This is a genomic window from Streptomyces sp. NPDC111802 (assembly GCF_055634335.1).
The window spans coordinates 176,559-288,108 of sequence record NZ_JBVKCZ010000005.1 but is presented as its reverse complement, the minus strand read 5'-3'; the positions used below and the strand labels follow the sequence as shown (position 1 = coordinate 288,108).

108 protein-coding genes, 1 tRNA gene and 4 pseudogenes (1 of these 113 running past the window's edge) are annotated in these 111,550 nt (G+C 70.2%); 48 read left to right on the top strand and 65 right to left on the bottom strand.

Going from position 1 to position 111,550, the window contains the following annotated elements:
* The 15 genes from pepN to ACZ7NC_RS07535 form a co-directional block, all read left to right on the top strand.
* Positions 1-2,408: the 3' portion of an aminopeptidase N gene (gene pepN, locus ACZ7NC_RS07605; RefSeq protein ID WP_471485781.1), read on the top strand. Its footprint begins 85 nt before the window's first position; 2,408 of the gene's 2,493 nt are visible here — the last part of the coding sequence; the start codon falls outside the window, past its left edge; it ends in the stop codon at positions 2,406-2,408.
* A gap of 7 nt (positions 2,409-2,415) precedes the next feature.
* A complete protein-coding gene (locus ACZ7NC_RS07600; protein ID WP_471485780.1) occupies positions 2,416-3,441 on the top strand; it encodes an NAD(P)/FAD-dependent oxidoreductase in 1,026 nt (341 codons plus the stop codon).
* A 351-nt stretch (positions 3,442-3,792) separates the two neighbouring features.
* The gene (locus ACZ7NC_RS07595) at positions 3,793-4,710 is read left to right on the top strand and encodes a 3-oxoacyl-[acyl-carrier-protein] synthase III C-terminal domain-containing protein (RefSeq protein ID WP_471485779.1); all 918 of its coding nucleotides are present in this window, start codon (positions 3,793-3,795) and stop codon (positions 4,708-4,710) included.
* A gap of 28 nt (positions 4,711-4,738) precedes the next feature.
* Complete coding sequence (locus ACZ7NC_RS07590) at positions 4,739-6,625, top strand: HAD-IIIC family phosphatase (RefSeq protein WP_471485777.1); 1,887 nt, start codon at positions 4,739-4,741, stop codon at positions 6,623-6,625.
* Positions 6,618-6,878 (top strand): acyl carrier protein, encoded by a 261-nt coding sequence (locus ACZ7NC_RS07585; protein ID WP_471485775.1) that lies wholly within the window; start codon positions 6,618-6,620, stop codon positions 6,876-6,878. Before ACZ7NC_RS07590 ends, ACZ7NC_RS07585 begins: the two co-directional genes overlap by 8 nt.
* Positions 6,879-6,918: 40 nt before the next feature.
* The gene (locus ACZ7NC_RS07580) at positions 6,919-8,217 is read left to right on the top strand and encodes a lysine N(6)-hydroxylase/L-ornithine N(5)-oxygenase family protein (protein WP_471485773.1); all 1,299 of its coding nucleotides are present in this window, start codon (positions 6,919-6,921) and stop codon (positions 8,215-8,217) included.
* Between the two features lie 50 nt (positions 8,218-8,267).
* A complete protein-coding gene (locus ACZ7NC_RS07575; protein WP_471485771.1) occupies positions 8,268-8,636 on the top strand; it encodes a cupin domain-containing protein in 369 nt (122 codons plus the stop codon).
* A complete protein-coding gene (locus tag ACZ7NC_RS07570; RefSeq protein WP_471485770.1) occupies positions 8,633-10,249 on the top strand; it encodes a class I tRNA ligase family protein in 1,617 nt (538 codons plus the stop codon). The genes ACZ7NC_RS07575 and ACZ7NC_RS07570 overlap by 4 nt, the downstream gene beginning before the upstream one ends.
* Positions 10,246-11,526 (top strand): ATP-grasp domain-containing protein, encoded by a 1,281-nt coding sequence (locus ACZ7NC_RS07565; RefSeq protein WP_471485768.1) that lies wholly within the window; start codon positions 10,246-10,248, stop codon positions 11,524-11,526. Before ACZ7NC_RS07570 ends, ACZ7NC_RS07565 begins: the two co-directional genes overlap by 4 nt.
* 53 nt (positions 11,527-11,579) lie before the next feature.
* Positions 11,580-12,461, top strand: coding sequence for a dimethylargininase (ddaH, locus tag ACZ7NC_RS07560; RefSeq protein ID WP_471485767.1), 882 nt, complete (start codon positions 11,580-11,582; stop codon positions 12,459-12,461).
* Positions 12,458-12,784, top strand: coding sequence for an avidin-fold protein (locus tag ACZ7NC_RS07555; RefSeq protein WP_471485766.1), 327 nt, complete (start codon positions 12,458-12,460; stop codon positions 12,782-12,784). Before ddaH ends, ACZ7NC_RS07555 begins: the two co-directional genes overlap by 4 nt.
* The gene (locus tag ACZ7NC_RS07550; RefSeq protein ID WP_471485764.1) at positions 12,784-14,583 is read left to right on the top strand and encodes an ABC transporter substrate-binding protein; all 1,800 of its coding nucleotides are present in this window, start codon (positions 12,784-12,786) and stop codon (positions 14,581-14,583) included. The genes ACZ7NC_RS07555 and ACZ7NC_RS07550 overlap by 1 nt, the downstream gene beginning before the upstream one ends.
* Position 14,584: 1 nt before the next feature.
* Positions 14,585-15,916, top strand: a complete 1,332-nt coding sequence (locus ACZ7NC_RS07545; protein ID WP_471485762.1) for a cation:proton antiporter — start codon at positions 14,585-14,587, stop codon at positions 15,914-15,916.
* 121 nt (positions 15,917-16,037) lie between these two features.
* Positions 16,038-17,327, top strand: coding sequence for an ATP-grasp domain-containing protein (locus ACZ7NC_RS07540; RefSeq protein ID WP_471485761.1), 1,290 nt, complete (start codon positions 16,038-16,040; stop codon positions 17,325-17,327).
* A gap of 6 nt (positions 17,328-17,333) precedes the next feature.
* Positions 17,334-18,605, top strand: coding sequence for an MFS transporter (locus ACZ7NC_RS07535; RefSeq protein WP_471485759.1), 1,272 nt, complete (start codon positions 17,334-17,336; stop codon positions 18,603-18,605).
* A 74-nt stretch (positions 18,606-18,679) separates the two neighbouring features.
* On the opposite strand, the gene ACZ7NC_RS07530 is transcribed toward ACZ7NC_RS07535, so the two are convergent.
* The 3 genes from ACZ7NC_RS07530 to ACZ7NC_RS07520 all read right to left on the bottom strand — a co-directional run bounded on the left by ACZ7NC_RS07530 (position 18,680) and on the right by ACZ7NC_RS07520 (position 21,383).
* Positions 18,680-19,048, bottom strand: a complete 369-nt coding sequence (locus tag ACZ7NC_RS07530) for a hypothetical protein (RefSeq protein ID WP_471485757.1) — start codon at positions 19,046-19,048, stop codon at positions 18,680-18,682.
* Between the two features lie 17 nt (positions 19,049-19,065).
* Complete coding sequence (locus ACZ7NC_RS07525) at positions 19,066-20,295, bottom strand: metal-dependent hydrolase family protein (RefSeq protein WP_471485755.1); 1,230 nt, start codon at positions 20,293-20,295, stop codon at positions 19,066-19,068.
* 80 nt (positions 20,296-20,375) lie between these two features.
* A complete protein-coding gene (locus ACZ7NC_RS07520) occupies positions 20,376-21,383 on the bottom strand; it encodes a GlxA family transcriptional regulator (protein WP_471485754.1) in 1,008 nt (335 codons plus the stop codon).
* A 72-nt stretch (positions 21,384-21,455) separates the two neighbouring features.
* On the opposite strand from ACZ7NC_RS07520, the gene ACZ7NC_RS07515 reads away from it, so the two are divergent.
* From ACZ7NC_RS07515 to ACZ7NC_RS07500, 4 genes are read left to right on the top strand one after another with little or no spacing between them, the layout of a single operon-like run.
* Positions 21,456-22,805: an APC family permease gene (locus tag ACZ7NC_RS07515; RefSeq protein WP_471485752.1), complete on the top strand. Its 1,350-nt coding sequence runs from the start codon at positions 21,456-21,458 to the stop codon at positions 22,803-22,805.
* 29 nt (positions 22,806-22,834) lie between these two features.
* Positions 22,835-23,494, top strand: a complete 660-nt coding sequence (locus ACZ7NC_RS07510) for a hypothetical protein (protein WP_471485751.1) — start codon at positions 22,835-22,837, stop codon at positions 23,492-23,494.
* Positions 23,491-23,925, top strand: a complete 435-nt coding sequence (locus ACZ7NC_RS07505; protein WP_471485749.1) for a VOC family protein — start codon at positions 23,491-23,493, stop codon at positions 23,923-23,925. Before ACZ7NC_RS07510 ends, ACZ7NC_RS07505 begins: the two co-directional genes overlap by 4 nt.
* Entirely contained in the window at positions 23,922-24,278 is a 357-nt protein-coding gene (locus ACZ7NC_RS07500) for an MmcQ/YjbR family DNA-binding protein (RefSeq protein ID WP_471485747.1), read from the top strand. The genes ACZ7NC_RS07505 and ACZ7NC_RS07500 overlap by 4 nt, the downstream gene beginning before the upstream one ends.
* A gap of 66 nt (positions 24,279-24,344) precedes the next feature.
* On the opposite strand, the gene ACZ7NC_RS07495 is transcribed toward ACZ7NC_RS07500, so the two are convergent.
* A complete protein-coding gene (locus tag ACZ7NC_RS07495) occupies positions 24,345-24,989 on the bottom strand; it encodes a DNA alkylation repair protein (protein ID WP_471485839.1) in 645 nt (214 codons plus the stop codon).
* 236 nt (positions 24,990-25,225) lie between these two features.
* Between ACZ7NC_RS07495 and ACZ7NC_RS07490 the strand changes: the two genes are divergently transcribed.
* Positions 25,226-26,056 (top strand): alpha/beta fold hydrolase, encoded by an 831-nt coding sequence (locus ACZ7NC_RS07490; protein ID WP_471485745.1) that lies wholly within the window; start codon positions 25,226-25,228, stop codon positions 26,054-26,056.
* 15 nt (positions 26,057-26,071) lie between these two features.
* Here the strand turns inward: ACZ7NC_RS07490 and ACZ7NC_RS07485 are convergent, their stop codons facing one another.
* The 8 genes from ACZ7NC_RS07485 to ACZ7NC_RS07450 form a co-directional block, all read right to left on the bottom strand.
* Positions 26,072-26,380, bottom strand: a complete 309-nt coding sequence (locus ACZ7NC_RS07485; RefSeq protein ID WP_471485743.1) for an SHOCT domain-containing protein — start codon at positions 26,378-26,380, stop codon at positions 26,072-26,074.
* Positions 26,381-26,436: 56 nt separating this feature from the next.
* The gene (locus tag ACZ7NC_RS07480; protein ID WP_471485742.1) at positions 26,437-26,880 is read right to left on the bottom strand and encodes a DUF6325 family protein; all 444 of its coding nucleotides are present in this window, start codon (positions 26,878-26,880) and stop codon (positions 26,437-26,439) included.
* A 97-nt stretch (positions 26,881-26,977) separates the two neighbouring features.
* Positions 26,978-27,310 (bottom strand): hypothetical protein, encoded by a 333-nt coding sequence (locus tag ACZ7NC_RS07475; protein ID WP_471485740.1) that lies wholly within the window; start codon positions 27,308-27,310, stop codon positions 26,978-26,980.
* Positions 27,311-27,414: 104 nt separating this feature from the next.
* Complete coding sequence (locus tag ACZ7NC_RS07470; RefSeq protein ID WP_471485739.1) at positions 27,415-27,795, bottom strand: hypothetical protein; 381 nt, start codon at positions 27,793-27,795, stop codon at positions 27,415-27,417.
* Between the two features lie 60 nt (positions 27,796-27,855).
* Positions 27,856-28,143: an SCO5918 family protein gene (locus ACZ7NC_RS07465; RefSeq protein WP_471485737.1), complete on the bottom strand. Its 288-nt coding sequence runs from the start codon at positions 28,141-28,143 to the stop codon at positions 27,856-27,858.
* Positions 28,144-28,319: 176 nt separating this feature from the next.
* Entirely contained in the window at positions 28,320-29,876 is a 1,557-nt protein-coding gene (locus ACZ7NC_RS07460; protein ID WP_471485736.1) for a DEAD/DEAH box helicase, read from the bottom strand.
* Between the two features lie 272 nt (positions 29,877-30,148).
* Positions 30,149-30,352 carry a cold-shock protein gene (locus ACZ7NC_RS07455; RefSeq protein ID WP_007383480.1) on the bottom strand — a complete coding sequence of 68 codons (204 nt, stop codon included), beginning with the start codon at positions 30,350-30,352 and terminating at the stop codon, positions 30,149-30,151.
* Between the two features lie 232 nt (positions 30,353-30,584).
* Positions 30,585-30,935: a MerR family transcriptional regulator gene (locus tag ACZ7NC_RS07450; RefSeq protein WP_471485734.1), complete on the bottom strand. Its 351-nt coding sequence runs from the start codon at positions 30,933-30,935 to the stop codon at positions 30,585-30,587.
* Between the two features lie 305 nt (positions 30,936-31,240).
* Between ACZ7NC_RS07450 and ACZ7NC_RS07445 the strand changes: the two genes are divergently transcribed.
* Together ACZ7NC_RS07445 and ACZ7NC_RS07440 are read left to right on the top strand one after the other, a co-directional pair.
* Entirely contained in the window at positions 31,241-31,459 is a 219-nt protein-coding gene (locus ACZ7NC_RS07445; RefSeq protein ID WP_471485733.1) for a hypothetical protein, read from the top strand.
* Between the two features lie 33 nt (positions 31,460-31,492).
* A complete protein-coding gene (locus ACZ7NC_RS07440) occupies positions 31,493-31,909 on the top strand; it encodes a DUF6233 domain-containing protein (protein ID WP_471485731.1) in 417 nt (138 codons plus the stop codon).
* Between the two features lie 9 nt (positions 31,910-31,918).
* On the opposite strand, the gene ACZ7NC_RS07435 is transcribed toward ACZ7NC_RS07440, so the two are convergent.
* Positions 31,919-32,692, bottom strand: a complete 774-nt coding sequence (locus ACZ7NC_RS07435; protein WP_471485837.1) for a polysaccharide deacetylase family protein — start codon at positions 32,690-32,692, stop codon at positions 31,919-31,921.
* 218 nt (positions 32,693-32,910) lie between these two features.
* Here ACZ7NC_RS07435 and ACZ7NC_RS07430 point away from each other — a divergent pair, with 218 nt between their 5' ends.
* Positions 32,911-33,240, top strand: coding sequence for a hypothetical protein (locus ACZ7NC_RS07430; RefSeq protein ID WP_471485730.1), 330 nt, complete (start codon positions 32,911-32,913; stop codon positions 33,238-33,240).
* On the opposite strand, the gene ACZ7NC_RS07425 is transcribed toward ACZ7NC_RS07430, so the two are convergent.
* Both ACZ7NC_RS07425 and ACZ7NC_RS07420 read right to left on the bottom strand, forming a co-directional pair.
* Positions 33,233-33,910 (bottom strand): DUF4232 domain-containing protein, encoded by a 678-nt coding sequence (locus ACZ7NC_RS07425; RefSeq protein ID WP_471485728.1) that lies wholly within the window; start codon positions 33,908-33,910, stop codon positions 33,233-33,235. The genes ACZ7NC_RS07430 and ACZ7NC_RS07425 overlap by 8 nt on opposite strands.
* Before the next feature lie 161 nt (positions 33,911-34,071).
* The gene (locus tag ACZ7NC_RS07420; protein ID WP_471485835.1) at positions 34,072-35,229 is read right to left on the bottom strand and encodes a L,D-transpeptidase; all 1,158 of its coding nucleotides are present in this window, start codon (positions 35,227-35,229) and stop codon (positions 34,072-34,074) included.
* Positions 35,230-35,506: 277 nt separating this feature from the next.
* On the opposite strand from ACZ7NC_RS07420, the gene ACZ7NC_RS07415 reads away from it, so the two are divergent.
* From ACZ7NC_RS07415 to ACZ7NC_RS07395, 5 genes are read left to right on the top strand one after another with little or no spacing between them, the layout of a single operon-like run.
* A complete protein-coding gene (locus ACZ7NC_RS07415; RefSeq protein WP_471485726.1) occupies positions 35,507-36,733 on the top strand; it encodes a lipid II:glycine glycyltransferase FemX in 1,227 nt (408 codons plus the stop codon).
* Positions 36,730-38,358: a murein biosynthesis integral membrane protein MurJ gene (gene murJ, locus ACZ7NC_RS07410; protein ID WP_471485724.1), complete on the top strand. Its 1,629-nt coding sequence runs from the start codon at positions 36,730-36,732 to the stop codon at positions 38,356-38,358. The genes ACZ7NC_RS07415 and murJ overlap by 4 nt, the downstream gene beginning before the upstream one ends.
* Before the next feature lie 23 nt (positions 38,359-38,381).
* Entirely contained in the window at positions 38,382-39,065 is a 684-nt protein-coding gene (locus ACZ7NC_RS07405; RefSeq protein WP_471485722.1) for a response regulator, read from the top strand.
* Complete coding sequence (locus ACZ7NC_RS07400) at positions 38,966-40,543, top strand: ATP-binding protein (RefSeq protein ID WP_471485720.1); 1,578 nt, start codon at positions 38,966-38,968, stop codon at positions 40,541-40,543. Before ACZ7NC_RS07405 ends, ACZ7NC_RS07400 begins: the two co-directional genes overlap by 100 nt.
* On the top strand, positions 40,540-41,193 hold the full coding sequence (locus ACZ7NC_RS07395) for a hypothetical protein (protein ID WP_471485718.1): 654 nt from the start codon (positions 40,540-40,542) through the stop codon (positions 41,191-41,193). The genes ACZ7NC_RS07400 and ACZ7NC_RS07395 overlap by 4 nt, the downstream gene beginning before the upstream one ends.
* Before the next feature lie 94 nt (positions 41,194-41,287).
* Here the strand turns inward: ACZ7NC_RS07395 and ACZ7NC_RS07390 are convergent, their stop codons facing one another.
* Genes ACZ7NC_RS07390 through ACZ7NC_RS07380 form a run of 3 tightly spaced genes read right to left on the bottom strand, consistent with a single transcriptional unit; the run spans position 41,288 to position 43,996 of the window.
* Complete coding sequence (locus ACZ7NC_RS07390) at positions 41,288-42,697, bottom strand: DHA2 family efflux MFS transporter permease subunit (protein WP_471485716.1); 1,410 nt, start codon at positions 42,695-42,697, stop codon at positions 41,288-41,290.
* 13 nt (positions 42,698-42,710) lie between these two features.
* A complete protein-coding gene (locus ACZ7NC_RS07385; protein ID WP_471485714.1) occupies positions 42,711-43,511 on the bottom strand; it encodes an alpha/beta fold hydrolase in 801 nt (266 codons plus the stop codon).
* A 26-nt stretch (positions 43,512-43,537) separates the two neighbouring features.
* A complete protein-coding gene (locus tag ACZ7NC_RS07380; protein ID WP_471485712.1) occupies positions 43,538-43,996 on the bottom strand; it encodes a cupin domain-containing protein in 459 nt (152 codons plus the stop codon).
* A gap of 144 nt (positions 43,997-44,140) precedes the next feature.
* Here ACZ7NC_RS07380 and ACZ7NC_RS07375 point away from each other — a divergent pair, with 144 nt between their 5' ends.
* The 3 genes from ACZ7NC_RS07375 to ACZ7NC_RS07365 all read left to right on the top strand — a co-directional run bounded on the left by ACZ7NC_RS07375 (position 44,141) and on the right by ACZ7NC_RS07365 (position 46,295).
* On the top strand, positions 44,141-44,767 hold the full coding sequence (locus ACZ7NC_RS07375) for a TetR/AcrR family transcriptional regulator (RefSeq protein WP_471485711.1): 627 nt from the start codon (positions 44,141-44,143) through the stop codon (positions 44,765-44,767).
* A gap of 128 nt (positions 44,768-44,895) precedes the next feature.
* Positions 44,896-45,807, top strand: a complete 912-nt coding sequence (locus tag ACZ7NC_RS07370; protein WP_471485709.1) for a CPBP family intramembrane glutamic endopeptidase — start codon at positions 44,896-44,898, stop codon at positions 45,805-45,807.
* 65 nt (positions 45,808-45,872) lie between these two features.
* The gene (locus tag ACZ7NC_RS07365; RefSeq protein WP_471485707.1) at positions 45,873-46,295 is read left to right on the top strand and encodes a hypothetical protein; all 423 of its coding nucleotides are present in this window, start codon (positions 45,873-45,875) and stop codon (positions 46,293-46,295) included.
* A gap of 46 nt (positions 46,296-46,341) precedes the next feature.
* Here the strand turns inward: ACZ7NC_RS07365 and ACZ7NC_RS07360 are convergent, their stop codons facing one another.
* From ACZ7NC_RS07360 to ACZ7NC_RS07315, 10 genes are all read right to left on the bottom strand, one after another.
* On the bottom strand, positions 46,342-46,686 hold the full coding sequence (locus tag ACZ7NC_RS07360; protein WP_471485705.1) for a MerR family transcriptional regulator: 345 nt from the start codon (positions 46,684-46,686) through the stop codon (positions 46,342-46,344).
* A gap of 548 nt (positions 46,687-47,234) precedes the next feature.
* Positions 47,235-47,546 (bottom strand): SCO5918 family protein, encoded by a 312-nt coding sequence (locus ACZ7NC_RS07355; protein ID WP_471485703.1) that lies wholly within the window; start codon positions 47,544-47,546, stop codon positions 47,235-47,237.
* A gap of 7 nt (positions 47,547-47,553) precedes the next feature.
* Positions 47,554-47,805, bottom strand: coding sequence for a CBS domain-containing protein (locus tag ACZ7NC_RS07350; protein ID WP_471485701.1), 252 nt, complete (start codon positions 47,803-47,805; stop codon positions 47,554-47,556).
* A 104-nt stretch (positions 47,806-47,909) separates the two neighbouring features.
* Entirely contained in the window at positions 47,910-49,406 is a 1,497-nt protein-coding gene (locus ACZ7NC_RS07345) for a DEAD/DEAH box helicase (protein ID WP_471485699.1), read from the bottom strand.
* A 241-nt stretch (positions 49,407-49,647) separates the two neighbouring features.
* Positions 49,648-49,851, bottom strand: a complete 204-nt coding sequence (locus ACZ7NC_RS07340) for a cold-shock protein (protein ID WP_030224351.1) — start codon at positions 49,849-49,851, stop codon at positions 49,648-49,650.
* Positions 49,852-50,223: 372 nt separating this feature from the next.
* Positions 50,224-50,691, bottom strand: a complete 468-nt coding sequence (locus ACZ7NC_RS07335) for a DUF5990 family protein (RefSeq protein ID WP_471485697.1) — start codon at positions 50,689-50,691, stop codon at positions 50,224-50,226.
* 25 nt (positions 50,692-50,716) lie between these two features.
* On the bottom strand, positions 50,717-51,412 hold the full coding sequence (locus ACZ7NC_RS07330; protein ID WP_471485695.1) for a cation efflux transmembrane domain-containing protein: 696 nt from the start codon (positions 51,410-51,412) through the stop codon (positions 50,717-50,719).
* On the bottom strand, positions 51,412-51,747 hold the full coding sequence (locus ACZ7NC_RS07325) for an ArsR/SmtB family transcription factor (RefSeq protein ID WP_471485693.1): 336 nt from the start codon (positions 51,745-51,747) through the stop codon (positions 51,412-51,414). The genes ACZ7NC_RS07330 and ACZ7NC_RS07325 overlap by 1 nt, the downstream gene beginning before the upstream one ends.
* Before the next feature lie 62 nt (positions 51,748-51,809).
* Complete coding sequence (locus ACZ7NC_RS07320) at positions 51,810-52,955, bottom strand: LCP family protein (RefSeq protein WP_471485691.1); 1,146 nt, start codon at positions 52,953-52,955, stop codon at positions 51,810-51,812.
* A gap of 65 nt (positions 52,956-53,020) precedes the next feature.
* A complete protein-coding gene (locus ACZ7NC_RS07315; RefSeq protein WP_471485689.1) occupies positions 53,021-55,123 on the bottom strand; it encodes a bifunctional polysaccharide deacetylase/glycosyltransferase family 2 protein in 2,103 nt (700 codons plus the stop codon).
* 654 nt (positions 55,124-55,777) lie between these two features.
* Between ACZ7NC_RS07315 and ACZ7NC_RS07310 the strand changes: the two are divergent.
* The 7 genes and pseudogenes from ACZ7NC_RS07310 to ACZ7NC_RS07280 all read left to right on the top strand — a co-directional run.
* A pseudogene (locus tag ACZ7NC_RS07310) lies at positions 55,778-55,927 on the top strand (ferric reductase); the annotation flags it as partial.
* Between the two features lie 145 nt (positions 55,928-56,072).
* The gene (locus ACZ7NC_RS07305; protein WP_471485687.1) at positions 56,073-56,657 is read left to right on the top strand and encodes an FMN-binding protein; all 585 of its coding nucleotides are present in this window, start codon (positions 56,073-56,075) and stop codon (positions 56,655-56,657) included.
* A 175-nt stretch (positions 56,658-56,832) separates the two neighbouring features.
* A complete protein-coding gene (locus tag ACZ7NC_RS07300; RefSeq protein ID WP_471485685.1) occupies positions 56,833-57,714 on the top strand; it encodes a LysR family transcriptional regulator in 882 nt (293 codons plus the stop codon).
* Between the two features lie 219 nt (positions 57,715-57,933).
* Complete coding sequence (locus tag ACZ7NC_RS07295; RefSeq protein WP_471485683.1) at positions 57,934-60,294, top strand: arylsulfatase; 2,361 nt, start codon at positions 57,934-57,936, stop codon at positions 60,292-60,294.
* 83 nt (positions 60,295-60,377) lie between these two features.
* Positions 60,378-61,193 carry a formylglycine-generating enzyme family protein gene (locus ACZ7NC_RS07290; RefSeq protein WP_471485682.1) on the top strand — a complete coding sequence of 272 codons (816 nt, stop codon included), beginning with the start codon at positions 60,378-60,380 and terminating at the stop codon, positions 61,191-61,193.
* A gap of 61 nt (positions 61,194-61,254) precedes the next feature.
* Positions 61,255-62,226, top strand: coding sequence for an ABC transporter substrate-binding protein (locus ACZ7NC_RS07285; protein ID WP_471485680.1), 972 nt, complete (start codon positions 61,255-61,257; stop codon positions 62,224-62,226).
* 232 nt (positions 62,227-62,458) lie between these two features.
* On the top strand, positions 62,459-65,491 hold the full coding sequence (locus ACZ7NC_RS07280) for an RICIN domain-containing protein (protein WP_471485678.1): 3,033 nt from the start codon (positions 62,459-62,461) through the stop codon (positions 65,489-65,491).
* 31 nt (positions 65,492-65,522) lie between these two features.
* Here ACZ7NC_RS07280 and ACZ7NC_RS07275 read toward each other — a convergent pair whose 3' ends face one another.
* The 5 genes from ACZ7NC_RS07275 to ACZ7NC_RS07255 form a co-directional block, all read right to left on the bottom strand.
* Complete coding sequence (locus ACZ7NC_RS07275) at positions 65,523-65,936, bottom strand: (R)-mandelonitrile lyase (protein WP_471485676.1); 414 nt, start codon at positions 65,934-65,936, stop codon at positions 65,523-65,525.
* A 34-nt stretch (positions 65,937-65,970) separates the two neighbouring features.
* Positions 65,971-67,224 carry an MFS transporter gene (locus ACZ7NC_RS07270; protein WP_471485674.1) on the bottom strand — a complete coding sequence of 418 codons (1,254 nt, stop codon included), beginning with the start codon at positions 67,222-67,224 and terminating at the stop codon, positions 65,971-65,973.
* 61 nt (positions 67,225-67,285) lie between these two features.
* Positions 67,286-67,636 carry a cyclophilin-like fold protein gene (locus tag ACZ7NC_RS07265; RefSeq protein WP_471485672.1) on the bottom strand — a complete coding sequence of 117 codons (351 nt, stop codon included), beginning with the start codon at positions 67,634-67,636 and terminating at the stop codon, positions 67,286-67,288.
* A 187-nt stretch (positions 67,637-67,823) separates the two neighbouring features.
* Positions 67,824-68,489 carry an SDR family NAD(P)-dependent oxidoreductase gene (locus ACZ7NC_RS07260; RefSeq protein WP_471485670.1) on the bottom strand — a complete coding sequence of 222 codons (666 nt, stop codon included), beginning with the start codon at positions 68,487-68,489 and terminating at the stop codon, positions 67,824-67,826.
* A 73-nt stretch (positions 68,490-68,562) separates the two neighbouring features.
* Positions 68,563-69,579 (bottom strand): zinc-dependent alcohol dehydrogenase family protein, encoded by a 1,017-nt coding sequence (locus ACZ7NC_RS07255; protein WP_471485668.1) that lies wholly within the window; start codon positions 69,577-69,579, stop codon positions 68,563-68,565.
* Between the two features lie 183 nt (positions 69,580-69,762).
* Between ACZ7NC_RS07255 and ACZ7NC_RS07250 the strand changes: the two genes are divergently transcribed.
* A complete protein-coding gene (locus ACZ7NC_RS07250; protein WP_471485666.1) occupies positions 69,763-70,635 on the top strand; it encodes a helix-turn-helix domain-containing protein in 873 nt (290 codons plus the stop codon).
* Positions 70,632-71,504, top strand: a complete 873-nt coding sequence (locus ACZ7NC_RS07245) for a helix-turn-helix domain-containing protein (RefSeq protein ID WP_471485664.1) — start codon at positions 70,632-70,634, stop codon at positions 71,502-71,504. Before ACZ7NC_RS07250 ends, ACZ7NC_RS07245 begins: the two co-directional genes overlap by 4 nt.
* Before the next feature lie 78 nt (positions 71,505-71,582).
* Here ACZ7NC_RS07245 and ACZ7NC_RS07240 read toward each other — a convergent pair whose 3' ends face one another.
* The 6 genes from ACZ7NC_RS07240 to ACZ7NC_RS07215 form a co-directional block, all read right to left on the bottom strand.
* Positions 71,583-72,716 (bottom strand): XdhC family protein, encoded by a 1,134-nt coding sequence (locus ACZ7NC_RS07240; protein WP_471485662.1) that lies wholly within the window; start codon positions 72,714-72,716, stop codon positions 71,583-71,585.
* A gap of 164 nt (positions 72,717-72,880) precedes the next feature.
* Positions 72,881-75,076, bottom strand: coding sequence for a xanthine dehydrogenase family protein molybdopterin-binding subunit (locus tag ACZ7NC_RS07235; RefSeq protein WP_471485660.1), 2,196 nt, complete (start codon positions 75,074-75,076; stop codon positions 72,881-72,883).
* A complete protein-coding gene (locus ACZ7NC_RS07230; protein ID WP_471485658.1) occupies positions 75,073-76,053 on the bottom strand; it encodes an FAD binding domain-containing protein in 981 nt (326 codons plus the stop codon). Before ACZ7NC_RS07230 ends, ACZ7NC_RS07235 begins: the two co-directional genes overlap by 4 nt.
* Positions 76,054-76,065: 12 nt before the next feature.
* Entirely contained in the window at positions 76,066-76,716 is a 651-nt protein-coding gene (locus ACZ7NC_RS07225; protein WP_471485656.1) for a (2Fe-2S)-binding protein, read from the bottom strand.
* A 340-nt stretch (positions 76,717-77,056) separates the two neighbouring features.
* The gene (locus ACZ7NC_RS07220; RefSeq protein ID WP_471485655.1) at positions 77,057-77,266 is read right to left on the bottom strand and encodes a hypothetical protein; all 210 of its coding nucleotides are present in this window, start codon (positions 77,264-77,266) and stop codon (positions 77,057-77,059) included.
* A gap of 418 nt (positions 77,267-77,684) precedes the next feature.
* Positions 77,685-78,416 (bottom strand): helix-turn-helix domain-containing protein, encoded by a 732-nt coding sequence (locus tag ACZ7NC_RS07215; protein ID WP_471485653.1) that lies wholly within the window; start codon positions 78,414-78,416, stop codon positions 77,685-77,687.
* Positions 78,417-78,495: 79 nt separating this feature from the next.
* On the opposite strand from ACZ7NC_RS07215, the gene ACZ7NC_RS07210 reads away from it, so the two are divergent.
* Positions 78,496-79,407, top strand: coding sequence for a LysR substrate-binding domain-containing protein (locus ACZ7NC_RS07210; protein ID WP_471485651.1), 912 nt, complete (start codon positions 78,496-78,498; stop codon positions 79,405-79,407).
* A 49-nt stretch (positions 79,408-79,456) separates the two neighbouring features.
* Here the strand turns inward: ACZ7NC_RS07210 and ACZ7NC_RS07205 are convergent, their stop codons facing one another.
* The 6 genes and pseudogenes from ACZ7NC_RS07205 to ACZ7NC_RS07180 all read right to left on the bottom strand — a co-directional run bounded on the left by ACZ7NC_RS07205 (position 79,457) and on the right by ACZ7NC_RS07180 (position 84,557).
* The gene (locus ACZ7NC_RS07205) at positions 79,457-82,117 is read right to left on the bottom strand and encodes an RICIN domain-containing protein (protein WP_471485649.1); all 2,661 of its coding nucleotides are present in this window, start codon (positions 82,115-82,117) and stop codon (positions 79,457-79,459) included.
* 172 nt (positions 82,118-82,289) lie between these two features.
* Positions 82,290-82,589, bottom strand: coding sequence for a hypothetical protein (locus ACZ7NC_RS07200; RefSeq protein ID WP_471485647.1), 300 nt, complete (start codon positions 82,587-82,589; stop codon positions 82,290-82,292).
* 83 nt (positions 82,590-82,672) lie between these two features.
* Positions 82,673-82,918: pseudogene (locus ACZ7NC_RS07195) on the bottom strand (transposase); the annotation flags it as partial.
* A 76-nt stretch (positions 82,919-82,994) separates the two neighbouring features.
* The gene (locus ACZ7NC_RS07190; RefSeq protein WP_471485646.1) at positions 82,995-83,393 is read right to left on the bottom strand and encodes a hypothetical protein; all 399 of its coding nucleotides are present in this window, start codon (positions 83,391-83,393) and stop codon (positions 82,995-82,997) included.
* A gap of 22 nt (positions 83,394-83,415) precedes the next feature.
* Positions 83,416-83,877, bottom strand: coding sequence for an SgcJ/EcaC family oxidoreductase (locus tag ACZ7NC_RS07185; RefSeq protein ID WP_471485645.1), 462 nt, complete (start codon positions 83,875-83,877; stop codon positions 83,416-83,418).
* Positions 83,877-84,557 (bottom strand): SgcJ/EcaC family oxidoreductase, encoded by a 681-nt coding sequence (locus tag ACZ7NC_RS07180; protein WP_471485644.1) that lies wholly within the window; start codon positions 84,555-84,557, stop codon positions 83,877-83,879. The genes ACZ7NC_RS07185 and ACZ7NC_RS07180 overlap by 1 nt, the downstream gene beginning before the upstream one ends.
* Positions 84,558-84,662: 105 nt before the next feature.
* Between ACZ7NC_RS07180 and ACZ7NC_RS07175 the strand changes: the two genes are divergently transcribed.
* Both ACZ7NC_RS07175 and ACZ7NC_RS07170 read left to right on the top strand, forming a co-directional pair.
* Positions 84,663-85,103, top strand: a complete 441-nt coding sequence (locus ACZ7NC_RS07175) for a MarR family winged helix-turn-helix transcriptional regulator (protein WP_471485643.1) — start codon at positions 84,663-84,665, stop codon at positions 85,101-85,103.
* A gap of 196 nt (positions 85,104-85,299) precedes the next feature.
* Positions 85,300-85,866 (top strand): hypothetical protein, encoded by a 567-nt coding sequence (locus ACZ7NC_RS07170; protein WP_471485642.1) that lies wholly within the window; start codon positions 85,300-85,302, stop codon positions 85,864-85,866.
* Between the two features lie 119 nt (positions 85,867-85,985).
* Here ACZ7NC_RS07170 and ACZ7NC_RS07165 read toward each other — a convergent pair whose 3' ends face one another.
* Positions 85,986-87,146 (bottom strand): lactonase family protein, encoded by a 1,161-nt coding sequence (locus ACZ7NC_RS07165; protein WP_471485640.1) that lies wholly within the window; start codon positions 87,144-87,146, stop codon positions 85,986-85,988.
* A 298-nt stretch (positions 87,147-87,444) separates the two neighbouring features.
* Here ACZ7NC_RS07165 and ACZ7NC_RS07160 point away from each other — a divergent pair, with 298 nt between their 5' ends.
* Positions 87,445-88,095: a hypothetical protein gene (locus tag ACZ7NC_RS07160; RefSeq protein WP_471485638.1), complete on the top strand. Its 651-nt coding sequence runs from the start codon at positions 87,445-87,447 to the stop codon at positions 88,093-88,095.
* Between the two features lie 172 nt (positions 88,096-88,267).
* On the opposite strand, the gene ACZ7NC_RS07155 is transcribed toward ACZ7NC_RS07160, so the two are convergent.
* Positions 88,268-91,366: an FG-GAP-like repeat-containing protein gene (locus ACZ7NC_RS07155; RefSeq protein WP_471485636.1), complete on the bottom strand. Its 3,099-nt coding sequence runs from the start codon at positions 91,364-91,366 to the stop codon at positions 88,268-88,270.
* Between the two features lie 457 nt (positions 91,367-91,823).
* On the opposite strand from ACZ7NC_RS07155, the gene ACZ7NC_RS07150 reads away from it, so the two are divergent.
* On the top strand, positions 91,824-92,195 hold the full coding sequence (locus tag ACZ7NC_RS07150) for a hypothetical protein (RefSeq protein ID WP_471485635.1): 372 nt from the start codon (positions 91,824-91,826) through the stop codon (positions 92,193-92,195).
* A gap of 759 nt (positions 92,196-92,954) precedes the next feature.
* On the opposite strand, the gene ACZ7NC_RS07145 is transcribed toward ACZ7NC_RS07150, so the two are convergent.
* The 10 genes and pseudogenes from ACZ7NC_RS07145 to ACZ7NC_RS07100 form a co-directional block, all read right to left on the bottom strand.
* Entirely contained in the window at positions 92,955-93,224 is a 270-nt protein-coding gene (locus tag ACZ7NC_RS07145; RefSeq protein ID WP_471485633.1) for a hypothetical protein, read from the bottom strand.
* A 13-nt stretch (positions 93,225-93,237) separates the two neighbouring features.
* Positions 93,238-93,981 (bottom strand): hypothetical protein, encoded by a 744-nt coding sequence (locus tag ACZ7NC_RS07140; protein ID WP_471485632.1) that lies wholly within the window; start codon positions 93,979-93,981, stop codon positions 93,238-93,240.
* A 430-nt stretch (positions 93,982-94,411) separates the two neighbouring features.
* Positions 94,412-94,846 carry a hypothetical protein gene (locus ACZ7NC_RS07135; protein ID WP_471485630.1) on the bottom strand — a complete coding sequence of 145 codons (435 nt, stop codon included), beginning with the start codon at positions 94,844-94,846 and terminating at the stop codon, positions 94,412-94,414.
* A 16-nt stretch (positions 94,847-94,862) separates the two neighbouring features.
* Positions 94,863-95,813: a sporulation-delaying protein SdpB family protein gene (locus ACZ7NC_RS07130; RefSeq protein ID WP_471485628.1), complete on the bottom strand. Its 951-nt coding sequence runs from the start codon at positions 95,811-95,813 to the stop codon at positions 94,863-94,865.
* Positions 95,813-96,412: an SdpA family antimicrobial peptide system protein gene (locus ACZ7NC_RS07125; RefSeq protein WP_471485626.1), complete on the bottom strand. Its 600-nt coding sequence runs from the start codon at positions 96,410-96,412 to the stop codon at positions 95,813-95,815. Before ACZ7NC_RS07125 ends, ACZ7NC_RS07130 begins: the two co-directional genes overlap by 1 nt.
* Positions 96,413-96,508: 96 nt before the next feature.
* On the bottom strand, positions 96,509-97,237 hold the full coding sequence (locus ACZ7NC_RS07120) for a sporulation delaying protein family toxin (RefSeq protein WP_471485624.1): 729 nt from the start codon (positions 97,235-97,237) through the stop codon (positions 96,509-96,511).
* Between the two features lie 229 nt (positions 97,238-97,466).
* Positions 97,467-98,450, bottom strand: coding sequence for a DUF1648 domain-containing protein (locus ACZ7NC_RS07115; protein WP_471485623.1), 984 nt, complete (start codon positions 98,448-98,450; stop codon positions 97,467-97,469).
* Positions 98,447-98,794, bottom strand: coding sequence for a GntR family transcriptional regulator (locus tag ACZ7NC_RS07110; protein WP_471485622.1), 348 nt, complete (start codon positions 98,792-98,794; stop codon positions 98,447-98,449). The genes ACZ7NC_RS07115 and ACZ7NC_RS07110 overlap by 4 nt, the downstream gene beginning before the upstream one ends.
* A 171-nt stretch (positions 98,795-98,965) precedes the next feature.
* Complete coding sequence (locus ACZ7NC_RS07105; protein ID WP_471485843.1) at positions 98,966-99,175, bottom strand: hypothetical protein; 210 nt, start codon at positions 99,173-99,175, stop codon at positions 98,966-98,968.
* Positions 99,176-99,205: 30 nt separating this feature from the next.
* A pseudogene (locus ACZ7NC_RS07100) lies at positions 99,206-99,681 on the bottom strand (SDR family NAD(P)-dependent oxidoreductase); the annotation flags it as partial.
* 6 nt (positions 99,682-99,687) lie between these two features.
* Between ACZ7NC_RS07100 and ACZ7NC_RS07095 the strand changes: the two are divergent.
* Positions 99,688-99,961, top strand: a pseudogene (locus ACZ7NC_RS07095) (histidine kinase); the annotation flags it as partial.
* A 184-nt stretch (positions 99,962-100,145) separates the two neighbouring features.
* Here ACZ7NC_RS07095 and ACZ7NC_RS07090 read toward each other — a convergent pair.
* Positions 100,146-100,219 (bottom strand) — tRNA-Gly (locus tag ACZ7NC_RS07090).
* Between the two features lie 549 nt (positions 100,220-100,768).
* On the opposite strand from ACZ7NC_RS07090, the gene dcd reads away from it, so the two are divergent.
* Together dcd and ACZ7NC_RS07080 are read left to right on the top strand one after the other, a co-directional pair.
* A complete protein-coding gene (gene dcd / locus ACZ7NC_RS07085; RefSeq protein ID WP_471485621.1) occupies positions 100,769-101,344 on the top strand; it encodes a dCTP deaminase in 576 nt (191 codons plus the stop codon).
* Positions 101,341-101,844 (top strand): phosphoribosyltransferase, encoded by a 504-nt coding sequence (locus ACZ7NC_RS07080; protein WP_471485620.1) that lies wholly within the window; start codon positions 101,341-101,343, stop codon positions 101,842-101,844. The genes dcd and ACZ7NC_RS07080 overlap by 4 nt, the downstream gene beginning before the upstream one ends.
* Before the next feature lie 114 nt (positions 101,845-101,958).
* Here the strand turns inward: ACZ7NC_RS07080 and ACZ7NC_RS07075 are convergent, their stop codons facing one another.
* From ACZ7NC_RS07075 to ACZ7NC_RS07045, 7 genes are all read right to left on the bottom strand, one after another.
* Positions 101,959-102,990, bottom strand: a complete 1,032-nt coding sequence (locus ACZ7NC_RS07075) for a Yip1 family protein (protein ID WP_471485618.1) — start codon at positions 102,988-102,990, stop codon at positions 101,959-101,961.
* 80 nt (positions 102,991-103,070) lie between these two features.
* Positions 103,071-104,528, bottom strand: coding sequence for an FG-GAP and VCBS repeat-containing protein (locus ACZ7NC_RS07070; protein ID WP_471485616.1), 1,458 nt, complete (start codon positions 104,526-104,528; stop codon positions 103,071-103,073).
* Positions 104,529-104,618: 90 nt separating this feature from the next.
* On the bottom strand, positions 104,619-106,049 hold the full coding sequence (locus ACZ7NC_RS07065) for an FG-GAP repeat protein (protein WP_471485615.1): 1,431 nt from the start codon (positions 106,047-106,049) through the stop codon (positions 104,619-104,621).
* 27 nt (positions 106,050-106,076) lie between these two features.
* On the bottom strand, positions 106,077-107,519 hold the full coding sequence (locus ACZ7NC_RS07060) for a hypothetical protein (protein WP_471485613.1): 1,443 nt from the start codon (positions 107,517-107,519) through the stop codon (positions 106,077-106,079).
* Positions 107,516-108,922 (bottom strand): FG-GAP repeat protein, encoded by a 1,407-nt coding sequence (locus ACZ7NC_RS07055; protein ID WP_471485611.1) that lies wholly within the window; start codon positions 108,920-108,922, stop codon positions 107,516-107,518. Before ACZ7NC_RS07055 ends, ACZ7NC_RS07060 begins: the two co-directional genes overlap by 4 nt.
* A gap of 141 nt (positions 108,923-109,063) precedes the next feature.
* A complete protein-coding gene (locus tag ACZ7NC_RS07050) occupies positions 109,064-110,539 on the bottom strand; it encodes a VCBS repeat-containing protein (RefSeq protein WP_471485610.1) in 1,476 nt (491 codons plus the stop codon).
* 243 nt (positions 110,540-110,782) lie between these two features.
* The gene (locus tag ACZ7NC_RS07045) at positions 110,783-111,523 is read right to left on the bottom strand and encodes a DUF5701 family protein (protein WP_471485609.1); all 741 of its coding nucleotides are present in this window, start codon (positions 111,521-111,523) and stop codon (positions 110,783-110,785) included.
* Positions 111,524-111,550: the final 27 nt, after the last annotated feature.

Here is a 111,550-nt window from a genome sequence, read left to right as displayed (position 1 = left end):
CCGGATCGGACACATTCCGCTCGACGACGACAATCCGCTTCGACGCGCGTGAGCCCGGGGCGGAAACCTTCTTGGACATTGCGCCGAAGGTGCTCCGCTCGATCACGCTGAACGGCCGGGAACTGGATACCGCGGCATTGGAGGACGGCCGGTTCCCGCTTACCGGAATCGACACGGAGAACGAAGTCGTCGTGGTGGCCGACATGAGTTACTCGAATGAGTGCGAAGGGCTCCACCGCTATGTAGATCCCGCCGACGGCGAGACCTACGTATATTCCTTCGTATACGTCGACAACGCACCGCGCGTCTTCGCCTGTTTCGACCAGCCCGACCTGAAGGCCCCCTACGAGTTCGAGCTGTCGGTCCCCGAGACCTGGCAGGTGCTCGGCAACAGCGAGGCCGTCCGGACCGGCCCCGGCCGCTGGCGGCTGACCGAGTCGCCGGCCCTGGCCACCTATCTGATCGCGCTCGTCGCCGGTCCGTACGCCTCCTTCCGGACCGAGCACCACGGCATACCCCTCGGCCTGCACTGCCGGGCCTCGCTCGCGGACTCGCTGAAGAGCGACGTCGACGAGATCTTCGAGATCACGGCCCAGTGTCTGGACGCGTACACCGAACTCTTCGGCGTGGAGCACCCCTTCGCCAAGCTCGACCAGGTCTTCGCCCCCGAGTTCAGCGTTCTCTCGCTCGACCACCCCGGCTGCGTACTGCTGCGCGAGCAGTACCTGTTCAGCTCGGCCGCCACCGACAGCGAGCGTGAGACCAGGGCCGTCGTCCTCGCCCACGGCATCTCGCTGCTGTGGCTCGCCGGGCTGGTGACCAACACCTGGTGGAACGACCTGTGGCTGGGCCAGTCGCTCGCCGACTACATGGCGCACCGCGTCACCAGCGAGGTGACCCGGTTCCCCGGACCGCCCACCACGTTCGCCGCCCGCCGCAAGGGCCAGGCGTACCTGCCCGACCAGCGTCCCTCCACCCACCCGGTCAGCATCGAGGGCCCCGATGTGCGCACCGTGCAGCTGGAGTTGGACCGGATCTCGTACTTCAAGGGACACTCGGCCCTGCGGCAGCTCGCGGCGCACGTCGGCGACGACGCCCTGCACGCCGGACTGCGGACCTACTTCGCCCGGCACGCCTACTCCACGGCGACCTTCGCCGACTTCCTCACCGCGATGAGCGAGGCGGCCGGCACCGATCTGACCGACTGGGCCGAGAAGTGGCTGCACTCGGCCAACGTCAACACGCTCACCCCCGAGATCGCCGTCGCCGACGGGCGAATCACCCGGGCCGCGGTCCTCCAGGGCGCCCCCGACACCCATCCGGTGCTGCGCCCGCACACCATGGACGTCGGCCTCTACTACGAGGACGACAGCACCACCGTCCGGGTCCGGATCGACGGCGAGCGCACCGAACTGCCGGAGCTCGTGGGCCGCCCGGCGCCCTCGTTCCTCCTCCTCAACGACGGCGACCTGACCTACGCCAAGATCGGATTCGACCCCGGATCGCTGGCCGCGCTGCCGGACACGCTGCCCAAGCTGTCCCCGCTCAACAGGGCGATGGTGTGGTGCGCCCTGCTGCTGGGCGTCCAGGACGGGACGTACCCCGCCGCCGCGCATCTGGCGCTGGTGAGCGGGATGGTCCAGCAGGAGACCGAGCTGTCGATCCTGGCCGAGGTCCTCGAACAGGCCCGGCACGACGTCGCCGACCGTTTCCTCGCGCCGGAGGAGCGGCCCGCGGCGATGGCCCGGGTCGCCCGAGCCCTGCGCGAACGGCTCGCCCGCACCGACGCGGACGACGAGCGGCTGATCACCCTCTTCCGGGGCCTGATCGACTTCACCGCGGACACCATGGAGCTGTCGGGCTGGCTGGCCGGCGACGCGCTGCCCCCGGGACTGACCCTCGACACCGACGTCAGCTGGCGCATCCGCTACCGGCTCGCCGTGCTCGGCGGGCTGGACGAGAGCGACATCGCCGCGGCCCTTACGGCCGGACCGGGCGCCGTCGCCGAGCAGTTCGCGGCGAAGTGCCGGGCGGCGCTGCCCCAAGCGGCCGCCAAGGAGGCGGCGTGGGCCTCGATCACGCGGCGCACGGACCTGTCCAACTACGAACTGTGGTCCCTGGCCGAGGGGTTCTGGCAGCCCGAGCAGACCCCGCTGACCGAGCCGTACGTCGACCGGTTCTTCAAGGACATGCCCGCCGCCGCGCGGATCCGCGGCGATCTGGTGCTGGATCTGCTGCTCCGCTTCCTCTACCCGCGCTACGCCGCCACCCCGGAGACCCTCGCGTCGGCGAAGCGGATGCTCGCGCTCGACGGACTTCCGGTGACGCTGCGCCGCCGGGGCGCGGACCACACCCACGATCTGCGGCGGGTGGTCGCGGCACGGGCGGCATGGGCGGATGAAGGGTGACGCCGACGTGAGGGTCGCGATCGTCGGCGGCGGGGTCGCGGGCGCCCTGCTCGCCTGGCGGACCGTGCGGGCACCGGGCGGGGCGTCGGTGGATCTGTTCACCGAGGGCGCGGGTGGGCGGGCGGACGCGTCGAGGGTCTCCGGCGGGCTGGTCCGGGGGTTCGAGCCCACCGTGGAGGCGACCGGGCCGGCGGCCGAGAGCCTCGCCGAGATCAGGAGCAGCGACCTCCTGCGCGAGTGGTCCGGGTACCGGGAGACCGGAGCGCTGTACATCCTGCCGGGCTTTGCTGCCGCGAAGGAGCCGGTCGAGGTCGTCGACGCCTTTCTGCCGGGCTCGGCCGAGGTGGTCGGCCCGGACAGGGTGGTCCGTGAGTTTCCCTTCCGCACCCTGCCCGCCGACTGCGTCGCCGTGGTGGAGCGGCACGCCGGTCACATCTCCCCGCACCGATTGCGGACGGCGGCACTGCGGGCGGCGGCCGAGGAGGGGGTCACCGTCCATTCGGCGGCGGTCGGCGCGGTGACCCGGGACCCGGCGGTGCGGACGGCGGACGGCCGCACCCTGCGATACGACCGGGTGGTCGTCGCGGCGGGTGCCTGGACCCCGGGGCTGCTGGCCCGCAGCGGGCTGCCGGTGGCGGGTCTGCGCACCAAGCACATCCAGTACAGCCTGTGCACAACGGCGCTGGACGGGCTCGGGCCCTTCGTGGACGAGAACTCCGGGCTCTACGGCCGGCCCTACTCGGACGGCGCCTTCCTGCTCGGCCTGCCGTGCGACCGATGGGGAGTCGACCCGGACGCGGTGACACCGGACATGGCGCTGGCGGAGCGGCTCGCCGAGAGCGCCCAACAGGTGTTCGGCGTGTCCGTCACGGTGGACCGCACCGTCGCCTCCTGCGACTGCTATCACGATCCCGCGGGCCTGGCGCTGCGCTCCCTCGGACCAGGACTGCACACCTTCACCGGTGGCAGCGGAGGCGCGGCGAAGACCGTGGTCTCCGCGAGCAGAAAGGCGGCCGCGGCGTTGCTGGCCTGACGGCCGTACACGGTCCAGAGGCCGTTTGCCATGAGTGCGGGCCGGGATATTTCCCGGCCCGCACTCATTTTTTTGTGCGCGTTCAACTTCACCTTTTTCCAGGTGCGTTCAACTTCAGCTTTTCCGTTCAACTTCGGTTTTCTCGTTCAACTCGCCCCAGGTCACCGGCTGTTGATTCGGCCATCCAGACCGGCGAAGATTTCACGCGGCCTCAGGAACCGCAGCGAGAGAGAGATATCAATGGCGCAGCTTCCGCATGGCTTCGGGATTACTGGTTTCGGTTACGCCTTCGGAACGGACCAGAATGTCGAAGAAGTAGCGGGAACCTATGTCCCCGATCCGGAACGCATAATGCGGTGGGGTTACCACACCTTTCACCGGGCCCCCGACGACATCACCGCGACCGACCTGGCGGCCAGGGCCGCACGCGACGCCCTGTCCCGCACCGGAGTCGACGCCGACGACGTCGACCTGCTGGTGCTGGCCACCTCAGAGCACCCCGAATACCCCCACTGGGACGGGTCGGCGGCGCTGGGCCGGGCCCTGAAGATGGAGAGCCGGCAGACCCTGCTGCTGAACGAGGGCTGCGCCTCGGGCGTCACCGGACTGGGCATCGTGGCCGGGACCCTCGCCGTGCAGCCGGAGATCAACACCGTGCTGTTCGTCGCGGTGAACCGGGTCAGCGAATTCCACCGGAACCGCATGACGGTCAACAACGCGGTGCACAGCGACGGCGCCGTGGCCGCGGTCCTGCGGCGCGGCCACCAGCGCAACGCCTGGCTGGCCACCGAGCAGTTCACGATCACGGACCTGTGCGACTGGTTCCGTACCGACTACGGCGGCGCGGTCGCACCCGTGCCCCCGGAGGGCTGGTCGAGCAAGACCGCTCCGGCCGGTCATGTGCGCGTACAGGAGCACTTCCGGAAGGACCCGGCGCGGCTTCGCGAGTTCGGCCAGGCGGCCATCACGCGCGTCTTCGACGTCATCGACGGGGCGTGCAAGCGGGCCGGGGTCGGCCGCGACGAGGTGACGCACCTCATCTACATCAACGACCCGGACGGCATCGCCGACCTCGCCGAACCGCTCGGCATCCCGCTGGAGCGCACCAGCGCCGAACTGGCCAAGGCGCACGGCCACATGGGCTCCGCCGACCAGCTCACCGCGCTCGGCGAGCTGATCGAGCAGGGCGTGGTCGCGCCCGGCGACCTGGTCGCGCTGACCGGGATCTCCATCGGGATGCGCTGGTACTGCACCCTCGTCCGCGCCTGACCCGCGTCCGACAGGAAGGCACCGCACCGTGAGTGAGAGTGACAACCCGACGGCCGTGCTGCGTGCGGCCGTACGGGAACGACGTATGCCCGACCCCCGCACCCGCAGGGCACTGCTGGAGAGCGACGACCCGGGCCTGGCCCGGCAGGCCGGCCGGATCCTCAAGAACCTGACCGTGGACGGGGAGCGGCCCCGCGAGGCCGATGTGACCGTGCTGGCCACCTGCACCGTCGGCCCGTTCGAGCCCCTGCTGCGCACCCAGTTGGTGGGCGCCGGCTTCCTGCCGGCTCTGCGCACCGCGGACTACGGCACCTTCGACATGACCCTGGCCACCGGGTCGTTCACCCGGGACGGCGACCCCGGCCTGGTCGCCGTGCTGATGGACGCCGGGTACTTTCTGCCGGGCGACTTCAGCGCCGCCGAGCCGGACGTGCTGGAGAAGTACATCGAGGCGCGCCTCGAGGAGTTCCGCACCCTGCTGGCCGGCGCTCTGAACCACACGGCCGCCACCGTCGTCGTGCACACCGTCCCGCTGCCCGCGCACGTCCGTAACGGGATCATCAGCGTGCACGCCCGGGCCCAGGTGGTCCGCTCCTGGTACCAGCTCAACGCGGCCCTTCTCGGCCTCGCCGAGGAGCACGCCCAGGTGGTCGCCGTGGACCTGGTGGGCGAGCTGGCCGAGGCACCGGTCCAGGCATGTGACGTACGGCTGCACCGGTACGGCGATCTGCCGTACGGCGACGACGCGTTGCTGCTGCTGGCCCGGCTCGTGCGGCGGGTCGCGCAGGCCCGCTCGGGTCTGTCCCGCAAGGTCCTCGCCCTCGACCTGGACAACACCCTGTGGGGCGGCGTGCTCGGGGAGGTCGGTGCCCAGGGCGTCCAACTGGGCGGTCTCTACCCGGGCAACTGCTACTCGGAGCTCCAGCGCACGGTGGCAAGGCTGCGCGAACAGGGCGTCATCCTGGTCCTGGCCAGCAAGAACGACCAGGACCAGGTGGACCGGGTCCTCACCGAGCATCCGGACGTGGTGCTGCGGCCCGACGCGTTCTCCGTGCGGATGGTCGACTGGTCGGCCAAGGCGGGCAATCTGCGCCGGGCGGCCGAGGCGCTGTCCCTGTCCACCGAGTCGTTCGTCTTCATGGACGACTCCGACTTCGAGCGTGCGCAGGTCGGGGACGAACTGCCGGAGGTCGCGGTGGTCTCCGCCGCGGGTGACCCGGCGTACCTGGTGGACTCGCTGGTCCGGCACGGCTGGTTCGACGTCATGTCGCTCACCGACACCGACCGCAAGCGCCCCGAGCTGTACCGCAACCGTGCGCTGCGCGGGGACTTCTCGGCCGGGTTCGACTCCTCGGAGGACTTCCTCAAGGCGCTGAACCTCGGTGTCGAGGTCACTCCCGCGACCGAGTACACGATCAGCCGGATCTCCCAGCTCGCCGCCCGCACGAACCAGTTCAACCTGACCGGGATCCGCTACGACGAGGCGGCCACCCGGCGGATGAGCGAGGAAGCCGGCCATCTGGTGCTGTCCGTGTCGGTCACCGACCGCTTCGGTGACGAGGGCATCGTCGGCGCCCTGTGGGTGGAGCGCACCCCCGAGGTGTGGCGGGTGCTCAACCTCGTCCTGAGCTGCCGGGTGCTCAGCCGCGGCGTGGAACAGGCGGCCGTCGGCTGGCTCGCCGGCCAGGCCGCGAAGGCCGGAGTCCGCACGATCGAGGGCCACTTCCGGCGCTCGGACCGCAACGGCGTCGCCGCGGACTTCTGGACCGGCGCCGGATTCACCCCGGCCGCGTCCCCGGAAGACACGGACACGGACACGGACACGGACGTATTCATCCTCGACGCGGCCACCGCGCAGGGGATCGCACCGGAATGGATCGCACTGAACGAAAGGAACGGATCCCCGCATGAGTGAAACGGATTCGATCGAGGAGTCGGTGACCGAAATCATCGCCGACGTGCTGGGCGCCGAGCCCGCGGACATCCCCGCGGACACGGCACTCGCGGCGCTCGGGTGGGACAGCATGAATTCGATGGAGGCCCTGGTCCGCCTGGAGAAGCAGTTCGCCATCAATCTGGATCTGCGCTCCTTTCATGCCGCCTACACCGTGACCGAAATGGTCGCGCTGGTCGAGAAATTCCGGGCGGGTGCTTCGAACCGTCCGTGAGACCACGCCATCGCAATTACGGAACTCAGGGAGGAACCAATTGCGGCACCAGGAAGTCGAAGTCCTCGCCATCGGCGCCGGCCCGGCCAATCTCGCCCTCGGTATCGCTCTGGAGGAGCTGGCTCCCAAGGAGCTCGCCGCCGGCACGCTGATCATCGAGCAGCATGACGACACCGTGTGGCAGCGCGGCATGCTGCTGCCCTGGACCCAGAGCCAGGTCTCGTTCCTCAAGGACCTGGTGACGCTGCGCAATCCGCGCAGTGAGTTCTCCTTCGTGAACTATCTGCACTCGATCGGCAGACTCGACGAGTTCATCAACCTCGGCACCTTCACGCCGTACCGCTCGGAGATCTCCGGCTATCTGCAGTGGGTGGCCGCCTCGCTGCGCGAGGTGCAGGTCGAGTACGGGCGCCGGTGCGTGTCGATCGAGCCCGGTCCGTCCCGCGGCGGTGAGGTCTCCCACTGGCTGGCGCGGACCGCCGACGGCGCCGTGATCTCCAGCCGCAACCTGGTGATCGGCGCGGGCCGGGACGCGTTCGTGCCCGCCGAGCTCAGCGCGCTGCCCGAGCGGCGCGTCATCCACAGCACGCGGTACTCCCACCGGATCGAGTCGCTCGACCCGCGTGACGTGCGCCGGATCGTGGTGATCGGAGGCGCGCAGAGCGCCGCCGAGCTGCTGTGGGCGGCGTACCAGCGCTTCCCCGAGGCACAGTGCACGATGCTGATGCGCTCGATCGGGCTGAACGCCTACCAGACCAGCAAGTTCACCAACGAGCTGTTCTATCCGTCCTTCATCGACGACTTCTACGCGACGCGGTCCGAGACCCGCCGCCAGGTGCTCCGCGAGATGCACGTCACCAACTACGCGGGGCTCGCCCCCGCCATGCTGGAGACGCTCTACCGCGAGATGTACCAGGAGCGGTTGCAGGGCACCGAGCGCATGCGGATGCTCACCCTGACCGATGTGGCGGGGGCCCGCATGGACGGCGACGAGGTCGTCCTCGACATCGTCGACCGCAAGTCGGGTGAGCGGAGCGAGCTGCGCTGCGACCTCGTGCTGTGCGGCACCGGCTTCGTCCGGGACATGCCCGCCATGGTGCGGGAGCTGGCCGCCGTGACCGGCGCAGGCGAGGCCACCGTCGACCGCAACTACCGGATGCGGCTGCCCGGTTCGTACACCGCCAACTGCTACCTCCAGGGCGTCAACGAGGCCACGCACGGCATCGCCGACTCCCTGCTCAGCGTGCTCGCCATGCGCTCCCAGGACATCGTGACCGACCTGCTGGCCCGCCGTGGCGCCGCGTCCGACGACGAGGCCCTGCTGGCCAAGGCCCTGTGACCGGGGCCGGCCCAACCCCGTCAGCGCACCCAGCGGCAGAGGAGACACACATGGAAATCCGAGAGCTCGACCGGGACAACCTCGCACCGGACAACGGACTGCGCGCCCAGCGCCTGTTCCCCTGGCCGGCCCTGAACGCGCCCTTCGAGGGCTCCTGGTGCGTCGTGCCGCCGGGCGCGGCGTCCGGCCCGCACAGCCACCACGAGTACGAGGTCTGGATCGCCATGACCGGTGAGGCGGCGATCCTCAGCGAGGGCAGGAAGGTGCCGTTCACCGCTGGTGACGTCGTCCACTTCCGGCCCGGCACCCGGCACCAGGTCGTCAACGAGGGCGACGCCGACTTCCAGATGTACGCGGTCTGGTGGGACGCCGAGCTGGCGGAGCGGTTCTCCGCCCGGCACCAGGAGGAGACGGCATGAGCGGGCGCAGCCGGCGCCGCGCCGTCGTCGTGGCGGCGACACCCACCCCCAACGGGGACCTGCACATCGGCCACATGGCAGGCCCGTATCTCGCGGGCGACGTCTACAGCCGCTATCTGGCCGCCGCCGGCCGGGACGTGATCTACACGACCTGCACGGACGACAGCCAGACCTACGTCACCACCACCGCCCGCCGACTCGGCGTGTCCCCCGAGCAGTTGTGCACCGAGTCCACCGCGAAGATCGAGCGCACCATCTCCGCGATGGGCCTGTCGATGCAGGGCCTGCCGCCCATCGACGACCGGTACCGCGCGACGGTGCTGGAGTTCTTCACCCGCCTGCACGAGACGGACCGCCTGCGCGAGCGCACCGTGCGGCTGCCGTATGCGGAGGAGTCGGGCCGGTATCTGTACGACGGCCTGATGACCGGCAGCTGCCCGGTCTGCCTGACCGGCAGCGCCGGAGGTGTCTGCGAGGGATGCGGGCACCCCAACAACGGCGACGAACTGCTTGGCGCACGCTCGGTGCTGGAGCCGGACTCCCCGGTGACCACCCGGGAGGTCACCATCCTGGTGCTGCCCATGGAGGAGTACCGGGAGCGGCTGACCTCCTACTTCGCCGAGCGGCTCGGACGCTGGCGGCCGCACGCCGCGCAGCTGGTGAGGGAGCTGCTGGCCCGTCCGCTGCCGGAGATCCCGGTGACGGTGCCCGGCGACTGGGGCATCGCGGCGCCCTTCCCGGAGACACCGGGCCAGATCCTCTACCCGTGGGTGGAGGCCATGCCGGCGGTCATGTACAGCACCTGGTGGTCCGCCGACCGACGCGGTGAGCGCACCGAGGCCGTCGACGAGATCTGGCGGGCCGAGAGCGGGACGGAGCTCGTGTACTTCCACGGCTTCGACAACGTCTACCACTGGGGTCTGCTGGACCTTGTGCTGCTGATGGCGCACGGCGACCGCTATGTGCTGCCCGAGGCCAACATCAGCAACGAGTTCTACGACCTGGAGGGCGAGAAGTTCTCCACCAGCCGCAACCATCTGATCTGGTCGGCGGACCTGCTGGCGGAGGTGCCGAGGGACCTCGTCCGCTTCTATCTGGCGCTGACCGCACCGGAGTTCCAGCGCACGAACTTCAGCACCGCGGCCCTCACCGAGGTGACCGCACGCCGGCTGACCGAGCCGTGGAACCGGCTCGCGGACGCGCTGTCCGCCGTCGCTCCGGCCGGTGCGGCGAGCCCGCTGCCGACCACCGCGGTGGGCCGGGACCGGGCCGCCGCGATCATCGAGCGGTTCCGTCTCACCTATGAACTCGACGGCTTCAACCTGGGCCGGACCGCGGAGAACATCGTCGCGGCGCTCGACCGGCTGGCAGCGGCGGCCCTGGACCTGCGCCACGGGGACGAGGCCCTCGCCGCCGGGGATCTGCTGCTGCAGGTGCGGGCGCTGCTGGCCTGCGCCGCCCCGCTGCTCATCGACGCCGCCGCCGAGGCGACGGCCGCGGGCGTGGACCTGGCCCTGGACCTCGAACAGCCCGAGAAGATCACGCCGTTCGCGCTGCCCCGCCTGCCGCAGGCCGCCCGGACCGGCGCCGCACGCACGGAGGTGACGGCATGAAGCTGCTCACGCTGGAGACGGTGCAGTACCTGAACTACTACCACGGCCGCTACCGGCAGGTGGAGGACCTGGGCGTCGACCTCTATGTGCTCAACGGGGAGGGCACGGACGACTTCTGGCGGTCCGACCGCTATCGGAAGGCCGGCTCCCGGAAGATCGACGACATCGTCGCCCTGGCCCGGGAATGGCATGCGGAGGAACGTTTCGACGGGGTGATCACCTTCTCCGAGTCCTCCGTCATCACCGTCGCCGCGGTCGCCGAGGCACTGGGCCTGCCGGGTATCGGTGTGCCGGCCGCCGTGTGCAGCAGGAACAAGTACCTGATGCGGCAGGCGTACGAGCGGGCGGGCGCCCCGATCCCCTCGTTCCGGCTGGTGGAGAGCCTGGACGACGCGCTTCAGGCCGCGGCCGACTTCGGCTACCCGGTCATCCTGAAGCCGACCCTGGGCGCGGGCAGTCACTTCGTCTTCCGGGTCGACAGCCCCGAGGAGATGGCCCTGCGGCACGCCCAGGCCGCCGAGGGCATCCGTGACCTGTTCTGGGTCAACTCCGAGGCCGACGGCGTGGACCTCGGGCCGAACGGACTGCTGGTCGAGTCCTTCCTGGACGGCCGCGAGTTCCTGATGGAGGCCGTCGTCTGGGACGACGACGTCTATCTCGGCTCGATCGTGGACCGCATCACCGCCGAGGGCGGCACCTTCGACGACGACGTCCATCACGCGCCGACCTCGCTCGGGCCCGAGGACATCGAGAAGGTGCACCGGGCCGTCCGGGCCGGGGCGCACGCCCAGGGGCTGCGGCGCAGCGTCATGCACGCCGAGGTCAGGTTCCACAACGGCGAGCCGCACCTGCTGGAGATCGCCGCCCGGGTCGGCGGCGGCGGCCTCGACCTCATCGCCCGCAAGACCGCCGACCACGACCCGATCAAGGCCGTGGTGGACATCGGGCGCGGAGTGCGCCCCGACGTACGGCACTTCGAGCCGACCGGGATCCACATCACCGCCATGTGCCTGATCAGCGAGGCGGGCGTGGTCGAGCGGGTCGACGTACCGGCGGAGGTCGCCGAGTCGGACAAGGTCTTCCTGCTCAAGATCACGGCCCGGCCCGGCGATGTGATCCGTCGCCCTCCGGACGGCAACACGATCCTCGGCTTCCTGGGGACGACCGGGGCCTCGCAGGAGGAGGCGTTCCGCACGATGAACGACTTCGCCTCCCGGATCAAGGTGACGTTCCGGCAGCAGACGCCGGTGCTCCACGACGCCGCCACGGCCTCCTGACCCTCACCGCCCGACGGTTCCCGCTCACCACCACTGCGCAAGGAGAATCGACAGTGCAGCAAGACACCACGTCCGTACGCCGGCACACCGCGGTCCAGGGCGGCCGCCCGGTGCGGACGGTGCGGCCCCGGCGCTATCTGATGTGCTCGCCGGTCCACTTCGACGTCGTCTACTCCATCAACCCCTGGATGGAGCCGGAGAAGCCCACCGACACGGCGCTGGCCGTCGCCCAGTGGGAGCGGCTGCGCAGCCTCTTCCTGGGTCTCGGCCACCAGGTGGAGCTGATCGACCCGGTCCCCGGCCTGCCCGACATGGTCTTCGCGGCCAACGGGGCCACCGTCGTCGACGGCAAGGTGCTGGCCGCCCGGTTCCGGCACGAACAGCGCACCGACGAGGGCCCGGCGTACGCCGCCTGGTTCCGTGAGCACGGCTACGAGGTCCACGACGGCGTCCACATCAACGAGGGCGAGGGCGACTACCTCGTCACCGGGGACCGGATCCTGGCCGGCACGGGCTTCCGCACCGACCGGCGCTCGCACGCCGAGGCGGAGCGCTTCCTCGGCCTGCCGGTGGTCACCCTGGACCTCGTCGACCCGCGCTTCTACCACCTCGACACCGCGCTGGCCGTGCTCGACCACGAGGAGATCATGTACTACCCGGCGGCCTTCACCGCCGAGAGCCGGGCGACCCTGCGCGAGCTGTACCCGGACGCGATCGAGGCCACCGAGGACGACGCCGCGGTGTTCGGACTGAACGCCGTGTCGGACGGCCGGCACGTGCTGCTGCCCGAGCAGGCCACCCACCTCATCGACGAGCTCTGGGCCCGCGGCTTCGTGCCGATCGGCGTGGACCTGTCCGAACTGCTCAAGTCCGGCGGCAGCTCCAAGTGCTGCACGCTCGAGATACGCGACCGGGCGCCGGGGGCCGACGCATGATCAATTACGACGGGCGCCGGTTCCGCCCCGCCGAGGCGGAGGCCCAGGGTCGTACGGCGGTCTACCGGCAGGACGGCGACCTGCTGTGGGGCACCTTCTCCGGCGGCAGGGCCCGCCGCGGCTCCCTGACCGGCGTCTGCGCTCCCGACGGCTCGCTGGACTTCGCGTACTCCATGGTCCTGGACGACGGCGAGGTCGTGTCCGGCCACTGCCGCAGCACCCCGGAGCTCCGCGAGGACGGCGGCATCGACCTGCGCGAGGAGTGGGAGCGCTACGGAGCCCACGCCGCGAAGGGCGTCTCGTATCTGAAGGAGGTCAAGTGATGTCGTCGGCCACCCCGTCGGCCACCCCGTCGTCCACGCCCAGGAAGGGCGGCACGGTGACCTGGGCGTGCGCGCCCGGGTTCCCGCCCGCGGTGATCTTCCCCTTCACGCCGGCCGAGCGGATGGGGACCCGGAACATCTACGAGTTCCAGATGCTGATGTACCGGCCGCTGTACTACTTCGGCAGCCAGGGCACCCCGGACGTGGACTACGACCAGAGCATCGGCGAACCGCCGCAGTGGAGCGAGGACGGACTGACCGTCACGGTCAGGGTCAAGCCGTGGAAGTGGTCCAACGGCGAGACGCTGTGCGCGGACAACGTCCTGTTCTGGGTCAACCTGATGAAGGTCAAGGGCGACCGGTACGGCGAGTACGTGCCCGGCTACTTCCCGGACAACCTGACCTCCTACGGCAAACTCGCCGAGGACACGGTCTACTTCACCTTCGACAAGGCCTACTCGAAGAAGTGGGTGCTGATGAACCAGCTCAGCACCATCACCCCGCTGCCCAAGGCCTGGGACCGCACCGCGGACGGGCCCGCGAACGCGTCGGGCGGCGTGGCCGACGTACCCGCCGTCTACGACTACCTGATGGCGGAGCAGGGCGACATCATCGACGAGGGCAACGCGCACCGCACCCGGTGGGCCGACAGCCCCGTGTGGAGCGTGGTCAGCGGCCCCTGGCGGCTGAAGAGCTACACGCTGGAGGGCCTGGTCACCTTCGTACCCAACGAGCACTACTCGGGGCCCAACAAGCCCTACCTGGACGAGTTCCGCCAGGTCCCGACGTTCTCGGACGACGAAGAGTACGAGATGCTCCAGGCCGGCCCGCACGGCGAGGGCGGCATCCAGGTCGGCTACCTGCCGCTGAGCTTCGCCTCGGAGCCGGCCACCGACCCCACCGTGGGCGGGCCCAACCCGATGGCGGAGAACTACACACTGGTGCCGCAGGTCGCCTTCTGCATCCGCTACTTCTGCCTCAACTACAACAACCCCACGGTCGCGGCGAAGATCTTCCGGCAGACCTACTTCCGGCAGGCGCTGCAGAGCACGCTCGACCAGGACTCCGCCGTACGCGACATCTACCAGGGGTACGCCTACCGGCAGAACGGCCCCGTGCCGATGGTCCCGGCGACCGACCTGGTCTCCCCGCGCCAGCGCGAGGGAGCCTGGCCGCTGCCGTTCGACGTCGACCGCGCCCGTGAGCTGCTGGCGGCCAACGGCTGGGACACCAGCACGACTCCGGCCGTGTGCGTGAACCCCGGCACCGGGCCCGGCCAGGCCGGCGAGGGCATCCCCGCGGGCACCAAGCTGAGCTTCTCGCTGCGTTATGTGGAGGGGCGCCCGGCGCTGACCCGGCTGATGGAGAAGTACCGCAAGGACGCCGCGGCCGCCGGGATCGAGCTGCGCATGGAGGAGGTGTACGGCTCGGTGCTCGTCGCCGAGGACGCGCCCTGCGCCGCCGGACCGGACTGCCTGTGGGAGATGACCTGCTGGAACGGCGGCTGGGCCTATCACTACCCGAGCGGCGAGATCCTGTTCCAGACCGGCGCCGGCGGCAACTTCGGGCACTACAGCGACCCCCGGGCCGACCAGCTCATCGAGGCGTCCGTCACCTCCGACGACCTGGAGGCGCTCTACACCTACCAGGACTTCATCGCCGAGCAGGTGCCGGTCATCTTCACGCCCAACTTCCCCATCAGGCTCTTCGAAGTCGCCAACAACCTCGGGGGGTTCGGGCCCGTGAACCCGTTCGGGATGATCAACCCCGAGAACTGGTACTACCGCGAGGACGTGTGACGTGATCCTGTCCGCGTCCCCCGTTCCGCCCCTGAGCGCCCACGCGCTGCTGATGTTCCTGCTGCAAGTGGGCGTCCTGCTGGGTACGGCGATGGTCCTGGGCCGGCTGGCCGGGCGGCTCGGCATGCCCTCGGTCGTCGGCGAGCTGTGCGCGGGTGTGGTGCTGGGGCCGTCGTTGCTCACTCCGCTGGCCCCCGGCTTCTCGGCCTGGCTGCTGCCCCAGCAGCCGGGCTCCATGCACCTGCTGGACGCGGTGGGGCAACTCGGTGTGCTGCTGCTGGTGGGCATCACCGGCATGAACATCGACCTCGGGCTGGTCCGCCGGAAGGGGAAGACCGCCGCCCTGGTGAGCGTGGGCGGTCTCATGGTGCCCTTCGCCGGCGGCCTGGCCGTCGCCACGGCGATCCCGGCGGCCCTTCTCGTCGACGGCGTGGACCGTACGGTCTTCGCCCTGTTCGCCGGGGTCGCGCTCTGTGTCAGCGCGCTGCCGGTCATCGCCAAGACGCTGTTCGACATGGGGCTGCTGCACCGGAACATCGGGCAGCTGACCGTCAGCGCGGCCGTGGTCGACGACATCGCGGGCTGGTTCCTGCTGTCCATCGTCTCGGCGATGGCCACCACCGGGGTGCACGGCCCGGACGTCGCCCTGTCCGTGGTGTCCCTGGCCGGTCTGCTCACCTGCGCGTGGTTCGTCGGCCGGCCGCTGGTACGCCGGCTGCTGCGCTGGTCCGCCCGGTCCGCGGACCGGGAGCCGGTCCCCGCCCTGTGCACCGTGCTGATCGTCCTGGGGGCGGTGGCCAGCCACGCGCTCGGCATGGAGGCGATCCTCGGCGCCTTCCTCGTCGGCCTGCTGATCGGGTCCTCGGGGGAGGTGGACCGGGAGGCGCTGTCTCCGCTGCGGATCTTCGCCGTCTCCGTCCTCGCCCCGCTGTTCTTCGCGACCGCCGGACTGCGGATCGACCTCACCGCCCTGGCCCGTCCCGAGGTCGCGGGCTCCGCCCTGCTCGTGCTCCTCGTCGCCATCGTCGGCAAGTTCGCCGGGGCGTACGCGGGAGCCCGGGCGGGCCGCCTCGGCCACTGGGAGGCCCTCGCGCTCGGCGCCGGGATGAACGCCCGCGGGGTGATCGAGGTGATCATCGCCATGGTCGGGCTGCGGCTCGGCATCCTGTCCACCGAGATGTACACGATCGTCGTCCTGGTGGCCATCGTGACGTCCGTGATGGCCCCGCCGATGCTGCGCCGCGCCGTGCGCCGCATGCCCATCACCCGCGAGGAACGGGTGCGGGAGCGGGTGATGGCCGGCGGCGGCCGGCCCGCGGAGTCGAATTCCTGACGTACTCGCACCGAATTACCGACGCTCCGGATCATCCCCTCGGATCCGGCACTACCGTGAGGCCGACCCGTCCACCTCCGTGCGCGCTCGGCCACCGCAACTCCCCGAAAGGAAAGGTGACATGAGAGAAGTGCAGAAGGCGACGGGACAGCGGCCCCTGCTGCTCGTGGTGGCGACCGGATGGCGGCCGTTTCGCGAGTATCTGCTGCGCTCCATTCGCACCGAGTTCGACATCCATCTCTTCCATGTGGACGAGCCCACCTGGGAGAAGGAGTTCATCTCCGGCTGGACCGTCCTGCCCACCACCCTCGACGGCCCGGCGATGGCCCGCGCGGCCCGCGAAGTGCACGCGCAAACGCCCGTCGCCGGAGTCCTGTGCTGGGACGAGGGACGCATCCACGCCGCCTCCTACGTGGCCGAGGCGCTCGGCCTGCGCAACGGCGAGCCGGACGTGATCTGGCGGCTGCGCGACAAGGGCCAGACCCGGGCCGCCCTGGACGAGGCCGGTGTCGCCCAGCCCCGGTCCGTACCGGTCAAGACACTCGACGAGGCCCTGGCCGCGACCGACCGGGTCGGATACCCCGCGATCCTCAAGCCGCGCGGACTCGGCGCCAGCCTCGGCGTCGTACGCGTCGAGGACGCCGCGCAGCTCGCGGACAGGTTCCCGTTCACCGCCGGGATGAAGGGCCCCGACCCCGAGCCGCTGCTCTACAGCACCGATCAGCCGGTCCTCGTCGAGGAGTTGGTGACCGGCGAGGAGATCAGCGTCGACGCGGTGGTGCAGGACGGCAAGGCGATACCGCTGTTCGTCGGCCGCAAGGTGGTGGGCTACCCGCCGTACGCGGAGGAGATCGGCCACTTCGTGGACGCGGACGATCCGCTGCTCACCGACCCGCAGCTGCTGGACGCCCTCCAGGACACCCACACCGCGCTGGGCTTCAGGGACGGCTGGACCCACAGCGAGTTCATGCTGACCGCAGCCGGCCCGCGCCTGATCGAGGTCAACGGCAGGCTCGGCGGCGACATGATCCCCTACCTGGGCATGCTGGCCACGGGCATCGACCCGGGGCTGGCCGCGGCGCGCGTCGCCTGCGGCATCACCCCCGACACGGCCCCGTCCCAGCGGCGGGTCGCGGGCATCCGCTTCTTCTACGTCGAGCACGACGACACCCTCATCGACTCCATCTCCTTCCGGGAGACGGGCCTGCCCGCCACGGTCGAGCAGCTGGTGACCGTGGCCAAGGCCGGTGCCGTCGTGTCCCCGCCGCCGAAGGGCACGGTGTGGGGGCGGATCGCCTTCGCCATCGCCACCGGGGACTCCATCGAGGAGTGCGGCGGGGCACTCGACGCCGCCGAGTCGGCACTGGACGTGCGCGGCGGTCAAGACGCCACCCATGCGAGAGAAGAGTGAACGTGCATGGCAACTGAGGAGAAGCAGGACAAGAGCGTGGCGATCTGGGCCACGTTCCGGGATTCGTCGGCGGCGGTGAAAACCATCCTCGCGGGCGTGCTGCTGAGCAAGCTCGGCGGATTCCTCAATGTCTTCATCGTGCTCTACCTGACCTACCGCGGTTACTCCGAGAGCGAGGCGTCCTACGCGCTGGGCGCCTACGGGGCGGGCGGCGTGGCCGGTGTGCTGCTCGGCGGCACTCTCGCGGACCGGCTCGGGGCCCGCAACGCGACGATCCTGGGCATGGGCGGCACCGCGGTGCTCACCGCGGCGCTGCTCTACCTGCCCAGCTATCCGACGCTCGTCGTGGCGATCGTCCTGGCCAGCCTCATGGCCCAGCTCTACCGGCCGGCGGCCGCCTCCCTGCTCTCCGAACTCACCTCGGGGAGCAGCCAGGTCGTCGTCTTCGGCATGTACCGGTGGTGCCTGAACGTGGGGGCCATGCTGGCGCCCATGGTCGGTCTGGGGCTCTACCACCTCGACGGGGAGGATTACACCCTGCTCTTCTGGGGCGAGGCGGTGATCGCGCTGGCCTACGCCGTCGTCGCGGCCGCCGTCCTGCCCCGACGGGCCACGGCGGACCCGGCCGAGGCGGCCCCCACGGAGGAGGAGAGCACGGCCGGGGGGTACCGGGCGATGCTCGGCGACCGCCGCTATGTGCTGTACCTGGCGGCCACCCTGTTCAACGCGATCATCTACGTGCAGTACCTGTCGACGCTGCCGCTGGATGTGGAGGCCCACGACCTCGACCTGTTCTGGTACACGGCCGCGGTCTCCCTCAACGGCTTCATGGTGATCGCCTTCGAGCTCCCGCTCACCAAGGTGACCCAGCAGTGGCGGACCAAGGTCACGGTGGGGCTGTCCTTCGCCCTGGTCGGTCTGGGTGTGGGCCTGTACGGCATGCCGATGGGCGCTGCCGTGATCATCGGCGCCACGCTGGTCTGGACGCTCGGTGAGATCATCGGCGGCCCCGCGGTCTTCGCCCACCCGGCGACGGCGGGCCCGGCGCATCTGCGCAGCCGGTACATCGGCGCCTTCCAGTTCATGCACGCCCTCGGCACGGCCATCGGCCCGGTCCTCGGCGGGCTGCTGTTCGTACGGATCGGCCACGACGTCTGGCCGCTGCTCGGCCTGATCGGCCTGGCCGCGGCGGGGCTGGGAGTCGCCGCCATCCGCACACCGCCCGCACAGGAGAAGGAGCCGGCCGACGAGGTGGCCGCGCAGCCCGCGGAGGCCTAGCCCCCCCACGCACACACAGAACGGCCGCCGTCCCCCTGAGGGGCGGCGGCCGTTGTGCTGCCGTAGGCGGCCGGTCAGCCGATGGCCATGCTCCGGGCGAACTCCTCCAGGGCCGGGCGCGGTACGGGCACCACCGAGGTCTGGTAGCTCGTCATCATCTCCGGCACCACCTCCTCGTACTTCCGCAGCCATACGTCAGTGGCGTAGACGGACTGCGAGAGCTCCACGCGCTCCTCCTCGGAACGGAAGGCCCGCAGCAGGTAGTAGCCGTCCTCGTCGTTCAGGGAGGGGCCGTGGGCGACCACGGTGATGCCGCAGTCGCGCATGAGCGGGACCGTGCCGTCCCTGCTGATCCGGTGGAACTCCTCCCGTACGCCCGGCTTCACGGTGAACAGCCGGATCTCCAGCAGCCAGGGTGCGTCGGCGTCGCTCAGGTCGCTCATGTCATCTCCTCGGCTGGTCACTTGACCCGGACTCCGGCCTTCCAGACCCCGGTGATGTGCTCGGGCTGCGCGATGACCTCGATGTCCACGAGCGGGTCCTCGTCGAGGATCAGGACGTCGGAGTCGTATCCCTCACGCAGCTGCCCGGACTGCGGGGCCTGCGGTCCGAGCGTGGCGGGGCCGATCGCGGTGCCGGACTCGATGGCGTCCAGCGGGGTCATGCCGGTCTTCACCAGCAGGGGCAGCTCCCGGCCGTTGCGGCCCCAGGAGTCGGGCATCTCGCTGCCGGTGAGCGCGACATCGGTGCCCGCGGCGATCGTCACCCCCTGCTCGCGGGCGATGGTGATGGCCTCGGCGTGCCGGCCGGACGTCGCCTGCAGCTTCTTCAGCGCGTACGGCGGCAGCATGTGCCCGTTGTCGAGGAGCTCCTGGAAGATCGTGCGCGTGGTGACGAGGATGGCGCCGCACTCGCGCATGGCCACGGCGGCCTCTTCGTCGATGTAGGTGCCGTGCTCGATGGTTTTGACCCCGGCCTCCAGCGAGGCCATGATGCCGGGCTTGCCGTGGCAGTGCGCGGCGACGATGCGGTCGGCCATCCCGGCGACCTCCACGATCGCGCGCAGCTCGGCGTTCGTGAACTGCTGGTGGACCGGGTGGTCGACCTCGGACAGCACACCGCCGGAGGCGCAGACCTTGATGAGCTTGGCGTTGCGGCGCAGCTGTTCCCGCGCCGCGCGTGCGCACTCCGCGGGACCGTCGGCCAGCCTCAGCTCACCGCCGAGGTGCCCGAAGTCCTCCACCCAGGAGGTCGGGTAGCTGTGCAGGTCGGCGTGGCCGCCGGTGGTGGACAGGGTGGTGCCGGCGGCGTAGATCGTCGGGCCCTGGACGGTGCCCTCGTCGATCGCGCGGACCAGGTGGATGCCGAGGCCGCCGGTCTCCCGTACGGAGGTGACTCCGGCGTTCAGCGCGGCCCGCAGATCGGTGGTGATCCGGGCCGCCCGCAGAGCGATCGGTTCCTGGGGCAGCAGGGTGAGGTCGGCCGACCGCAGCCCCATGAAGTGGCCGTGGCAGTCCCACAGTCCGGGCATCACGGTGCGGGCGCGGACCGTCTCCGCCTGCGGGGTGTCAGGGGCTTCGGCGAGGGGGCCGGCGTAGCTGATGGTGTCCTCGTCGAATATGACGCAGCCGTTCTGAATCGGCTGGCCCCGGCCGGGAATTAACTGTTCCGCTTCGATTCGCTGCAACATGCAGGGAGCAAATCAAAGAGGTGTTCCCGGGACAACCGGTGTTCGGGGACGGCAAGTTGTCCCTTACGGCCGCGGTGCGTTCACGGTGTCAGAACGGTCTGTGTGTCCACGGAATTCCTGGCCTGTTGTGCGGCACGGTGCCGGAACACATGCCGATAGGTCTGCGGCGACACGGTGGTGACCCGGCCGAAGTGATACCGGAGATTGGCGGCCGTACCGAACCCCGTGCGTTTGGCGATGTGTTCCACCGCCTCGTCCGTGGTCTCCAGCAGCTCCTGCGCCAGCCGCACCCGCTGCTGCAGCAGCCACTGCAGCGGGGTGATGCCGAGCCGGTCCCGGAACCGGCGGGCGAACGTGCGCTCGCCCAGGTGGGCGACGCGCGCGAGCTGGGGGACGGTCAGCGGCTCGTGCAGCCGCTCCTGCGCCCACTGCAGGACCGGGGCGAGATCGTTGCTCGTCTCGGCCCGGACCACCGGCTTGGTGTACTGCGACTGGCCGCCCTCCCGGTGCGGCGGTACGACCATCCGGCGGGCCACCTCGTTGGCGACGGCCGCGCCATGGTCCTGACGCACCAGATGCAGACAGAGGTCGATGGCCGAGCCGGTGCCGGCCGAGGTGAGGATGTCGCCCTCGTCGGTGTAGAGCGCGGAGGGGACGAAGTCGACCTCGGGGAAGCGGTGCGCGAAGTCCCCGGCGTTCATCCAGTGCGTCGTCGCCGTACGGCCCGTCAGCAGCCCCGCCGCGGCCAGGACATAGGCGCCGGTGCAGATCGAGACGATCCTCTTGCCCAGGCCGTGGGCCTCGCGCAGCACCTCGACGAGCCGCGGCGGCGGATCGAGCTGGACGGGCCGGGCGCACGCCGAGACGAGGATGGTGTCGGCGTCGAGCAGGTCGTCGAAGCTGTAGGGGGTGTGCACATGCAGGCCGGCCGCCGTGCGCAACGGCCCGGACGGGTCGCCGCACATCCGCAGCTCGTACCAGGGGTCGACGAGATCGGTACGGTCGGTCCCGAACACCTCGCAGGGCACGGCCAGTTCGAACGTCGGTGTGGCATCCGTAACGGCGATCGCGATCACGTGAGGACGCATGTCGGTAATTTAGCGCACCTTGTCAAAACTGCCGATGGTGCCGGTGAGAGCCGCCGGGCGATGCTGGCCCGCATGAGCGAAGCCAAGACAGAACACTCCGGCGGCACCCTCAGCGCGGTCCAGGGCACCGCGATGTACGTGGGCGCCGTGCTCGGCACCGGGGTCATCGCCCTGCCCGCACTCGCCGCCGAGGAGGCAGGCCCCGCGTCGCTGCTCGCCTGGCTGGCCCTCGTCGTGCTGTCGGCCCCGCTGGCCGCTGCCTTCGCCGCTCTGGGCTCCCGCTATCCCGACGCGGGCGGGGTGGCCACGTACGCCATGAAGGCGTTCGGCGAGCGGGCCTCCGCGGTGGTCGGCTGGTGCTTCTACCTCGCCGTACCGCCCGGCGCGGCCGCGGCGGCGCTCTTCGGCGGCGCGTACGTCTCCTCCGCGGTGGGCGGCGGCACCACCACCACGACCGTCACCGCCGTGGGGCTGATGGTCGTGGTCACCGCCGCCAACACCCTGGGGCTGCGCGTGACGGGGCGGTTCCAGTTCATGCTCGCCGGTCTGCTCGTCACGCTGCTGCTCATCGCGGTCGCGCTGTCGCTGCCGAAGGCTGACACGGCCAACCTCGAACCGTTCGCCCCGCACGGCTGGTCCGCGGTACTGCCGGCGGCCGCTCTGCTGGTCTGGAGCTTCGCGGGCTGGGAGGCGATCACCCACCTCGCGGGCGAGTTCCGCCGCCCGGCGCGGGACCTGCCCCGGGCCACCTACTCGGCCGTCGTGATCGTGGGCGGGCTGTACCTGCTGGTGGCCTTCGCGGTCATCGTCGTCCTCGGCGACAAGGCCTCGGAGTCCGACGCGCCGCTCGGCGACCTGATGGCCGCGGGCCTGGGCGGCGACGCCCGCTACCTCGCCGCGGGCGCCGCGCTGCTGCTCACCACCGGCGCCATGAACGCCTACTACGCGGGTGCCGCCAACCTCGGTGCCGCCCTCGCCCGCGACGGCGCGCTGCCCGCCTGGATGTCGCGCGGCAGCGTGGCCGGCGAGGTGCCGAGGCGCAGCCTCGCGGTCGTGTCCGCCCTGTCCTTCCTGGCCCTGTTCGTCGTGGTGCTCACCGGCCTCGGCACCGAGCCGCTGGTCCTGCTCACCACCGGCTCCTTCGTGGCCGTGTACGCGATCGGCGTGGCCGCCGCCGTGAAGCTGCTCCCCAAGGGCACCAAGGGCAGGGCCTCCGCACTCGGCGCGTGCGTCGCCGTAGCGGTGCTGCTGGCGATGGCCGGCCTGTATCTGCTCTGGCCGCTGGCGGTGGCCGGCGCCGCCCTGCTCTACCTGCGGCTGAACCGGCGCCGCCGCCCCTCCGGCGAGCCGGTCGAGGCCGCCGACGTGCCCGCCGTGCCGCCGCTGGAGACGGCCTCCGACGCCCGGGAATCCGCGTCGTGACCCCTCAGCCGCAGCCCACGGTCACGGACGTGACGTCCGTGACCGTGGACGTCGCATGGACCCCGCCGACCGCGCAGAGCCTGCGGGCCGCGGTGGCCGCGTTCCTCGGACTGGACGCCGGCTCGTCGACGCCGCCCGCGGTGGCCTCGTACGAACCGCTGGCGCACGACGATCCGCCCGCCGCGCTGAAGTGGCTGAACTCCTGGGGATGCAGGATCCGTTACCCCCGCCCCGGCGAGACCGACGTCTTCGGACCCGCCCTGCGCGAGTGGACCTCGCGCTGGTACCCGCTCCTGCCTGGACCGGGCACCCGGCTCAGCGAACTCACCGACGACGACATAGCGCCCCTCGGCGAGTGCTACGCCGACCTGTGCGCGCTCGGCGTCGGATCACCGGACCGCCCCCGGACCCTGGGCGCGACCGCCGCCTCGAAACTGCTCCACGGGCTGCGCCCGTACACCCTCGTCCCCTGGGACGAGGCCATCGCCCGGAAGCTGCACGGAGCCCGGGACGCGGCCGCCTATCTCGCCCACCAGCGTCTCAACCGGGACTGGGCCCGGCGCGTTCTGGCCGACAGCGGCCGGGACGAGGAGGCGCTCGCCATCTTGTACGGGTGTCCCGGCAGACCACTTTCCAAGATGCTGGACGACTACGCGTACATCACATTGACTCGATCGGACACAAGGTGATCCTTCGCATAGACCACATCGGGCTGGCCACCGAGGACCCCGATGGTGTTGCCGGCTTCATGACCACGCTGGGCATGCGCAAATACGACGAAGGGCATGCCGACGACTACGGAGTGGCCTGTGAGTTCTGGCAGTTCGGGGGCGGCCTGGGCAACCCGGCCGTGGAGATCGTCTCCCCGACCCAGGAGCGCTCCGCGATCAGCGGCCGCCTCCAGCGCCAGGGCGCGGGCCTGTACCACATCGCCTTCGAGGTCGACGACCTGGAGAGCGAGACGGCCCGGCTGCGCGGCCAGGGCTTCACCGCGGTCGACGCGGAGCCCTGCAAGGGCGCGCGCGACGGAATGACGGTGGCCTTCCTGTACGCCCCCGCGCCGGCCAACCTGCTGATCGAGCTGGTCCACTACACACCGGACCGGGGGAGGTGCGTGTGATCACCCTCCAGGACGTCCGCGCGGCGGCCCTGCACCTGCCCCGCACCGAGGAACACCTGATCCGGGAGTACGTCAAGTTCAAGGTCGGCCGGATCGTGTACGCCTCGGTCTCCCCGGACGAGACGACCATGGGCTTCGCCTTCCCCAAGGAGGAACGCGAGTCGCTGATCGCCTCCGAGCCCGAGAAGTTCCAACTGCCCCGCGCCTCCGACCTGCGCTACAACTGGGTCCACGCGCGCATGCCGGCGATCACCCCGGAGGAACTGGCCCCCCTCGTCGTGGACGCGTGGCTGATGGCGGTACCGAGGTCGGTCGGTGACGCCTACCTGGAGTCGCTGCCCGGCCGGCCCTGACGGCGCCGACCTGTCCGCCGGCGGCGCGAGAGGAGCGCGGATGAGCGCGGATGAGCGCGCACCTTCCTACTTCTCGTGCTGCCGGCGCACCATCTCGTCGATCCAGACGGGCGCGAACGGGGACGTACAGCCCGGGGGAGTCGGGTAGTCCTTGAGCACCTCCAGGCGCTCACCGATGCCGATCGCACGGGCCCGGTACTCGGCGTGCTCGATCCCGATCTGGGCCAGGCAGTGGTTCATCGCCCACTGCAGGCGATCCGGGGCGTCCTTCATCCGCGACTCGATGACGTCGAGCAGCCCCGCGAGGTCGAGGCCCTCGGGCCTCTTCGCCACGCGCTCGGTGGTCAGCGCCCAGCCGGCGCTCGCGACCACCGGATCCGGATCGGCGAACCAGGCCAGGCGCAGCTCCTCGGAGTGCGGGCTCTTCTTCACGACGTAGTTCACGAGCCAGTCGTGCACCTTGGGTGTCCGGGCCTCGCGCAGCATGGCGTCCAACTCGTCCCGCCCGAACGCCTTCGGCCGGCAGATCAGCAGGGCCAGCAGCCTCGCCGCGCTGTCGCCCGTCTCCCAGAGCCGGCACGCGAGTTCCTGCCGCGTCTTCAGCCGCTTCGCGATCGCGCGCAGCCTGCCGAGGTTCACACCGTGATCGTCGCCGTGCCGCTCGTTCACCGCGCGGGCCTTCGGGTCCTCCAGCCCGGCCAGCTCGGCCATCACCTCGGCCACCGTCACCTCGGTCGACGTCGTCTCGGCCACGTCAGCCTCCTGTCCCTCACGTACGGGGTCCAGCGTAGGCCGACCGTCTGCGGATGTGTCCCGCACCGCCCGCCCGTAGTGTGGTGTGGGTACATCGGACCGCGCCCCAGGGCGTGAATTCGTCGGTCCAGCGTGCCCCCCCCACACCCACCTCTGCGGCGCCGGGGCATGCCCGGACGAGCGGAGGATCCAGCATGGGTACAGTCACCACCGACGACGGAACCACCATCTTCTACAAGGACTGGGGTCCACGCGACGGCCGGCCGATCGTCTTCCACCACGGATGGCCACTGAGCGCCGACGACTGGGACAACCAGATGTTGTTCTTCCTGGCGCAGGGCTACCGGGTCATCGCCCACGACCGCCGTGGGCACGGACGGTCGAGCCAGAGCGCCACCGGCCACGACATGGACACCTACGCGGCCGACGTGATCGCGCTCACGGACGCGCTCGACCTGCGGGAAGCGATCCACATCGGGCACTCCACCGGCGGCGGCGAGGTCGCCCGCTACGTCGCCCGCGCCAAGCCCGGCCGCGTCGCGAAGGCGGTGCTGGTGGGTGCCGTACCGCCCATCATGGTCAAGTCGGAGTCCAATCCGGGCGGCCTGCCCATCGAGACCTTCGACGCCTTCCGCGAGGCCCTCGTCGCCAACCGCGCCCAGTTCTACATCGAGGTGCCCTCGGGGCCGTTCTACGGCTTCAACCGCCCCGGCGCGAAGGTGTCGCAGGGACTGATCGACAACTGGTGGCGGCAGGGAATGATGGGCGCGGCCAACGCCCACTACGAGTGCATCAAGGCGTTCTCCGAGACCGACTTCACCGAGGACCTCAAGCAGATCGACGTACCGGTCCTGGTCGCCCACGGCACCGACGACCAGATCGTCCCGTACGACGACTCGGCACCCCTGTCGGTCGAGCTCCTGAAGAACGGCACGCTCAGGACCTACGAGGGCTTGCCGCACGGCATGCTGTCGACCAACCCGGACGACGTCAATCCGGACATCCTGGCGTTCCTGCGGTCCTGACGGGTGCCGGAGGCGTCACGGCTCCAGAACCCGGCGCTTCTGCTCCTCGAACTCGGCCTCGGTGAGCACACCCTGTGCCTTGAGATCGCCGAGCTGCTTGAGCTGGTCGATCCTGCCGGTCATGTCGTCGGCGGCCGACGGTGCCGCCGGCGGCTGGGTGTAGGACGCCGGTTGAGGTGAGGGCGCTTCGTACGGGTACTGCTGGGGGGCCTGCTCCTGTGCCGCCCATCGCCCCTGCTGCCGGCGGTTCACACGGTTGGACACGGCGGTCGCCGTTCCGGCGATGACGGCCGTGCGCGCGACCCCGCGGATGAGACCTGGCATGACCTTCCCCTTCCGTCCATCAGCCGTCGTCGGCTGCCGTTCCGCCGTTCTTCCGCTCAGGGCGCGGCTTCGGCCTCATCGAGGGCGGCGACGAGGGCGGTCACCGGGATCCGCCCGGAGGCGACCATGCGGGCACCGCCACGGCGCAGGGCGGCGGCGAAGGGCGCGGCCCACCGGTTTTCGTAGACCAGGATTCCGGCGGAGCTGCCCGGCTCCAGCGCGGTGGCCGCCTCTTCGATGTCGTCCTGGCCCAGGAGCCCGGACGACGCCCCTTCGAAGACGGAGAGGTCGAGTTCGCCGTCGCCGGTGAGGTCGGCGATCTCCATGCCGGTCACGGAACCGTCCTCGTCCTTCCTGACGAACAACAGGTCCAGGATCCGGATGAGGCCGCGGTCCACGAGGTCGACCAGGATGGGGAACCCCTCGCCGGTCATTCGGTTGCCGGGGAACTCGACGACCAGGTAGTCGATCGGGCCCACTTCTTCGAGTTCGTCGGTCACGGCGTCACCTCTGGTGGTCACGGCTTCCCATGGCGCATGGGTCGCCCCCAACCCCTCAATTCCATCACCGGGCCGCGGCCCCCGCACTTCGCGGCCCTCAGGCCTCTTCCATGGCCTCGCCGAACTCGCGCAGCACCCGGTTGTGATGGCTGTGGGCGAGCTGGTGCCCGACTCCCAGGACCAGCGCCACCGGCCACTCGATGATCTCGAAAGCGGCGAGCACGCCGACACCCGTGAGGAAAGCGAGCTGGTCGGCGGGCGGCAGTTCGATATGCGCGCCGAACACATCGAACGTCACACTGTGCCGAGCGACAGCGTGCTCAGCCGCCTCACCGGGACCGGCCGGCGCCGCGCCCCCTCCGCCCGGTGCACCCTGCCGGAGGGGGTAAACGCCCTGGGGGGAGACAGTCGATGCGTCCATGGTCGCCATCCGATCCACCGTCGACCAGGGATCGATCAGCCGACGATGCGTTTTGGCACGTTTTCCCTACTTGTCAACCCTATCCAGGCCGCACGGATGACGCACCCGCCGTCTCACTGGTCCGAGTAGCCGATGTCCCCGATGGTCCAGGCACTCACGTCCTCCAGCGCGACGCGGTACATGCCTCCCGTGTCGGGGATGCCGAAGCTTCCCTGCAGGATCCGGGCGACGTGGAAGTGGAGGTACGAGGGCTTCTTGCCGTCCTCCGGCGGGCGGTCGCCGCTGCCCTGTGGCGGGGTGAACGCGGCCGCGAACCCCCCCAGGTGCTCGGAATCCCGCAGGACCTCGGCCACCCGCTCCTTCCACAGGGCTTCCGGCGCGAGCCGCCCTGTGATGACGGCTCCCGGGATCACCACGGTCAGGGACATCTGGCTGCTGTGCTGCGACTCGACCATCGCGGCGATTGCGACGAGCAGGTCGTCAGGGTGCTTCATACCCCAGGAGCCTAGTCCGACGAAGGGCGTCGGCGCGTGACAGGGGCAGGAATGGAGGCGTCACCAGCCCAGAACGCCCTCGTCGGCGCGCGTCTCCCCGGTCGGCGCGGGCGGAGGCGCGTCGTGGCAGGAGAAGCCGAGCCGGGTCAGTGCCCGCCGCATCTCGCCCGCCGTGAAGTCACGGCGGTTCTGCCGGGTGATCACTTCTCCGACCTGCATCACGGGGTAGACCCGGCGGCTGATGGTCACGGCCACGCCGGTGACGGGTTCGGGCGAGATACCGCTCATCGACTGTTCGACCTCGCTCTTGATCAGGTCGAAGGGGAAACGGGCGATGACACAGCGCATGGATGCCTCCTGAGGGTTGGGGGAGAAACACCGGAGGGGCGACCGCGCGACGGCGGCCGGATGGCGGGTCGGGGAGCGGGATGGCGGTCGGAGAGCGGGATGGCGGTCGGAGAGGGGCCGGAGAGCGGGTCCGGAGAGCGAGTCCAGAGAGCGACGACGCCCAGGGTGCTTCCGGGCTACGGGTTGTTCCGCGGGGTGGAGCGACGGGTCCGGGCGGCGGTACGTCCGCTTGCACCCCGCCCGCTTCCACCCCGGCCGGCGGCCTGTCCGCCGCCGCCACGCCCGGCGCTCCGCCCCCTGCGACCGCGGCCGGCAGCACCCGTACGTTCGCCCTGCTCGGCTTGTTCGGCGGCCGGCGGGGTGAGGACGACGGGCACGCCGGAGGGGAGCCGGGCGCCGGTGATGCGCTGCAGTTCGGCCTCGCCCGGGCGGACCCGGACGGAACGCGGGGTGATCCCGGCGTCGGCCATCAGACGGTCCATCGCGCGCCGCTGGTGCGGCAGGACGAGGGTGACGACGGTGCCGGACTCGCCGGCGCGGGCGGTACGGCCGCCGCGGTGCAGATAGTCCTTGTGGTCGCCGGGAGGGTCGAAGTTCACGACGAGATCGAGGTCGTCGACGTGGATGCCGCGCGCGGCGACGTTGGTGGCGACCAGGACCGTGACATGGCCGTCCTTGAACCGGGCGAGCGTCTTGTTGCGCTGCGGCTGGGACTTGCCGCCGTGCAGGGCCATGGCGCGCACACCTACCGAGAGCAGGTGCTTGGCCAGCCGGTCAGCCGCGTGCTTGGTGTCCAGGAACATGATCACTCGCCCGTCGCGGGCGGCGATCTCGGTCGCTGTGGCGTGCTTGTCGTCGTCGTGCACGTGCAGCAGATGGTGCGCCATGGTGCTGACGGCTCCCGCGGACGGGTCGACCGAGTGCACCACGGGGTCGTGGAGGTAGCGGCGTACCAGCAGGTCGATGTTGCGGTCCAGGGTGGCCGAGAACAGCAACCGCTGGCCGTCGGGACCGACTTGGTCGAGCAGCGCGGTCACCTGCGGCATGAAGCCCATGTCGGCCATCTGGTCGGCCTCGTCCAGGACGGTGACGGCGACCTGGTCCAGCCGGCAGTCACCCCGTTCGATGAGGTCCTTGAGCCGGCCGGGTGTCGCCACGACGACCTCGGCGCCGGCGCGCAGCGCACTCGCCTGGCGGCCGATCGCCATGCCGCCCACCACGGTGGCGAGCCGCACCCGCAGGGCGCGGGCATAGGGGGTGAGCGCGTCGGTGACCTGCTGGGCCAGTTCCCGGGTGGGTACGAGGACCAGCGCGAGGGGCTGTCGGGGCTCGGCCCGCTGTCCGTCCAGCCGGGCCAGTACGGCCAGGCCGAAGGCGAGCGTCTTGCCCGAGCCGGTGCGCCCTCGGCCCAGCACATCCCGTCCGGCCAGCGCGTTGGGCAGCGTGGCCGCCTGGATGGGGAAGGGCACGGTCACGCCCTCGGTGCCGAGCGTGGCCAACAGACGTGCGGGCAGGCCCAGTTCGGTGAATGTCTCGACGGCCGGCAGCGGCTCGGTGAGGGTGACCGGCAGGGTGAACTCCTGCGGGCGGGCGGCGGAGCGTGCCCGAGGGTTCTGCCGGCCTGACTCCTGGGCACGGAAGCGGCCGCCGCGAGCGCTGCCCGCTGAGCGGGCGGTACTCCTGTCTGCGCGGGAGCGACCTGAGCTGCCGCCGGTACGGCGGGTGCGGTTCATTGAGGAACCTTCCTCGATCCGGCGTATCGAGGAATTCTGCCCAGCAGCGGTGAGCCGCACGCGGATTCACAAGAATAAGCCGAGTGAAATACGAAAGGCAGCGCGGCACTGGAGCCGAGGCTGTCAACAATCCGGAAACTCCGGGAAGTTCGGGGAGTCCGGGGAGCCCTGGGAGTCCGGGACCTCAGCGAGGTCCCGGAGCCCGGACAACACAATGAGACTGGGGCCCGCACCCCAAGAGCGCGGGCCCCAGCCTCATAGTCGCGTCAGCGTCAGGCGGGAACGATGTTCTCGGCCTGCGGGCCCTTCTGGCCCTGCGTGACATCGAAGGTAACCTTCTGGCCTTCCTGAAGCTCGCGGAAGCCGGAGGTGGCGATGTTCGAGTAGTGGGCGAACACGTCAGCGCCGCCGCCGTCCTGCTCGATGAAGCCGAAGCCCTTTTCCGCGTTGAACCACTTCACGGTGCCAGATGCCATATTGAATCTCCCTTGGGGGGCAGTGCCGGACTCCGCACTTTACGGATCCGAGTCGCCGCGATGATCACCCCTCCGGAAAGATCCGGAAAGCTCTGCAAAGAAACAAGTCTCTGGCAACCAAAACTGCAACTGCTATCACGCTAACACAGCCCGGACCCGGGACGCCTGTAGGTTTTGGGGATCGGTCAGAAATTCTCATCCCGCCGCGGCCGGTAATTCTGTACCGGCGAGATTAGATATTCGCGCCCCTGCGGCCGCCGCGCTCGTCCAGCTTCCGGCGCATCTCCAGGTTCAGGCGGAGGGCGTCGTCGAGCTGGTTCTCGAGGGAGACGATGCGGCACGCGGCCTCGATGGGGGTGCCCTGGTCGACGAGCTCCCGGGCGCGGGCGACGATGCGCAACTGGCGGCGGGAGTACCGGCGGTGGCCGCCTTCGGAACGCAGGGGAGTGATCAACTCGGCCTCGCCGACGGCCCGGAGGAAGGCGGGAGTGATGCCGAGAACGTCGGCGGCCCGCCCCATGGTGTAGGCGGGGTAGTCGTCGTCGTCGAGGTTCCCGGCGACGGGGGCGTTCTCAGCGGGCATAGGACCTTCGTTTCGGGGACGCGGCGAGGGACCCGGGCGTGCGCGGCATCCGTGCTCCGAAGGGTTCAGCACCATCTGCCTAGTGGAACAACCCTAACTCCGGCGGGTGCGGAGATGTGTCCTCGCCATAACAGACTTTCCCGCGTGACGATCCCGAAGCGGAGCGGCCGGCACGAACACGAATGGCGGGGCGCATCGGGGCCCGGCGTGACGATGACCACCTCGGCGAGGGGTACGTCGTCGTGTGGCGCCGCAGGTGTCGGTCGCGATGGCGCGGGAAATCGAACACATGATTGAATCCGGCCATGCGACCGTTTCCCGACGATCTCGTCCAGGCACAGCAGGAGTGGAGCCACACCTACCACCAGCTCGCCGAGCGCCCCGGCCGGACCGAGCTGCGCCGGCGCCTGTACAGGCTGTCGACCGCAGTCCTCTTCCACCCCTACTGGCAGGAGCGCGGCAGATCGGCGGCGGCGTGGTGGGAGCTGCGCAGCCGGGGGCGTGGGGAGAGGACCTGGGGGTGAGGAGCTTCACCGCGCGGGGCAACGGTGCGGGCGATGACCGCGCTGCCACCTGATCCACGGCGACTCCGGGCGATCCTGGCCTTCATCGAGGACCGGATCGCCGAGAGCGAAGCCGTGGGAATCTACCTGCGCCTTCAGCGAGACGCCGTACGGGCGGCCCTCGCCGAAGCCGAAGGCCACCCACGCCCCGACCCTCCGCGACAACGCCGACCCGCGCTCCCCTCTTTCACCGCCACCCGGGGTGCAGGCCGCCCAAGGGCCTTCGTCGTCCAGCAGAAACGCACACCCGACGGCCCGGAACCCGCCGTGATCCACACGGACGACTGCACGATGATCGAGGGCACCGCACACCCGATCAGAGCCCACGAGGCCCGCGTCGCCCTCACGGACCCCAACATCGAACCGTGCGCGTTCTGCCGCCCGGACAGCGAGCTGGGGATCCTGGAGTAGCGGGCGGCCTCAGCGCACCGGAAATCCGAACGAGTAGCCCTGCTCCTTGAGCCACGGCAGCGTCCGGCGCAGGGCCTCGACGGTCTGGGAGCGGTCGCCTCCCGCGTCGTGGAAGAGAAGGGTCGGCCCGTTGGGCAGTTCGCGCTCGACGGTGGCGACGATGGCATCCGTGCCCGGCTGCTCGAAGTCCTTGGTGTCCACGTTCCAGCCCAGCGGGCGCATGCCACGGGAGGCGGCGAGCTTACGGCTGTAGGGGGTGAAGGCCCCGCCGGGCGCCCGGTAGTACATCGGCCGTACGCCCCCGGACGCCTCGGTGATCATGCGTTCGGCGTCGAGGATCTGCTGCGACTGGTAGGTCTGGGACTGCTTGTCCATGGTGGTGTCGTGCGACACCGAGTGGTCGCACAGCCGGTGCCCGGCCGCGACCACCTTCTTCACGAGGTCCGGGTGGGCCTGCGCCTGCGTCCCCACCATGCAGAACGTGGCCTTCACCCCGTACTCCCGCAGCACGTCCAGCACTTGAGGGGTCCACACCGGGTCGGGGCCGTCGTCGATGGTGATGTTGACGCCTCGCGCCCCCTTGTCCGAGGCGTGCGCGATGGTCACCGCGACCGGCTTGACGGCACTGCCCGGCTTGGCCGACACGGTCGCCTTCGGCGCGGAGCCGCCCGCGGCACCGGCCTGCGCGGTCCACACGGAGGCGCCGGTGGCCAGCACCGTGACCCCCAGTGCCGCACCGATCACCTTGCTGTACCAGCCCCGCCCGCCGCCATGCCGTGCCATGTCCGCCCCGCTTTCGCGCAGTTCCTCGCCGATCCCCGGGTCGCCTCGCGACCACCTGGCAGGACGAGGGACGGCGGCCACGGGATGCGTCCGTTACCGATCACGGACAATTCCGGGGGAGTTCGCGGACAACTCGGCGAGCGGCGCATGGGCAAGTTCCTGGCCGGGCACGCGAACTGCGCACTCGGCTCGCGTCCATCACTGGGTACGCCGAGCTGATGGACCGGGGTGCGGCGAGGATCGAGCCGCGGCAGGCGTGGCAGCGGGTCTCCGCGCAGTCGGCCCGGATGACCGGGCTCGTCGAGGACCTGCTGCTCGCCCGTCTCGACGAGGGATGGCCACTGGAAAACTGGCGGCTCGCCCCGCGACGACGCCTCCCGGACCCGGGGCCAGAGTGGCGGTTCAGGCCTGGGCCTGGGCCGCGGGGGCGGTCACGCGGGCGCACGGGGGTCGTATCGACGTCGAGAGCGGGCCGGGGCCTGCTCCCGGGTGCGGACCTCCGTGCGGGCGCGGCGCTGGTGAACCGAGCTGAGGGGCCGTTCAGTTGAAGGGAACGGCGTCCGTCGGGGCGGTGTGCCAGTTGGTGACGATCGGGTCCTCGACGGTGATGGTGCCGACCGGCAGGGAGACCGGGTCGGGGTCGTTGTCACCGACGGCGACGATGATGCTGTCCAGTTCCTTGCCACCGTTCCCGCCGGTGCTCTTCGGGTTCACGCCGGCGTAGGCGGTGGTGCTCCCGCTCAGCTTGATCTGCTCGCCGACGGCCTGCTCCGCCGGACCCGCCTGGGTGCCGTCGGATCCGAACGCCACGGTCGGAAGCGCGGCGGGCAGGTAGCAGCTGATCCCCGCCTTCGCCTTCGCGATGATCAGGATGTATCCGCCGGCCTGGGTCTCGGACCTGGTGCTCCAGGAGATGTCGTTGGCGCCGCAGCTCTGCTCGACCTGCTCCCGCCCACCGTTGCCGGTGTCGACGCCGGAGCCGGCCCCGTCCTCGGTCCCCTTGCCCGACGCGTCGGAGCCCTTGCCGGTGCCCTTGCCCTTGCCGTTGCCCGCGGTCGACGAGCCGGTCGGGGTGGCCGCATCGCCGGACCGGGTGGGGGACGAGGAAGCCTGTGAGGCGCCGGTGTCCCCGGCCGTGTCCTGACAGGCCGTCATCAGCATGGCGCCGCCCACGAGGGCTGTGGAGACGAGGAAGGCCTTGCGACGGTTGCCGAACATGAAATCCCCTTGGTGATCGGTTGGTTGAGGCCGACGTGCTTTCGGCGGGCTCGGTGCTGCTCGATCTCTATGAGGGGGCCGCGAGCCGAGGGGATCCCGTTGCCTTCGTTCCAGGACAGCGCTGTCACAGGCTGGTGACATGATCACGAGGCGTCCGCTTCTCAGGCCAGCGCGCTCTTCCGCTGCCACTCGGCCCACGAGAGATTCCACGCGCCGAAGCCGTTCCCGGGCTCCACCACGCCCTTGGTGTCCTTGCCGGTGATCTCGAACGGGTCGCCCGGCCGCACCTGGCCGTAGAACCAGGCCGCGTTCGTGTCGCTCATTCCTATGCATCCGGAACTGTGGTTGGAGTTGCCGAAGTAGCGGGCGTTCCACGGGGCGGCGTGCGCGTACATGCCCGACCAGGTCAGCCGCATCGAGTAGTCGACCATCTTGTTGTAGGCGTCGGCGAGGCCCACCGTCTCGGAGTTCATGTTGATCGTGCCCTCCTTGGCCATCAACACGGCGGTTCCGCGCCAGGAGCGCTTGTCGCCGCCGGGCGTGCCGCCGGAGACCGGTATGCGCCGGACCGTCTCGCCGTCACGTACGAGGGTGAGCCGGTGGCTGTACAGGTCGACCTTGACGATCTGCTGGGCGCCGATGGTGAAGGCGGTCGAGTAGTCGCGTACGAACCAGCCGCCGTCCGCCCCGGAGTTCGTGCCGTTCAGCTCGGCGTTCAGCGTGACCTTGGTTCCGGGCTTCCAGTACGTCCTGGGCCGCCAGTCCACCCGGTCCCGGCCCGACCAGTCGCGTATCCAGCCCCAGGAGCCCTCGGTGTTGTCCGAGGTGGTGATCCTGAGCTGCTTCTCGACCTCGGCCTTGTTCTTGACCGGATAGTCGAAGACCAGGGAGATCGGCTGGGCGACACCGACGGTGGCGCCGGCACCCGGTCGCCAGTCGAGCTTGTTGACCTTGTCCGCCGGTGCCGTGGTGAAGGCGGCCTTGGTGTTCTTGGCGGTTCCGCCCTCGGTCCGGGTCGCCGCCGTCACCTTGTACGCCGCGCCGGGTACGGCCTTGCGGTCGGAGACCCACGACCGGCCGTCGGCGGCGACCTTGCCGGCGAGCCGGTGGCCCTCGGCGTCGGTGACGGTCACCGAGGTGAGTCTGCCGCCCGAGGCCGTGACCCGCACGGGCTCGCCCGCCGGGACCTTGTCTCCCGTGGGAGTGACGGTGACCGTGACGGGGCGGTCGTCGGCGCTCGGCTTCACCTTGGTGTCGGGGGTCGCGCTGGGCGAGCCGCCGGACGAGCAGGCGGCGAGCGGCGCCAGCAGGGCGGCCATGGCGGCGGCCACGACGGCGGTCCGGACGCGGGCATGGGCGAGTACGCGTGTGCGGGGCAACAGGACCTCCGGGAAGTACGGGAAGGGGGTGGTGAGTCGGCGATGTCGTCACCGTAGAGCCGGAAAATCCGAGGTCAGCCGCTATGGAGCTATGTGACGGCGTCTGGTGAGGAACGGTCATGGTCCGGTCACATTCGCCGGACGGAGCGGTCATGGGCCGCTGTGAGCCTCCTGTGTGTCCCCGCGACAGACCCGGGGAGAAGGAGAGGCTCAGACTGTGTCAGCGCTGCTCGTGCCGCCCAGCCGCGTGCCCCAGGCACGGAACCGGGGCTTCGCCCTGCGGACCATCACCGCGGAGACATACCGCGCCTTCCTCGCGACCCCCGCCGGCGCGGCGCTGGGTGCCGGTTTTCTGCAACTCCCCTCCTGGGCCGACGTCAAGGAGGGCTGGCGCGCCCAACTGCTCGGCTGGGGACCGGATCCGGAGGCAGGCGAACTGACGGGCGTGGCCCTGGTGCTGCTGCGGCAGTTCCCCGGCACCCGCAGGTACTTCGCCTACCTTCCCGAAGGCCCCGTCGCCGACTGGAACGACCCCGACATCGACGGCTGGCTCGGGCCGCTGCTCGAACACCTGCGCCGCGCGGGCGCCTTCGCCGTGCGCATCGGCCCCTCGCCCGCCTACCGGCGCTGGGACGCCGCCCTGCTCAAGCCGCTCACCGGACCGGGCCGGCGCCTGGGCGACGTCCTCGCCAGTGAGGTCGACCCGCTCGGCACCGCCGTCGCCGAGCGGCTGCGGGCCCGGGGCTGGCACCGCTGCGGCGGTGACGGGACCGGAGGGGGCAGGACCGGAGGGAACAGGACCGGAGGGGACGGGGACGCCCAGCCACGGCACGTCTTCCACGTGCCGCTCGCCGGACGCACCCCGGAGGACCTGTGGTCCGGGCTCAACCAGGAGTGGCGACGCAATGTCCGCCGAGCCCAGAAGGAGGGCGTGGAGGTGGCGGTGGGCAGCGCGGCGGAACTCCCCGAGTTCTACCGGCTGCTGGGCATCACCGAGCGACGCGACGGTTTCCGGCTCGGCCGCTCGCTCGCCTACTACGAGCGTCAGTACGCGGCGCTCAACGCCGAGGAACCGGGCCGGATGAAGCTGTACCTCGCCCGTCACCGAGGAGAGATCCTGGCCGCCCACACGATGATCACGGTGGGACGCCGCGCCTGGTACCAGACCGGCGCCTCGGCCGACCACCGCCGCGAGGTCCGGCCCTCCAACGCCCTGCAGTGGCGGATGCTGCTGGACGCCCATGCCCTCGGCGCTGACGTCTACGACATGCGCGGGGTACCCTCCACTCTCGATCCTGGGGAACGTGCGTACGGACTGCTGCGGTGGAAGCTCGGCACCGGAGGGCAGGTTGTCGAGACGTTGGGGGAATGGGAGAGACCCTTGGGCGGCAGCGCCAACCACACGCTTTACCGCGCCTTCCAGGCGTACCTGAACCGCCGATGAAGGTGACGCACCGGACCACGTCGGCGTCCGGCACGGAGACGAAGACCTCCACCGCCCGCGGCAGCGCCGTCATGGCCGCCGGATCCCTCGTCTCCCGCGCCACCGGTTTCGCCCGCTCCGCCGTGGTCGCGGCGGCGATCGGCACCATCGGGCCGATCCCCGACGGCTACGCGGTCGGCAACGCCCTGCCCACCATCGTCTACATCCTGCTCCTCGGCGGCGCGTTGAACGCCGTCTTCGTGCCCGAGCTGGTCAGGGCCGCCAAGGAGCACGACGACGGAGGCGCCGCGTACACCGACCGGCTCGTCACCGTCTGTGTCGTCGCCCTGCTGGCGATCACCGCGACCGCGGTATGGGCCGCACCCGCGATCATCGACGTGTACACCGACTACTCCGGCCAACAGGCGGTCATGACCACCGCGTTCGCCCGCTACTGTCTGCCTCAGATCTTCTTCCTCGGCCTGTTCACGCTGCTCGGGCAAGTGCTCAACGCACGGGGCCGGTTCGGCGCGATGATGTGGGCGCCGGTCCTCAACAACCTCGTCGTCATGGCCGTGTTCGGCCTGTACCTCGCCCTGGCCATGGGGCGCGGGGACACGCTCACCGCGACCGAGACCGCCGTGCTCGGCTGGGGCACGACCGCCGGTATCGCCGTCCAGGCACTCGCCCTCGTCCCCGCGCTGCGCGCGGCCCGCTTCCGCTGGCGGCCCCGCTTCGACTGGCGCGGCAGCGGACTGACCCGCCCCCTGCGCTCGGCCGGCTGGCTGGTGCTGCTGGTCCTGGCCAACCAGGCCGCCTACTGGGTCACCACCCGCCTCGCCACGACCGCGGGCCTCGACGGCGGCCCCGGATACGGCGCGTACAACAACGCCTATGCCCTGTGGGTCGTACCGCACGGCATCATCACGGTCTCCGTGGTGACCGCGCTGATGCCCCGGATGAGCGCGGCCGCCGCCGACGGGGACACCGCCGCCGTGCGCCGCGACGTCTCCCACGCCCTGCGCGTCTGCGCCTCGGCCGTCGTACCCGCCGCCTGCGCGCTGTTCGCCCTCGCCCAGCCGGTGATGGCCCTCGTCTTCGGGTACGGCAGGACGAGCGCCGACGACACGGCCGCCATGGCCGGGATCCTGATGGCCTTCGCGCCGGGACTTGTCGCCCTGTCGGGCCAGTACGTCCTGTCCCGCGCCTTCTACGCGCTCTCCGACACTCGTACGCCGTTCCTGCTCAACCTTGTGATCGTCGCCCTCAACGCGGCACTGTCCCTGGCCGCCGCGCACCTGCTGCCGGCCCGCTGGGCCGTGACGGGCATGGCGGCGGCGTACTCGCTGGCGCTGTGCGCGGGCTGGGCGGTGACCGGCCGGGTGCTGGGCCGCCGACTCGCCGTCGCGCGCCCCCTGCGCTCGTCCGCCGTCGGCGCTCACGCGCGGCTGCTGCTCGCCGCCGTCCCCGCCACCGCGCTGGGCCACCTCGCGGCTCTGGGCGCGCACCGGGCGGGAGCCCTTCTCGCCGCAACTGCCGGTGCGTCCGTCGTCGTCCTCACCTTCGCCCTGCTCGCCCGTCCGCTGCGACTCGCCGAACTGGACGCGCTGATCGCCGGTCTGCGCCGGCGTCCGGCCCGGACCTGACCATCACCGAGGGAGAACCGCCGATGTCCCGCGTGCTCCTCATCGAGGACGACCCTTCCGTGCGCGAGGGGGTCGAACTCGGTCTGCGCCGCCGCGGCCACGAGGTACGGGCGGCCGCGACCGGCGAGGCCGGTCTCGCCGCGATGGCCGAGTTCCGCCCCGATCTGCTGCTGCTGGACCTGATGCTGCCCGGAATGAACGGCGTACAGGTCTGTCGGCAGGTCCGCGAGCGCAGCCAGCTGCCGATCATCATGCTCACCGCGCGCGGCGACGACTTCGACGTGGTCATCGGCCTGGAGGCCGGTGCCGACGACTACATCGTCAAGCCCGCCCGCACCGAGGTGATCGAGGCCCGGATCCGTGCCGTACTGCGCCGCCTGGACGACGGCGGCGCGGGCCGCTCGGCCATCGACGTCTACGGCGCACTCACCATCGACCGGACCGGACTGACCGTCACCAAAGCCGGCCGGCCGCTCGCGCTCGCTCCCTCGGAGCTCAAGCTCCTGCTGCACCTCTCCGCCGCGCCTGAGCAGGTGTTCAGCAGGCAGCAACTCCTTGAGCACGTCTGGGAGCACAGCTACCACGCCGACGCCCGGCTGGTCGACGCATGCGTCGCACGGCTGCGCGGCAAGATCGAGGACGAGGCCGGCAGCCCGCGCTACGTCCAGACACTGCGGGGCTTCGGCTACCGTTTCGGGCCGCTGTGAGCACGGGCCCCGGCCCCGGCCGGTCGAGGGTCAGGGCGTTCGGGCTGCGTACCCGGCTGCTGCTCGCCTTCCTGCTGGTCGCCGGCGTCAGCGCCGGCACGACGGCCGCGCTGACCTACCGTGAGGCCCGCAACGCGGTGCTGCAGACCGCCCAGGACACGGCGGTCACGTCGTTCCGCGACCAGGTCCAGCAGACGGGCTTCGCCCTGCCCGTGCAGGGCGGGGAGGACCTGGAGTTCGTCCTGCGTGACATCGCCCGCAAGGGCAAGCCGCACCCCTGGGTGGTGTTCGCCGAGTACGGTTCGGTCCGCGCCTCCTCGGGCGAGAACCCCGTCTCCACCGTCATCACGCCCGAACTGCGCCGCGCCGCGCGGGCCGACCCCCACGGCAGCTTCGAGCGGGTCGTCAAGGACGGCGTCCCCTACCTGACCATCGCCATGCCCATGGTCTTCAAGGCAAGCCCGGACAGCGTGCTGCCCAGCGGACTCGTCCTCTACGCCGTCATGCGGATGACCGACGAGCAGGTCAACGTCGACGCCCTCCTCATGGCCGCCCGGGACGGCGCCCTGCCCGGCCTCGCCGTCGCGCTGATACCCGGCCTGCTCGCCGCGCGCAGCGTGCTGCGCCCGGTGCGGGAACTGAGCCGGGCGGCCCGAAGCATGGGCAGCGGCAGACTCGACACCCGGATCCCGGTACGCGGCAGCGACGAACTGGCGGACCTGGCACACACCTTCAACGAGTCCGCGGGCCAACTGGAGCGCACCGTACGGGAACTGCGCGAGGCCGAGGAGCGCGCCCGCCGCTTCGCCTCCGACGTCTCGCACGAACTGCGCACCCCCCTCGCCGGAATGCTCGCCGTCACCGAGGTCCTCGACGAGGACGCGGACGGCCTGGACGCCGACACCGCGCGGGCCGTACGGCTGGTCAGCGCGGAGACCGGAAAGCTCGCCGTGCTCGTCGAGGACCTGATGGAGATCTCCCGCTTCGACGCCCGCGCGGCCGAGCTGAACGCCGACGAGGTCGACGTGGCCGAGGCCATCGGCAAAACCCTTCACAACCGGCACTGGACCGACTGCCGGGTCCGCACCGAACTCCCCGACGGCATCCGCGCCCGGCTCGACCCGCGCCGCTTCGACATCGTGATCGCCAACCTCGTGGGCAACGCCCTGCGGCACGGCAGCGCGCCCGTCACGGTGAGCCTGCGCACCGAGACACGCTCCCCGTCCCCGCCCGTGCTGATCACCGAGGTCATGGACAGCGGTCCGGGCATCCGCCCCGACTCGCTCCCGCACATCTTCGACCGCTTCTACAAGGCCGACGCCGCCCGCACCCGCTCGGCGGGCAGCGGCCTCGGACTGGCGATCACCCTGGAGAACGTGAAGCTGCACGGCGGCACGATCCGCGCGGGGAACCTGCCCGGGGGCGGTGCCGTCTTCACCGTCGAGATACCGCTTCACGCGGAGGGGGACGGCGGATGAGGCGTGCGCGGACGCGCGGCCGTGCGGCGGCCGTCGCCGTCGCCGCGGCCGTATCGCTGCTCGGTGGCTGCGGTATCCAGGAGACCGACGTCATCGAGGCGGGCGGTCCCGCCAGCTTCCAGGCCTTCCTCGACCGCGACTACGACATGCTGCTCTTCTTCCCTTCCCCCGACGGAGAGCTGAGCCCCGTGATCCGGACGACCGAGCCCTCGGACGGGTTCGGCGGCGGATACGCCGAGTCGGGCTCCGCAGACCAGAAGCTCGGCGACACGGCCGGACCGGTGCCGACGGAGAAGGTCGTCCTGGCGTTGCTCGCCGGTCCCCGGGAGGAAGACCGAGCCGCCGGCCTGAGCACCTCCCTTCCCGCCGCCCGCCCCGGCGCGACCGTCGAGGTCGGCCTCTCCACGGGCGGCAAGGTCACAGCCCGCCTGTCCCTCGCCCTGAAGGGCCTGGACAGCACTGCTCTACGTCAGCTGACCTGCACGATCGCCTACAGCCGGGACGCCGACGGCCAGGCCGTCGTGGAACTGACGGGACAGGACGGGGCGTCGAGGTCCGGCACGTGCGGACTTGCCCCCGGCGGCACCGGGAACGTACCCGAGGGGACCGAAACCCGGGCACGGCCCACGCCGCCCGGCACGAGCGGCTGAGAGCACGTCACAAGAGGCCGGCCGTGACGGCCAGTTCACCGCGCACACAACAACTCGAACTCCCCGTCCGCCTACGCCGTCCGGGCGCCGCGGCTCAGCTCGCGTCCACGGCGAGGCGGGACTTCTCGCCGGTGATACGTCCGGTCCGGTCGGGGGTGGCCCCGCGGCCGGACGTCATCGCGCTCAGGGCGAGTACGGCAATGCCGCACCCGGCGGTGATCCACCAGGCCGCCGCCCTCGACCCGGCGGCGACCACGGCACCGATCACCGCGATGCCGATCGCGGAGCCGACCTGCCGGCTGGTCGCGGCCACCGCGGCGGCCACCCCCGCCCGGTCACGCGGCAGGCCGGCGACCGCCGTGTCGGTGATCGGCGCGTTGACGAAGCCGAAGCCCAGGCCGAACAGCGTGTACGTCAGGGCCAGCAGGGCGTACGAGGGGTGGGTGGAGCGGGTGACGAGCACGGCCAGCACACCGCTGGCGGTGATGCCGGCCCCGGCGATCAGCAGCGGCACCCGCGGACCCCGGCTGCCCACGATCCGCCCCGACAACGGCGGGCACACCAGCGACAGCACCGCCATCGGCAGCAGCCGCAGCCCCGCCTCCAGCGGACTGAGCCCCAACTCGCCCTGCAGATAAAGGGCGTTGGAGAAGAGGAAGCCGCCGAGCGCGGCGAACGCGAAGAGCGCGGTCAGGGTGGCTCCGCTGAACGGACGGCTGTGGAAGAGCCGCGGATCGATCAGCGGTTCGGCGCGTCCGCCCTCGTACGCCACGAGCCCGGTGAGCGCGCCCGCGGCGGCGACCAGACAGGCCACGATCAACGGCGAGGTCCAGCCCTCGCCGGGGCCTTCGATGATCGCGTACGTCAGCGCGCCGAGCAGGACGATCACCAGCAACTGCCCCACCGGGTCCGCGCGACGGGCCCGTGCCGCGCGGGACTCCGGGACGAACAGCGCGGTGAGGACCAGCGCGGCCAGACCGATCGGCACATTCAGCCAGAACACCGACCGCCACCCGACCGACTGCACCAGTACGCCGCCGAGGACCGGCCCGGCGGCCATGCTGACGCCGACCACACCACCCCACACGCCGATCGCCCGCGCCCGCTCCCGGGGCCCCGGGAAGGTGTTGGCGAGGATGGCCATGGCGACCGGGGTGAGCATGGAGCCGCCCACCGCCTGCACCATGCGGAAGACCACCAGCCAGCCGGTGGTCGGCGCCAGGCTGCACAGCGCCGAGGCGCCGGTGAACAGCACAAGGCCGAGCTGGAACACCCGCCGCCGTCCGACCCGGTCGGCCGTGGAGCCGGCCGCCGTCAGCAGCGCGGCCAGCACGATGGTGTACGCGTCCAGCGTCCACTGCAGCCCGGAGACCGAGGAGCCGAGGTCCCGCTGGACGGCGGGCAGGGCGACATTGAGGACGGTGGTGTCGAGGCTGACGAGCAGGACGCTCAGACAGCAGACGGCCAGGACCGACGTCCGTCGGCCGCCGCGGGGTCGGGGCACGGGACGCTTCCCTTCAGGGCCGGTTCGTGGCGTGGGAGTCGGCGAAGTCCCAGACGACGGCGAGGAGTTGCTCGGGGGTCTCGATCTGGGGCAGGTGGCCGCTGCCGGGCAGCAGCTCGAACCGGGCCTCAGGGATGGCATCGGCGTACGCACGCCCGTACGCGGCGTCGACGACCTCGTCGCTCTCTCCCCATGCCACCAGGGCCGGGTGCGTGACCTTGGCCAGGCGCTCGCGGAGGGTGGGATCGGCCATGGCGTGCGGCCCGGAGTAGACCTCCAGGGCGGCGCGGCCCGCGGCCATGACCGCGCGGGCGGCCTCCGGGAGGGTGGCAGGGTCGACGGCGAACTTCTCGGGGTCGTGGAAGGCGAGGCGGGACAGCTCGGCGGGCGTGAGGGAGAAGGTGTCGGCGATCGGGTGCCCGGGGACGTCGATACCGACGGCGTTGACCAGGACGACGCTGCTGACCCGGTGGCTGCCGAGCAGGGCCAGTTCGGACGCGATCCAGCCGCCTATGGAGTTGCCGACGACGGTGACGTCCGTGAGGCCGAGTTCGTCGAGCAGTTGTCCGTAGGCCTGGGCGAGGGTGGGGATGTCGGTGAGCCAGGCGGGCCGGGCGGTGCCGCCGAAGCCGGGGTGGACGGGCGTGACGACCCTGGCCGGCCGCCGGTCGGCTAGCAGCCCGGCGAACGGCGCGACCGTCTGCGGACCGCCGCCGCCGTGCAGCAGCAGGAAGGGGTGGCCAAGACCCTGGTCGTCGACGGTGACGTCGAGGTCGCCGGAGGGGAGGGTGAGGGTGCGGACGGTGCTGGTCATGGTGGCTCCTTGGGGGAGTTGGCCGGTCAGGCGAAGTCGGTGGCGGGAACGGTGGCGTAGCGGCCCATGACCTTGACGGTCGACTCGGCGTTCAGCTCCTGGCCGCCGGCGATCATGTCCCGCAGGTCGCGGAAGTACTGCACATACAGGTCGGGCGTGAAGGTGTTGAGCAGCACCGCCGGCTCGTCGCCGGCGTTGGCGAAGGTGTGCGGGGCGCCGGGCGGGATCATCGCGAGGGTGCCGGCCGGGGCGATGTGCGTGGTGTCCCCGATGGTGAAGTGCACGGTGCCGGAGACGACGTAGAAGCCCTCGTCGTGCTGGGCGTGACGGTGCTGCGGCGGGCCTTCGGTGTGCGGGGCGAGGGTGATCTCACCGATCCCGATCCGGTGTCCGGTGGTGCTGCCGTCCTCCAGGATGCGCATCCGTGTGGGGCCCAGCCGGATCGTCTCGCCGTCGTCCGGGCCGACCACCGAAACCGTGCTCATTGCTGCTCCTTCGCGCTTCGATTCTCGTCTTCGTGAGAGCTGCCTCTCATGAGAGTAGGGAAGGTGGACCTCGTAATGCAAGTGAACTGTCATGAAGAAAGTTGACTGCTAAGATGTGGGTGAACCGACAGGAGAGGTCCCAGCATGACTGCGCAGGCGGGCACCGGCCGCACCAACCAGAAGAAGCGCACGCGTACGGCGATCATCGAGGCCGCCCGCGAACTCATCGCCACGGGCGCCGAGGTGACCATGCCCGAGATCGCCCGCGCGGCCCTGGTCTCCGAGGCAACCGCCTACCGGTACTTCCCCGACCTCCCGTCGCTGATCAGCGAGGCCCTCGCCGGCGTCTGGCCGCCTCCCGCCGAAGCGCTCGCGCCGGTCGCGGACTCCGCCGACCCCGTCGAACGCGTCGCCTTCGCCTGCGAGTTCCTGCTCCGCGGCATCCTCGTCCGGCAGGGCGCGGTGCGCGCGATGATCGCCGCCACCATCACCCGGCCCGAGACGGTGACCACGCGACCGGGCGTTCGCTTCGGACTCATCGACCAGGCGCTCCTCCCTCTGGAGGACACGCTCGGCGCGACCGACCCGGACGCGTTCGCCCAGCTCAAGCGGGATCTCGCGGTGGTCGTGAGCGCCGAGGCGCTCTTCACCCTGACCGATCTGTGCGGGCTCGGTCCCGACGAGGCCGTCATCAGCGCCGTACGGACCGCGACCACCCTCACCGAAGCGGCGGTCCGCAAGGCGGATTCACCGAACAGCGGCGCCGTCTGAGACGCACTGACGTCGACGGCGGTACAGCCTGCTGTACCCGCACTCGGGGCGCGCACGGCAATGATCCGCGGATGCCTGACTGATGTGCTGAACACGTCACGTCAGCCAGCATCCGAAGGGACACCGCGGTGAGCAGCCAAGCCCCCGTCAGCATCGAAGCGCGAGCGGCCCACACAGGCCGGGAAGACCGCTCCGGCCTGCGGGGCAGCGTCCGCCGCCGCCCCCTGACCTGGTTCTTCTCACTGGCCTATCTGCTGAGCTGGACCGCCTGGACGCCGTACATCCTGTCCGGGAACGGCCTGGGCGTCTGGCACTTCGCCTTTCCCGGGGCCGGCGGGACCAGCCAGCTCCTCGGCGTCCTGCCCGGCGCCTACCTCGGCCCGATCCTGTCGGCCCTCCTGGTGACCGGGGCCACCGAGGGGCGCCGCGGGCTGCGGGCCTGGCGCGGCCGGATGACCAAGTTCAAGGTCAGTTGGCGCTGGTACGTCGTGGTGCTGCTCTCGGTGCCCGCCGCGCTGACCCTCACCTCGGTCGCGCTGGCCGACCGCGGCCCCGCGATGCCGCCGGTCGCCGTGCTGGCCGCGTTCCTGCCCGGCCTGATCATGCAGATGATCACCACCGGCCTCGCCGAGGAGCCCGGCTGGCGTGAGTTCGCCATGCCCCGCCTGCAGCGGCGCCACGGCCCGCTGCTCGGCACCCTCGTCGTCGGTCCGCTGTGGGGGGCCTGGCATCTGCCGCTGTTCCTGACCGAGTGGGGCGGGCCGCACGTGTCCTGGACGACGCCGCTGGAGTTCATCGCCACCACGATCGCCTTCAGCTTCGTCATGACCTGGGTGTTCAACCGCACCGGCGAGAGCCTGCCGCTGGCCATGCTGCTGCACTGCGGCGTCAACAACTACTTCTCCCTCGCCTGGTCCGACATGTTCCCCACCCTGTACGACGGATACGCCGCGCACGCCTTCCTGCTCAGCTCCACCGCCGCGGCCGTCGTCCTGCTGATCGCCACGCGCGGCCGACTGGGCTGCCCACCGGTCAGGTAGTTTCTGCGCATCCCGCCGTCGCAACGGGCGGTTGGTGCGCGCGCGTCGGACTACGGGAGACAGTGATGACAGGCATCCTGCTGCTCTTGGCGGCCGCGGCGGTCACTGCCGTCGCGCTGTCCATGTCGGCCCATGTGATCCGCCGCTCCGGGGAGGTCAAGCGGGCCTGGAACAGCGGGCTGACGGCAAAGGCGCGCTGTCTGCGGACCTACTCGACCTACCGCGACGAGAACCCGACACTGCACCACGTCTACGAGTTCACGACACATGAAGGCCGTGCCGTGCGCTTCGACGAGACGGGCGGACCGGCGACGCGCGGCGAAGGCGACTTCATCACCGTGCACTACACCGCCGAGCACCCCGAGAAGGCGACGGCCCACTCCCCGGGCAATGTCAGGAAAACCCTGCGCATGGGCTGGACCCTGGGCTGCTCCGGCGGGGTCACAGCCTTCGCCGTCGTGTTCGTGGTGATCGCGCTGACCCGCTGAGAGCACGCCAGGGGCACGACGTTCGAGAGGTGGACGCGTCTCGTGATCAGTTGGAATCGGGAACGTGCGCCTCGTGCCCGGCGCGGCGGCGGTACTCGGCGTTGATGCGCTGAGCCTCCTCGAGCTGGTCCTCGAGGATGACGATGCGGCAAGCGGCCTCGATCGGGGTGCCCCGGTCGACTAGCTCGCGGGCGCGTGCCGCGATCCGCAGTTGGTAGCGGGAGTACCGGCGGTGTCCGCCCTCCGAGCGCAACGGAGTGATCAGACGAGCCTCGCCGAGGGCTCGGAGGAAAGCCGGGGTGGCGCCGAGCATCTCGGCGGCCCGCCCCATCGTGTACGCGGGGTAGTCGTCGTCGTCCAGACGATCACTGAGAGGGGTATCTGCTGTCATGTCACCTCGATGTGCAACGCGTCGAGGGGCCCTGGTGCCGTACGGCACCAGGGCCCCGAAGGAAATTCAACACCATCTGTCGGCCCTAATGCTGCGCCGACCTTCTGTTTCCGCTACCAGCCCTGCAGAAAGGGGGGTGCGGGGATCGCAGCTGCGTGACCGGGGACCACCTTCCATTCCGGGGTCTTGCGGTACCCGGCCGAGCGCTTCTCGGGCCGGGCGATCCTGATGGCGTCTGCTCCTCCGTCCTTCCTCTGAACCAACCACTTGCTGAACTTGCTGAACTGGTACTGCACTACTGCGACCCGCCAGTTCGTGTCTGCCGGGTCTCGCTTGACCTTGTCTACGCGAAAAATGCTAACCGTGTCAGAGCCCAATGTCTACTCTGGCAAGAACAGATTTCAGCTATCTGGGGGACCACATAGCCTGTGGCCTGCGCAAACGGTGGTGCAAGGCGGAGAACGGACGGCGAGACGCCAGTGAGGGCCCTGCCGACGCGCGTCGGCAGGGCCCTCACCGGGACCTTGGTGGCGGTTACCCGCCCGTTCTCATACCTCCAAGGAGGCGACGCCGAACAGTGCCGACGCGGTCTGCAGTGGAGTGGCGACCAGCGCGGGCGCGGTCTCCACGCGGTCGTGGCAGGTGAAGCCGAGACGGGTCATGGCCCGGACGACTTCGCCGCTGGTGAAGTCGCGGCGGTCCTGTCGGGTGATGACCTGGCCCACCTGCTTGACGGGGTAGCGGCGGCGGCCGACGGTCACGGACTCACCCGTGACGAGCTCGGGCGTGACGCCCTTCATGGACGCCAGCACTCCGCTCTTGGTCAGGTCGAACGGGTACCGGGCGATGACACAGCGCATGATGCCCTCACAGGGAGAAGGAGAACGGGCGGGCTGATCGCGGCGAGGTGAAGGCGCCGCCGAGGACGTCCCGTAGCCGGATCCGGTCCGTGTACGTGGCACTGCCGCGGTGCACGGCGAGCTCGGCCCGGGTGATCGAGCCCGTGCACTGGTCGTCCCCGTCGCACAGGAGGAGGTACTCGACCCGGGCACTGGCCATGACGGACAGCGCGACCTCCACGGTCATGTCGTCCCGGACCCGGGGGCCGGACGCGTCCATGACCTCGACCATGGTCAGGGGGGAAGGATCCGCCTGGTGTCGCTGTGTCTGAACCGGTGTCAAAGCTGCCTCCTCGGAGATGGGTGAGCTTCTGATCGATGCCTCTAGGCAGCCGAGTCGAAGGCGGGCCGCTGCTGCGCCACGCGCCGCCCCGCTCCTCCGGTGGCGCGCCCCCGGGCGGGGCGGGAGCGGCGGCCCCGGGACGAGGGAGCCGAGGAGGACGCGGCGCGCCGGGGGCGCTCAGAGACGGGCGCGGTGATGACGACGGGAACACCGGAAGGGGCCTGGGCCCCGGTGATACGGCTCAGTTCCGCCTCACCCGAACGAACCGGGGTGATCCGGGGGGTGATGGCGGCCGAAGCCATCAGCCGGCTCATGCCGCGGCGCTGGCCGGGTGTCACAAGGGTGACGACGCTGCCGGACTCGCCGGCGCGGGCGGTACGGCCGCCGCGGTGCAGGTAGTCCTTGTGGTCGGTGGGCGGGTCGACGTTGACGACCAGGTCCAGGTTGTCGACGTGGATCCCGCGCGCCGCGACGTTGGTCGCCACCAGTACCGTCACATGTCCGGTCTTGAACTGGGCGAGCGTGCGTGTGCGCTGCGGCTGGGACTTGCCGCCGTGCAGAGCCGCGGCGCGGACGCCGCTGTTCAGCAGGTGCTTCGTCAGCCGGTCCACGGCGTGCTTGGTGTCCAGGAACATGATCACCCGGCCGTCTCGCGCCGCGATCTCGGTGGTCGTCCGGTTCTTGTCCGCTTCGTGCACATGGAGCACGTGGTGCTCCATCGTGGTGACCGCACCCGCCGACGGATCCACGGAGTGCACCACCGGGTCCGTCAGGTAGCGGCGGACGAGCAGGTCGACGTTGCGGTCCAGGGTGGCGGAGAAGAGCATCCGCTGCCCTCCGGGGCTCACCTGGTCGAGCAGGGCGGTGACCTGCGGCATGAAGCCCATGTCGGCCATCTGGTCGGCCTCGTCGAGGACGGTGATGGCGACCTCGTCCAGTCGGCAGTCGCCACGGTCGATGAGGTCCTTGAGCCGCCCCGGCGTCGCGACGACGACCTCGGCCCCGGCCCGCAGCGCACCGGCCTGCTTACCGATGGACATCCCGCCGACCACAGTCGCCAGCCGCAGCCGCACGGAGCGGGCGTAGGGGGTGAGCGCGTCGGTCACCTGCTGGGCCAGCTCGCGGGTGGGCACGAGGATCAGGGCGAGCGGCTGCCGCGGCTCCGCGCGCCGGCCCGCTGTGCGGGCCAGTAGCGCGAGGCCGAAGGCGAGGGTCTTGCCCGACCCGGTACGGCCGCGGCCGAGCACGTCACGTCCGGCGAGCGAGTTCGGCAGGGTCGCGCCCTGGATGGGGAACGGTACGGTCACGCCCTCGCGGCCGAGCGCGGTCAGCAACGGCGCCGGCAGGGCGAGGTCGGCGAACGACTCGACGGCGGGCAGCGCGGGTGTGACCGTCACCGGCAGCGCGAACTCGCCCTGGGGCGCGGCCCGTCGAGGCTCGTAGCCCTTGGAGCGCCGAGAAGCTCCCGAGTACTTGGCGGCGGAACCCCGGGAGCGGTCGTAGGTACGGGTCGGGCGGGCGGTGCGTGCGCGGTTCAAGCGGAACCTTCCTCGATGTGAGCGCGTAGGCACGTAGCAAGGAATTTCCGCAGCAAAATGAACGGCGCAGAGAATCGCGAGAACGAGCCGGAGATGATGGGCGTCGATTCGGATCGACGGGAAAGGCATCACCGTTCGGTGATGAGGTGAGACCTTCCCGTCACGCGCCCTGAAAGCAGCGAGCTGGGGCCCGCACCCCAAGGTGCGGGCCCCAGCTGCGAAGTATGCGTTGCTGCCGGTGTCAGGCAGGAACGATGTTCTCGGCCGTCGGGCCCTTCTGGCCCTGCGCGATGTCGAACGACACCTTCTGGCCTTCCTGCAGCTCGCGGAAGCCCTGGGCGGCGATGTTCGAGTAGTGGGCGAAGACGTCAGCGCCGCCGCCGTCCTGCTCGATGAAGCCGAAGCCCTTTTCCGCGTTGAACCACTTCACGGTGCCAGTAGCCATGTCATTTCTCCTTCGGAGACGATGTTCGGAATTCGCCCTGTGCGGATTCCGCGTCGCCGTGCTGATTAACCCGTCGGAAAATGAACCTTCTGGCAACCACACCTGCAACTGAGATCGACATTAGCATGCTGCGACCGGCCCTGCGCGGTCGAAAATTCCGATGCGGCCGGCGGCCGAGGAATACTCGTGGTGTACCGCATCTATTTCTCATCTCGCGGATACAGATATTGATCCGCGTGGATGCAGTCTTTCCTGCGGGGCGCCTCCGGCCACAGAGCCATGACCTCCGTCGATGAGCCATGCGCTGCTGCCCGCGTCATCGACGCGTGGGGTGACGGCGAACACGCCGGGACCCCACTACCGCGATGAAGCTCACATCGGCGGCCCGGCGGTCCAGGTGATGTGAGGGGGCTCGACGCGTGCGCACAGGGGCCCGCCCTGCGCGTCGGTCAGGCCGAGGCGTCCGACCAGCAGCCCGTCGCGTGCGGCGGCGGCGAGTACGTCGTCGGGGATGACGTCGAGCATCAGCTTGGCGCGGCGGAACATCGTGAAGGTGCCCGACTCGTCGACCGTGCCCCATGACAGGTAGATGAACCGCCGGCCCAGACGGTCCTGTACGTAGGGACCTTTGACCACGGTGCCGGTCGGCGAGGCGCTCGCGGTGCACTCCAGGGTCCATGTCGCGGACGGTGCGTCGCCGGGCTGTGGATCCAGGAGTTCGGCAGGACGGTCGCGGCGTTGCACGGCGACGTGGATGTTGCCGTACGCGGGGACTTTGCCGTCGGCAGAGGCGGGGCGGGTGAGACCGGGCAGGTCGACGGCGTCGATGCGGATGCGCATGCCGGCCATCATCCCGCCATCGTTATCAAGGCCAGCAACCGCACGCGTCCTCTTTGGAGTCGTCCGAGGGCACCGCCGAGGCGGCGGTCGGGGCGCAGCAGCCTTCGCCTCGCCAGGCATCGCGGCCCTCCTTGACGGCGATCGCGGCGATCACGAGGGCGGCGACGGGGTCGGCCCATGACCAGCCGAGGGTGGCGTTGAGGACCAGGCCGGCCAGGAGCACGGCGGAGAGGTAGGTGCAGAGCAGGGTCTGCTTGGAGTCGGCCACGGCGGAGGCGGAGCCGAGTTCGCGACCGGCGCGGCGCTGGGCGGCGGACAGGAACGGCATCACGGCCAGCGACAGGAGGGCGAGCACGATGCCTGGAATGGAGCGTTCCGCCTCTCCGGAGCCGCTGAGGGCACGGACGGCGTCGAAGGTGACGTAGGCGGCGAGCGCGAAGAACGACGCCGCGATGATGCGCAGGGTGGTCTTCTCGCGGGCATCGCGTACGGCGTGGTCGGGGGCGGAGAACTGCCAGGCGACCGCGGCGGCCGACGAAACCTCGATGACCGAGTCCAGGCCGAAGCCGATCAGCGCGGTGGAGGAGGCGAGGGTGCCGGCGGTGATCGCGACGACCGCCTCGACGACGTTGTAGATGATCGTCGCGGTGACCAGCAGGCGTATCCGGCGGGCGAGCGCGTCGCGGCGGGCCGGGGACGGTCCGAGGGACATGGCCGTCATCAACAGCAGCCCTTCTCCGGGGCGTCGGCGCAGTTCCTGTCCGCCTCGACCGCGATCACGGCGGTGCGCAGATCGTCCAGGGCGTGGCCGAGGCGTTCGTCGGCCAGCTCATATCGGGTGCGCCGTCCGTCGGGCACGGTGACGACGAGGCCGCAGTCCCGAAGGCACGCCAGATGGTTCGACAGCCTCGTGCGGGAGACGCCGAGCGCGTCCGCGAGGTCCGCCGGGTAGGCGGGGGCCTCGCGGAGCGCGAGCAGGATGCGGCAGCGGATGGGGTCGGCGAGCGCACGGCCGAACCGGACCAGCACCTCGATGTCGGGGGCGAGAGTCAGCACCCCTTCACGGTACAGAGATTCCTGAATTCAGGAAAGCGTGGATTGTCAGGCCGTCGGATCCGTCAGTCCTTGCCCTCGTCGCTCCCGATGCTCACCGGCCGGTCGTTCCTCAACTCGGTGAAGAGCGTCTTCGTCTTCGCCTCGTCCCATCTCACGGCGCTGCCCTTGGCGGTGCTGAAGCCAGGGCCGGTCACAGGGACGTTGAGCTGTCTGCCATGGCCGGCGGAGACGCCGCTCAGCGCCTGGAAGAGGGACGCGAGGGTGGGCAGGTCCATGTCCTTGTCCACGACCAGGGTGTCCAGCGCGGCGCTCAGAAGGGGGTAGGTGTGGAAGGGGTTGAGGGCCGTGCCGGGCGTGGCCGCCTTGTGGGCCAGGGCGGAGAGGAACTTCCGCTGGTTGCGGGACCGGCCCAGGTCACCGCTCGCCTCCTGGTGGCGTTGGCGGACGAACGCGAGTGCCTGGGCACCGTTCAGGGTGTGGCAGCCCTTGCGCAGGTCCAGGCCCGACTTCTCGTCCTTGATGTTCCTGTCCACGCACATCTCCACGCCGCCGACCGCGTCCACGACGCCGACGAAGCCCCCGAAGCCGATCTCCGCGTAGTGGTCGACGCGCAGGCCGGTGTTGAGCTCGACGGTGCGGACGAGGAGGCGGGGGCCGCCCAGCGAGTAGGCGGCGTTCAGCTTGTTCTTCGCCGGGCGGTACCGCTTGCCGGTGTCGGGGTCCAGGTACGACGGCAGGGTCACCCAGGAGTCGCGCGGCAGGCTCACCATCGTGGTGCCGTGGGCGCCGGTGTGCAGCAGCATCATCGAGTCGGTGCGGCCGCCGCCGCCCCCTCCGGCGTGCAGGTCGTCCTTGGCCTCCTCGGACAGTCCGTCACGGCTGTCCGAGCCGACGATGAGGTACGTGCTGCCCTTTCCCTGCGACGGGCGGCCCGCCGACTCGTCGAGGTCGACGTCCTGGTTGAGCCGGACGGCGGCCCAGGCGTAGGTGCCGCCCGCGGTGACGAGCAGCGCGCACAGCAGGAGCAGCAGCAGTCGTGCGACGCGTCGGCGCCGGCTGGGGCGTACCCACCGGGGGCGGGTGCCGCGGGTGTGGCCGCCGCCGGTCTCCGGTTCCTCGTACGGTCGCGGGACTTGATCCCCGTGTTCTCCGTACGGCCGTACCTCCTCCGGGCTGACGTACTCCGCGACGACGTGTCCCGTGATCACGCGGGGCGCCTGTTCCGCTCCGTATCGCTCATTTCCGTATCGCTCATGCATGGCCGAACCCCCGCTCACCTCGACGACAGCTCTCGTGCCGCCCCGACCGGCTGTCTCAGCTGTTCGGTGGCGGCCGTGCCGGAGCGCTGCATGCGATGCCACTTCAGTCGCGTGCCGCCCAGCAGGGCGACCACGGACTGGATGACGACCAGATACATCAACTGCCGGTAGACGAAGAGCTGGAACGTCATCGCCCACAGGGCCCGCAGCTTCTCCCGGTCGAGCCGCAACGCGTAACCGGCGCAGCACAGTTGGACGGCGAGGAAGGCGAACCACACCCCCAGCGACTGCACATGATCCTGGAAGAGCACGCCGTACAGCGCGAAGAGGTCGATGACCGGCGCGATCAGCGGCAGGATCACCTGGAAGAGCATCAGATACGTCAGTCCGCGGCGCGCGAAGCGGCCCGCCGGGCCCACTTCGACGACGGCTCCGCGGTGTTTCCACATCGCCTGGAGCGTGCCGTAGCACCAGCGGTAGCGCTGCCGCCACAACTGCCGCAGGGACATGGGGACTTCGGTCCAGGCGATGGCCGACTCCTCGTAGACCACCCGCCAGCCGGCCCGCCACAGCGCCATCGTGAGGTCGGTGTCCTCGGCGAGGGTGTCCTCGCTGACCCCGCCGACGCCCAGCAGCGCGTCCCGGCGGAAGGCGCCGATGGCGCCGGGAACCGTCGGCATGCACTCCAGGACCTCGAACATCCGCCGGTCGAGGTTGAAGCCGAAGACGTACTCCAGGTGCTGCCATCTGCCCAGCAGCCCGCGCCGGTTGCCGACCTTGGTGTTGCCGCTGACGGCGCCGACGGCCGGGTGCGCGAGCGGCTGGATCAGCCGGTACAGGGCGTCCGGCTCGAAGACGGTGTCGGCGTCGACCATCACCACGATGTCGTACGAGGCGTTCGCCAGGCCGGTGTTGAGGGCGGCCGCCTTGCCCGAGTTGGGCTGCCGGATCACCCGTACCCGGGGGTCGTTGATCCAGGTCGCGAGGTCCGCGGTCCGGTCCGTGGACCCGTCGTCGATGACGATGACCTCGATGTGCGGGTGCGTGGAGGCGAGCAGCGAGTGGATGGTGGACTCGATGCCGGCCTCTTCGTTGTACGCCGGGACCAGCACCGTCACGGGCGCGTTGACCCCGCGCAGCCAGGGCGAGCCGGGGCGGAAGCGGGTGAGACGGCGGACGTGGGCGCGGGCGAAGAAGGTCAGCATCAGCAGCCGCACCATGCCCAGTACGCCCAGTGCCAGCAACACCCAGGTCATGGCGTTCGTGAACGTCTGCCCAGCGGTCGCGGCCCAGTTCAGCGCCCTGCCCTGCCACTGTTCGAGAGCGGGCACCCGCGTGTCGGCCGAGGGCATGTCGAGCGCGTCGGTCACGGTGGTGAGCCGGTCGGCGTGCGGATCGGCGAGCAGGACCTTCGTCTCCTCGTACCCCAGGTCCGTCTGGCTGAACTGCCGCACCAGGCCGAGGGCCGGATCGCGGTCCGGCCGGTTCGCGGCGACCAGCACATAGCCGTCCGCGGCGGCGCGACGGGCCGCCGTCCACTCGGCGCCGCACAGCGTGTCCACCTGGGTCGTCAACGGCATCCGCAGCAGGTCGGTGCGGATGCCCGCCGAACCGGCGAGGGTCTTCTGGGTGAGCGTCAGCTCCATCGCGGCGCGTACCCGTGACGAGGAGCCGAGGTCAGCCCCTGTGTACGTGTTCGAGCCGATCTCGTGGCCCTCGTCGAGGATCCGCCGGACCAGCTCCGGATGACGCGCCGCCTGGGCGCCGTACACGAAGAAGGTCGCGTGCGCGTGATGCTTGCGCAGCAGGTCGAGCAGCCGCGGGGTCCATACGGGGTCGGGTCCGCCGTCGAAGGTGAGCGCGACGGTGTGCGCCGGCATGGCCGAGGAATCGACGTCGTCCCCGCGTATCCGGCGCAGGACGGGCCCGCTCTCGTCCACGGCCTTGGGCACCGGCTTGGTGCACGGGCGTCGCGTCTTGGCGGCGTCCACCTCATGGCGGGTCCAGCCCTCGAAGAGCAGGGCGACGAGGACGAGGGACAGGGTCAGGGCCAGCAGCTTCCAGTGCCCGCGGGGCTCACGGGAACGGGCGTGCCGACGTCGTGCCGAACGGCTCACACCACGCTCCCCGGAGTGACGTTAATCACAGCTGAATCGGGGCCTGTTGGGGGGAAGCCGGGGGCGGTCGCGGCTGCTGCGAGCCCTGTGTGGGCCGGGGAGTCGAGCTCGTGTCCGAGGCCGCTCGCATCGGTGTGGGGCGTCGGTCTGGCGGCGCGGACGGCGACGAATGCGGCAGTGGTCCACGCACTCTTCACAGGGATGGCGAGGGTGTCGGCACCCGATGAAGGGCCGTGCGTTTTCTGCTGATTTGTCTTCCGGTCGAGCTGTTGCATGGGCGGCGAGTGTAGCCACGGGCGATGCCACGGGTGTGTCCGAAACAGGCGGCCGGCCACCGAGCCACGGAGGCGGTGACGCTCAGCCCCGCCGGTGCGCTGGACTAGGTGGATGGGGGGAAGTGGGCCCTCATACGCCTCTCCCCGGAGCGGGCCTCCTGAAGAGCACGCCCCGCCTTCACCGGCGGTTTTCGGCCACCCGACCATCCGGTCATCCGGCCAGGTGTGCGGTGCCTGCCGGGGCAGCAGCAAGTAAAGGGAAGTACGGCCTTGACGACCGTCCAGCACAGCCGGCGGGCCGACGGCAGGCCATGCGCCGGATCCGGCCCCGGCGTTCTCCCGCGGCACCCCTGCTGGTGCTCGCCTGGACGGGGGCGGCCGGCTGGGCGCCGAGGCTGGGCACTTCTTCCGCTGGCGGTTCCTCACCAGGGGGCTGCGCTGGAGCGCCAACCCGTACTCACTCTCGGCCCGCCCCGACCTGCTGCGGATCACCGTCAAGGCCGTCGGCGGACACAGCGCGGCACGACGTGTACCTGTGCGGGCCGCCGGGACTGGCTGAGGAGTCGTACGCCGCACTCCGCGAAGCAGGCGTCCCGCACCGCCGTATCCACCATGAGTCCTTCGAGTTCTGAGGCACCTGTGACACCTGGCACCGCTGACGCGCTGGGAATCCAGTGAGGAAGAAGCATCCGTTCCGCAATGCGCTGCTGGCCGCCGTCGGCACGGCCTCCGGCATCGTGCTGCTGCTCGTGCTGAAGCCGACGACGGCCCCTTCGCCGGCAACGGCCGCCGCGCCCACGCCCGCGATCACGGCGGCCTCCCACTCCCCGTCCGCGTCGGCCTCCCCGTCCAGGACGCCTGAGAAGAAACCCACCCCGGCCTCCTCCTCCCCGAGCGCGTCGCCGTCGCACCCGGCACCCGCCGCGCCCACGAAGTCCAGCAGTGCCCCCTCCGCCCCGAAGACCACCACGGCCGCACCCACCACCCGTACCGTCACCGGGGCCACGGCCCGGACGAAGTACGGCCCGGTCCAGGTGCGGATCACGCTCACCGGAAGCAGGATCACCGGGGCGAGCGCCGTCCAGTCTCCCGACGGGACGGCGCGGAGCAGGGACATCAACTCCACGGCCGTCCCCAAGCTCAACCAGGAGACGCTGCGGGCGCAGAGCGCGGACATCGACACGGTGTCCGGCGCCACGTACACCAGCGCGGGCTACCGGCAGTCCCTGCAGAGTGCCCTGGACCGGGCGGGCGTCTGAGCCGGGCGGCGCGCTCGGCGAAAGCCGGTCCTCTGCGGCGTTGGCGTTCAAGGTGTTCCCACCGGCTGAGGCCCTCGTTTGCCGGATCGGGGACACTGTCCCCATCACCCGCCCGATCGGGGCGTCAGGTGGTCCGAAACGCACGGAGCCCCGACGGAGCCCCGACGGAGACCCGATGGAACGACGCCAGCTGGAGTATTTCCTCGCCGTGGTCGAGCACGGCGGATTCACCGCGGCGGCCATCGCGCTCCATGTCGCGCAGCCCTCGCTGTCGCATGCGATCCGGTCCCTGGAACGCGAATTCGGCGGAAGGCTCTTTCACCGTCTCCCGCAGGGTGTCGCCCTCACCGCGGCCGGTGAGGCGCTGGTCCGGCCGGCCCAGCAGGTTCTGCGCGACCTGTCCACGGCCAGTTCACTGGTCCAGGAGGTCCTCGGGCTCAGCGGCGGCCGACTCGACATCGTTTCGCAGACGACCCTGTCGGTCGACCCCTTGGCCGACATGCTGGGGCGCTTCCATCGCGCGCATCCGAAGGTCTCCGTGTGCGTGGTCGACCCGGAGCGGGGCCCTGCCGTGGCGCACATGGTCGCGGCCGGACAGTGCGAACTCGGGCTGGTGGACGCCTCGGTGAGCACGGCGGACCTTCGCGGGCTCGACCTGCCGGAGCAGGAGATGCACGTCGTGCTGCCCGCGGACCACCCGCATCCGGCGGGCGACACCATCACCTCGCGTGAACTGGCAGCGCTGGACCTGATAGTGACACCGCCGGGCACTGAGACCCGGGCGGCGGTGGACGACCTGTGCGCCGCGCTGGGCGTCGTACCGCGGATCGCGGTGGAGACCGCGCACCGCGCGATGATCGTGCCGCTGGTCCTCTCCGGCGTCGGTGCCTCCCTGCTGCCCGCTTCCATGGCCCGGGACGCCGCGCTGCGCGGGGCCCGGATGCTGTCCCATCGGCCGCGGCTGCTGCGCCACGGCCGGCTGGTGTGGCGGTCGGGTCCGCTGTCCCCCGCCGCCCAGGCGTTCGTGGACCTGGCGTCCGCACCTGCCCAGGACTGAACAACCGTGCAGGTATAGAAGATTTCTATCGCCTTCATTCAAAACCGGTCCGCGGGAATTCAAGGTGAATTGTTGACCGGGCTGAGCAAGAGCTGACACTTTGACTGCATCGCAGGTCAGAGGGTTCCGCAATCGCCGAAGTCAGCTTTGTTACGCCGGTGATTCGGCTGCGACAAGAACGTGTGACATTTCCCGCCGGGCGCCGAATCGGAGAAATGCATGACTGAGTTCGACGCCGGACGGCACATACTTCCGCGGCCCGACACCCGTCGGCCCCTGACGACCGCGATGGACATCCACGACCAGGTGACCGCCTTCACCCCCATCGGCCCGGTCCCGCCGCCCGAGGGCGCACCGAACGTGGTGATCGTGCTCGTCGACGACCTCGGATTCGGCACCTCCAGCGCCTTCGGCGGACCGTGCGAGATGCCCGCCGCGCAGCGACTCGCGGACAACGGCCTGCGCTACACCCGCTTTCATGTGACCGCCCTGTGCTCGCCGACCCGGCAGGCCCTGCTGACCGGGCGCAACCACCACTCGGTGGGCATGGGCGGCACCACCGAGATGACCACCGCGGCCCCGGGGTACAACGGGTTCCGGCCGCGCAGCGCGGCAACCCTGGCCCAGATCCTCCAGGGCAACGGCTACAGCACGGCCGCCTTCGGCAAATGGCACCAGACCCCGCCACGGGAGATCAGCGCGGTCGGGCCGTTCGACCGCTGGCCCACCGGTGAGGGATTCGAAACCTTCTACGGCTTCATGGGCGCCGAGATGAACCACTGGTATCCCCTGCTGTACCAGGGCACCACCCCCGTCGAGCCGGATCGCCGGCCCGAGGACGGCTACCACCTGTCCGAGGACCTCGTCGACCACGCCATCGACTGGGTGCGCACCCAGCGCACGCTGACCCCGGACCGGCCGTTCTTCACCTACCTCGCGCTGGGTGCCGCGCATGCGCCGCTGCACGTCGGCCGCGCATGGCGGGAGAAGTACCGCGGCCGGTTCGACCACGGCTGGGACCGGCAGCGCGAACTGACCCTCGGCCGGCAGAAACAGCTCGGCGTCGTACCCCCGGAGACGGAACTCGCGAGCTGGGCCGAGGGCGTTCCCCACTGGGACGAACTCACCGACAACCAGCGCCGGCTGGCGGCCAGGTTCATGGAGACCTTCGCCGCCTTCACCGAACACGCCGACGTGCAGGTCGGCAGGTTCGTCGACGCGCTGGAGGACCTGGGCGAGCTGGACAGCACCCTCTTCCTCTACATCCTGGGCGACAACGGCGCCTCGGGTGAAGGCGGTATCGAAGGGACGATCGTCGAGCACCGGCTGGGCCACGGCGTGGTGGACGACCCGGACGAGATGATCGACCACATCGACGAGATCGGCGGCCCGCTCAGCTACCCGATCGCCCCTGCGGGATGGGCGCTGGCGCTGAACACCCCGTACCAGTGGACCAAGCAGGTGGCCTCGCACTTCGGCGGCACCCGGGACGGCATGATCCTGCAATGGCCGAGGGGGGTCCCCGAGCGCGGCGGACTCCGTCACCAGTTCTCGCACGTGATCGACGTCCTGCCGACGATCCTGGACTGCGTGGGAGTCCCGGCACCGTTCAGCGTGGACGGGGTCCCGCAGCAGCCCGTCGAGGGCACGAGCATGCAGCGGACGCTCGCCGATCCCCACGCTCCCGAGCATCGCCGTACCCAGTACTTCGAGATGTGCGGCAACCGGGGCGTCTACCACGACGGCTGGATGGCGGTCACCCGGCACGGCATCCCCTGGGAGATGGTGCCGGACAAGGACCGCAGGTTCGCCGACGACGTCTGGGAGCTGTACGACCTGAGCAGGGACTGGAGCCAGGCGCACGACCTCGCCGCCGAACACCCGGAGAAACTACGCCAGTTGCAGGACCTGTTCCTGATCGAGGCGGCGAAGTACCAGGTCTTCCCCCTGGACGACCGCGTCACCGAGCGGGAGAACCCCGCCATGGCCGGCCGTATCGATCTGCTCGGCGACCGCACCTCCGTCACCTACCGCGCGGGAATGCGACGGTTCACCGAGGAGACCACACCCAACGTCAAGAACCGCTCGCACAGCATCACCGCCGACATCGAGCTGCCGGAGACAGCGGCCGAGGGCGTGATCATCGCGCAGGGCGGCCGATTCGGCGGCTGGACCCTGTACTTCACCCGGGGCAGACCGGCCTACGCCTACAACTACTTCGGCATGAACCTGTACACCGTGCGCGGGGGCGAGTCCCTGCCGCCGGGACGGCACGAGATCCGGGTCGAGTTCGACTACGACGGCCAAGGGCTCGGCAAGGGCGGAACGGCCGTACTCCTGGTGGACGGTGAGAAGCACGCGAGCGGACGGATCGAGCGGACCATCCCGTACTACTTCTCCTTCGACGAGACACTCGACGTCGGGGTGGACCTGAGTACACCGGTGACCGACGACTACCCCGTACTCGACAACGAGTTCACCGGGACGATCCACACGGTGCGCATCGACCTGGACGACCGGAGCGCCAAGTCGTCCGAGTTCGACGGCGGACTGCATCGGCGCGTCATGGGGGCACAGTGAACTGCTGCGCACCGTCCGGCGGTCGGGGCGCGGACCGGGCGGCGCCCCCGCCCTCCGCCGTCCACCGGGCAACACCGGAAGGCATGGTGACCATCCCCGCCGGCGAGTTCCTCATGGGCAGCCAGGACGCGCTCTCCTACCCGGCCGACGGGGAAGGTCCGGTGCGTGCGGTGTACGTCGACGCCTTCCGGATCGACGTCTGCACTGTGTCCAACGCCCAGTTCGCGCGCTTCGCCGCCGACACTGGGTATCGCACCTCGGCCGAGCGGATCGGCTGGTCGTTCGTCTTCGCCGGGCTGCTCCCGGACGACTTCCCGCCCACCCGCGCGGTGGCGGCCGCTCCCTGGTGGCGACAGGTCGAGGGTGCCGACTGGCGCCATCCCGACGGACCGCACTCCACCTGGCAGGACCGGGCGGATCATCCGGTCGTCCACGTCGACTGGGACGACGCCCGCGCCTACTGCGCCTGGGCCGGCAAACGCCTGCCCACCGAGGCGGAATGGGAACGCGCCGCCCGAGGAGGGCTGCACGCGAAGGTGTTCCCCTGGGGCGACGAGTTCGAGCCGGGCGGCCGTCCCCGGATGAATGTGTGGCAGGGCGACTTCCCTCACCGCCATCCGACGGCCGACGGCTGGTACGGCACCTGCCCGGTCGACGCCTACGAGCCGGGCGGCTTCGGCCTGTACAACGCCACCGGCAACGTCTGGGAATGGTGCGAGGATCCGTTCCTCCCCTCCCTCGACCCCTCCCTCGGCGGCGGGCGGCGCGTCGCCAAGGGCGGCTCCTACCTGTGCCACGCCTCCTACTGCCGCCGCTACCGGGTCGCCGCGCGGCAGGGCCTCTTCCCGGACTCGGCAACCGGCAACGTGGGGTTCCGGTGCGCCCTGGACATGACGTGACTCCTCTCGACTCCCTCACTCGGACAACGGCGCGATACCCCGGCGCACAAGGAGCAGGACGATGGCAAAGCGAGCGACACACTGGCGTCCCGGCGCGGCGGGGATGGCCGTACTCGGTCTCGCCCTGACCGCCTGCAGTGGGGCGAAGGTCGGCGACGAACCCGCCGCGGCGGACGGCGGCTCGGGCAAGTGCGGCACCTTGAACCTCGCGGTCAACCCATGGGTGGGCTACGAGGCCGACGCGGCGGTCGTCGCCTACGTCGCGGAGAAGGAACTCGCCTGCAAGGTCGTCAAGAAGGACCTGAAGGCGGAGATCGGCTGGCAGGGGTTCGAGACGGGCGAGGTCGACGCCATCCTGGAGAACTGGGGCCACGACGACCTGAAGAAGAAGTACATCGCCGAGCAGAAGACCGCCGTGAACCTCGGCCCGACCGGCAACAAGGGTGTCATCGGCTGGTACGTCCCGCCGTGGATCGCGAAGAAGTATCCGGACATCACCAGTTGGAAGAACCTCAACAAGTACGCCTCGAACTTCAAGACCTCCGAGTCGGGCAGCAAGGGCCAGCTCCTCGACGGCGACCCGTCGTACCAGACCAACGACGAGGCACTGGTGGAGACCCTGAAGCTGGACTTCAAGGTGGTGTACGCGGGCAGCGAGACCGCGCTGATCCAGGCCTTCCGGGACGCCGAGAAGAACAAGAAGTGGGTGATCGGCTACTTCTACGAGCCGCAGTGGTTCTTCTCGGAGGTGCCGCTGGTCCACGTCGAGTTGCCCAAGCGCACGGCAGGCTGCGACGCGGATCCGGCGAAGGTCGCCTGCGACTATCCCGTGTTCGATCTCGACAAGATCGTCAGCACCCGGTTCGCGAAGTCCGGCAGCCCGGCCTACGACCTGGTGAAGAACTTCAAGTGGACCAACGCCGACCAGAACACCGTCGCCAAGTACATCGCGCTCGACAAGATGACACCGGAGGCGGCGGCGAAGAAGTGGGTGGAGGCGAACCCCGACAGGGTCAAGGCTTGGCTTGGCTAGTTTGGCCCTGGGAGCAGCTATACATCCTATGATTTGGGGCAAGTGGACTGACTGCATCGGTGCAGGTTCACGTCGATTTCACCATAACCGCAGGTAAGTCCGCCTGGGTGATCGCCCTTTCTGTGCGAAGTATGGACAACGCTTTCGCCGCGCCCTATATATACGTCCCATGTTCTGGTCGCTGTTGTTGAAGGCTGGACATCTCCTTGACGCGTCGAGACAGGGGCCCCGCATGTCCTTGAGTGATCAACACGGCCGCACAGGCCGGAGACGTTTCGCCCAGTTGTTTGTGGTCGTCGCGGCGCTGCTTGCCGGGATCCTGGCGGCGCCGCCACCGGCGTCCGCCGCGGCGGTGTCGGACATCAACGGGTTCACCGCTGGCAACGCCGCGATCAGGTCGGTCGACCTGGCCGGAACATGGAGCTTCACGCCCAAGGGCCGCGCGGCGACGTCGATCACCGTGCCCGGCGGCGGCTGGTACAAGCAGGGCTTCACCGACGTGAACGAGGCGACGTACTCGCGCACCGTGACCGTGCCGGACACGGGGCAGCCGCAGTCGGTGTGGATCGAGTTCGGCGCGGTGAACCATCAGGCGACGCTGTCGGTGGACGGACAGGTGGTCGCCACCCGGACCACCTCCTTCACACCGTCGAACTTCGACATATCCGCCTTCGCCGCCCCCGGCACCACCCACACGATCAGCGTGAACGTGAAGGGCCGCTACGCCCTGATGAATGGGAACAAGACCCTGGTTCCCGACGCTGCCGACTGGTCCGAGGCGATCCCCCAGGGCATCTACCGCTCGGCCTTCATGCGCGTGTACCCGGCGGTGTACGTCAACGACGCGTTCGTCCGCACCTCCGTGGCCGACAAGACCCTCACCTACGACGTGTCCGTGACGAACACCTCCGGCAGCTCGCGGTCGGTGACGCTGACCAGCGCGCTCTCCTCGGACAGCGGTGGGTCGTTCAACTACCCGGCGCTGCCCAGCCGTACGGTCACCGTGGCCGCCCACTCGACCGCCAAGGTGACGGTCGGCCCGGTGGCGTGGAACCTCGGCTCCGCCTCGTACTGGTGGCCGAACGTGCCCTACCGCGCCGGATACCGCGCCCAGTTGCACAAGCTGTCGGTGCACGCCTTGACCGACGACGGCCGCACCAGCGACGCCACCTACCGGTTCGGGTTCCGCGAGACCACCCAGAACGGCGAGTACTACTACCTCAATGGCGTGCGCGTGAACCTCCGCGGTGACAGCCTGCAAGGCGCGGACTACGACCGGATCAACAACGGCGGCAAGGGCGACGCCTACGACACGCTGCCCGGCTTTCTCCCGCCGTCCACGGGCAACGGCGGCTGGCCGCAGGCGGTCGACAACTACCAGCGGCTCAACTACAACGTGGTCCGCTTCCACCAGGAGCCGGCCAGCCCGTACATGATCGACGTGGCCGACGAGATGGGCCTGATGGTCATCGACGAGACCGCGATCCGCGGCACCTGCAGCTGCCAGGACTTCGTCGCCGGACACGACAACATGGTCGACCACGCCAGGGCACTGACCCTGCGCGACCGCAACCACCCCGCGATCATCCGCTGGAGCCAGAGCAACGAGGCGGACATCAGCAGCTTCGACTCCGAGTCCTTCGAGAAGGACCTGTACGCGGCGATGAACGGCAACGACGGCACCCGGCCGGTCAGCGTCGACACCGCCTGGAACACCAACCCGTACCCCGGCCTGCTGAACGGCAACTTCACCGCCTTCTCGCACTACCTCGACGGCATCGGCAAGTACGGCGAGGCACGCACCTCCCTGGACGGCCGGCCCGACGGTGAGGGCGAGTACGTCTGGAACAAGTCCAACACCAAGCAGGGCTTCGAGTGGTTCGCCACCGCGACGGCGGCCAAGCGCGCCAAGGACGCCAGCGACCTGCGCCCCTACACCCTGCTGTCCGGCTGGGCGAGCTTCGTGCCCGGCGTGAAGAGCACCGACTTCGTCCCCGAGGAGGGCGGCCACCCCGTCTACGGCGAGGACAACCTGCCCGCCCCGTGGAGCAACCCGCAGATCCAGCGCATCCAGGCCGCGTTCAACCCGGTCGCCGCGATCGACCTGCCCTACTGGTCGGCCTCCGGCCAGTCGGACGAGAACGGCACCTTCCCGCTCCCGGAGAAGGTGGACACGTACTCCCACAACAGCACCATCACCCGGAACATCACCGTCTTCAACGACGACCTCAGCAACACCTCCGTCGGCTTCAACTGGACGGCGCGCCTCGACCGGCCCGACGGCACGGTCATCGCGTCCGGCAGCGAACCCCTGACCATCCCGCTCGGCTCCCGGGTCACCCGGCCGGTCTCGTTCACCGCGCCGGCCAGTGGCTCCCGCGTGTACCTGGTGCTGTCGACCACGAAGTCGGGCAGCACGACGTTCACCGACTCGGTCGAGTACCTCAACCTGGGCAACGCGCCGACCAACGTGGACGACGCCGCCACCGCGGTGACCTACAACGGCAGTTGGAGTCACGCGAGCGACGAGACCGGCCCCTACGCCGGCACCAACTCCTACAGTGACGTCACGAATGACACGGCGACGCTGAACTTCGTGGGCACCGGCGTCACGCTGCACGCCGTGACCGCGCCGAGCCATGGCATGGTGGGCGTGTCCATCGACGGCGGGGCCGAGGCGCTGGTCGACCTGTACTCGGCGGCGCGCACCGGCGACGTCTCGGTGTGGTCCAGCCCCCGGCTCGCTTCCGGCAAGCACTCGATCCGGGTGCGCGTCACCGGCACCAAGCGGGACGCCGCGACGCACGACTGGGCCACCGTCGACCGCTTCGAGATCGCCGACCAACCGGTGGCGGGCACGAACTACCGCGTCGTCAACCGCAACAGCGGCAAGCCGCTCGCCGTGGCCGGCGGGTCGACCGCGGACGGCGCGTCGGTCGTCCAGAAAGCGGACGGCGGCGCCTGGACCATCAACGCCGCCCCCGGCGGGGCGTACACACTGAGCTACGTCAGCAGCGGCAAGGCGCTCGATGTCGACGGCTACTCCTCGACCGTCGGGCTCCAGCTTCAGCAGTGGACATCCACCGGCGGCACCAACCAGCAGTGGTACCTGCGACCCACCGGCGACGGGTACTTCACCATCGTCAGCCACGACAGCGGGCTGGCGGCGGACGTGTACGGCTGGGACACCGGCGACGGCGCCAAGGTCGTGCAGTGGACCGCCGGCGGCGGCGCCAACCAGCAGTGGCAGCTGGTACCGGCGTGATCCGTTCCCACCAGGGCCCTTGCCCTCCGGATCAGACCGGCCGGCCGTTGTACTGCTCCTCCGTGACGTGCTCGCCCCATTCGGTCTCCGGGCCTCGCCGGCCTTCGGCGAGGCTGTCCCAGATGGCCAGGTGGGTCATGAAGTGATCGGGGGCGGCACCGTGCCAGTGCCAGACGTCGGCCGGGCACCAGACGGTGTCGCCGGGCCGGACGACGACGATTTCGCCGCCACGGACCTGGGTCAGGCCGACGCCTTCGGTCACGTGCAGCAGCTGGCCGTTGGCGTGCCGGTGCCAGGCGGTGCGGGCGCCGGGGGCGAAGTGCACCGAGTTGCAGCGGCCCTGCTGCGGGCCGCCGGGCGGGGCGATGACGTCGAACCAGACGTCGCCGGTGAACCACTCGGCCGGGCCCTTGGCGGTCTCGGGCTTCTTGAGGATCTCTGACATGTGTGTGCTCCGAGGATGTGCGGTGTAGGGGAATTCAGTGCGCGTTCACGGTCGGCGTCTCCTCCGTGCGGTGACCGTTGGAGTCGGTGCGCTGGGCGACGATCCGTGCCGGGCGGGCCGGGCCGCCGAGCGCGAGGGCGATGAGCGGAAGGAGAGTCAGGGCCGTGGAGACGACGCCGACCAGCGGCGGTCCGGTCAGGCCGAGGGAGGAGTCCAGGGCCCGTCCGGCGAGCGCGGAGCCGGCCGCGATGCCGGTGTTGTAGGCGGAGGTGGTCAGGGCCGAGGTGAGGGTGGGGGCGTCGCCGGCGAAGCGGACGGCGAGCGAGGTGACGACCGGGTTGACGGTGAACCCGGTCAGCGCCATCACAAAGACCAGGACGACGGCCGCCACCGGCCTGGTCGACAGCGGGATCATCACCAGCAGCGTGAGAGCGGTCGCCGCGGCAGCGGTGATCGTCGTGGCCATGGGGGAGCGGTCGCCGAGACGGCCGCCGATGGCGGTACCGCCCAGGGCGCCGATGCCGAAGGCGATCAGGACCAGCGGCACGACACCGGCCGCGATGCCGGCGCGGTCGGTCAGCAGCGGGGTGATGTAGGTGTACGTGGCCAGGACACCGCCCATGATCAGCACCGCGGCGGCGAGCGCCAGCCACAGCCGGCCCTGCCGCAGCGCACCGACCTCGGCACGCACGGAAACCTGGCCCTGCTGCTCCATCCGGGGGATGAAGCGCCCGACGAACGCGGCGGCCAGGGCCGCCAGGACGGCCAGGGCCCAGAACGGGCCGCGCCAGCCGGTGACCTGACCTGCCAGTGAGCCGATCGGCACGCCGACCACGTTGGCCAGGGTCAGGCCGCCCATCATGACGCCGACCGCTCGGGTCGAGTGGGCGGGGCCCGCGGCGGCGGTGGCGATGACGAATCCGACGGCCCAGAACGCTCCGGTGGCCAGGGCGGTGACCACCCGGGCGGCGAGCACGACGGCGAAGGAGGTGCTCAGCGCGGCGACGACGTGGCCGAGCGCGAAGACGGCCAGGGCCATCACCAGCGTCCGGCGCCGCGGCAGGCGCAGGGTGGCCAGGGCCATGGTCGGCCCGCCGATGATCATGCCGATGGCGAAGGCCGTGATCAGCAGGCCGGCGTGGGAGACGCTGACGCCGAGGTCGGAGGCCATCTCCGGGAGCAGTCCGGCGATGACGAACTCGGTGGTCCCCATCAGGAACGTGCCGGCGGCGAGCACCCAGACGACAAAGGGCAGCTTGCCGGGGGTGGTTCCGGAGGCGGTGGGCATGCGGGTGGTCCTTGTTCGATGAGATACGGGGTTCGGGCGGGGCAGCGACGGAACGGGCCGCTCAGCGGGCGGCTTCGACGGTCACCTTGGAGGCGGTGGTCAGCCGGTCGATGTCACGGTCGTCGGCGAGGTGGCCGAGGATGACGATGCCGTCGGCGTAGGGGACATCGCGGTAGTACAGGACCAGCTGGCCCCAAGGCGCGTAGTAGCCGAGGTCACCGGCCTTCGGGGCGGCTCCCTCCGGAGCACCGGAGGTGGACAGCCGGCGAGGAAGATCGACGATCTTCTCGGCCTGGTGGAAGTCCTCCAGGTCCAGCGTGAGCGGGATGAGGGCCGCGAAGTCGCGAGCGGTCGCGCTGTCATTGAGGGTGGCGGCGACCGGGTGGCCGTCGACGGTGAGGCGAATGTCCATGGCCGTGGCCTTCCCTGAGGTCCTGGTGGGCGTGGGGGCTGACGCCGAGGCCACCGAGGTGGCTGACGGCGCGGAGGACGACGACGTCCCACCGGCGCAGGCGGTCACGGCCAGCAGTACAGCGGCGGCCGGTGCGGCGCGGAGCAGAGTCCGTCGAGGTGTGGAGGGCATGGCACGGGCCGTCCCATCACTGGGGCATGGGTTCGGCGTAGTGCCGGAACCCGTCGCGTTCGGTGTGCAGCGCGTAGAGGCGTTCGGCCAGGACGGCGGGGCTGGAGTGCTCGGCATCGGGGCGGATCGCACCGGGGATGATCAGTTGGGCGGCGTGAATGTTCTCCGTGGCGAGCGCGTCGTGCAGCATGGCCGCGTACGCGCTCTCGGCGGCGAACGCGATCGAGGTGCCGGCCCGCTCGGGGTGGGGGCGCACCGCGCTGCCGCCGTTGACGAACAGCAGGGTGCCGCGACCCAGGGCCCGCATGCCGGGCAGGACCGTGTTCACGCAGGTGACCGGGCCCTTGACGGAGAAGGCCAGCGGGTCGTCCAGATCGGTGGCGGTCGTGTCCAGGACCGGCTTCATGAAGTCGCCGCGGGGCACCGGGCTGTACTGCAGGATCTCGATCGGGCCCAGCTCGTCGGCGGCCGTCTCAAGGGCCGTGGTGAGTGTGGCGGCCTCCAGGACGTCGGCGGTGTAGCCGCGGGCCTGAATCCCGTCCTCGTGCAGCGTGCCGGCGAGGTGGTCGAGACGGTCGGCGTCGCGCGCGACGAGCGCGACGCTGTGCCCCGCCTCGCCGAAGCGGTGGGCGGTGGCCAGGCCCAGGCCGGGGCCGGCACCGACGAGAGCGAACGTGGTCATGGCGAATCCTTCGGGGGAGCGAACCGAGGGCGCGTGGTGAGGCGCCGCCCCGTGTGCGGTGGGGTCTGCGGGGTCAGGGCTTCAGGAGGCTCTTGATGGCGCGGCGCTCGTCCATCGCCTTGTAGCCCTCGGCGACCTGGTCCAGAGGCAGAGTGAGGTCGAAGACCTTGCCCGGGTTGATCCGGCCGGTCAGGACCCGGTCGATCAGGTCGGGCAGGTAGCGGCGCACGGGGGCGGGGCCGCCGCGCAGGCCGACGTGGGAGAAGAACAGCTCCTCGCCGTCGATCGCCACCTCGTGCGGGACGCCTACGAAGCCGACGTTGCCGCCGGGCCGGGCGCAGTGCAGGGCCTGACGCATGGCCTCGGGCGTGCCGACGCACTCCAGGACCGAGTCGGCGCCGATGCCGCCGGTGAGGTCTTTGACGCGGGCGATGCCCTCGTCGCCGCGTTCACTGATGATGTCCGTGGCACCGAACTCCACGGCCAGCCGCTGCCGGGATTCATGGCGGCTCATGGCGATGATCCGCTCGGCGCCCAGTTCCTTCGCCGCGATGACACCGCACAGGCCGACCGCCCCGTCGCCGACGACGACGGCGGTGGAGCCGGGCTTCACCTCGGCGGCGAGGGCGGCGTACCAGCCGGTGCCCATCACGTCGGAGACGGCGAGCAGGCTGGGCACCAGTTCGCCGGAAGGGTGCTCGTCGGTGGCGACCAGGGTGCCGTGAGCGTTGGGGATGCGGACGTAGTCGGCCTGGCAGGTGCTCATGAACTCGCGGTTCAGACAGCTGGACTGCCAGCCGTTACGGCAGTTCGCACACGTGTTGTCCGAGGTGGCGAACGAGCCGACCACGAACTGGCCCGGCTTGACGTGGGTGACCCCGCTGCCGACCTCCTCGACGATGCCGACGTACTCGTGCCCCATCGGATGGGGCTCGTCCACCGGTTCAGCGCCGCGGTAGGGCCACAAATCCGAACCGCACACGCAGGTGGCGACCGTGCGGATGACGGCGTCGGTCGGCCGGCTGATCTTCGGGTCGTCCAGGTTCTCGAAGCGCACGTCGCCGGGGGCGTGAATGACTGCTCCGCGCATGATGGGGGCTTCCTTCGGTACGAGGGTCTGAATCCGCAGCCGGGAATCGGGACGGCTGCTCGAAATCGAGACTCACACGCGAGGGCGGGCGCGAAAAGCGGAGGAATCTATCCGGGGAGAGGAACATCCAGGGAGGAAATTCTCCCCCCTTCCTCCCGTGCGATCGATGTAATGCTGGGAAGCATGACCAGCGATGTCACCCTGAATGAACTGGGAGAATTCCTCAAGAAGCGCCGCTCAAGGCTGAGCCCGCGCACGGTCGGACTCCCTTCGACCAGCCGGCCCCGCCGGGTCGAAGGACTGCGCCGCGAGGAGGTCGCCCAGCTCGCCGGCATCAGCACGGACTATTACACCCGGCTCGAGCAGGGCCGTATGCAGGCGTCCGCTCCCGTGCTGGACACCATCGCCCGCGTACTGCACCTGGACGACGACGAGCGGGGCTATCTGTTCCAGCTCGCGGGCAGGACCACCGTCCGCACGCGGCGGCGTGGCAGGCAGAAGGTGCAGCCGCAATTGCAGCGGGTGCTGGAGGACCTCATCTCCGTACCCGCCCTGGTCCAGGGACGGCGCGGTGACATTCTGGCGTGGAACGGGCTGGCGGCCGCGCTGGTCACTGATTTCTCCCGTATTCCGGAGAAGCAGCGCAACTACCCGCGGCTCATCTTCGCCGACCCGGCGCTGCGCGGCCTTTACGCCGACTGGGAGACGGCTGCACAGGTCACCGTGGCGCAGCTGCGGATGGAGGCGGCGAAGTATCCCGAGGACCCGCGTCTGATCGCGCTGGTCGGTGAACTGTCCATGCGCGACCAGCAGTTCGCCCAGTGGTGGGGCGACCACCGCGTCGCCGCCCGCACCGTGGGCACGAAGACCCTGATCCATCCGGTCGTGGGCGAGATGACCCTCGACTGCGACACGCTCACCGCCAGCACCGACCCCGACCAGTACATGACGGTCTGGACCGCTGCCCCGGGGTCCCCCGCGCACGACAGGCTGCGCATCCTCGCCTCCTGGGCCGCCGACCAGAACCTATCGGCCTCGTCAGGATGGGAAGCATGACCGGCAACGTTCCTCTCAATGAGCTGGGCGAGTTCCTCAAGAAGCGCCGTTCGGAGCTGAGTCCGCGCACGGTCGGGCTGCCGGAGACGGGCGGGCCCCGCCGGGTGGCCGGGCTGCGCCGTGAGGAGGTCGCCCAGCTCGCCTCGATCAGCACGGACTACTACACCCGTCTTGAGCAGGGCCGTATGCAGGCGTCCGCTCCCGTGCTGGACACCATCGCCCGCGTACTGCACCTGGACGACGACGAGCGGGGCTATCTGTTCCAGCTCGCGGGCAAGACCACCGTCCGCACCACCCGGCGCCACGGCAGGCAGAAGGTCCAGCCGCAGCTGCAACGCGTGCTGGACGACCTCACCGCCACCCCGGCCATCGTGCAGGGGCGACGCGGTGACATTCTCGCGTGGAACGGGCTGGCGGCCGCGCTGATCACTGATTTCTCCCGCATTCCGGAGAAGCACCGCAACTACCCGCGGCTCATCTTCACCGATCCGGCGATGCGCAGCCTGTACGCCGATTGGGAGGGCTCGGCGCGGATCGCCGTGGCGCAGGTGCGGATGGAGGCGGCGAAGTATCCAGAGGACCCGCGTCTGATCGCGCTGGTCGGTGAACTGTCCACGCACGACAAGCAGTTCGCCCAGTGGTGGGGCGATCACAAGGTGGCCGCCCGCACCGTGGGCACCAAGACGCTCCATCATCCGGTCGTCGGCGAGCTCGTCCTGGACTGGGACACTCTCACCGCCAACACCGATCCCGACCAGCATCTGACCGTCTGGACCGGCGCCCCCGGTTCGCTCACCCATGAGCGGCTGCGCATCCTCGCTTCCTGGGCCGCCGAGCAGAACATGTCGCCCTCGTCCTCCCTCCGCTGACCGAGCGCCGCGTCAGCCAATGCCCTGGGTGGCGTACCCGATCGACCAGCGGAGGTCCTGCTTGCCTCAGCGGTGAGGTCAGGGCGACGCCCCCTGAAGCGGCCGGTGGATCGGTCCGGTGGCCTGGGACAGGGGCAGGCCCGTGCCCCGGTTGGTGTGGGCGATGATCTCCGCGGTGATGGAGACGGCCGTCTCCTCGGGGGTGCGGGCGCCGAGGTCGAGGCCGATCGGTGAGTGCAGGCGGGCGAGTTGGGCTTCGGAAACGTCGGTCTCGCTCAGCAGGCGCAGGCGTTCGTCGTGGGTGCGCCGGGAGCCCATCGCGCCGACATAGCCCACCGGCAGGTCGAGGGCGAGCCGCAGCAGCGGGATGTCGAATTTGGCGTCGTGGGTGAGGACGCAGACGGCGGTGCGAGAGTCCACGCCCGTCCGTGACAGGTAACGGTGGGGCCAGTCGACCACGACCTCGTCGGCGTACGGGAAGCGGGCGGGCGTGGCGAAGACGGGGCGGGCATCGCACACGGTGACCCGGTAGCCGAGGAAGTGGCCGGCCCGGCTGAGTGCGGCGGCGAAGTCGACGGCGCCGAAGATCAGCAGGCGGGGGCGGGACGCGTGGACGTGGACGAGGACGGTCATCGGTTCGGGGCAGCCGTCCCCGTTCCCGTTCCCGCCGACCGTGACACGGGTGGTACGCCCGGCCCGCAGCAGGGCCCGTGCCTCCTCGGCCACCAGCTTGTCCGTCGGACCGCTGTTCAGGGTGCCGTAGGCGACGCCACCGTCGGCGAGGACGCTCAGGGTGGAGCCGATGAGGTCGCGGGGGCCGGCCACGACCTGGGCCATGGCGGTGGGCCGGCCCTGGACGACGTCGGCGAGGGCGGCGGCCAGGTGCGGCTGGACCGTGGGATCGATGCGTTGGACGAGTACGTCGAGTTCGCCGCCGCAGGTCAGGCCGACGGCGAAGGCGTCGTCGTCGGAGTAGCCGAACGAAGCACGCCGGGGGGCGCTGCGACCGCTGAGCACCTGTTGGCACAGTTCGTAGACCGCTCCCTCGACGCAGCCGCCGGAGATGCTGCCGACCGCGCCGCCGTCCTCGTCCACGGCGACCGACGTACCGACCGGCAGCGGTGCGCTGCCGCGGACGTCGACGACGGTGGCCAGGGCGAAGGGGCGTGCCTCGCGGCACCAACGGTGCAGTGTCTCCGCGATGTTCAGCATGAGCGGGTCCTTTGAGCGGGTCCTTCGTGCAAGGGATTTCGTGCAAGGGATGGGGCCGCCACCGCGCCTCGGGGGAGCGTCATCGCGCGGTGGCGGCCCTGGAAGGTCCGGCAGCCGGACGGGGACCGACTGCCGGACGAGGAAGGAGTGCCCGGGCGCTCGGGTCAGAGCAACGCCTCGGCTGTGATGGGGAGTTCGCGGACCCGTCGGCCGGTGGCGTTGAAGACCGCGTTGCCGATCGCGGCCGCCACACCCACCTGGACGACTTCGCCGAGCCCCTTCACACCGAGCGCGTTGCCGTCGTTGTCCTCGCCGTCCAGGTAGATCGCCCGGACCTGGGGGACATCGGCGTTCACGGGCACGAGGTAGTCGGCGAGGTTGGCGTTGACGATCCGCCCGTCACGGTGGTCGGTGACCGTGTGCTCCAGCAGAGCCGTGCCGATGCCGCCCACGATGCCGCCGAACGCCTGGCTCTCGGCCAGCTTCGGGCTGATGATCCGGCCCGCGTCGTACACGCCGAGCATCCGCTGCACCCGCACCAGACCCAGGGCCGCGTCCACGGCGACCTCGGCGAAGGTGGCGTTGTAGGCGTGGTAGGAGTGCCGCGCGGGACTCGGCGCTCCGTTGTAGGAGCCGTGCGCTGCCAGGTGGGAGCGGTCGTTGCGGGCCAGCAGGCTGCGGTACGTCTCACCGCGCGGCGTGTTGCCCTGCACGTGCAGCCGGCCGCCGCGCACGACCACGTCGTCCGGGTCCACTCCGTACAGTGGCGACCGGCGGTCCTCGACGGCCAGCTTGATCGCCTGCTGACGCACCTTGTCGCAAGCGTCGACGACGGCGGTGCCGACGCTGGCCATGGTCGCCGAGCCGCCGTGCGGCGAGGTCCGCGGATACCGGGAGTCCCCCAGCCGGAAGGTGACCGTACGCATGGTCAGACCGAGGGCGTCCGCGGCGACCTGCGTCTGCGAGGTGTACGTGCCCGGCCCCATGTCACTCGTGGCCGCCTCGACCACAGCGGTGCCGTCGGCATCCAGCCGCACCCGGGCCTCCGCGGGAAAACGCCCGGGGTCGTACACACCGGCGGCCATACCCATGCCGATCAGCCAGTCGCCCTCGCGCCGGGCGCGCGGCCGGGACGAACGACGCTGCCAGCCGAACTCGCGGGCGCCGACGGCGTAGCACTCACGCAGCCGTCGGGTGGAGAACGGCAGGTTGCTCGACTCGTCCTCGCTCGGCTCGTTGCGCCGGCGCAGCTCGATGGGGTCGATGCCGAGTTCGTGAGCGAGCTCGTCCATGGCCGACTCAATCACGAACGACGCCGAGGCGAAGCCGGGGCCGCGCATCCAGATCGGGGTGTTCACATCCAGGGGCACCGTCCGGTACACCTGGCTCACGTTCGGCATGCTGTAGAGCATCTGCCCGGCACCCATGACCGCCTCGGTGAACGTCTCGTACGAGGACGTCTCGGCGTCGATGTCATGGATCGCGGCGGTCAGCCGGCCGCGCCGGTCGCTGCCGAGGCGCAGCCGGTACTCGTACGACGGCCGGAAGCCGGTCCCGAAGTACATCTGCCTGCGGCTCAGCACCAGCTTGACCGGACGGCCCGTCTCCCGCGCGGCCAGGGCGGCGACGGTCGTGTGGGGCCAGCAGCGCAGTCCGCTGCCGAAGCCCCCGCCGACGAACGGGTTGATGACGCGCACCGCGTCCGCGGGCAGATCGAACACGGCGGCGAGCTCGTCGTGCGTGCCCATCACCCACTGGGTCTTGTCCCACACCGTGAGCCTGTCGCCGTCCCAGCGGGCGATGGTGGCGTGCGGCTCCATCGGGTTGTGGTGGTTGCGGGCGAGTTGGTACGTCAGGTCCAGCCGTACGGCGGCGTCGCGCAGGCCGGCTTCCGCGTCGCCGCGCGCGTAGTTCGTCGGCTCGCCCGGCTCGGCGTCATGCAGGTCGGTCGAGGGCTGTTCGGCGTCGTAGCGGACCTTCACCAGGTCGGCGCCGTGCTGGGCTGCCTCCAGAGTGGCGGCCACCACGACGGCGACCGGCTGGCCGTGGAAGAGGACACGGTCGTCCTGGAAGACCCGCAGCCTGCGGCCGGGCGGGTTGTTGGAGCCGGAGTTGTCGCGGTACGGCAGCTTCGGGGCGTTGCGGTGGCTGATCACCCGCAGCACGCCCGGGTGGGCCTCGGCGGCGCCGGTGTCGATGGAGGCGATACGGCCGAGGCCGATGCTCGCGTCGACGATGACGGCGTGCAACGCACCGTCGACGTCGAACTCGACGGCGTACAGCGCCTCGCCGGTGACCTTGAGCCGCCCGTCCACCCTCGACAGGGGCGCACCGACGGCGGCCTGTGGCTGAGGACTCACTTCATACCTCCTACGGTGCGCAGCTGCCGCTCCACGGTCCGGTTCAGAAGCTCGACCTTGAACCGGTTGTGCTGAAGGGGACTGGCGCCGGCGGCCGCGTGCCGGGCGGCCTCGGCCCACAGGCCGTCCGAGGGGCGCTCCCCGATGAGGCCCTGCTCGACGCCGGGCAGCTTCCACGGCACCGTGGCCACACCGCCGACGGCGACCTTCGCCTCCCGGATCACCCCGCCGCGCACATGCAGCGCCACGGCCGCCGACGTCAGGGCGAACTCGTAGGACTGGCGGTCGCGCACCTTCAGATAGCCGGACTTCAGTGGGCGGGGGAGGGCCGGAATCTCCACTGCGGTGATCAACTCACCTTGCCGGAGGGCGTGTTCGCGGTTCGGGGTATCGCCGGGTTTGAGGAGGAAGGAAGCGATGGGGACGCGGCGTTCCCCGTCGGCGCCCAGCAGGTGAACGGTCGTCTCCAGCGCCGCGAAGGCCACGGCGACATCGGAGGGATGGGTGGCCACGCAGGAGTCGGAGGTGCCGAGGATGGCGTGCGTGCGGTTGTGGCCGTGCAGCGCGGCACACCCCGAGCCGGGCGCCCGCTTGTTGCAGTCGGCGGTCACGTCACGGAAGTACGTGCACCGGGTGCGCTGCATGACGTTGCCGCCGATGGTCGCCATGTTCCGCAGCTGCGCCGAAGCGCTCAGTTCCAGCGCCTGGGAGATGACGGGATACAGGGCCCGCACCTTGGGGTGGGCAGCGGCCTCGGCCATCCGCACCAGGGCACCGATGCGCAAGCCACCGCGCTCGGTGACCTTGATATGACGCATCGGCAGGTCACCGATGTCGACCAGGGTCTCGGGACGCTCGACGGTCTCCCGCATCAGGTCGACGAGGGTGGTGCCGCCGGCGATGTAACGGCCGCCGCGGCGGCCCGCGTTGAGGGCTTCACGGGTGTTCGCGGCCTTCGTGAAGGAGAAGGGATGCATGTCAGCGGCTCCTTACTTCCGGCCGGCGGTCTGCTCGACCGCGCGCACGATTTTCACGTAGCAGCCGCAGCGGCAGATGTTGCCGCTCATCCACTCCCGGATCTCCTCGTCGGAGCCGGTGTGGCCTTCCTCGATGCAGCCGACGCCCGACATGATCTGGCCGGGGGTGCAGTAGCCGCACTGGAAGGCGTCCTCATCGATGAACGCCTGCTGCAGCGGGTGCAGTTCGTCGCCGTCGGCCAGGCCCTCGATCGTGGTGACCTCGGCGCCCTCCAGCCGCACCGCCAACGTCAGGCACGAGTTCACCCGCCGCCCGTCGACCAGGACCGTGCACGCCCCGCAGGCCCCGGCGTTGCAGCCCTTCTTGGAGCCAGTCAGCCCGAAGCGCTCGCGCAGCAGATCCAGCAGCGAGGTGCGGTTGTCGATCGTCACCGACCGCCGGTCGCCGTTCACCACCAGGGACACCCGGCTGGAGGGCGACGTATAGGCGGCGGCCACCTCCTCCGGGCCGAGGAGAGATGTCCCTCCGATCACGCCGCCCGCGACGACGGCACCGCCGGCCGCGCCAGTGGTGGCGATGAAGGTGCGCCGACTGAGGTCCGGCGAGGACTCACCGGCTCCGGCGGGGGGTGGAACGGCGGACTCGGGGACTTCATTGGACATGGGTACGCCTTCGCATCGCGGACGGATCACACCGCGCACAGCGGCACGGCAGGAGGCGGGACCGTCGTCGCCGCAGGACCTGGACGACCGTGCGGACCACAGCCGCGGCCGGTCATGCCGGGAGTCTGGCATCGCCGGTGACGCCCGTGGCAGGGAGACTTTTCTCCCCCGATCCTTTTCTCCCCCCAAGGCCTGGCATGGCCGCCTGGCCCAGTGACGCGCCGCGCGTCAGCGCGGCCCCGACCGAGTGTGCACGGCAGGTCGGGTCACCTCGCCGCGCTGTCCGCCCCGCGCCGCGAGTTCGGCATCCGAACCCCTCCGGACCCCGGACCGCCGCCGATCACTCGGTGACCTGGGCCGCCTGCTCGTCCTCCGCCTCGCCGGGGAAGACCAGACGCGCACCGCCGCCGATCACCCCGAAACAGCTCATTATGAGGGCGAAGCGAGCGACCCTCGCGACGCCGTCCCACTCGGTCGAGGGCCCGAGAGCCAACCAGAAAGCGAGCCCCATCGCCGCGATCACCAACACCACGCCACTCAGCCGACGCACGACCCCGCGCTCCATTCCCCACGATCTCCCAACAAACCAGCCGATGACTCTACCGGCCGGTAACTGCCGTGGACGGCAGGCCCGTTGGCGGACTGCCGACGACCCGTCCCACTCACCGCGTCCCGGGTTCAGAAGCGGCCGACCAGGCCCGGGATGCCCCGTCCCGGATGTCGGGTGTCGTCACGGTGTGCAGTCTGCCCTGCCGCACTGACAGCAGCCCACAACGCGCGGCACCGGCCCTCCAGGCCGGCGCGGGCCGGTCCAGTGACCCAGGGCACAGGCTTTGGCCGCGTACGTTGGCCGGCGCTAAGGTGCGCCCGATCCACGGTGATCGCGACTCAGTGCGGCCTACTCACCGCCTCGCGGAACCCCAGCCGTGCGTCGGCTGGGGTTCCTCTCTTTCGTGGACCTTCGCGGGTCACGAAGAGGCGGTCAACGCGTTGACGAGCTGGGCGAATTCGGTACGTTGCCGGTCTGCCAGCGTGGCGTAGAGCGGCGCCTGCAACTCGTCGGTGAGTTGCTCGGCACGCCGCCATCGGGGGATCAGAGTTTCGGCAACGGGATGTGGCTCCTGCCAGCCGTAGTGGATCGCTTGCCCGACGCCGAGGTTGATGACCATTGCCTCGCGGGCGCTCAGCCCACACAGGCGCACCGCCGCCAGATGGCAGGCGCCACGGTGTTCCCGCAGTACGTGTATGCGCTGCATGGCCGCACCGACCGGGTCGTCGGTGGGGCAGGGCTGTGCGCGCCAGCCGGCGAAAAGAGGCAGTGCGACGGCGTCGGCGGCGTCGATCAGCTGCTGCGCCAGGCGGTTGAAGTGGTCCACGTCGACGTGTGCGGGGATATTGGCGTGCCCCCACTTCCGGACGGCATGTGCATACCAGCCGGCGGCTTCCCCCGCCGGCATCACGGGCCGCCCCGCCAGCCAGCCTGCGGCAACCAGACGGGGGCCAAGGAAGCCCTGCACCGCTTGGACCACGTCGACCGATGCCTCACCGAGCACTCCGAACCGGCCGCGGCAGTAGAAGCCGCGCCCTGGGGAGAACCCGGCACGCAGACCCACGGCGGCGGTCGCCTCGTCGGACATGAACTCATCACCGAAGTCGTGGATGGGCCGGGCAACCGCAGCGATGCAGTCGAAGATCTCCATGCGCTGAAGGTCGCTCACCATGACTCAATAGGTCAAGGGGATGATTTCTGATGAAACCCTTTAGGTAATCTATCGAGTCATGCTGGATGTCCGCCGTCTGCACATGCTCAAGACCGTCGCTGCCCGCGGCTCCATCGCCGCGGCCGCCCAGTCGCTGGCGCTGTCCGCCGGTGCCGTGTCCCAGCAGCTGTCCGCGCTGCGGCGCGATGTGGGAGTCGAGCTGCTGCGCCCCGACGGGCGAACCGTGGCACTGACGGAGGCGGGCCGGGTGCTCCTCGAACACGCCGACCGGATCCTCGCCGCCGTACAGGAGGCCGAGAGCGCCGTGGCGGCGGTCAAGGGCACGGTCGGCGCCACCGTCACCCTCGCCGCGTTGCCCTCGACCGTCGCCCGGATCGTGGCCCCCGCACTGACCGCGCTGGGATCGGACCACCCGCAGCTCACCGTGACCTGTCTCGTCACCGACCAGGCGCAATTGCGGGAACTCACGCTCGGCACCGTCGATGTGGTGCTGGGGCAGCGGTATCACCACCTGCCCGATGCCACACCCCAGGGCATCGAGGTATCCCCGTTGCTCGACGATCCGTTGCTCGTCGTCACTGCGGCCGACCAGTTCTCGTACGGCGACGAGCGGCCCGTCACCCTGCGAGAACTGGCAGCGCACAGCCTCGCCGTGCCGCCGCCGACCACCGACTGCGGACAGGCCATCCTGCATGCCTGCCACCAGGCCGGCTTCACACCCACGACGCGCTACATCACCGCCGACATCGCCGCCCAGCTCGCCCTCGCACGGGCCGGCCTCGCCACCGCGCTCGTCCCCCGGACGGCCATCGACCCGACCACACCCGGAATCCGCACGGCATCCATCGAGGATCGCCCGATCCTGCGCCTGCTGTTCGCCGCGACACGTCGCACCGAGACCGCGAACCCGACGACCACGGCCGTCGTCGCAGCGCTGCGCACAGCCGCGCGGGAGAACCGCACCGCTTGATGCCGGGGCCGCAGGCCGTTGTGCCTGCGGCCCCGCTCGGGCGCCTGGGTCAGGACGGGTCGCCGTACTGGAGGCCGCGTCCGTTGGTGCCGACGTAGACGCGGCCGTAGGTGTCGGGGTCGCCGGTGATGACGCCGGTGCCGCCGATGCTGCCCCACTGGTGGGCGTCGTCGTTGACGCGGAGCCAGGTGGCGCCCTTGTCGGTGGAGCGGAAGACTCCGGTGACGTCCTTGACGGTGCCGATCAGGTACAGGGCCTGGTAAGAGGCGCCCGGCGCGGCCTTGCCGAAGCCGAGGGCGGAGGCGGACTTCACCGTCCCGAGCGTGGTGAAGGTGCGGCCGCCGTCGGTGGAGTGCAACAGCCCCTTGCCACCGTCGGCGATCCACAGATCCCCGGCGATGCCGGGGACGGCCGTGAGCCGGCCGGAGGGCAGGTTGGTGGCGCGGGCGGTGAAGGTCGCGCCGCCGTCGGTGCTGGCGTAGAGCGTGCCGCCGGACAGTGAGTAGAAGGTCCTGGCCGAGGAGCGGTCGGCGACGACCACCGCGCCGGTGCCCAGGCCGCTGACCTTCGACCAGCTCGCCCCCTTGTCGGTCGAGCGGTAGGGGGCCTGCCCTTCCTCGGTCCAGACGATGGCGGAGCCGTCCGCCGCGAGCGCGACATGGCCACTGTCGGCGCTGCCCACCGGCTCAGCCTTGAAGCCGCTCCAGCTGCTGCCGCCGTCGGTGGAGTAGGCGCCGTCCTGATCGCCGCCACGGCCGACGCGGACCATCACCGACGGGTTGGACTGGGCGAAGTCGATGTCGGTGCTGGTGATCATCATCGGGTTCTTCAGCCGCCCGGAAGGCACCCTGGTCAGGGAGCTGGAGGAGCTGTAGTGGAAACCGCCGAGGTCACCCATGGAGGAGATGACGGTGGCACCGCCGGGCGGGGCGACCGCGTCCTGCACCGCGGTCTCCTCCAGCCCTCGGGCCCCCACGGTCCAGTGACTGGTGCCACCGCTGTCGGTGGCGCCCGCGTCCTTGCTGCGCCAGATACCGCTGCCGGTGCCGTACAGCACGTGCCCGGAGTCGAAGGGGTCGATGGCCAGGGCGGTCATCCAGTGCCCGACGCCGGTACCGACGTAAGGAGCGGCGGAGGCGTCCCGCTCCGACTTCGAGGACAGTGCCTTCCAGTTCGCGCCGCCGTCGGTGCTCCGGTAGATCTCGTCCTCGGGCCACCAGCGGTCGAGGGTGGTGACCATCACCGTGGACGGCTTCCGCGGGACGACGGCCAGACCGGAGAACCCGTAACTGCCCTGGGACGGCGAGACGTTCTTCCACGCCCCGCCGGCCGGCGTGTACTTCCACACCGAACCCGCGGTCACGCCGTTGGGTCCGACGACGTTGGTGTACGTCAGATACAGCGAGCCGTCACCGGAGAGCACGCCGTGCTGCGGCATCTGGCCGGTGGGCTGCCCGGAGACGGCCTGCCAGGTGCTGCCGCCGCCGGTGGAGCGGTACAGGGAGGTGGACCTGTCGGCGACGCCGACATAGACCGTCTTGCTTCCGACCGGGCCGTACGTCACGAAGGAGATGCCCGCGCCGCTGCTCGCCCCGTCCTTGACCGGGAACGAAGAGACCTGACTCCATGTCACGCCGTGGTCGGTGCTGCGCCACAGGCCGTTCTTACGGGTGCCCAGCAGCAGGGTGCCGTTGTCCGCGGGGTTGATCACCAGCCGCTCGCCCGCCCCGCGGCCGTCCTCGTTGGCGCCCAGCTTGAAGGGCAGATTGGTGCGCTTGAAGGTACGGCCCCGGTCGGTGGAGCGCAGGATCGCGCCGTTGCCCGCCCAGTCGTTGGTGTAGGTGCCCGCCGCGAGATAGAGCCGGTCGGGGTCGACGGGATCGGTGGCCACCGAATCGATGCCCAGCAGGTTCCAGTCCTTCTCGCCGGCCCAGTCGGTCAGCGGGATCCACTGCTCGGCCGCGACGTCCCAGCGGTAGGCGCCGCCCATGTCGGTGCGCGAGTACAGCAGGCCCTTCTCCCGCGGGTTGAACACCAGCCCGGTGACGTAACCGCCGCCCACCACCTGGGCGTTCTTCCACGCATACGGTCCGGCCGCGGCCGTGGTCTGCGCGGCTCCGGTCCCGGACGGCTGGGTCCCGCCGGTCTTCACCAGCTTCCACTGCTGGTTGGTGCTGCCCTTGGCGGGATACTGGACGACTGCCGCGCCCTCGGCCGTGGAGCCTCCCAGGACGTCCAGGACCTGGCCGCTCTTACGGGAGGTGAAGGTGACGGCGTCGGAACCGCTCACATCGTCGATCCGCCACTCCTGGGAGGTGGCGGAGCTGTCGGTCTGCTGCTCAGCGGCAGCCGCCTGGGCGGTCGAACCGCCCGCTATGCCCAGCACTTTGCCGCTGTTGCGGTTCACCAGCTCGTAGTAGCCGTCCCCGGTGGGCTTCAGCTTCCACTGCTGGTTGGCGGTGCTCTGGTCGGTCCACTGCTGGATGCGGGTGCCGTCGGCGGTGGAGAAGCCGTTGACGTCCAGCACCTTGCCGCTGCGCACGGAAACCAGCCGGTAGTAGGCATTGCCGTCGACCGTCGCGGCCTGCGAGTCCTCCTGCGTGAAGAGGAGGTACGGCACGACGATGGCGGGCACACCGAGCAGCAGACCGGTCGCGGTCCAGCGACGGCGATGACGCCCGCGGCGCCCGCCGTTCGTGGGGTTGTTCATGGGGAGGTGTTCTCCTTGCATGCCGTTCACCGGAGGAAAGGGGGATTCAGCCACCCGAAGGGCCGGATCCGACTCCTTGTGGTCACAGCCCACGCAAAGGGTTGCCTTGAGCCGGGAACTTCTTTCAGATCACCTCGTGGTGCGGCAGGCGTTGATCAGCGGCCGGGTGACGCTAGCTGCCGGAGGCCGCGCCTTCGGCATGCTCCACCAGCACATCGGCGATATCCGCCGCCAGCAGGAAGGGCAGGTGCCGGTTCACCTGGTCCTCGTGGTGGCGGTAGCGGGCGAACGGCAGCAGGGGGGCCAGCAGGGCCCACTGGTACTCGGCCTCGACGAACGGCCAGTTCTTCTGCTCGCAGCCCTTGAGGATGGTGCGCAGCTTTGCGATGCACAGCAGCACCCGGCGCACGTCCGGGTCCGCGTCCTCCGGGATGTCCGGCTCCCACATGGCCGTGCCGCGCCGCGACTCCACGAACCAGGAGCGCACCTTGAGGAGTTGCTCATGGCTCCAGGAGAACGTCCGTGACCACAGAGCGGATTCGAGGCGGGCCCGGTTCAGCCGGTGATGGTGAGGTGGTGGAGGCGGACGATGCCGAGCATGGCATGGTGAACGCCGTCGCCTTTCAAGCAGCAATCCCGGAGGATCTTCCAGCTCTTCATCCGGGCGAAGGCGTGCTCGACACGGGCCCTGACCTTGCGGTGCGAGGCGTTGTGTTCTTCTTTCCAGCTCGGGAGTTCGGCCCCGCCGGGGTCACGGTGGTGAGGGATGATCAGACCAGTGCCCCGGCAGCCGCCGTCGCCTTTGACTACCAATGTGGAGTTCAAAGGACCCTTTCCCATTGTGTGAACATGTGACGGCATGTTGCCGTTCCTTTCCTCAAGCGAGGGAAGGTTCCGTGACGGGCTCGTCGCGCGCAGGCTCTGTCGTCCGAGTACGTCGGGACAGAGCGCGGAGGATGTGTCCCAGGTCTGGGTCGTGGCCTAGGGGCGCCAACAGGAGGCTTACGGCGAAGTCCTTGCCCGTGGCACGGATGACGAGGCACTCGCCGTGACGCAGCATGACGGTGGTGCCCATCCCGCTCAGCCGGTAGCCCCAGCCGCCCACTTGCGCCGGTGTGCGCTGCTCGACGCGGGCCGATTCGATGTCCCGGACAGCCCAGCGCCGCTCCGGTCGGCCGAACGGCCCGAAGGATACTTTCAGCCCTTCGTCGCTGACCCGTGCCTGCACTGAGGCGCAGCCCAGGACGAGAACCGAAGCGAGGGCGAACGGCGCCATCAGGCTCAGCGCTTGAATGGTGTCAGTGCGAGGCAGGTCGCGTGGCGGGCTGGAGTCGGAACGAGACGGCTTCCATCAGACACCTGCGCTGCGTCTTCTGGACGGCGGCGATCCGCCAGCGGCCGTCGGACTCGCGGACGACCGTGTAAGTGGCGAGCTTGCCCAGGCGCTTCGGCCTGCGTTTGCCGACGTCGCCGCAGGTGGTGACGACCGCGGTGTCGGCGCCGTAGAAACGGATGTCGTTGATCTCGACGGTCAGTTCGGTGCCCTTGAGGAACCCGTCGAACAGGGCCTGATGGGCGCGGCCGATCTCGCTCCCGCCGCGATAGACGGTGCCGGCGAAGGTCACGTCGGACGCGTCGTGCGTGAAGCACCGGCCGTACGCGGGGCCGTCGCCGTGGTTCCAGGCCGCGCGGCTTTCCTCCAGGAGAGCGCGGATGGCGTGGACGTCCGTTTCGCGTGCGAGGTGGGTGGTGTCGGTCATCACTTCTCGGCCTCCGGCTTGGTGGACGGGTCCCACAGGAACGAGATGCGCTCCATGACGGACTGGCGCTTGGTGTTGTGGAAGGCGGCGATTCGCCAGTCGCGGCCGCTCTGGCGGATCAGCGTGTAGGTCTGCGTCTTGGACAGTTCGCCGGCCTTCTTGGGCGTGCCGGTGTACGTGTCGCCGCGGGTGGTGACGATCGCCGTGTCGGGGCCGTAGAAGCGGATGCCGAGGAAGGAGTCGGCGAGCCTGGTGTTCTTGAGAAAGCCGTCGAACAGGGCGCGATGGGCCGCGGTGATGTCCTTGCGGCCCTGGTAGTGGGTTCCGACGTAGGTGGTGTAGGTGGCGTTGGGGGTGAAGTGCTCGCCGTACGCGGTGGCGTCGCCGCGGCCCCAGGCGTCGGTCATCGAGCGCAGTACGTCGCAGACCGCCCGGTGGTCGTCGGCCGTCGCGGCTCCGGCGGAGGTCGGGGTGATGTCCGAGGTCACCAGGGTGCAGTCGCTCTGGCCGAGGTTGTGTATGTCGGAGGTGGCGTCCAGCCACAGGTAGGCGGATCCGGCGGCGACGGTCAGGGCCAGCGCGGTCGCGCCCAGGACCCGTTTGACGGTACGGCGGCGGGAGCGGCGGGGCGGGGTGGGGGTGATAGTCGGCTCGGGTGGTGCGACGGTGGCGGTGCTCATGATGTTCCCCCTCGTGGTAACTTCACAGGAGAAGTTACTTCGTCGCAGATTTATCTTCCTTGAGGAAGAGATTAGGGAGCGGAGAAGCCTGTGTCAACGTCGCCCATGCGATCCGACGCGAGCCAGGTCTATCGCCGGTACTTGAGTGCCGTGATGCTGCACGGCCACGCGAGTGCCAGAGCGTGCGGACTTGGCGCCACTGACCTTTACGCGCTGAACATCCTCCAGTTGTCAGGGGCGATGACTCCCGGCGAACTGGCCGAGCGCACAGGCCTGACGACGGGGCCCACCACTCGCCTGATCGACCGGCTGGAGCAGGCGGGCTACGTCCACCGCGTCCCCGATGTCGAAGACCGGCGCAAGATCATCGTCGAACCGGTCGGAAAGCCCCTCGAACTTGATCGGGTGATGACCCCCGCGCGGCAGAGCATCGGCGAGATCCTCGGCGGCTGCACGCCGGAGCAACTCGATGCCCTCTTCGACTACTTCACCCGTGCCGCCCAGGCTTACCAGGAAGCCGCCGAGCAACTGCGCGACGACAGCTGATCGGTGCCAGGACTTTGACATCTGTCGCCTTGATCCCTCGGTAGACGGATGCCTGCCGTGGTCGACCGGCGCCCGGAACGGGGCGCATCCTCCTCGGAGGGCTGCGTAGAGTACCTGCGGTCATCGATTGGAGAAGGCGTTGGACGCGGTCGAGTTCCCTCTCAGCGCTCGGGTGCGTGGGGCCCGGCGATGGCTCGTGGCCACGAGCGTCGCGGGTGCCGTACTCGTGGGAGCCGCCGTGGCGTCCGTGGTCGCCGACGCCTCCGGCTCGGTGTCGGTGCCGCGGGCGATCCAGGCGGGTTCGGTGCTGGTGACGCTCTTCGTGCTGCCCGTCGCATGGGTGGGAGTGCACGCGGTGTGGGCGCTGCGCGGCCGGTCCGAGCTGTTCCTCGCCGCCGGAATGCACCCGGGGCGGCGGCCCACCGACCGGCAGATGGTCGACCACCTGCGCGACGAGCACCCGCTCACGCCACTGTGGTGGATGGTTTCCGTCCTCAGCGGTCTCGGCGCGCTCTGCCTCGGGGTGGCGCTTCCGTTCGCCCTGGCGGACGGCGCCGTACTCGCAGGTGTACTCCTCGGGACCGGGTTCGCCGTGTCCTTGGCCGCCCTGTCCCTGGCCGTGTCCGGTATCCGCCGCGCTGCCCGCCAGGGCTCGGAGGACCGAAGGCGGCGTGCCGAGCTGTGGTCCCTGCCCACCGCCGTCGAACGCCGGCTCACGATCCCCCTCCTGGGCGCCGGCGACGGGGCACACCTGGGCGTCTGAACACACGGCCCGCGCTGACCTTGAAGCACGGGTGCCCCACCGAATCCCGGCAGGGCAGCCGTCCCCTGGGCCTCCGTTTTGTGTATGTGCTCTCGACTGTCTGCTGTCTGCCCGGGGTGTCACATCGCGGCGATGCCCTCCATACCGGACTCGTCGAACGCGGGCAGGCCCTCGGCGGTGGTGACCTTGGTGAGGGATCCGTTCTTCTCGACGCGGAAGCCGTCGACCGTCCCGGAGGCGGCGTTCTGGACGTAGACGAACTTCGCGTCCTTGGTCACGGCGATGTCGATCACACCCTGCGATTTCGCGGAGGGCGGGGTGGCGAGGCCGACCTCGTTGGTGAGGGCGAGCCGTCCGTGCTTGTCCATGCGGTACCCGGTGACGGTGGAGTTGCCGGTGTTGCCGCCGTAGAAGTGGTCGCCCGCGCGTTCCAGCCAGCACAGGACCTCCTGGCCGTTCGCAAGCGGCTTCTGAAGGACCTTCAGCTTGCCGTTCTGCCGGACCTGGTAGGTGGTCACCGTGGACCTCTCGGCCTCGGCGACCAGCATCCGCCCGCCGGACCTGTCGAAGCTGATCGCGAACGGCACGTTGCCGGCAGACTTGTTGACGACCGGCTCGGCGACGGCCGGCACGCCGTTCCTCTTCAGCGGGAAGACCTCGATGGTGTTGCTTCCCTTGGTGGTGATCACCAGGTTGCGGCTGTCCGGGGTGATCTCGACCTCGCCGGGCGAGGTGTCGAACCGAGGTACGGCCTCGTTGGCCAAGCCGAGGGAGCGGAAAGACCCCCGTATCGGCACGAGCCCCTTCTTGGTGATCCGGAAGCCCTGGACGCTGCCCTTGCCGCCCGCGTTCATGACGTACGCGATTTTGCCGCGCACCGCGATGCTGGACGGGAAGTCGCCGCCAGTGTCCATTATTTGACGACGGCCAAGCTTCGTTCCGTCGGCATGGAAGGCGGTCAGTGTGCCGCTGCCCGCGTTGACCGCCAGCAGCATCTCGGAGGCGTCGTCGTAGACGAGGGACCCCTGGGAGGCGAGGGAGTCCGTGGGGGCGTCGACCTGGTCGCCGCCCCTGCCGCCCGTCGCGTAACTGCCCGCGGGTTTCAGCTTGCCCTGGCCGTCCCGTGCGAAGACGTGGATGGTGTTGCCGTTCAGTTCGTTGCCCTGCACGAAGACGGCACGATCGGCTCCCGCTCCGGACGCCCCGTACTGGCCGGCCGAGGCCAGGGACACGGCCACGGTGGCGGCCGCGACGGTGGCCAGAGCGCCTCCGCCGATCATGATCCGCCGCGTCCTGGACCGTGCCCGGTGACCGCGGCGTCCCCCGGCCTTCGGACTTGGACGGTGCTCACTGCGCTCGCCGTACATGTTCACGTGCCACTCCTTCATTCCTCGTCGTGCCTGTGCGTCCGCGTGGAGGTCGGACAGGACGAGCGTGGCCGGTGGTGGCAGTGAGGCAGGTGGGGAATGGGGGCCACGTCAGACTCTCGTAAGCAGTCGGCCGCGCCGGTGTTACGGATGTCTTACGCGTTCCGCGCAGGGCCACGGCGGAGCCGGTGCGGCCTCCTACGGTGACGGGATGCGATCCTTGCGTGCTCTGCGTACGACGGCGCTGGTGACGGCGGCCCCCCTACTGCTGGCTGTTGCCGGTCTGGTCCATCCCCGGCATCTGACGGCGGCGACGGCGGGCGACTGGGCCGGGCTGCACATCGTTCTGCTGCCGGTGTTCCCCTTCCTGGCGCTCGGTCTGGTGGTCCCGTTGTGGGGCAGGCCGCGCCGCGACGCCGAGGGGGCCCTGACGCTGCTCGCCTGGGCCGGATGCCTCGTCTACGCGGCGTACTACTCCGGACTCGACGCCGTCGCGGGGATCTCGGCGGGCACGGTGGTCGACCACGGAGTGCACGGGGCAGCCGGGCGGCTGTTCGCGACCGGCGACGAACTGGGCCGGGCGGGGGTCTACGCCCTGGCCGCGGCGAGTCTCGCGACATGCGCGGTGCTGTACCGGCGGCACGGGGTCCGGGTGCTGCCGGGTGCCGTGGTGCTGCTCGCCGCCTGCTGGTCATTCGTCGACAGTCACATTTTCTGGCCGCAGGGCGTGCTCACCATGCTCGGCTTCGCCCTGGCCTTCGCACTGCTGACGGCGGCGACCTTCCGGAGGGGAGAGGACACGGCGGGCACCGGAGACGTCTTTCCCTCCAGGCGGCACGGCAGTTGGGGACACCGCTGTTGACCGTGGTTGTCCGCTCGTACGGGCACCCGGTCCCGGCTGCCGGTCGGTCCACTGCTGGATGCGGGTGCCGTCGGCGGACGGAGCCCGGCAGTTCGTCTGAGGGGCGAACTGCCGGGCCGAGAGCGAGAGATGTGGGTGGGCCCGGTGTGCGGGCGCCGTGGGTCGATGTTCCTCAGACGACGGCCTTGTACCCCTGCCAGCCCGTCGCGATCTGCGTACGGCCGCCGAACGATCCCTTGCCGTCACCGCTGTTGCGGTACAGGTTGCCGCTGGTGTCGCGCGAGACGAGGTCCGCCTTGCCGTCGCCCGTGATGTCGCCGACTCCGACGACCGCGTTGTAGGAAGCGCCCCAGTTCGAGAACAGCTTCACGCGAGCCTTGAACGTGCCGCTGCCGGTGCCGTCGTACCGGTAGACGTTGTTCGACGTGTCCTGGGCGAGGAGGTCCCCGATGCCGTCGCCGTTCAGGTCACCGGCCCCGACGAGTTTCTTGTACGTCTTCCAGTTGTCGTACAGCTTCACCCGCGCCGCCAGCTTGCCCGTGCTGGTCCCCTTGTACAGGTAGACCGTGCCGGTCGAGGTGTTGCGCGCGATCAGGTCCGGGCGGCCGTCCCCGCTCACGTCACCCGGCGAGGTCAGCACGTCGTACTGGGTCCAGCCGGAGGTGGCGAGGGTGGTGTACGGCGTCGACGGCGTCGGCGCCGTACCGCAGGCCGGGCGATAGGCACGGAGGGCGCCGCTGCTCAGCCGGACCAGGAAGTCGTTGCACCGGTCGCCGCTGAGGTCGCCGAACGGCGCGAACTTCGCGGTGGTCGGCCAGCCGGTGCCGGAGACCTTGCTGCCCAGCGTGCCCGTGCCGGTGCCGCGGTGGATGGTGAGGGCGCCGGAGGAGTTGAGGGTGAGGACGTCGCCGACGCCGTCCTTACCCGCGTAGTCGCGCGGTGCCGCCGCGCCGGCGGTCACCGCGAGGCTGCCGGAGAGACTGAGGGCGGCGCCCTGGCCGTCGGCGGGCTGGGCGGAGAGCGTCCAGGTGTAGGTGCCGTTGGTGACGAGGCGGCCCGCGGAGTCCTTGCCGTCCCAGGTGGCCGTCAGGAGACCCCGGGCGGCCGAGCCGGTCAGGGTGCGCACGGTGGCGCCGGACGCCTTGTTCTTGACGGTCACCTTCCAGGCGGCGGCAGGCTTGGAAAGCCACCAAGTGCCGGACCAGCTCGCGGACTTGGGGGTGACCGTGGAGTCGATGGCCGTCAGCGCGGATGCCGGGACGCCGGTCGGCACGACATGGACGCGCTGCTCGCGGTCGGCGTAGGCGACGCCGCCGCCGAAGCGGTCGACGGTCCAGTTCAGGCCCACCCTGAGGTTGTCCTGGCCGATGTCGGTCCAGGCGGCGAGCTTGTGGCTCGGCAGGTCCGTGTAATCGCCGCTGGACGGCAGTCCGTTGTGCAGGTCGATGAGGTTCAGCCCGCTGCTCGACTGGATGCCGCCGACGCGCTCGACCAGATAGCCGTCGCCGAGGAGGACCCTGCTCGCCGGTGCGGTGGCGGTGCGCTTGGTCGTACGGTCGTAGACGCCCGAGCCCTGGACATCGCCCCAGGCGTCCACACACGTCCAGTACACCCAGCGGCCCACGGCCTGGAGGCTGGAGGGAGCGCAGCCGTTGCGGGTGGTGAAGGACTCCACGGCGGTGCCGGACGGGAGCCGGGTGGCCGTGACCTTGCCTCCGGCGGCCGCGCCGCTCCACAGGGTGTTGCCCCAGACGGCTGCCGCGACCCGGGCGCGCTTCTGCAGGACCTTGCCCGCCACACCCTCGGCGAACTCGCCGATGTACTGGTCGCCCGACGAGGCGCCGTCGACGACCGCGTACCGCCCGGAGAGGTCCTTGAGGTAAGGGGTGTCGTCGCCCGTGTCGAGGGTCGGGCCCCAGGTGGTCGTGCCGTTGCCGCGCAGCATGGTCAGGCCGGACTCGGTGGCGTTCCGGCGGCCGTGGTGGCCGGTGCCGTCGGCGAACATCCGGATGCACCCGGTGTCGCCCGTGACGCAGTCGCCGTCCCGCCCGCTGACCAGTCCGTCCACCGTGGTCCTGGCGACGCCCGGGGTGCCGCTCGTGGTGAACCAGGTGCTGCGATAGGCGCCGAGGATCGTGTTCGGTTCGTACAGCGTGCTGTTGTCGGCCGTGGTGAGGATGCCGCTGCCGAGCGCGAGTCCGCGGACCGTCGCGGGCATCGGTTGCACGGCGGTCAGTCGGCTGCGGGTGACCGAGCCGTCCGTGGCCCGGGCGACCCGGTACACGCCCCAGTCGAGGTCGCCCTGCTCGACGTACTGCGCGGCACCCGCCACGAGGACGGAACCGTCCGGTGCCTGGACGATCTGCTGGCCGGCCGGGTCCATGACCTTGGCCAGGTCGGTGTCCGTGCCGTCGGACGTGAGGGCGAACAGCGGCTGGCCCCGGTACTTGTTGTCGCCGGGCGACACCGGTTTGACGCCGAGCAGCTTGTCGCCGACGATCCCGTACGCGGCTTGATAGCTGAGAGCGCCCGTCTCGAAGGTACGGCGTGCGGCGGACAGGTCGTCGCGGTCGTACAGGTCGGCCTTGTAGCGACCGCTGCGCAGCCGCAGCACGGACTCGGCACCGAGCCGGAAGCCGGTCGTGTCGTAGCCGTCCGAGGTGCCGTCACGGTCGGGCAGCGCGCTGAAGGCGCCGGTGGCGAGATCGACGATGCCCCAGCGGCCCCAGCCCTCGTCGCTCGCGCCGGTGCTGTACTTGACGATGACGGACCGCGCGTCGCCGTCCTCGACCTGGATGCCGTACGCGCCGTCCGGCAGCCCGGTCACGGACGTCTCGGTGACCTCGCCCCCGTCCTGAACGCGCCACAACTGGTACGCGCCGGTTCCGTTGTGGCTGGTGAGGACCGTGTCGCCGAAGGTGCCCTGGTAGGTGTGGTACTCGGGCACCGGCACGACCGTCGTGCTGCCGCCCTTGAGGAGGGTGACCTGCGCGTCCTCCTCGGAGTACAGGGCCACGGTGTCGGAACCCCGCCCGTAGTAGCCGGTCTTGAAGGACGCGGCCTGCTGGAAGTAACCGCTGTCGATGTCGTACTGGACCGGTACGTCCAGCCGCTGCTCCAGCGCGGTCGTGGCGCCGGTGGCGTAGTCCGTCCACAGCAGCCCGTGGTCGCCCTCCTGGGCCCAGAGGAAGCCGCTGGTCCCCGCGTTGAGGATCTGCGTGGCCCTGGGGACGGCACGCGGGGCGGCGGGCAGTACGAACTCCCCTGCCACGGCGGCCGACTGCGGAGCGGCTGCCGCCGAAGGCGGTACCGCGGCGAGCGAGAGGCCGAGAGTCAGCGCCGTCGCCAGGACGGCCGCGGTACGTGCCGCCGGTGTGCCGAGTCGTGCTCGTGCTGAGTGCGAACCAAGCGCCGGTCCGGGTCTGTGTCGGCCGAGTCGGGCCACCGTTCCTCCTGAAAGGCAAGAAGAAGGCATGGCGGGACATACGACAACGCCCTGGCATTCCCCCGGCCCCCCGGCCGCTCCCCCCACGCGCGTGGGGGGAGCGTAACAGCATGGTCATGACCAGACACGACGCACTCCCGTCGGCGGGCAAGCAGCTCCGGGCGCCGGTCGCGCCGGTCGCGCCGAGCGTGGCGGAAGCCCTTCCGCGCCGCATCGGACAATGCGGCGGCCTGGCGGTCCACAATCCCCCGAGACAGGACGACCAGCGGGCAAGATGGCCCTCATGACAAAGCTGTCCGTACGGTCGGTTCGTCGTCACGCCTCTGGTTCGGTGCTGTCGTTGTGGTCACAGGACTCCGTGTTGTCGATCGGCTCCGTGGGTTCGGTGCTGTCCGTGGGGTCCGTCGGTTCGGCCCTGTCGGTCGGCTCGATCGGAAGTGCCTTATCGGTCGGCTCGATCGGTTCCTCCCTGTCACTGATCTCGACCGGGTCGTGGCTGAGTACGGGATCCTTGTTTTCCGCGCAGTCGCGGTGGTCGGTGCTGTCCTGGCGCTCCTCCCGCGGCTTTCTGGCCGCGGGAGCGGTAGGGGCAGCGACCGGAGGCGCCCTGCTGTTGGCCCAGATGCTGCGCAAGGCCGAAACCGGCACCGAATAGCCCTGATCCGGTCGAGAGGTCGGTTCGCTCGGTGTTTCGGGCCGGGGAGTGGCTGGTTCCGATGCAGGTCGCACAGGATCCCGCAATCGCGGGCCGGGCGACGGTGATGCATGAGTGGGCCTGAAGTCCGCTCGGTGGCCCAACACCATGACAGGGCGACGAATCCGCGTGTCTCTCCCGACAACAAAGCACCTCCGGGTCCTTGGCCTGGGGGGTTTCGCATGGAGCGGGTCACGAGAATCGAACTCGCGCTCTCAGCTTGGGGAGCTGCGAATATTTGGGGGCGGTTCGGTTGCTGACCTGGGCGAAACGGCCAGGGTCAGCCTCCTTGGGCCGGGCTGCTTTCACCGTGATTCCCCGCTGTTCCCCCGCTCGATGTGGTGCGTTTGTGGTGCGGCCGTGACGGGCGCGCTCCATAAGGACAACCGTCTGATCCGTAGCTCTCTAGAGATCGGTCATGGGAGCGATGGGAAGGGTCCTGGGGGCCGGTGTTGGGTGCTGGCGATGGCTGGGGTTGCTGTACTCCGATGCTGTACAGCAACGAGCGGATGTGACCAGACCATGCAGGCGTGGGCACGCAGGGCGCAGACGACAGGGCCTCCTGGTATCGCTCGGCTCGGGTCGCAGGCCTTAACTACCAAGAGGCCCTGCCTCTGTCCTCGACTACGGCGGGATCACCTGGCCAGGAACCTTGCTCGACCGATCAAGCCTCCTGAGCGGTGAGCGTATGGCTTCTAGGTCGTCTTTCCTGTCCGGCCGTCACATGGCGTGGGTGCCGGACAGGATGGCCATGGACCAGTGCACATCGGTGCCGTTGACCTTCACCGACAGGTGCTTCTGTTCGTCGGGTGCGGTGTAGACGCGGCCGACGGTGACCGGGTCATCGCACGTGATCTTGGAAGGGTCTGAATCCTTGGGCCCGTACTGAATCGTCATGGTGCCTTTACCCGTGCAGAGGGCGTGGATGGTGTAGACCTTCTCGGCCGGCGTGAACACGGGCAATGTGCGACTGTCCGTGCCCTTGGTCACCGGAAGCAGGAAATCAGGCTTCTCCGGCAGGGCCAGGGGGTCTCGGGGGGCCTTGCTGGGGTTCGCCGCCGTAGCGCTCGGCGATGAAGACGCCGGGGCCTGAGAGCCGACGTCGCTCTTGCCGGCAGAGCATGCCGAGAGCAGGAGGGCCAGCAGTGCCGGCGCGGCAACTTGTCGGCGCATGCGATGACTCCTTGAGGTGGGTGAGACGCGCCCTGGCGCCAACGATCACGACGAGGCGCTCAATCGTGCTGCACGGGTCAGCTGTGAATGCGCCAGCCCTCGCGGTACGGAGCCCAAACGCGTCCATGTACTCCTTGGCGCCGATCCTGCAGTTGCTGTACTGCATCGCGACGTAGCCGTACACGTTCTCCTTCATGATGCCGTAGTCGCCCTTGACGGTTGAGTGAGCCTTCACCTTGCCGCCGGTCTCGACGCCGAGCTCAGATGTCCAGCTGTGACTGACGCTGCCGTTGACGTCGATTTTGAGCTTGCCGAGCCAGAGACCGGCCAGGAGAATCGCGCTGCCCATCAGCGTTCTCGTCGGCCGGCCGACGGAATCGCTGATCATCAGCCCGAAGACCAGCTGCCAGCACAGCGCAAAGGCCACCACGAGCTGACCCCAGCCGTAGATCTTCGGGGCGCGGACATGGCCCCGGTTCATGGGGAGCACCCAGCGCCGGGTAACTGCCGCAGCGCCGGAGGCGGCGATGAGCAACGCCAACAGGACGAGGGGTATGGCGAAGTACAGGTTCACAGTTTTCTCCCCTGCGTGCCGGGCACTATGCGACGTGATCATGACACCTCGGAGAGGTTCCGCGAGGAGGCGTCGGTCATCTGGATGTGCGAACGCCATGACGCATGCCTGGGCCAGTAGGCGCCTGTTGACCTGGGTCGCCGCCTCCTTGCTTTCGTCCGGGGCCATACGAAGACTCGGCGACGCCGCCACGGTGCCGCCGCCGGCCGAACGGCTGCAGGTGCAGCGCGAGTTGCAGCCGACAATGCGGCAGCCCCGGCCCGGCGGATGGCCGAGAGCTCCGACGGGCGGCGTACGCCGCCTTGGGCGAGACGAGCTGTGCGCAGCGGCCTTCAAGCTGCTGACCGGTGCTTCTCTCGCTACTTCGGGTCGCGGTTGAACAGCGACTTGGACCAGACGTAGCCGAGCGCGGCCAGCTCCAGGCACCAGGTCAGCCGGTGCGAGGCGCGGACGTCTGAAGGGGCCAGGAGGTGATGCTCCTGCGGTCCCCGCAGTCCTCACGGGTCTCGCCCTTACAGATGAAGGCGGAGCCGGTGGTGGTCGGCCTGGTCGTCATGCGGAAGTCGATCGGGGCCGAACCGGGGCCGCACTTGGTCGCGTGCTTGATGATGGGGCCGGGCGCGAAGTCATGGGTGAACTGGAACCACACGGAGTAGCAGTCGTTCCCAGTGTTCGTCAGCTCGCCTTTGACGACGAGTGTGGAGTTCAGAGGACCCTTCTCGATGGTGCGGGTTCCCTGAGCCGTGGCGGTTCCGTGGACGAGGTTCCATGACACGTCTGCAGCGGATGAGGGTGTGCCGGCCAGCAGGACGGCGCTGGTGGAGGCCAGAGCCACGGCGACGGTTTTGAACATGTGTGACGGCATGGTGCTGTTCCTTGCGTCAGGCGAGGGAGGGTTCCTTGACGGGTTCGTCGTGCACGGGCTCTGGCGCGTCCGTCCGTCGTGACACCGCGCGGAGGATGCGTCCGAGGTCCGGGTCGTGGCCGAGGGGGGCCAAGAGGAGGAGCAGGCCGGCCCACATGGCGAAGGCGAAGCTCCACAGGCCCATGACGACGGCGATGGACAGGTGCAGAAGGACACCGGCAGGCAGCAGGATCCAGCGGACCTTTTGCGGCATCAGGAGTGCGGCAGCGAGGGCGATCTCGATGACGAGCGGTCCCCAGGTCATCGCAGCCACGCCCATCGGGTTCTGGACGATGGCGTTGACCGCCGGCCTCAGCCATCCGGGGGCGCCGAAGTCATAGTTGTTGACCCAGTAGTACAGGGCGGTTCCGTCCGCCCATTCGGCATGCGGGAGCTTGGCCACACATGACTGGAAGTACAGGACGGCCACCTGGATCCGCGCCACGACGATCGCACTGATGCCGAGCAGGGCAAGCACGCCGAGTCCCTCGGAGGGGTCGCGTCCGGGCGGCGAGCTGGGCTGCCAGTGCCAGCGTCGCGAGTCGCCCAGGGCCACTACGGCGATCAGCAGGGTGAGTACCCAGGTGATCTGGTCGCCGCCGTCGGGGATGGAGATGCCGGTGAAGACGCTGAAGGCCACGTAGGCATGCGGGACGGCGGTGAAGCGGGGCCGCCAGCCGGTGGCCGCGACGAGGAGCACGAGACAGCACAGCAAGCGCATGGTGTCGTAGTGGCCGGGTTCCACCAGGCAGAAGGCGCCGCCGGCCGTGACGCCCCGGCACAGCGGATACTGGCCGACCGTGGCCACCTCCCGGAAGAGGGTGGCCGCGTCGCTGAACGCCAGCGTGCCGAGCGTGCCGAGGGCCAGCAGTGTGCGGGCCAGGCCGTAGCCGGCGGCCCACGGTATGGGGATGGTGCGTCGGCGCATCAGCACGTCACCTCCAGCACCATGACGCGTTCGGGGCTGTGGGGCTCGGGTATCAGGTCACGCCATGCCCATGGGGTGGGGCGTTCCTGCACTAGGCCGACGGTTCCACATAGGGTGGGGTCCGGTGAGCGGTTCTCGACGTGCCGGGCGGGCGTGCCGAAACTCTTCAGGCAGCGCTGTCGGTCGTCGGAGCACTCGCGCCAGTCGTTCTTCTTCGCGGCGGAGAGCAGCATCGCGATCTCGACGCCCTGAGCACGCGATTCTCGGTTGAGGCCGAAAGCGTTCCGCGGTGAGGCATGAGGAGTCAGCGCAAGCGGCTGCCAGTCCCGCGGTGCCTTTTTGAAGGGAACCACTTCATTGTCCCGCGGCGACTTGGTGAAGAATGCCCAGCCCTGCGGAGCCAGATTGACGACCGTGTACTTCACCTTCTTCTGCGCGGGCAGCGAGATGACGTTCTTCGGCAGCTGTTCCTGAGCGACGTATGCAATGACGATGACCCAGGCAACACAAACAGCGGCCACCGCTTTCACTGAAACGGAGACCGTGCCGTCACAGCTTTGCGTAAAGACCTCGTAGAAGCGACGGAGTTTTATTTTCATGATGTGAGTTCTGGTGAGTTCCTGCCCCCGTGGGGCGCTGAAAGGCGGCCCGGGTCGAGGGGCGGGGAGTCTGCAGCCTCCCCGCCCCGCTCGCTGCTAGGCGGCCTTAAGCGCCTTCGTGACCTGCGCGACGGCCTCGTCCTTCGACAGCTGCGTCCCGTCACCGCTGGTCGGCTTCGCGCTCCAGAACCAGTTCTTGCCCTTGACGAAGTTGGCGCCCACCGCGACGGTGACCGTCACCACGGCACCGGCCGCGGTGACCACGGCCGCGACGTGGACGACCGCGGCACCAACGGCCACAGTGACGCCGCAGCGCTGCCCCTTCTCCACGGGAGTGGCGGAGTTGTCCGTCTTGGCCACCGCGAGAAGCATGTTCTGAGCTGCGGTGACGGCCTTCTCCACCTGGCGCGGGTCGCCGCTTCGCGACTTCCGGCTCAGGTCTGCGAAGAAGCCGGGCGAGCGCTTGTTGATCAGATCGATCACCGCGTTGGACGCGCGGATCTCGTCCCGGGAGTCGTTGCCGATGTGCTGGCGCGCGGCTGAGAAGAGGTCCAGCTCGGCCAGGTTCTCGCCGACCTTGCCCTGCCCGAAGAACAGGCCACGGAAGACGTTCTCACCGTCGGTCTTGGCGGAAGCGGCGGGCGCGACGGCTGCCGGCTTCGCGGACGTGCTGGTGGTGTCCGCGATCGCCGTCGGTGCTGCAGCCACACAGAGAGCCGCCGCGGTAACGCCGGCTACAGCCAAAATGCCGCGCTGCTTGATATTCAATTCGTTCCCCTCGTTTTCATGGACCGCTTCGAGGGATGATAGGCGTGTGGTCACCACGCTCCCCCCGGCGCGTTATGTCGTCGAAGATCATTGCACATGAAAAAGAGGGAGTCGAATCAAAGTGGCCGACGTCACATGGAGGGAATAGGTTCTGCCTGCCGGTTTCCAGCGGCTAAACCCACGTCCCTTTATTGAATTCTTGACGGAATGCGAACGGCGGCTTATCGCTTTCCGTCGGAGTCGGTCCTGGCCCGCGCCGGGGGAAACTCGGGCCAGGACCGACTTCTCACCTCGGGGACTTTGCACCCAAGGAGTTCAGAAGAGCGGCGCCCCGTTCGGCGTCGTCGACGCTTACGGCGAAGTCCTTGCCCTTGGCGCGGATGGCGAGGCACTCGCCGCGGCGCAGCATCACGGTGGTCCCCAGCCCGCTCAGTCGGTACCCCCATCCCCCCACCTGCGCCGGTGTGCGTTCCTCGACGCGGGCCGATTCGATGTCCTGGACGGCCCAGCTTCGCGCCGGCCACCCCAGCGGGCCGAAGGACACATTTAGCCCCTCCTCGCTGACCCGCGCCTGCACCGAGGCGCAGCCGAGGACCAGGACCGAGGCGAGCGCGAACGGTGCCATCAGGATCAGCGCCGGAAGCGGACCCGCCAGCCCCCCTACTGCGGCCACGACAGCGGCCAGGGCCACCAGCCCCGTGACGGCGGAGGTCATCTGAAGCCACGGATTGGATGTGCGGGAGAGCCACACCACTCGCTGGCCTTCAGGGATGTTCATCCTCGGGCCGTCCGTCGCCTGGTGTTGCGTCGCGGGCCCGTGACGGGTTGCGAGCCAGGCAAGCGCACCTGCCGTGGCCGCGGTTACGACGGTCGCCACGACCCAGCCCGTCACCGAACCGGCCTCGTGCCAGTCGGACTGGTCCAGGTTCGCCCGTACGACCGACGCCTGCCCGCCGACCAGGAAGACGCCCCCGGCCGCCAGCGTGACGCCCGTCCATCCGCGTATCGCTCCTGCGGACTCCGGGCCTGTGCGCCGCAACCCGAACGCCACTCCCACAACCAGCACCGCCCAGATCGCAGCCGGGAAGACCGCTGCCGCCCACAGCGGCATGGAACTGTCGGGTTCCCCCGCTCCGCTCCAGTGTGTGGCCAGCCTCTCCGGCAACCGTCCGCTCGCGGCCAGAGGCATGCCCGCCAGCAACAGCAGAATCCCGGCGCACCACCCGACAAGGCCCCACGTGGTCCCGCCGCCGCGGCCCGAGTACTTCACGGAATCCCCCTGATCATCTCTATGAGGTCGGTCTTGCTGTAACCGAGGCGTGCCGCATCGGCCACCAGATCGCCCACGCGATCCAGCAGTACGGAGCGCTGGTCCGCCCCGTCTGCCACTGTCACACCTCGGCCGCGCCGGAACTCCAGCACGCCCTCTTCGCGCAGCGTCCTGAGGCCGCGCAGCACGGTGTTGGCGTTGACGCCCAATGCCTGTGAAAGGTCACGCGCCGGGGGCAGTCGGTCCCCCGGACCGCACTCTCCCTCGGCGATGGCGCGCCGGATCGCGCCCGCCACCTGCTCGTGCAGGGGGCGATTGTCTGCGACATCCAGTCTCAGCAGCATGATGCTATTGACGATAGCACCATTCGCTTCATGTGGGGGGTGGTGCGACACTGAACGTGCGGTCGAGCGGCCACCTTTAACTGGGGCTCGTTGCGATCTTCGACGCTTTCTTGACGCCGTGCCGCGTTCCATGTGCCCCTCCCGGCAGGGATGCTGTCAGCACCGCGACGATCACCGGCCCTCGCGCGGGGCGGGCGTCGCCGAGGTGTGGCTTCGGGGTATCGGGAGGTAAGTGTTGGCCGTGGGTATGACTCCGGCGTGGTGGTCGCGGCTGGTCGTCCACCCCGCCCGCGCTGTCGTCCTGGCCTTCGCGCTCGTCGTCGTCCTCGGCGCGGCCCTTCTGCCGTGGTTGGCCTTCTTCTTGCGTGCGCGCTTCGACATGCGTGTCAACTCCACGGCGGGGGTCGGGTCGATGCGCACGGCGCCCTCGGCCGGCGTGACGCCCTCGTGGGCGTACAGGGGGACCAACGCCGTGTCGCAGACGTCCGGGTGGAAGACGCCACGGTCACACGCGGGTCGGACGCGAACACGGTCAGGGCCAGTTGGGACTGGGTGTAGGCGGCGAGCCGGGAGGAGCGGTGGGCCCGGTTCGGGTCGGCCCACGAGATCGACGCCGTGCGGTGCAGCGACGACGACACGTTGACCACGCGGCCGCCCGGGTCGCTGGTCAGCGCCGGCTCCAACAGGCACGTGAGGAAGTAGTGGGCGAGGAAGTTGACCTGGAAGGTGATCTCGTTGCCGTCGGCGGTGACGGTGTGCCGTTCGGGGGCGGCCATCCCGGTGTCGTTGACCAGGTCGTCGAGGTGCGGGTGTTCCAGTACGACGTGGTTCGCCAGGGTCTCCACCTCGTCAAGGTGGGCGAAGTCGACGGCGCACGGGTGCCGTCGGTCGGCCGCGAGAGCGAGGTCGCGCCCTGGATCTGCGCGGGCATGTGGGCCCGAGACCGGCCGTGGAACGTCCCGAGGCCGCGGATGTGGACGTGCCGGTCGGCGACCATATGGCGCTCGCGCTCAGGGGCCGCGTCCTACCCGCCGAGGACCGCCGCGTCCTTGCCGCCCAGGCAGCCGTGTCCTGGACCGCCAGCGCCTGCAGCACGAGGCAGACCAGGCCAAGGTGCTGGCCCGCGCTGATCTATCAGCATTCCGACGAGGAGCGGCAGCGCGACATCGCGGCCGGGCTCGACGACCTGGTCCGCACTGAGCGTGCGAAGCACCACAAGGACGACCGGGCGCACCACAAGAAGAAGCCCACTCGCAGCTAGCCAGGCTCTTATGGTGGGGTTGTGGTGCGCGCCCCGCCCACCGGTCTAGACAACAAAGAACCCCCGGGCCTCTGGCCTGGGGGTTTCACATGGAGCGGGTGACGAGAATCGAACTCGCGCTCTCAGCTTGGGAAGCTGATGTTCTACCATTAAACTACACCCGCGTAAGACGCCCGTTTCCAGAGGATTCGAGATCATCCGGAGGCGGTGTCCGATCGCCTGGTCACTGTACCCCATCACTGGCCCCCGGCGCTGACGCCGTGGGGCCCTGAGTGTGTTTCAGGGGTGGGATCCCGGTGCGGGGTACCGGAGTTGGGGCGTACGGTGGAGGGGTGGGAGAGGGGCCGGGCGGGGTCGGAGTGCCGCCTGGAGGGCCGTCCCTTTGATCCCGTAATGTGGCCTCTCGTCGTCAGGCGGGCAGCAGCCAGACGCGGCTCTTGGGGAAGGGACTCTAGGACTTGATGGAGCGCACCGTCGTCCGTTGTGCCGATGGGCACGTGTTCAGTACCGCTTCGTTCCCGATGCAGCAGGCCGATCGCCTCGGCCCCGGACGGCTCGTCCGATGTCCCCGCTGTGCCCGGCTCCGCAGTGTGGTGCCGGTGCAGCTGGAGAAGCGGTAGCGGAGCGGAAGCGGAAGCAGCACCAGCAGTGACAGCCTGGCGCGCGGGCGGCGCGATTGTCGTCGTTCCGCGCGCCTTGCGTATCCTCGGGGCGTGCTTCTCTCAGACAAGGACATCCGGGCCGAGATCGACGCCGGGCGGGTACGGATCGATCCCTACGACCAGACCATGGTGCAGCCGTCCAGCATCGACGTACGGCTGGACCGGTACTTCCGGGTGTTCGAGAACCACCGGTACCCGCACATCGACCCCTCGGTCGAGCAGGCGGATCTCACGCGGCTCGTCGAGCCCGAGGGTGATGAGCCGTTCATTCTGCATCCCGGGGAGTTCGTGCTCGCCTCCACGTACGAGGTCATCACGCTGCCCGATGATCTTGCGTCGCGGCTTGAGGGGAAGAGCTCGCTCGGGCGGCTCGGGCTCGTCACGCACTCCACCGCCGGGTTCATCGACCCCGGCTTCAGCGGGCACGTCACCCTTGAGCTGTCCAACCTCGCCACGCTCCCCATCAAGCTCTGGCCCGGCATGAAGATCGGCCAGCTGTGCATGTTCCGGCTCAGCTCACCCGCCGAGTTCCCGTACGGGAGCGAGCGGTACGGATCCCGGTACCAGGGGCAGCGCGGGCCCACCGCCTCCCGGTCCTTCCAGAACTTCCATCGGACGCAGGTGTGAGCGACAGCCAAGCACGCGAGAACCTGACCTACGAGCGGTTCGGTGTCGCCGTCCGTGAGCTCGCGCAGACCATCGCCGACGACGGCTACGAGCCGGACATCGTGCTCAGCATCGCCCGGGGCGGGGTCTTCGTCGCCGGTGGGCTCGCCTACGCGCTCGACTGCAAGAACCTCCACCTGGTGAATGTGGAGTTCTACACGGGTGTGGGGACGACGCTGGAGATGCCTGTGATGCTGGCGCCCGTCCCCAACGCGATCGACTTCACCGACAAGAAGGTGCTGATCGCCGATGACGTCGCCGACACCGGCAAGACGCTGAAGCTCGTCCACGACTTCTGCGTCGAGCATGTCGCCGAGGTGCGGTCCGCCGTGGTCTATGAGAAGTCCCACTCCCTCGTGAAGTGCGAGTACGTGTGGAAGCGCACCGATGAGTGGATCAACTTCCCGTGGAGTGTCGAGCCGCCCGTCGTCCGGCGGGCCGGGCAGGTGCTCGACGCCTGAGTGGGGCGGGACGGTGGGACGGCGGGACGGCGTACGTCCGACAGGCGAACAGAGAACAAGGGCCCCGGCTGACTGCGCCGGGGCCCTTCGCCGTTTCTGTGCTGCGGGGCCGTCCTAGAACGTGCCCAGCTTCACGATCGACAGCAGTGCGATCAGCTGGATCGCGCTCGCGCCCAGGGCCTTCGGCCACGGGAGGTCGTGGGACTTGGAGACCATCAGGGTGAGGAGGGCGCCCGCGGCCACCCAGGTCGCCCAGCCGAGGGCCTGGACGAAGGTCGCGTCGCCGCCGGCGAACATGGCGAAGACCAGGCGGGGGGCGTCCGTGAGGGACATGATCAGCATGGAGAGGCCGACCGTGGGCTGCCAGGCGCCGTCGCCGCCGAGCTGGCGGGCCAGGGTGTGGGTGACCACGCCCAGCACGAAGGCCGACAGGACCAGCGCGATCGCCGTCGTCAGGACGATCGGGACCGCGTTGGCGAGGGTCGCGTTGATCGCGTCCTCGCGCGCGCCGTCGAAGCCGAAGACGGCGAGCAGGCCGTAGAGGAACGTCACGATCAGGGCGGTGCCCCACATCGAGTAGTCCCGCATCTGGAGGAAGGTCTGCCCGGGGGAGAGGACGATCCCGCGCAGCAGGGCCTTCCAGTGCAGGCGGGGGCCGATCGGGCCGGCCGGGGCGGAGCCCGCGTGGTAGGTCTCGCCCTGGGTGTAGGGGTCCTCGCCGACCGAGAACGCCTGGGTGTGGCCCGGGTTGTTGGCCGCGTACGGGTCCGGGGCGCCCGGGCCCTGCGGGTAGCCGCCGTCACCGAAGTACTCCGGCTCGCCGTGACCGCCGGGGCCGCCGGTCCCGCGCTGACCGCCGGGACCGTAACCGCCGTAGCCACCGCCGCCGTTGGCCTGCGGCCAGCCGCCCGCGCCGCCGCCCGAGCCGCCGTACGGCTGCTGCGGCGGCGGGGGATAGCCGTACGACGGTCCCTGGGGCGCCTGCTGCCCGTGCGGAGGTTGTTGCGGTCGCGTTTGCGGGGTGCCGTTGTTCCGGCTGCCCCGTCCGATCCTGAATCCAGCCACGTCTTCGAACGTACCTGGTCCCGGAGATTCGCGTGCCGGGCCCTGCGGTTCGGGCCCGGCTTTGCGGCCGACCTGTGACATCCCTTAGGGGGCGCGATGGCCCCCCTCCGGGTGGTCGGTCAGGGTTCCGCCGTACGGGGGACGCCCCCCGGGACGGCACGTCAGCCCAGCATGACCTGGCCCAGCCGCAGGTACCCCGACGGCAGGCCCAGTGAGCCCGGTCCGAAGCTGGTCACGTTCGTGGTGGTCACGCCCGTGGCGGAGCCGCGCAGGCTGTAGATCGAGCCCGCCGGGTGGTTCTCGCCGTCCGCGCCGACGGACAGGTCGGCCCGGCCGTCGCCGTTGAGGTCGGACAGGCGTACCGAGGCGCCGAAACGGTCGGCGGACTCGGCGGTGCCGGGGACGCCGGCGGTGTTCTGGGTGAAGGTCTGGGCGCCGGTGGCGGTCAGACCGGCGGCCGAGCCACGCAGCACGGTGACGGCGCCGGCGATCTTGGCGGTGCCGATGGTCTCGTGGATCGTGCCGACGGCCAGGTCCGCGTAGCCGTCGCGGTTGATGTCGGCGAGGGAGAGGGCGTTGCCGAACCAGTCGCCTTCCTCGTCCGAGCCCGGGACGCCGGGGGTGTCCTGGGTGATCGTGGCCTGCGGCTGGGTGCGGACGCCGGTTGCGCTGCCGAGGTAGGCGCGCAGAATGCCGCCGAGGCTGGTCACGCCGTCGTCGCCGAACGTCGACGCGACGATGTCGGCGTAGCCGTCGCCGTTGAGGTCGCCGACCGCCGCGCGCTCGTAGGCGCCGTTCTTGAGGAGTGTCTGGCGGGTGAGGCCGGAGGCGGAGCCCAGGTAGACGAAGGTGCCGCTGTCGTACGTCTCCGCCTGGGTGCCGCTGATGATCAGGTCGGCGATGCCGTCGCCGTTCACGTCACCGGCGGCGAGGCCCTGGGCGCCGTAGATGATGCCGGCGTACAGGTCGGTGGCGAGCTTGTAGCGGGACGCGGCGCCGGAGGCCTTGAGGAAGCCGCCCTGGTGGATCCAGATGTCGCTGCCGGTGCTGCCGACGGCGAGGTCGGCCTTGCCGTCCCCGCTGAAGTCGCCGACGGCCAGGGACATGCCGTACTCGTCATGGGTCGAGGGGGCCGGGTCGGGGACGACCTGGCCGCCGGAGAGTCCGCTCCTGCCGCCCCAGACGATCACGACGGCGCCGGCGTCGGCGTTCTCGCCTTCGGCGCCGATCACGAGGTCGGCGTATCCGTCCCGGTTCAGGTCGCCGGAGGCGAGGGCCTGGCCGAACTCGTCGTCCTGCTCCGCGGTGCCGGGGATGCCGGCCGTGTTCTGGGTGATGACCGTGCGCCGGGCCGCGCTGATGCCGTTCGCGGAGCCGTAGTTGACGACGACCGCGCCCGCGTCGGTCTTGCCGCCGACCGGGGTGTACGGCGCGGCGGTGGCGAGGTCGCGGTAGCCGTCGCCGTTGAAGTCGTCGGCGTACTTGGCGGGGGCCGCTGCGGCCGGGGCCGCGGTGAGCAGCGGGGCGGCCGTGAGGGTGGCGGCGACGGTGGCCGTGGCGAGGGCCAGGGAGTGGAGGCGGTTGCGGTTGCGGTTGCTGTTGTGGTGGTGCCGGAGCATGTGGGGTTCCTCCCGCGATGGTATGGGTGAGGTGGGGGGCGCCCGCCACCCGCGCGTCCGTGTGTCCGCGCGGGTGGGCGGGCAGGCGGGTCAGCCCGCCAGTACGTCACCGAAGTAGGTGAGGCCCGACGGTCCGCCCAGCGTCGTGCTGCCGAAGGACTTCGCGCCGGTGGCGGTGATGCCGGAGGAGCTGCCGCGCAGGGCCCAGGCGGAGCTCGCTCCGTCGTTCTCGCCGCGGGCGCCGGTGATCAGCTCGGCGCGGCCGTCCTTGCTGACGTCGGTGAGCAGGACGGAGTGACCGAAGTAGTCGTACGACTCGGCGGTGCCCGGCACTCCGCTGGTGTCCTGCGAGAACGCCTTGGAACCGGTGCCGGTCAGGCCGGAGGCGGAGCCGCGCAGGATCACGACCGAACCGGCGTCCGTCTTCCCGCTCAGGTCCTCGTTGGCGACGCCGACCGCGATGTCGGCGTAGCCGTCGCCGTTGGTGTCACCGGCGTCGAGGCTCCAGCCGAAGGCGTCGTTCCGCTCGGACGCGCCCGGCACCCCGGTGGTGTCCTGGGTGAAGCGGACAGGGGTGCGGGTGCTCAGGCCGCTCGCGGCGCCGTACGTCACGGTCACCGCGCCGCCGGAGCCGCCGTTGGGCTCGTCCGTCGACTTCTCCATGAAGTTGCCGGTGACGATGTCGCCGTAGCCGTCCTTGTTCACGTCCGCGATGACCGCCGCGTAGCCGCCCGCGACCTTGATCGAGGGCGTGAGGTCGATCGCCGTTCCCTTGTACAGGACGCTGCGGGTGCGGTAGCCGCCGCTGATCTCCTCCTGGCCCATGACCAGCAGGTCCGACTTGCCGTCGCCGGTGACGTCACCCGCGACGATCTGGTCGGTGTTGATGCCGGTCTCCTCGGAGGTGTCGATGCCGCCGAGTCCCTCCGCCCTGCCGGTGCGGGTGATGGGGCCGTCGAAGACGTTCAGCCCCGGGGAGGCGTTGTTCGCCGCCGCGAGGTCGGTGTCGCCGTCGCCGTCGAAGTCGCCGGTGGCCACGGACCAGCCGAGCTCGTTGCGGTACTCGGGGAGCGTGGTGATGTCGGTGCCGGACTTGATGCCGGTCGCGCCGCCCCACAGCACCGTCAGGGCGCCGAAGTCGTCGGTCGAGCCGATCCGCTCGGAGTGCACGCCGACCACGATGTCGGTGTAGCCGTCGTCGTCCAGGTCGCCGGTGGTGGCCCGATCGCCGAAGTAGTCGCCGCTCTCCGGGACGCCGGGGATGCCGGCCGTGTCCTGGCTGATGATCTGCCGCTTGCCGGTGTCCAGGCCGCTCGCGCTGCCGTAGACGACGGCGACGTAGCCGGCGTTGCTCTTGCCGGCGACCTTGGCGAGGGGTGCGGTGATGACGGCGTCGCGGTAGCCGTCGCCGTTGATGTCGCCGGCCAGGCCGGAGGGCGCGGCGGCGGCGTTGGTGACCGGGAGGGCGGTCAGCAGGCCCGTGGTGAGGGTCGCCGCGAGCAGCAGCGTGCGCTTGCGCAAGGTGAAGTCCCTTCGGAATGCCGGAGATCAGGAGTTGAGGGCCGTGCCGTAGCCGGGGCTGCCCGCCGTGGACACGCCCGTCGTGCCGGGGCCGAAGCTCATCGCCCCGCCCGTCGTCACACCGCTCGCCGCGCCGCGCAGCGACCAGACGGCGCCGTCGCCGTTCTCGCCGGTCGCGGAGACGGTGAGCTCGGCGCGGCGGTCGCCGGAGTGGTCGGCGAGCAGGACGCGGGCGCCGAAGCGGTCGTTCGCCTCGGAGGCGCCGGGCACGCCGGCCGTGTTCTGCGTGAAGGACTGGACGCCGGTGGTCCTGAGCCCGGACGCCGCGCCGTACAGCACGGTCACCGAGCCGGCCCCGGAGTTCTCACCGGACGCGCCTACGGCCAGGTCCGCGTAGCCGTCGCCGTTGACGTCCCCGAGGGAGACCTCGCTGCCGAAGAGGTCGCCGGACTCGGCGGCACCGGGGACGCCGGCGGTGTCCTGGGTGAGGACGAGCGGGGCGCGGGAGGTGTCCCGGCCGGCCGGGCCGCCGTAGACGACCGTGACCTTGCCGCCCTTGGCACCGGCCGGGTCGGCGGAGGCCTCGCGCTCGTTGCCGATGGCGATGTCCGCGTACCCGTCCTTGTCGATGTCGCCGATCGCTGAGACGTAGCCGGCGGGCAACTCCTGCATCCAGTCGGTGTAGTTGCCGATGTTCGGCTCGGTCACCAGGTGGGTGACCGCGTCACCGTCGCTCTTGCGGCCGTGCACGATCAGGTTGGTGTGCCAGGCGGCCGTGACCGGCCCGACGGTCACGGACGTGATGCCGTACGACGTCGAGTACGGGGCCGGGAAGCCGGAACCGGAAGCGCCCTGGAAGGAACTGGTCCTGGTGAACGGGCCGTTGACGAAGCTGAGCCCGACCGGGCCGTTGGAGCCGACCACGATGTCCAGGTCGCCGTCGGCCTCGACGTCACCCGCCGCCAGCGCCTGCCCGTAGCGGTCGACGTCCGTGTCGAACGGGTTCGGCACCGAACGGGCCCCGGACAGACCCGAGTCGGAGCCCCAGACGACGACGACCGCGCCGTCGTTGGTGTCCCCGTCGATGTCCTCGCCGGGCGCGCCGATCAGGAGGTCCGCGTAGCCGTCGGTGTCGAGGTCGGCGGAGGCGACGGCGGTTCCGAAGGCGTCGTCGGCCTCGGCGGAGCCCGGGACGCCGGCCGTGTTCTGGGTGATCAGCGTGCGGGTGGCGGTCATCAGGCCGCCGGTGCTGCCGTAGACCACGGATACGGCGCCCGCCTTTGACTTACCGCCCACCGTGGCGCCCGGCGCGCCGATCGCGAGGTCGATACGGCCGTCGCCGTTGAAGTCGTACGGCTTGGCGGCCGTGGCGGCGTGGGCGGCCGGGGCCGAGAGGGTGAGCGCGAGCGGGGTGAGGGCGGCCGCGAGGAGGACGACGCGGACGCGGTTTCCCGGGAGGCGGTACGTCACTGGGCGATCACCGAGCCGAAGTAGTTGCCGACCTTGACCGCGGCGGCGGTCAGCCCCTGGGCGCCGGTCGTGGTCAGGCCCGTGGAGCTGCCGCGCAAGGTCCAGACGCCGCCCGCGCCGTTCTCGCCGTCGACGCCGATGACGAGGTCGGCCTTGCCGTCCTTGGTGATGTCGGTGAGGTCGACGGCGGAGCCGAAGCGGTCCCAGGACTCGACGCCGCCGGGCACGCCGGTGGTGTCCTGCGTGTACGACTTCGAGCCCGACGTCCGCAGCCCGGACGCCGAGCCGAACAGCACGGTCACCGAGCCCGCCTCCCCGGCCGCGCCTAGGTCCTCGCCGGGGACGCCGACGGCGACGTCGGCGAACCCGTCGCCGTTGATGTCGCCGGTGCTCAGGGCCCTGCCGAAGCCGTCGTCGGTCTCGCCGGAGCCGGGCACGTTCGTGCTGTCCTGGTGGACGACGGTCGGCTGCTGCGCGGGGTCGGGGCCGTTCGGGCCGCCGTACCAGACGGTGATCTGGCCGCCCTTGTGGCCGCCGGGCTTGTCCGGGCCCGGGTCCGAGGAGTCGCCGAGGACGAGGTCGCCGTAGCCGTCGCCGTTGATGTCGGCGATGGAGCCCGCGAAGCCGTCCGCGTTCGGCAGCTCGGTGAACTTGTAGCCGCCGCCGGTCCAGCGGTAGTAGTCGATCTCGCCGCCGGAGTCGCCGTCCACGCCGAACGGGTAGACGCGCTCGGCCGCGCCGTCGCCGCTCAGGTCGCCCGCGATCACCTCGTAGGTGGAGCCGAGTTCGCCGACGCCGTAGTGGCTGAGCGGGCCGCCGGTGCGGGTGAAGGGGCCCAGGTACATACGGGTGTGGTTCTGTCCCGTCAGCGTGACGTCCATGTCCCCGTCGCCGTCGAAGTCGCCGGTCGCGGCGCCGTGCGAGAAGCCGCCCCACTCGGCGAGCGTCGAGGGCTGCGGCAGGCCCTTGCCGCCGGACAGCCCGGAGTTCGAGCCCCACAGGACGGTGCCGGAGCCGATGCCGTCCCGGTCGCCGATGCTCTCGCCCGAGGAGCCGACGACGAGGTCGGAGTAGCCGTCGCGGTCGAGGTCGGCGGCGGCGAGGGAGGACCCGAAGAGGTCGCCCGACTCGGCGGTGCCGGGCACCCCGGTGGAGTTCTGCGTGATCACGGCCTTGCGAGTGGCCGAGACACCGGACGACGAGCCGTACAGCACGACGACGGCGCCGGCGCAGGACGCGGAGCCGACGTCGGTGCACATGGCGCTGACGGCGACGTCGCGGTAGCCGTCGCCGTTGAAGTCACCGGCCAGTCCGGAGGGGGCGGCGGCCGCCGTCGGGGCCGGGAGCGCGGTGAGCAGGCCGGTGGTGAGGGCGGCGGCGAGGAGAAGGGGGCGCTTGCGCAAGCTGGGTGCTCCGGTCAGGGAGGGGGCCGGGCCCGTCGGGGGACGGACCCGGCCGGTGGGTCGTATCGAGTCGTACGTGGCTCAGTCGGCTCGTACGTGGCTCAGTGGGCTCGTATGTGGCTCAGTCGGCTCGTACGTGGCTCAGTCGGCGAAGTTGGCGCCGAACCAGGGCGTGCCCGTCGTCGAGACGCCCGAGGTGCTCGGGGCGATGGTGCGGGAGCCGGTGGCAGTGATCTTCGAGCCGTTGGAGGGCAGGTAGGTGACCCCGCCGTTGCCGCCGTTCTCCGCGGAGCCGGCGATCAGGTCGGCCTTGCCGTCGCCGGTGACGTCGTCCAGCTTGAGGTCGATGCCGAACATGTCGTCGTTCTCGTCGTCGCCGGGGACGCCCGCGGTGCTCTGCGCGAAGGACTGCGCGCCCGAGCTGGTGTTCAGGCCGCTCGCATTGCCGTACAGGATGGTGACGGCTCCGGTGTTCACCGCGCTGCCGATGTTCTCGCCGGCGACGCCGATGGCGAGGTCGAGGAAGCTGTCGCCGTTGATGTCGCCGAGGTCGAGTTCGTAGCCGAACCAGTCGTTGGTCTCGGAGGCGCCGGGGACGTTGCCGGTGTCCTGGGTGATGCCGGTGGCCGTGCCGGGGCCGTTCACCGTGCCGTACGTCACCCAGACCTTGCCGCCCTTGGCGGAGTTCGGGATGGAGGTGCCGTCGTCGGTGGTGGCGTTCCACTGGGCGCCGCTGACGATGTCGCCGAAGCCGTCGTTGTTGATGTCGCCGATCGCGGTGATCACGCCGGGCTTGAGGGTGCGGATGTTCGCCATGGCGAGGCCGCTGGAGGCGCCGGGGATGTAGGAGTTCTCGTTCCAGCCGTAGTCGGTCTGGTACTCGTAGCCGTCGACGACCAGGTCGGTGCGGCCGTCGCCGTTGACGTCACCGGCGCTCAGGTTCAGCGGGCCGTTCGCGTCCGCGCCCATGATCGGGGGCTTGATGGTGTAGCGACCGCCCGGGGTGCCGGAGGTGGAGAAGCCGCCCTTGAGGACGTAGACGGTGGCGGTGTTGCTGCCGACGGCCAGGTCGGCCTTGCCGTCGCCGTCGAAGTCGCCGGCGGCGAGGTTCTTGCCCCAGCGGTCGTGCGCGGTCGGGGCCGGGTCGGCGATCGTGACGCCCTTGCCGGTGATGCCGGCGGCCGAGCCCCACAGGATGGCCAGACCACCGCCGTCGGCGTCGCTGCCGACGTCCTCGCCGGAGGCGCCCACGGCGATGTCGTCGTAGCCGTCGCGGTTGAAGTCGGCGAAGGCGGTGTCGTAGCCGAAGTGGTCCCCGGCCTCGGCGGTGCCGGGGGCGCCGGTGGTGTTCTGGCTGATCGTGTGGCGCTTGGCGGACGATACGCCGGTGGCGGTGCCGTACAGGACGACGAGCTGGCCGGCGTCCTTCTGGCCGCTGACGTAGCCGCCGTCGGCGGAGAAGGCCACGTCCCCGATGCCGTCGCCGTTGAAGTCGGCGTGCGGGACGGTGGTCGAGTCGGCGGCGGTCGCCGTCGAGGCGGCGAAGGTGAGCAGACCGCCCGTCAGCGCGGCCGCGGTGGCCGTGGCGAGGGCAAGTCGCAGGTGGTGCTTGTGCATGCGGGTCTCCTGCTGCATGCGGGGATGCCTGGCGGGGCATCCGCAGACGGTGGGGTGCGGCCGCGGGCGTTCTCCGGGAGTTGTCCTCGGGTTCACCGTGCGGTCGGCGATCAGGAGACCTGTGGTGGGGCGGAAGGGTTGTACGTGAGTTCGGTAAATTTCTGAGGGGACGGGGGCTGGTGTGGAGGGCGCGGGAGAGCGAGGGGGAGGCGGACTGTCGGCCGTCCGTCCGTCAGCGGGCCGTCAGTCGTCCGTCAGCGGTCCGTCCGCGCTCCGGCTCGTGGTGGAGGCGAAGCCCAGCCAGGTGTGGCGGTTGCCCCACCAGCACCAGCCGACCTTCGGGGCGTTGCGCCGCTCGCGGCCGTCGCGTCCGGTGCCGTTGCTGATCCAGATCGCCGGGGTACGGGCGTCCAGGGTGCCGTTCGCCTTGCGCAGCCGGGAGCCGATCGTCATGAAGCAGCGGTTGCGCTCCAGGGCCGCCGGCTGCTGGAGCACCCAGTGGATGCCCTCGGTGAGCACCAGCGGGGTGCGGTCGTCCTTGGTGAGTGCGGGCAGGGCTTCTTCCGGGCTCCAGTTGGCCATGTGGTCGCCGCGGTCGAGGCCGGTGACGACGTAGAGCGGGGTTTCGGGCAGTTCGACGGTGTGGGGCGCGAAGTCGTCGACGTCGGGCATGTCGACGACGACGAAGCCGGGTTTGCCGTCGCGGCGGAGCAGCGGGGCGAGGGCGGACGCGGGGACGCGGTCCGGGTGGACGGCGAGCAGGGAGTCGCCGCCTGCGCGCTCGGTGCCGGCGGGCTTCCCCGCGTCCTCGGCTCCCTTCGCGTCCTCGGCCCTGCCCGCGTCCTCGGCTCTCTCCGCGAAGGCGCGCAGCTCGTCGGCCGGTATCCCCGCGAGCTCGTGCACGCCGAGCTCGATCAGACGGGCCGCCTGGGTGGTGAGCGGCGGAAGAGCGGGCGGGGTCGGGGTGGACGAGGTGTCGGGCACGGGGCTCCTCGGCTCGCGGGCGGCAGC

What these genes read in the sequence shown, in the direction of transcription:
- ACZ7NC_RS07595 (WP_471485779.1), top strand. Translation starts at nt 3,793, where the DNA reads ATGCGGTGGGGTTACCACACCTTTCACCGGGCCCCCGACGACATCACC.
- ACZ7NC_RS07585 (WP_471485775.1), top strand. Translation starts at nt 6,618, where the DNA reads ATGAGTGAAACGGATTCGATCGAGGAGTCGGTGACCGAAATCATCGCC.
- ACZ7NC_RS07575 (WP_471485771.1), top strand. Translation starts at nt 8,268, where the DNA reads ATGGAAATCCGAGAGCTCGACCGGGACAACCTCGCACCGGACAACGGA.
- ACZ7NC_RS07570 (WP_471485770.1), top strand. Translation starts at nt 8,633, where the DNA reads ATGAGCGGGCGCAGCCGGCGCCGCGCCGTCGTCGTGGCGGCGACACCC.
- ACZ7NC_RS07565 (WP_471485768.1), top strand. Translation starts at nt 10,246, where the DNA reads ATGAAGCTGCTCACGCTGGAGACGGTGCAGTACCTGAACTACTACCAC.
- ACZ7NC_RS07555 (WP_471485766.1), top strand. Translation starts at nt 12,458, where the DNA reads ATGATCAATTACGACGGGCGCCGGTTCCGCCCCGCCGAGGCGGAGGCC.
- ACZ7NC_RS07550 (WP_471485764.1), top strand. Translation starts at nt 12,784, where the DNA reads ATGTCGTCGGCCACCCCGTCGGCCACCCCGTCGTCCACGCCCAGGAAG.
- ACZ7NC_RS07540 (WP_471485761.1), top strand. Translation starts at nt 16,038, where the DNA reads ATGAGAGAAGTGCAGAAGGCGACGGGACAGCGGCCCCTGCTGCTCGTG.
- ACZ7NC_RS07535 (WP_471485759.1), top strand. Translation starts at nt 17,334, where the DNA reads ATGGCAACTGAGGAGAAGCAGGACAAGAGCGTGGCGATCTGGGCCACG.
- ACZ7NC_RS07530 (WP_471485757.1), bottom strand. Translation starts at nt 19,048, where the DNA reads ATGAGCGACCTGAGCGACGCCGACGCACCCTGGCTGCTGGAGATCCGG.
- ACZ7NC_RS07525 (WP_471485755.1), bottom strand. Translation starts at nt 20,295, where the DNA reads ATGTTGCAGCGAATCGAAGCGGAACAGTTAATTCCCGGCCGGGGCCAG.
- ACZ7NC_RS07520 (WP_471485754.1), bottom strand. Translation starts at nt 21,383, where the DNA reads ATGCGTCCTCACGTGATCGCGATCGCCGTTACGGATGCCACACCGACG.
- ACZ7NC_RS07515 (WP_471485752.1), top strand. Translation starts at nt 21,456, where the DNA reads ATGAGCGAAGCCAAGACAGAACACTCCGGCGGCACCCTCAGCGCGGTC.
- ACZ7NC_RS07495 (WP_471485839.1), bottom strand. Translation starts at nt 24,989, where the DNA reads ATGGCCGAGCTGGCCGGGCTGGAGGACCCGAAGGCCCGCGCGGTGAAC.
- ACZ7NC_RS07490 (WP_471485745.1), top strand. Translation starts at nt 25,226, where the DNA reads ATGGGTACAGTCACCACCGACGACGGAACCACCATCTTCTACAAGGAC.
- ACZ7NC_RS07485 (WP_471485743.1), bottom strand. Translation starts at nt 26,380, where the DNA reads ATGCCAGGTCTCATCCGCGGGGTCGCGCGCACGGCCGTCATCGCCGGA.
- ACZ7NC_RS07475 (WP_471485740.1), bottom strand. Translation starts at nt 27,310, where the DNA reads ATGGCGACCATGGACGCATCGACTGTCTCCCCCCAGGGCGTTTACCCC.
- ACZ7NC_RS07470 (WP_471485739.1), bottom strand. Translation starts at nt 27,795, where the DNA reads ATGAAGCACCCTGACGACCTGCTCGTCGCAATCGCCGCGATGGTCGAG.
- ACZ7NC_RS07465 (WP_471485737.1), bottom strand. Translation starts at nt 28,143, where the DNA reads ATGCGCTGTGTCATCGCCCGTTTCCCCTTCGACCTGATCAAGAGCGAG.
- ACZ7NC_RS07460 (WP_471485736.1), bottom strand. Translation starts at nt 29,876, where the DNA reads ATGAACCGCACCCGCCGTACCGGCGGCAGCTCAGGTCGCTCCCGCGCA.
- ACZ7NC_RS07455 (WP_007383480.1), bottom strand. Translation starts at nt 30,352, where the DNA reads ATGGCATCTGGCACCGTGAAGTGGTTCAACGCGGAAAAGGGCTTCGGC.
- ACZ7NC_RS07450 (WP_471485734.1), bottom strand. Translation starts at nt 30,935, where the DNA reads ATGCCCGCTGAGAACGCCCCCGTCGCCGGGAACCTCGACGACGACGAC.
- ACZ7NC_RS07445 (WP_471485733.1), top strand. Translation starts at nt 31,241, where the DNA reads ATGCGACCGTTTCCCGACGATCTCGTCCAGGCACAGCAGGAGTGGAGC.
- ACZ7NC_RS07440 (WP_471485731.1), top strand. Translation starts at nt 31,493, where the DNA reads ATGACCGCGCTGCCACCTGATCCACGGCGACTCCGGGCGATCCTGGCC.
- ACZ7NC_RS07435 (WP_471485837.1), bottom strand. Translation starts at nt 32,692, where the DNA reads ATGGCACGGCATGGCGGCGGGCGGGGCTGGTACAGCAAGGTGATCGGT.
- ACZ7NC_RS07430 (WP_471485730.1), top strand. Translation starts at nt 32,911, where the DNA reads ATGGACCGGGGTGCGGCGAGGATCGAGCCGCGGCAGGCGTGGCAGCGG.
- ACZ7NC_RS07425 (WP_471485728.1), bottom strand. Translation starts at nt 33,910, where the DNA reads ATGTTCGGCAACCGTCGCAAGGCCTTCCTCGTCTCCACAGCCCTCGTG.
- ACZ7NC_RS07420 (WP_471485835.1), bottom strand. Translation starts at nt 35,229, where the DNA reads ATGGCCGCCCTGCTGGCGCCGCTCGCCGCCTGCTCGTCCGGCGGCTCG.
- murJ (WP_471485724.1), top strand. Translation starts at nt 36,730, where the DNA reads ATGAAGGTGACGCACCGGACCACGTCGGCGTCCGGCACGGAGACGAAG.
- ACZ7NC_RS07405 (WP_471485722.1), top strand. Translation starts at nt 38,382, where the DNA reads ATGTCCCGCGTGCTCCTCATCGAGGACGACCCTTCCGTGCGCGAGGGG.
- ACZ7NC_RS07400 (WP_471485720.1), top strand. Translation starts at nt 38,966, where the DNA reads ATGCGTCGCACGGCTGCGCGGCAAGATCGAGGACGAGGCCGGCAGCCC.
- ACZ7NC_RS07395 (WP_471485718.1), top strand. Translation starts at nt 40,540, where the DNA reads ATGAGGCGTGCGCGGACGCGCGGCCGTGCGGCGGCCGTCGCCGTCGCC.
- ACZ7NC_RS07385 (WP_471485714.1), bottom strand. Translation starts at nt 43,511, where the DNA reads ATGACCAGCACCGTCCGCACCCTCACCCTCCCCTCCGGCGACCTCGAC.
- ACZ7NC_RS07380 (WP_471485712.1), bottom strand. Translation starts at nt 43,996, where the DNA reads ATGAGCACGGTTTCGGTGGTCGGCCCGGACGACGGCGAGACGATCCGG.
- ACZ7NC_RS07375 (WP_471485711.1), top strand. Translation starts at nt 44,141, where the DNA reads ATGACTGCGCAGGCGGGCACCGGCCGCACCAACCAGAAGAAGCGCACG.
- ACZ7NC_RS07365 (WP_471485707.1), top strand. Translation starts at nt 45,873, where the DNA reads ATGACAGGCATCCTGCTGCTCTTGGCGGCCGCGGCGGTCACTGCCGTC.
- ACZ7NC_RS07360 (WP_471485705.1), bottom strand. Translation starts at nt 46,686, where the DNA reads ATGACAGCAGATACCCCTCTCAGTGATCGTCTGGACGACGACGACTAC.
- ACZ7NC_RS07355 (WP_471485703.1), bottom strand. Translation starts at nt 47,546, where the DNA reads ATGCGCTGTGTCATCGCCCGGTACCCGTTCGACCTGACCAAGAGCGGA.
- ACZ7NC_RS07350 (WP_471485701.1), bottom strand. Translation starts at nt 47,805, where the DNA reads ATGGACGCGTCCGGCCCCCGGGTCCGGGACGACATGACCGTGGAGGTC.
- ACZ7NC_RS07340 (WP_030224351.1), bottom strand. Translation starts at nt 49,851, where the DNA reads ATGGCTACTGGCACCGTGAAGTGGTTCAACGCGGAAAAGGGCTTCGGC.
- ACZ7NC_RS07335 (WP_471485697.1), bottom strand. Translation starts at nt 50,691, where the DNA reads ATGCGCATCCGCATCGACGCCGTCGACCTGCCCGGTCTCACCCGCCCC.
- ACZ7NC_RS07330 (WP_471485695.1), bottom strand. Translation starts at nt 51,412, where the DNA reads ATGACGGCCATGTCCCTCGGACCGTCCCCGGCCCGCCGCGACGCGCTC.
- ACZ7NC_RS07300 (WP_471485685.1), top strand. Translation starts at nt 56,833, where the DNA reads ATGGAACGACGCCAGCTGGAGTATTTCCTCGCCGTGGTCGAGCACGGC.
- ACZ7NC_RS07295 (WP_471485683.1), top strand. Translation starts at nt 57,934, where the DNA reads ATGACTGAGTTCGACGCCGGACGGCACATACTTCCGCGGCCCGACACC.
- ACZ7NC_RS07290 (WP_471485682.1), top strand. Translation starts at nt 60,378, where the DNA reads ATGGTGACCATCCCCGCCGGCGAGTTCCTCATGGGCAGCCAGGACGCG.
- ACZ7NC_RS07285 (WP_471485680.1), top strand. Translation starts at nt 61,255, where the DNA reads ATGGCAAAGCGAGCGACACACTGGCGTCCCGGCGCGGCGGGGATGGCC.
- ACZ7NC_RS07280 (WP_471485678.1), top strand. Translation starts at nt 62,459, where the DNA reads ATGTCCTTGAGTGATCAACACGGCCGCACAGGCCGGAGACGTTTCGCC.
- ACZ7NC_RS07275 (WP_471485676.1), bottom strand. Translation starts at nt 65,936, where the DNA reads ATGTCAGAGATCCTCAAGAAGCCCGAGACCGCCAAGGGCCCGGCCGAG.
- ACZ7NC_RS07270 (WP_471485674.1), bottom strand. Translation starts at nt 67,224, where the DNA reads ATGCCCACCGCCTCCGGAACCACCCCCGGCAAGCTGCCCTTTGTCGTC.
- ACZ7NC_RS07265 (WP_471485672.1), bottom strand. Translation starts at nt 67,636, where the DNA reads ATGGACATTCGCCTCACCGTCGACGGCCACCCGGTCGCCGCCACCCTC.
- ACZ7NC_RS07260 (WP_471485670.1), bottom strand. Translation starts at nt 68,489, where the DNA reads ATGACCACGTTCGCTCTCGTCGGTGCCGGCCCCGGCCTGGGCCTGGCC.
- ACZ7NC_RS07255 (WP_471485668.1), bottom strand. Translation starts at nt 69,579, where the DNA reads ATGCGCGGAGCAGTCATTCACGCCCCCGGCGACGTGCGCTTCGAGAAC.
- ACZ7NC_RS07250 (WP_471485666.1), top strand. Translation starts at nt 69,763, where the DNA reads ATGACCAGCGATGTCACCCTGAATGAACTGGGAGAATTCCTCAAGAAG.
- ACZ7NC_RS07245 (WP_471485664.1), top strand. Translation starts at nt 70,632, where the DNA reads ATGACCGGCAACGTTCCTCTCAATGAGCTGGGCGAGTTCCTCAAGAAG.
- ACZ7NC_RS07240 (WP_471485662.1), bottom strand. Translation starts at nt 72,716, where the DNA reads ATGCTGAACATCGCGGAGACACTGCACCGTTGGTGCCGCGAGGCACGC.
- ACZ7NC_RS07230 (WP_471485658.1), bottom strand. Translation starts at nt 76,053, where the DNA reads ATGCATCCCTTCTCCTTCACGAAGGCCGCGAACACCCGTGAAGCCCTC.
- ACZ7NC_RS07225 (WP_471485656.1), bottom strand. Translation starts at nt 76,716, where the DNA reads ATGTCCAATGAAGTCCCCGAGTCCGCCGTTCCACCCCCCGCCGGAGCC.
- ACZ7NC_RS07215 (WP_471485653.1), bottom strand. Translation starts at nt 78,416, where the DNA reads ATGGAGATCTTCGACTGCATCGCTGCGGTTGCCCGGCCCATCCACGAC.
- ACZ7NC_RS07210 (WP_471485651.1), top strand. Translation starts at nt 78,496, where the DNA reads ATGCTGGATGTCCGCCGTCTGCACATGCTCAAGACCGTCGCTGCCCGC.
- ACZ7NC_RS07205 (WP_471485649.1), bottom strand. Translation starts at nt 82,117, where the DNA reads ATGAACAACCCCACGAACGGCGGGCGCCGCGGGCGTCATCGCCGTCGC.
- ACZ7NC_RS07190 (WP_471485646.1), bottom strand. Translation starts at nt 83,393, where the DNA reads ATGGCGCCGTTCGCCCTCGCTTCGGTTCTCGTCCTGGGCTGCGCCTCA.
- ACZ7NC_RS07185 (WP_471485645.1), bottom strand. Translation starts at nt 83,877, where the DNA reads ATGACCGACACCACCCACCTCGCACGCGAAACGGACGTCCACGCCATC.
- ACZ7NC_RS07180 (WP_471485644.1), bottom strand. Translation starts at nt 84,557, where the DNA reads ATGAGCACCGCCACCGTCGCACCACCCGAGCCGACTATCACCCCCACC.
- ACZ7NC_RS07175 (WP_471485643.1), top strand. Translation starts at nt 84,663, where the DNA reads ATGCGATCCGACGCGAGCCAGGTCTATCGCCGGTACTTGAGTGCCGTG.
- ACZ7NC_RS07165 (WP_471485640.1), bottom strand. Translation starts at nt 87,146, where the DNA reads ATGATCGGCGGAGGCGCTCTGGCCACCGTCGCGGCCGCCACCGTGGCC.
- ACZ7NC_RS07160 (WP_471485638.1), top strand. Translation starts at nt 87,445, where the DNA reads ATGCGATCCTTGCGTGCTCTGCGTACGACGGCGCTGGTGACGGCGGCC.
- ACZ7NC_RS07150 (WP_471485635.1), top strand. Translation starts at nt 91,824, where the DNA reads ATGACAAAGCTGTCCGTACGGTCGGTTCGTCGTCACGCCTCTGGTTCG.
- ACZ7NC_RS07135 (WP_471485630.1), bottom strand. Translation starts at nt 94,846, where the DNA reads ATGCCGTCACACATGTTCAAAACCGTCGCCGTGGCTCTGGCCTCCACC.
- ACZ7NC_RS07130 (WP_471485628.1), bottom strand. Translation starts at nt 95,813, where the DNA reads ATGCGCCGACGCACCATCCCCATACCGTGGGCCGCCGGCTACGGCCTG.
- ACZ7NC_RS07125 (WP_471485626.1), bottom strand. Translation starts at nt 96,412, where the DNA reads ATGAAAATAAAACTCCGTCGCTTCTACGAGGTCTTTACGCAAAGCTGT.
- ACZ7NC_RS07110 (WP_471485622.1), bottom strand. Translation starts at nt 98,794, where the DNA reads ATGCTGCTGAGACTGGATGTCGCAGACAATCGCCCCCTGCACGAGCAG.
- ACZ7NC_RS07105 (WP_471485843.1), bottom strand. Translation starts at nt 99,175, where the DNA reads ATGTCGAAGCGCGCACGCAAGAAGAAGGCCAACCACGGCAGAAGGGCC.
- ACZ7NC_RS07075 (WP_471485618.1), bottom strand. Translation starts at nt 102,990, where the DNA reads ATGTCACAGGTCGGCCGCAAAGCCGGGCCCGAACCGCAGGGCCCGGCA.
- ACZ7NC_RS07070 (WP_471485616.1), bottom strand. Translation starts at nt 104,528, where the DNA reads ATGCTCCGGCACCACCACAACAGCAACCGCAACCGCAACCGCCTCCAC.
- ACZ7NC_RS07050 (WP_471485610.1), bottom strand. Translation starts at nt 110,539, where the DNA reads ATGCACAAGCACCACCTGCGACTTGCCCTCGCCACGGCCACCGCGGCC.